The following is a 112,314-nucleotide window of genomic DNA, read 5'->3' as shown; positions in this document are numbered from 1 at the left end:
GCGTCGAGCGGGTGGCCAAGCGTTTCGCCTGAGCCTCGACGTCGAGCAGCACACCGGCCCGGATCCCGTCAGGGGGATCCGGGCCGGTGTGCGTTCCGAGCGAAAAAACTCGCCACCTCGACCCAACCGAACGGCCCACCAGGCCAACGCCGAAGCCCGAACGCTGACCGGAACCGGCCATGGCGGGTGCCGGTCAGCGCAACCGATGGACCGTGGCTGAAGGCAACTGTCAGGCTCGCTGACGGTGGCCCCGCGCCCGTCGGGCCCCGGTGAGGAGCCCAGGATGCGGTGGTCACGACGCGCGACCAGCATGTTCAGTTCGGTGATCGTCGGCACGCTGGCGTTCGCCGTACCGGTGCAGGCGCAGGCAGGGCCACCGGCCACCGGTGGCGCCGGGGCCCCTCCCCCCTCACCCGGCGCCACCGGTCTCGCGACGCCCGGCGCCTCGACGTACCGGATCACGCTCGTCACCGGTGACGTCGCCGAGCTGACCGTCGCCGCCGACGGCAGCCGCACCGGCCGGCTGGTGAACGGCGCGAACTACTACTTCGGCGACTTCGACGGCGAGCTCACCGTCGTCCCCGCGGCGGCGTACCCGCTGTTCACCGCGGGCGCGGTCGACCGGCGGCTGTTCAACCTGAGCCTGCTCGCCGCGCAGGGTTACGACGACACCAGTACGGCGAAACTGCCGGTGCTGCTCAGCGGCGCCAGCGCCCCGGCCGCCCCCGAGGGCAGCACGCAGCGCAGGACGCTGGCGAGCGTCGGCGCCACCGCGGTGTCGGTCGACAAGTCGCAGGCCAAGGAGTTCTGGCAGGGCGTCGCCGGCCCCCGGACCCTCAGCAGCGGCGTCACCAAGCTCTGGCTCGACGGCCGCACGCACGCGACGCTCGACCGCTCCACGCAGCAGATCGGCGCCCCGGCCGCCTGGCGTTCGTCGTACGACGGACGCGGGGTGAAGGTCGCGGTGCTAGACACCGGGTACGACGCGGGGCACCCCGACCTGAAGAAGAAGGTCGTCGCCGAGGCCAGCTTCGTCCCGGACCAGGGTGTCCAGGACGGTCACGGGCACGGCACGCACGTCGCGTCGACCGTCGCCGGGCTCGGTACGGCGTCCGGCGGCAAGCGCAAGGGGGTCGCGCCGGGCGCGGAGCTGCTGGTCGGCAAGGTGCTCGACAACAGCGGCGGCGGGCTCGACTCCGAGGCGATCGCCGGGATGGAGTGGGCCGTCCAGCAGGGCGCGAAGGTGGTCAGCATGAGCCTCGGCGGGCTGCCGTCGGACGGGACCGACCCGATGAGCGCGGCGGTCGACCGGCTGTCGAAGTCCAGTGGCGCGCTCTTCGTCGTTGCCGCGGGCAACACGGGCACCGAGGAGTCGGTCGGTACGCCGGGAGCCGCGGAGACAGCGCTGACCGTCGGGGCGGTGGACCGCGACGACAAGCTCGCGGCCTTCTCCAGCCGCGGGCCGCGGCTGGGCGACGGCGCGCTGAAGCCCGAGGTGACCGCGCCGGGCGTCGAGATCGTGGCCGCGCGCGCGGCCGGAACCGAGCAGGGGCACATCGTCGACGAGCACTACACGGCGATGAGCGGTACGTCGATGGCGACGCCGCACGTCGCGGGCGCGGCGGCGATTCTCGCGCAGCGGCACCCGGAGTGGACCGGGCAGCAGCTGAAGGCAGCGCTCACGACGACAGCTGTTCCGGGCAAGGGCGTGGCGACGGCGGCGCAGGGGATGGGCCGGATCGACATCCCGCGGGCGCTGGACCCGAAGGTGCTGGCCGACCAGGCGAACGTGTTCTTCGGGGATGTTTCCTGGACCGGTGAGGCGCCGAAACCGGTGGAGCGAAAAGTTGCCTACAGCAACCACTCGAAGCGCGCGGTGACGCTGGAGCTGGCCGCGGAGGCGAAGTCGCCGGCGGGAGTGCGGGCGGCGCTGACGGTGAGTCCGAGCAGGTTGGTCGTCCCGGCGGGTGGCTCGGCGTCGGCGACGCTCCGGTTGGATCTGGCGAGGACCGGGCCGGCGAAGTACGCCGGAGAGCTGGTCGCGCGCGAGACCGGCGGAGCCCACGGCGGCGGTACGTCGTACCGGACCGGCCTCGGCTTCGCCGCCGGTGGACGGCTGCACCAGGTGACCGCCAAGGGGATCGGCCGCGACGGCAAGCCCGCGCGGCCGACCACCGTCGCCAACAGCGGCGTGCAGCTGTGGAACCTCGACACCGGTGACGTCAACGGCATCATCTTCGACGAGAACGGGCAGCGCACGCTGGGCGTACCGACCGGGCGGTACGCCGTGATGGTCTACGTGATGGGGGTCGACCAGGCCGACTGGGTCAACAGCGTCACGCTGCTCGGCCAGCCCGAGGTCAGGATCGACGGCGACCGGACGCTCGTCTTCGACGCGCGCAAGGCGCACCCGGTAACGGTGAAGACGCCGCAGCGCGCCGAGCTGGAGAGTCTCGGGATCGCCTGGCACCGCAAGGCCGGGGACCGCGAGGCGGTGTCCGGGTTCGGCTACGACCGCGAGGTCAGCGGCAACGTGTACGTCGGCGACTTCGGCAAGGTCCGCGACGGCTCGGCCCGCGTGGTGCAGCGCTGGGACCTGGCGCAGCCGATGCTGACCGCCGACGTGCTCGGCGCCGGCGGCTTCCGCCTGCCGACGCCGCGCAGCGGCTCCGACATCTCGCCGTACGTCGGAACGGAGACGCTCGCGGTCGTCGACGCCGGTGACGGCAAGCCGGAAGAGCTCGCCGGCGTCCGCGGCAAGATCGCGCTGATTCGCTGGGTGGACTACAGCCAAACCTTCCAGCAGGTCGAGGCGGCGAAGGCGGCCGGCGCGAAGGCGGTCTTCATGTACAACGAGCAGCCCGGGTTCTGGAGCGACAGCGCGTGGGTCGGCCTGCCGTTCTACCTGCTCCGGCAGCCGGAGGGCGCGCGCCTGCTGCAGCTCCTGAAGCAGCGTCCGGTGCAGCTGAAGCTGACCGGGCTCAGCGACAGCACGTACCGGTACGACCTCGCGGTCGGCCCGCAGCAGGTGAAGGCGCCGCTGACCTACGACTTCGCGAAGCTGCGACCCGCCGTGGTGACGACGCACTTCGCCCGCAACGACGCCAACACCCTGCACATGGACCAGCGCTCGGCGCGCCTGCCCGGTGTCAGTGCGGGACTCGGTTCGACCCGGCTGGTCGACGGACCGGTGACCAGGACCGACTACCTCGGGTCCGACCAGCCGGGCACGATCTGGGACGAGCAGACCCGCGCGGGCTTCGAGAACCTGTCCGGGATCGAGTACGGGCTCGGGCGCAGCTACCGGCCGGGCGAGCGGGTCAGCCGCGAGGTGTGGGCGCCGATCACGCGGCCGGCGATCCCGGACGCGAGCGGCAGCGAGGCCGACGGCCTGCCGGTGGCGCGGTTCGCGAACGCGCTGCGGATCGCGATCCCGCAGCACGTGAACGGCGACCGGACCATCTACGGCTGGAGTGACACCCGCGGCGACGAGACGCTGATCAAGCTGACCAGCGGCGGGAAGGAGCTGGGTCGCAAGGACTGGTCGGTGGCGCAGTTCGCCGTACCGGCGAAGAGTGCGTGGTACGAGCTGAGTCTCGACGTACGCCGCGCGCCCAACACCTGGGCGACCACGTCGACGGCGACCCAGACCGAGTGGCGTTTCCGCTCGGGCCAGGTCAAAACGCGCGAGGTGCTGCCGCTGGTCCAGATCGACTACAAGCTGACCGGCCGCAGGCTGGAACTGAAGGCCGGCTACCAGCCAGGTGCCCGTGGCGTCGGCTTCTTCCGTACGACGGCCGAGGTCAGCCTCGACGGGACGAAGTGGACGCCGCTCCCGCTGTGGTTCGGCGCGACCACCGTGCCGCCCGGCCCGGCCGCGAAGCTCCGCGTCACCTCGACCGACCTGCTCGGCAACCGGATCACCCAGACCATCGAGAAGCCGTGGGTGAAGTAAGCGCTTGACCAGGAAAAGGGCGACGCCACGAAGCTGGGGGGAGGTGCTCCGTGGCGTCGCCGGGGGCGCGCCAAGGGAGGGGTGGGGCGGCGCGCCGTCTAGGGGGTGGTCAGCTGCCGAGCAACCCTCCGCCGAGGACGCCCAGCAGGCCGAGCAGGGACAGCAGGTTGCGGATCACCTGGTCGACCGCGGCGGTGCCACCGGTCTGGAAGGCGGTCACGCACTTCTGCAGCTGAGCCTGCGTCGGGTTCTTGATGGTGACCTTGGCCATCTCGCTCTGGCAGTACTGCGCGGCCTTGGTCAGCTCGGTCAGGGTGCTGCCGACGGTCCCGACGACCACACCGGCCGCGGTCTGCAGCGTGGCGACGCCGCTCGGCGTGCTCGGCGGTGGGGTGCCGGGCTTGCTGGGGGTGGTCGGCTTGTCCGGCGTCGGCTTCGTCGTACCGGGCTTGCCCGGGGTGGGCTTGCCGGTCGGCTTCTGGGTCGGCCTGGTGGTCGGCTTGGTCTGGCCGCCGTCACCGGGCAGCGTCGGCTTCGACCCCGGCTTGGCCGGCGGGTAGACCGGCAGGTCGATCGCCTTCGGCAGGTTCTCGTCGGCCGGGGCGTCGATGGTGTCGTCGTCGTTGCGGCCGTCGGCGCGCAGCACGCCCTGGTCGCCGTCCTCGGTGCCGTTGCCGACCACGATCCAGCTGCCACCGGCGTACGCCTTGGCGATGCTGACCACGAGGTCGACGTACGCCTGGGAGTGGTTGTAGCGCAGGACCGCGGCGTTCAGGTCACCGGCGCGGGTCAGGTCGACACCGCCGGAGCACAGGTAGACCGCGGTCGACATCGCCGCGTCGTCGATGTCCTGCGGGTTCTTCACGCCGTCGCCGTCACCGTCGACACCCATCGCCTGCCAGGTCGCCGGGATGAACTGCATCGGCCCGACCGCGCGGTCGAAGGCGCCGTCGCCGTCCAGGCGGCCGGCGTCGGAGTCGCTGATCCGGGCCGTGTTCACGCCGTCGAGCCGGGGGCCGTAGATCCCCGGCGTGGCGACCCCGCTGGTGGTCAGCGCGTTCCCGCCGAAGCGGCCGTGGTTCGACTCGACGCGACCGATCGCCGCGACCAGCGTCCACGGCAGGTGACACGTCGGGTCGGCCTGCGCGAGCACCTGCTGGGCCCGCGAGTACGCCTTCAGCGCGGCCGTCGGGATCCCGTTCCGGGACAGCCCGGAGACCACCTGGGTCGGTTCCTCGGTCTTGTCCACGCCGTTGCCGACCGAGCCGGGCACCGGCACGTTCGCCGGGTCGCTGATCGGCTGCTTCGGTACGACGACCGGGACGTTCGGGCCGAGGCCCTGGTCCAGCGCGGCGGTCGCGACCGCCGGGTCGTCGGTCGCACTGACGGTGAACGCGCTCGCGAACAGCGCCAGCGGAACCAGCGGCGCCACCTGACGCCACCCGCCCGCAGTGGCGCGGCGCTTGCCCTTCGCCATCGATGATCCCCTCCGTGACTCATCGACCTGCCCAGCCCCACGCTGCGGACACGTCTCTTCGTCGGCCCCGTTACCGCGTTCACCTGGTCTAACGCCTGTCCCGTGCGTGGGTTACGAAGCGGGCGCGGACTGTGCACAAGCGGTCACCGGGTACCCATACTCACCCGTAACAACGCTCAGCGGAACCCCCCACGCCCTGCCCGCCCACTCGGCGCGCCGGTCGGTCGGGGAGAATGGCCGCCGTGTCAGACCACACCGCTCGCTCCGCCGCTCTGTTCGACCGCGCCTCGACCGTCACCCCGGGCGGGGTGAACTCGCCCGTCCGGGCCTTCCGCGCTGTCGGGGGCGTTCCGCGCTTCATGGCTTCCGGTGACGGATGTCACATCACCGACGTCGACGGCAACCGGTACGTCGACCTGGTGTGTTCCTGGGGCCCGATGCTGCTGGGCCACGCCCACCCTGAGGTGACGGCGGCGGTCCAGGCGGCGGTCAGCCGCGGGACGTCGTACGGGACGCCGACCCAGGCCGAGGTCGAGCTGGGTGAGGAGATCGTCTCCCGGACGCCGGTGGAGAAGGTGCGCCTGGTTTCCTCGGGCACCGAGGCGACGATGTCGGCCCTGCGGCTGGCCCGGGGCTTCACCGGCCGCGACAAGATCGTCAAGTTCGCCGGCTGCTACCACGGGCACGTCGACGCGCTGCTGGCCCAGGCCGGCTCCGGTGTCATCACCCTCGGCATCCCCGGTACGCCGGGTGTCACCGAGGCGACCACCGCCGACACGATCGTGCTGCCGTACAACGACCAGGAAGCGGTCACCGCCGCGTTCGCGCAGTACGGCGACCAGATCGCGGCCGTGATCACCGAGGCCGCCCCGGGCAACATGGGCGTCGTACCGCCGTGGCGGGGCTTCAACGACTTCCTGGCGAGGACCTGCAAGGCCAACGGGGCACTGTTCATCTCCGACGAGGTGATGACCGGCTTCCGGATCACCAGGTCCGGTTTCCACGGTCTCGGCGTCGACACGATCGCGCCCGACCTGATGACCTTCGGCAAGGTGATGGGCGGCGGCTTTCCGGCCGCGGCGTTCGGCGGCCGCGCGGACGTCATGAGCCACCTGGCCCCCGAAGGATCGGTCTACCAGGCCGGAACCCTGTCCGGGAACCCGATTGCCACCACGGCCGGGCTGACCACTCTCCGGCTGGCGACCGACGACGTCTACGCGAAGCTCGACCAGACCGCGGAGACGATCCGGATCATCGTCGGCACGGCGCTGAATCGTCAGGGTGTGCCGCACCGCACACAGGGCGCCGGGAACCTCTTCAGCTATTTCTTCGTGGACTCTGCGGACGGTGTGACGCGGCACATCACCGATTTCGCCGGGGCCAGTGCCCAGGTACTACCCCGGTTCGCCGCGTTCTTCCATGCCATGCTGGACAACGGCGTCTACCTGCCGCCGAGCGCCTTCGAGGCCTGGTTCGTGAGCGCGGCCATCGACGACGACGCTCTGGCGACCATCGAGAAGGCAGCGTCGGTCGCCGCGCGGGCCGCCGCCGCCGTAGAGAACTGAAGGGACCGGCAGTGACCGAGACAACGGTCGTGCACCTGATGCGGCACGGCGAGGTGCACAACCCGACCGGCGTGCTCTACGGCCGGATCCCCGACTACCACCTGTCCGAGCTCGGCCGGAAGATGGCCGAGCGGGTCGCCGAGCACGTGGCCGGCCGGGACATCGTGCACCTGGTCAGCTCGCCGCTGGAGCGGGCCCAGGAGACGATGGAGCCGATCGCCGCCACCTTCGGGCTGACGCCGGACATCGACGAGCGGGTGATCGAGGCCGCGAACCAGTTCGAGGGCAAGAAGTTCGGTGTCGGCGACGGCGCGCTGCGCCAGCCGAGCGCCTGGTGGCTGCTGCGGAACCCGTGGAAGCCGTCCTGGGGTGAGCCGTACAGCCAGCTGGTCCGCCGGATGCGCGACGCCATCGAGACCGCCCGGCAGAAGGCGGCCGGGCACGAGGCGCTGATCGTGTCCCACCAGCTGCCGATCTGGATCGTCCGGTCCGCGATCGAGGGCCGCCGGATGTTGCACGACCCGCGCAAGCGGCAGTGTAGCCTGGCCAGCCTGACCAGCTTCACCTTCCACGGCGACCAGATCGTCTCGGTCGGGTACGCCGAGCCGGCCAAGGACCTGCTGCCGGTGAAGTCGCCGAAGAAGTTCGTGGGCGGTGCCTGATGCGGCGTACGGCGGTGCTGGCGGCGGGAGTGCTGCTGCTCACGGCAGCCTGCAGCTCCGGGCAGGAGACCAGCGAGAACCGCAGCGGCCAGTCCGGCTTCGTCAGCGGTAACGGCCGGGTCTCCAGCTTCGCCGCCGCCGACCGCAAGCCGGCGCCGGACTTCGGCGGCGACACCCTGGACGACAAGTCCTGGAAGCTGGCCGACCACAAGGGCAAGGTCGTCGTCCTGAACGTGTGGGGCTCGTGGTGCCCGCCCTGCCGGGCCGAGGCGCCGGACCTGGTGGCCGCGCACAAGCAGCTCGGCGCGGACGTCGAGTTCATCGGCCTGAACACCCGGGACCTGGACAAGGCCCCGGCGCGCAAGTTCGTCCAGGAGTTCGGTGTCGGCTTCCCGAGCCTGTACGACCCGAGCGGCAAGCAGCTGCTCGGCTTCCGCGGGCAGATCTCGCCGAGCTCGATCCCGAGCACGCTGGTGATCGACAAGAACGGCAAGGTCGCGGCGCGGGTGATCGGCTCGGTCACCACCCAGACCCTGCTCGGCATGGTGAAGGACGCCGGCTGACGATGGGCGAGTGGTTCGCGCAGTCGATGACGGGCTCGATGCTGGTGGCGCTGCCGATCGCGGTGCTGGCCGGGGCGATCTCGTTCTTCTCGCCGTGCGTCGTGCCGCTGCTGCCGGGCTACCTCTCGTACGTGACCGGCCTGTCGGCGGCCGAGCTGGGTTCCAAGCAGCGCGGCCGGATGCTGGCCGGGACGAGCTTGTTCGTGGCCGGGTTCTCGTCGGTGTTCATCCTGACCGGTGTGCTGTTCGGTGCCATCGGCAACGCGTTGCTCGACCACCAGACGCTGATCACCCGCATCCTCGGCGGCGCGACCGTCGTGCTCGGGCTGATCTTCCTGGGTGGGTTCGGGTTCCTGCAGCGCGACGTCCGGGTGCACCGGGTGCCGGCCGTCGGGATCGCGGCTGCGCCGCTGCTCGGCGTCCTGTTCGGCTTCGGCTGGACGCCCTGCATCGGGCCGACCCTCGGCACCGTGATGAACCTGGCCGCCACCGAGGGCAGCACCGGCCGCGGCGCGACGCTCGCGCTGGTCTTCAGCCTCGGCCTCGGGATCCCGTTCATCGTCGCGGCCCTGGCCTTCCGCCGGATGCTCGGCGCGGTCGCCTGGGTCCGCAAGCACCAGCTGCTGGTGATCCGGATCGGCGGCGTACTGATGATCGCGGTGGGTCTGCTGCTGCTGACAGGAGTGTGGGACACGATGACCGCCGATCTTCGCCAGTGGGTCGCCAGCTTCGGATCGGCGGTCTGACGTGAGCGACGTCAAGGAACAGGTCGAGCCCGAGGCCACCATGTCCGGCGGCAAGCCGCCGGAGCGCCAGGACCCGCCGGCGATGGGCTTGGTCGGCTGGCTGCGCTGGGCGTGGCGGCAGCTCACCTCGATGAAGACGGCGCTGATCCTGCTCTTCCTGCTCGCGCTCGGCGCGGTCCCGGGGTCGCTGATCCCGCAGATCCCGGTCGACCCGATCAAGGTGTCGGACTTCTACGAGGCCAACCCGGGGCTCGCGGACTGGTACGACAAGTTCGGCCTGTTCGACGTCTACAAGTCGGTCTGGTTCTCGGCGATCTACCTGCTGCTGTTCATCTCGCTGATCGGCTGCGTGGTCCCGCGCCTGCAGGTCTACCTGAAGGCGCTGCGGTCGCGCCCGCCGAAGCCCCCGCGGAACCTGAACCGGCTGCCCGGGTACCAGCGGTTCGAGACCGACGCTCCCGAGGCCGAGGTGCTGGCCGCCGCGACCAAGGAGCTGCGCAAGCGCCGGTTCCGGATCGAGTCGTACGACGGCGCGGTCGGCGCCGAGCGCGGCTACCTGCGCGAGGCCGGCAACCTGCTGTTCCACTTCTCGCTGATCCTGGCCCTGGTCGGGATCGCCTGGGGCTCGCTGTTCGGCTACCGCGGCACCGTACTGGTTGTCGTGGGCAACGGCTTCTCGAACGCGGTCGCCCAGTACGACGACTTCACGCCGGGCCGGGCGTTCACGCCGGACGACCTGCCGCCGTTCACGCTGACCGTGAACAGCTTCAAGGCGACCTTCGAGACCGAGGGCCCGCAGCGCGGTGCGGCCCGGTCGTTCAACTCCAACATCACCTACCAGGTGACGCCGGAGTCGCCCGAGCAGACCTACGACCTGCAGGTGAACCACCCGCTGTCGGTCGACGGCACGAAGGTGCACCTGCTCGGCCACGGTTACGCGCCGAAGGTGACGGTCCGCGACGGCAAGGGCGACATCGCCTTCTCCGGCCCGGCGCCGTTCCTGCCGCAGGACGCGAACTTCTCGTCGTTCGGCGTGGTCAAGGCCCCGGACGCCCGGCCCGAGCAGCTCGGCTTCGAGGGCTTCTTCCTGCCGACCGCGGTGATCGACCAGCGCGGCCCGGTCTCGGTCTTCCCCGACGCGGTGAACCCGGCGCTGGTGCTCACGGCGTACTACGGACGCCCGGCCGACGAGACCGGCAAACCGCAGTCGGTGTACCAGCTGGACAAGTCCAAGCTGACCCAGTTCGACGACGGCAAGGGCGACAAGCTGCGGTTCCAGCTCGCGCCCGGGCAGAGCATCGACCTGCCGGACAACCGTGGCTCGCTGTCGTTCGACTCCTACGACCAGTGGGTGAAGCTGCAGATCAGCCACACCCCCGGGCTGAACCTGGCGCTGGCCGGGATCCTGCTCGCGATCCTCGGGCTGATGGCCTCGCTGTTCGTGCACCCACGGCGTACCTGGGTGCGGGTCCGCAGCGAGGACGGGCGTACCGTTGTCGAGGTCGCCGGTCTGGACCGGGGGCCGGAGCGTGGTCTCGGCGACGAGATCGACGCGATCTCCACCATTCTGAACAAGAAGCGGGAGCAGGTATGAACTCCTCGACCCTCGCCTCGGTGTCGAACCTGTTGGTCCCGACCGCGACGGTGATCTACACGCTGGCCCTGCTGGCGCACACCGTGGAGTGGTCGAGCGGCCTGCGCGTTCGCAAGCCGGCCGAGCAGAAGGTGCTGGTCGGCGCCGACGGCGCCGAGGTTCCCTCCGACGCCTCCCCGGTGGACGAGCACCGGTCGGAGCGCTGGGAACAGGCCAGCCGGATCGGCGTACTGCTGACGGTGCTGGCGTTCGTCATGCACTTCGGTGGGGTGCTGACCCGCGGCCTGGCCGTCTCGCGGGTGCCGTGGGGCAACATGTACGAGTTCGCGATCACGGCGTCGCTCGCCGTCGCCGCGGTCTACCTGTTCATGCTCACCCGGCAGCGGCTGCAGTGGCTGGGGCTGCTGGTCACCTTCGTGATCGCGGCCACGCTGGGCATCGCCGTACTGGCGCTGTACGTGCCGGCCGCGGACCTGCTGCCGGCGCTGCACTCGTACTGGCTGGTTATCCACGTGTCGGCCGCGGCGATCGCGGGTGGTGGATTCACCGTCGGTGCGATGGCGTCGATCCTCTACCTGGTCAAGAACCGCGCCGAGACCCGCGAGACCGACGGCAAGCCGATGTCGGCCGCGCTGCGCCGGATCCCGACGTCGGCCAAGATGGACGCCGTCGCCTACAAGGTGCACGCCTTCGCCTTCCCGCTGTGGACCTTCGGCGTCCTGGTCGCCGGCCCGATCTGGGCGTACTACGCCTGGGGCCGCGCCTGGGGCTGGGACCCCAAGGAGGTCTGGTCGCTGGTCACCTGGGTCGTGTACGCCGCGTACCTGCACGCCCGCGCCACCGCCGGCTGGCGGGGCCGCCGCGCCGCCTGGGTCGCGATCGCCGGCTGGGTGGTCTTCCTGTTCAACTTCATCGGCGTCAACCTGCTCCTCTCGGGCTTCCACGCCTACTCGGGTCTGTAGGAGAGTGCGGTCATGAAGGAGTTCCTGATCTACACCGGGCTGCGGCTGGCGCTGTTCGCCGCCTCGTTCGCGGTGCTGTGGTTCGCGCTGAGCAGCTGGCTGTCGATCTTTCCGCTGCTGCTGATCGCGCTGATCGTGTCGTCGATCCTGTCGATCTTCGTGCTGCGGGCCTGGCGGGACCGGCTGGCGGCGCGGATCGACACCCGCGCGACGCTGATGACGGAGCGGCTCGAGGCCGCCCGGAAGGCCGAGGACGAGGACTGAGTCCCGCGCCCTCGCCGTGCTTCGAGGCCCCGCCGACCTGATGGTCGGCGGGGCCTTCTGTTCGTCGTACCAGCTGGACGGGTGGTACGCAGAGTGACCCAGGCCACTCGGTGAACTCTCGGAAAATCGCTTGTGCATTCCTTCACATGAGTCGTAACGTGGTGGATGAAACGAAACCGTTTCGTTCTATCTGTTGCTTTCCGATCACACAGGGTGAAGATGACCGACGTAGCCGAAGCCGGACCCCGCCAGCGTCCGCGGGTCGAGGGTGGGCGTGAGGACGAGATCCTCGACGCCACCGTCGAGCTGGTCGCGGAGCTCGGGTACGACCGGCTGACGATGGACGCGGTGGCCACCGCGGCCAAGGCCAGCAAGGCGACCCTGTACCGGCGCTGGACGAGCAAGGCCGAGCTGGTCGTCGACGCGATCAGCCGGGCCAAGGGCTGCCCGATCCCCGAAGAGGTCGACACCGGCAGCCTGCGCGGCGACCTGATCGCGCTGTCCTGCAACGAGGGCGGTTTCACCGACGAGATGCCGATGTCGGTGATGGCCGGTCTGCTGACCGCGCTGCACCGCGACGACGACCTGCAGCTCGCCTTCAAGGAACGCTTCCTGAAGCCACGGCTCGGCCTCACCGGCCGGATCTACGAGCGGGCCGTCGCCCGGGGGGAGATCGCCGCCGACGTCGATGTCGAGCTGCTCTCCCAGACCCTGCCGGCGCTCGTCATCCACCATGCCTTCGTCCTCGGCGTCGAGCCGACCGAGGACCTGATCCTGCGCGTGATCGACCACGTGATCCTGCCTGCGGCGCGGGGGTCGCAGGCGAGCTGACCGGTGTGGGGCCGGTCGGCGACCCAGAAGCCAGTACCACCAAGAGGGGATCTACCACTTATGTCCGAAGACGTCGTCAAGGCCGATCCGCCCGAAGGGCGACCGGTCGACACGGTGACCGAGCCCGCGGCCCACGGTCACCGCAACCTCGGGATCGCGCTCGCGCTGATCAGCATGGCGCAGCTGATGGTGGTGCTCGACGGCACCATCGTCAACATCGCGCTCCCGCACATCCAGACCGACCTCGGCTTCACCAACGCGTCCCTGCCCTGGGTGGTCAACGCGTACGCGCTGGCCTTCGGCGGGCTGCTGCTGCTCGGTGGCCGGATCGGTGACATCCTCGGGCGCCGCAAGGTGTTCATGTTCGGCGTGGTGCTGTTCGGCGTCGCCTCGTTCATCGGGGGCATCGCGCAGAACGAGACGATCCTGCTGGCCAGCCGGATCCTGCAGGGCGTCGCGGCCGCGGCCGCCTCGCCGAACGCGCTGGCGCTGATCACCACCACCTTCCCGGCCGGCAAGGAGCGCAACCGCGCGATGGCCGTGTACGCCGCGATGTCGGGTGCCGGTGCCGCCGTCGGGCTGATCCTCGGTGGCGCGCTGACCGAGGCGTCCTGGCGCTGGACCTTCTTCATCAACACCCCGATCGGCCTGATCGTCGCCGTCCTCGCGATCCGCTACCTCGGGGAGTCGGCCCGCCAGCACGGCAAGTTCGACATCCCGGGCGCCGTCACCGGAACGCTCGGTCTGACCTCGCTGGTCTACGGCCTGACCCACGCCGGCTCGGCCGGCTGGAGCGACAGCGCGACGCTGCTGTACATCATCGGCGGCCTGGTGCTGCTGGCCGTCTTCCTGGTCATCGAGGCGCGCTCCAAGCACGCCCTGATGCCGTTCCGGATCCTGGCCGACCGGACCCGCGGGGTCAGCTTCTTCGTGATGCTGATCGTCGGCGCGGCGATGTTCTCGATGTTCTACTTCCTCGGGATCTACATCCAGAACATCCTCGGCTACAGCGCGCTGAAGACCGGTTTCGCGTTCCTGCCGTTCAGCCTCGGCATCGTGGTCGCGGCGCAGGTCGCCTCCACGCTGATCGCCCGGATCGACCCCCGGTGGATCGCCGGTGCAGGCGCGGCTCTCGCGGGCCTCGGCATGTGGGGCTTCTCCCGGCTCGAGGTCGACTCGACGTACCTGACCCACGTGCTGCCGTTCATCCTGCTGCTGTCGTTCGGGATGGGCCTGATCTTCGTGCCGCTCACCCTGACCGCCGTGTCGGGCGTGGCCAACGAGGACTCCGGTGTCGGCTCCGCGGTGCTGAACACGGTCCAGCAGATCGGTGGCGCGGTCGGCCTGGCGCTGCTCGGTACGGTCTCGGCGAACGCGATCAAGGACAAGTTCGCCGAGCTCGCTCCGGGGCTGCAGAAGGCCGCCGAGTCCGGGCAGTCCCCGGCGCAGCTGAAGCAGCTCGAGGGCCAGTTCACCGCGGTCGCCACGACGCACGGCTTCACCCAGGCGTTCACGGTCTCGGCGTTCATCATCCTGGGCGCGGCCCTGGTCACGCTGCTGGGTCTGTCCGTCAAGGCCAAGGACCTGGCGAACGACGGCCAGCCCGTGCACATGGGCTGAGTCGCCACCTGACAGAAGGGCTGCATCCCGGGGGCGGGATGCAGCCCTTCGTCGTTCCCGGACGCCGGTCAGCTCTCGTCGTCGGCGAGCGCGCGGAGTCCTTCGGTCCAGCGGCGCTCGCGTTCTGCTGCCGTCTGCTCCCACCAGGGCGTACCGCGTTCGCCCAGCGCGACCTTCGCGGTCTGGACCCGGGAGCGGGCTCGCCGCTCGGCCTCGGGGTCGTCGTCGCGGTGGGCCTGCGCGATCGCTCGGCGGGCGGCCATCAGGGCGTGCTGAAGCCGGTCGCGGACGTCATCCGGGATCTCGGGGTCGGTGGCTCGCCACTTGCGGCCGTTGATCACGACGTGGTGGCCGTCGGGGGTGGTGGTCGGAGCCGGCATGGTGGGCCGGTGCCCACCTGTTCGGCTCCGTACGCCGTGAATCAGGCGAACGGACCCTTGGTGAAGGCCTGCTGGACGAAGTTCTCGGCGATCAGCCGGTGGGTTTCGGCGTCCGGGTGCAGACGGTCCGGCAGCGGGTGCTTGGCCTCGTCGGCTTCGCCGTACAGGGTGAGGCCGTTGAGGTAGTGGAGGTTGGAGTCCTCGGTGGCGCGGGCGGTGACGATGCGGTCGAGCTCGGCGCGGACGACGGTGAGGGTGAGTTTGCCGGCGGCGACCTCCTCGGGGTCGCCGGTGGCCTTGAAGGCGACCTTGCCGTCGGCGAAGTCCGGTGCCAGCGGGCCGGGGGTGTTCTCGTGGATCGCGCAGTGCAGGGCCGAGATCACCAGCAGCGGGGTCGCCGGGTGGCCCTCGCGGACGATGTCGAGGAAGTTGTGGACCGCCGGGCCGAGCGCGCGCAGGCGGAGCAGGTCGGCGTTCACCAGGTTGATGCCGAGCTTGATGCTGATCAGGTCGGCGGGGGTGTCGCGCAGCGTGCGGGCGGTGAACGGGTCGAGCAGTGCGCCGCCGCCGTAGCCGAGGTTGATCAGCTCGGCGTCGGCGAGGCGTGCGGCGACCGCGGGCCAGGTGCGGGTCGGGCTGTCGGCGTTCGAGCCGTGGCTGATCGAGCTGCCGTGGTGCAGCCAGACCCGGCGGCCGCGGTCCGTCGCCGGTTCGATCGGCGCGTTGGTGCGGAGGGCAACTAGTTGGGTGCTTTCGGTGTGGGGGAGCCAGAGCTCGACGTTCTTGTTGTTCACTTCGAGCTCTGAGAACTTCACCGAGCCGACGGGTCCGGGGGTGACCTCCGAGGTGCCGGTGCCCAGGTCGATCGTCAGGACGTTGCCGCCGTCGGCCGTGCCCTGCGCGGCCAGCTCGCCGTCGACGATCAGGTCGTACACGCCGTCCGGCCGCGGCGGCGCGCCGACGTACGCGACCTTCGTCGGCAGTACGTCGAGCTCGATCGCCGTGGCCGTGGTCCGGAACGTCAGCCGGACGCCGGACGGCTGCGCCTCCGCCATTGCGAGCTGGCCGTCGACGTTCTGCTTGCGGCCGAGCGCGCTGAGCCGGTGCGGGAGGGCGCCGTACGGCGTGGTCTCCAGCTCGACGGCGCCGCGCACCAGGTCGCTGGTGATGGGAGTGCTGATCCAGTCGGACATACCTGCAGCTTGCCCCCGTCCGTTGCCTCGGGCAAGTCAGTTACAGCTGCTTACGGAGCACCAGCTCGCGGGGCACGCCGTCGGGCCTCAGTTCGCCTGCCTTGTCCGTGAGCGCGTACCCGTTCCGCAGGTACAGCGCGTGGGCGTTCTCGTTGCCCTGGACAACCGACAGCTCGACGGCACCGGCCCCGCCGGAGCGGGCCCAGTCCTCGATCGCGGTCATCAGCGCGTCACCGAGCCCCCGGCCGCGCGCGACCGGGGCGATCCACATGGAGATCAGCTCGCGGACGTCGGGCTCGTCCTCGACCGGCACCCCGCTCGCCATCCCCGCGGGAGCACCGGCGAGCGTGGCGACCAGGTTGTACGAGCCCGGGATCGAGAGCCGGGCCCGCCAGCGCTCCTCCTCGGCGTCCACCCAGTCGGCGTACCGGGAACCGAACGCGGCCGGCGCCTCCGCAAGAGCCGCCAGCCGCAGTTCGCGCCAGGTCTTCCAGTCGTCCGGTGTCAGGACGTGCAGATCGATCACCGGTCAAGCATGGCCTACGGCGCCGTCAGCGCGGAGGGAATTTCGAGCTGACCCAGTCGCGGACGCCGCCGAGGCCGTCGCCGAGGTCGCGGAGGAACTTGGCCAGCGGGTCCTGGGAGCGGGCGAAGGCGTCGGAGTACGACTTGGCCGCGTTCTTGGCCTCCTGGCTCATCGAGGCGTCGCCGTCGTCCTGGCGCTTGGGGTAGTCGCCGGAGACGATCGTGGTGTACTCGCCCTCGTCGACCCAGCGGCGCAGCTCGTGCGCGCGGATGACGGCCAGCGGGTGCGTCTGCGCCTCGAGCAGCAGCAGCTTCAGGACCGAGTCGCGCAGGTCGCCGGAGCTCTCGTACTCGGTGCCCTGGGCGAGGAACGCGGTGGTGTCGAGCTGGTCGAGCTGACCACCGGAGGCGAGCTTCATCTGGACCCGCAGCGCGACCGCGGGGTCCTGGACGGCGAGCAGACCGGCCCGGTCGCCGGACAGCTCGGCCTTGCGGGACCACTCGTGCAGGGCGGCGATGATGGCCCGGATCCCGAGCGCGCCGATCGGCATCCAGTTGATCGCGCCGGTCAGCCGCATCAGCCAGAGCAGCAACGACTGGTAGAGCGCGTGCCCGCTCTGCGCGTGGCCGAGCTCGTGGCCGAGGATGAACCGCAGCTCCTCCTCGTCCAGGCCCTGGACCAGCGCGCTGTTCACGACGATGAACGGCCGGTCCATGCCGATCGTGACGGCGTTCCAGATCGGGCTGTTGGTGACGAACAGCTCGGGCAGCTGCCGGACGTCGAGCGTCGCGCCGGCCTCGGTGTAGAGCCGGTGCACGGCCGGGAACTGGCGCTCGTCGACCTTGATCGCCGAGCCGAGGAACTGCAGCCGGAAGGCCCGCTCGTTGATCAGCCCGGACATCTTCCGGAGTACGAAGTCGAAGCCCTTGAGCTGCCGCAGCGCGACCAGCGCGCCCCGGTCGGCCGGGTGCTCCCAGGCCCGCGAGCTGATGTCGGTGAGCGTCACCCGCTGCCGGGTCGGCCGTTCGTCGTTCGTCATCGTTCCCCCACGGGTCGGCGTACGTCCCCCCAAAGTAGCCGCCCGGAGGGTCCGGACCGAAGCAGCCAGGCGGCCACCAGGGCCGGGAGCCAGCCGAAAGGCACCGACCACCAGCCGAGTTGCAGGTTGTGGCAACCGATCATGGTCGCCCAGCTGAGCGCCGTACCCCACAGCCAGTACCAGAGGCCGTTGCCGACACCGCTGCGCCCGGCGGCTCGGGCCCTGCCCGCTCCTACAGCAGCCAGTACGGCGCTGGCGGGCAGCGCCGCGGCAACGGCCAACGCGCCCAGCACGAGCAGCAGCACGGCCTGCTCGACCGGCGACAGGTGCAACTCGAAACCCAGGGGGATCATGCGTCTCAGCCTGCCCGCCGCCGGAGGTGGTTGCAGAGAGTAGGAATACTCAACTCGCCGCGAGTAGCCCTAGCCTGTGGCTCATGAGCGACGTGTTGGCGTGCAGGGAAGTGGACCGGCGGGACGACAAGCAGCGGGCGTGGGTGTCCGAGGCGGTCAGGGTGGTCGACGCGGACGCCAACCGGAGTGCGGACACGCACCTGCACGTGTTCCCGATGCCGGCGATGAGCGGGGTCGACCTGTACCTGAAGGACGAGTCGGTGCACCCGACCGGCTCGCTGAAGCACCGGCTGGCGCGGTCGCTGTTCCTCTACGCGCTCTGCAACGGCTGGATCCAGGAGGGGACGACCGTCATCGAGGCGTCCAGCGGGTCGACCGCGGTCAGCGAGGCGTACTTCGCGCGGCTGCTCGGGCTGCCGTTCGTCGCGGTGATGCCGGCCTCGACCAGCCGGGAGAAGATCCAGCTGATCGAGTTCTACGGCGGGCGCTGCCACTTCGTCGAGCGGTCCGGGCAGATCTACGGCGAGGCCAAGCGGCTGGCCGAGGAGACCGGCGGGCACTACATGGACCAGTTCACCTACGCCGAGCGCGCGACCGACTGGCGTGGCAACAACAACATCGCCGAGTCGATCTTCGGGCAGCTCGCGCTCGAGCAGCACCCGGTGCCGACCTGGGTCGTCGTGGGTGCCGGTACGGGCGGTACGTCGGCGACGATCGGGCGGTACGTGCGCTACCAGCGGCACGCGACGTCGGTCGCGGTGGTCGACCCGGAGGGGTCGGCGTTCTTCCCGGGCTTCGAGGCCGCGGACAGCGACTTCGCGACCGGCCGGCCGTCGCGGATCGAGGGGATCGGGCGGCCGCGGGTCGAGCCGTCGTTCGTGCCCGGGGTGGTGGACCGGATGATCGCGGTCCCGGACGCGGCGTCGATCGCGGCGATGCGGTTCTGCTCGCGGGTCACCGGGCGGCTGGTCGGCGGGTCGACCGGCACGAACCTGTGGGGCTCGCTGCGGCTGGCCGCGGAGATGCGGCGGATGGGTCAGCGCGGGAGCATCGTCACGCTGCTGTGCGACGGTGGTGAGCGGTACACGAACACGTACTACGACGACGACTGGCTGCGGTCGAACAGCATCGACATCAGTCCGTACGAGCAGACGCTGCGGGGGTTCGCCGAGACGGGACTGTGGAGGGAGTAGGGAGGCCGAGCGCCCCGAGCGCCAGGCCGCTTCGCGGCCGGCGGCGCGGGGTGGGCTAGCTGCCCAGGGCGAGACCGACGGCGAGGCCCACGGCGTACACCAGCTCTGTCATCCCGGTGCCCTTCAGCACTGGGATCAGGGCTGGGCCGACGGCGTCGCTGACCACTACCCGGATGGACTTGATGGCCAGCGGCAGGGCGATCAGGGCCAGCAGCGTCCACGGGGTGGCCAGCGCGGACAGCGCGGCGAGGATGAAGGCCAGGGCGATCAGTGCGGCGTACAGCTGCCGGGAGCGGGCCGCGCCGATGACCACGGCGAGCGTGCGCTTGCCGGTGACCGAGTCGGTGGGGATGTCGCGCAGGTTGTTGGCGACCAGCAGCGCGCAGGCGATCGCTCCGATGGCCACCGCACCGGCGACGGCCGTCCAGTGCAGCGTCTCGGCCTGCACGTACGTCGTACCGAGCACTGCGACCAGCCCGAAGAAGAGGAACACGCTGACCTCTCCCAGCGCGCGGTACCCGTACGGCGACTTGCCGCCGGTGTAGAACCACGCCCCGACCAGCGAAGCCGCTCCTGCGACCAGCAACCACCAGCTGGAGGTAGCGCAGAGCACGATTCCCAGCACGGCGCCCACACCGAAGCAGGTGAACGCGGCGGTCTTCACCGCGCGCGGAGTGGCCACCTTGGAGCCGACCAGCCGCAGCGGGCCGACCCGGTTCTCGTCGGTGCCGCGGATGCCGTCGCTGTAGTCGTTGGCGTAGTTCACGCCGATCTGCAGCGCGAGGGCGACGCCGAGGGCCAGCAGGGCCTTCCACCAGACGAAGCCGTCCAGGTACGCGGCGGCGCCGGTGCCGACGAGCACGGGAGCGACGGCGGCAGGCAGCGTCCTGGGCCGGGCGCCCTCGATCCACTGAGAAAGGTTGGCCATGGCCCGGATTCTGTCAGCCGTCGGGTCGGCGATCGCGCGTCGGGGCTACGCTCAGCGGAGTATGTCTAGTCTGCGTCTGGTGCCCGGCACGCCTGAGGCCGTCCTTGCCGCGCTGTCCGAGGTGCTGGACGGTACCGGCCGGCCGTTCGCCCCGGTGCCCCCGGACCCGGCGGCTGCCGAGCGCGTACGCCGGGCCGCCGCGCCGGACGAACCGCTGGAGGACGGCTGCGCCGTCGTACTGACCACGTCGGGGTCGTCGGGTGAGCCGAAGGGGGTCCTGCTGTCGCGGGACGCTCTGGTCGCCTCCGCCACGGCCACGCACGACCGGCTCGGCGGACCGGGCCAGTGGCTGCTCCCGATGAAGCCGTACTTCGTCGGCGGGCTGCAGATCCTCACTCGGTCGCTGCTGGCCGGTACGACGCCGGTCGTGGCCGACGACCTGGCGGCGGTTGCGGAGATGACCGGGGCGCGGCGGTACACGGCGATGGTGCCGACGCAGTTGAGCCGGTACCTGGACTCGGCGCCGGACGCGCTGCGGAGCTTCGACGCGATCGTGATCGGCGGGGCGTCGATGGGGGCTGAGCTGAAGGCGCGGGCGGCGGCCGCGGGGGTGACGGCGATCCCCGCGTACGGGATGACCGAGACGGGGAGCGGGTGCGTGTACGCGGGCCGCGCGCTGGAGGGGACCGAGATTGCGCTGGACGACGGAGGCGAGGGCACGCCGGCGGCCGGGCGGATCCTGATCAAGGGCCCGACGCTGTTCTCCGGCTACCGGCTGCAGCCCGCGCTGACCGCGGAGGTGCTGCGCGACGGCTGGTTCCGGACGCAGGACCGCGGCCGGTTCGTCGACGGACACCTGGAGGTCGTCGGCCGCGTGGACGACGTGGTGATCTCCGGTGGGGTCAACGTGACACTGCCCGCCGTACAGGCTCGGCTGCTGGAGCACCCGGACGTTGCTGACGTGGCGGTGCTCGGTGTGGCTGACCAGGAGTGGGGGAGTCGGGTAGTGGCGTTCGTCGTCGGTACTGCCTCGTTGGACGCGTTGAGAGACCACGTGGCCGAGACCCTCCCGCGCACCTGGGCTCCGCGCGAGCTGGTGCGGCTGGAGGCGTTGCCGATGCTCGGGTCGGGCAAGGTCGACCGGCAGCGGTTGCTGGCGGGTGTGCGGTGATCACCTACTCGCTGGGGCTCAAGAACAAGTTCCGGGGCATCACCGTTCGCGAGGGGATGCTCTTCGAGGGCCCGGCCGGCTGGGCCGAGTGGAGTCCGTTCCTGGACTACGACGACGCCACCTGCGTTTCCTGGCTGCGGGCCGCGCAGGAGGCTGCTATCGATGGCTGGCCGTCGCCGCTGCGGCAGCAGATCCCGGTGAACTGCACTGTGCCCGCGCTGCGACCGGAGCGAGCTGCTGAGATCGTGCGGGCGTCCGGCTGCGCTACCGCAAAGGTGAAGGTCGCTGAGCCGGGTCAGACGCTTGCTGACGACCTGGCTCGAGTCGAAGCTGTCCGGGACGCGCTGGGGAGTGCTGGGCGGGTCCGGATCGACGCCAACGGCGGCTGGTCGGTCGACGAGGCTCTCGCGGCGCTGAAGGAGTTGTCGCGGTTCGACCTCGAGTACGTCGAGCAGCCGTGCTGGACCGTCGAGGACCTGGCGCTGGTGCGGCGGCGTACCGACGTACTGGTTGCTGCTGACGAGTCGATCCGGCGGGCCGAGGATCCGCTGCGGGTCCGGGAGTTGGAGGCCGCCGACATCGCTGTGCTGAAGGTGCAGCCGATCGGTGGCGTGCGGGCCTGTCTGGAGATCGCTGAGCAGATCGGGCTGCCGGTAGTGGTGTCGTCGGCGCTGGAGACGTCGGTGGGGATTGCTGCGGGAGTAGCACTCGCTGCTGCGTTGCCGGAGCTGCCGTACGCGTGCGGGCTGGCGACTGTCGCGATGTTCACCGGAGAGGTCGTCGCTGAGCCGCTGCTGCCGGTCGACGGGTTCTTGCCGGTCAAGCGGCTCACGCCCGATCCGGCGTTGCTGGCCGAAGCTGCTGCGTCACCAGAGACTGCGGCCGTGTGGGAAGCACGGCTGGCCAGAGTCGAAGCCTTGAAGAGGAGTGCTGGATGAACCCGTCCACTGCGTTCGCGACGGTCGTCGTCGACGAGCTGATCAGGTGCGGCGTCCGGGAGGTCGTGCTCGCGCCCGGCTCGCGCAGCGCTCCGCTGGCGATGGCGCTGGCCGCTGCTGACCGCGAGGGCCGGCTGCGGCTGCACGTGCGGGTCGACGAGCGTACGGCGGGATTCCTGGCGATCGGGCTGATCCGCGGGACCGGTCTGCCGGTGCCGGTGGTCACCACGTCCGGTACGGCGGTGGTCAACCTGCACCCCGCCGTACTGGAGGCGTCGCACAGCGGGCTGCCGCTGCTCGTGCTGAGCGCGGACCGGCCGCCGGAGCTGCGGGGGAGCGGCGCGAACCAGACGACCGACCAGCTGAAGGTGTTCGGCGGTGCGGTGCGGATGTTCCACGAGATGGGCGTGCCGCGGCGCGAGACCGGCCAGGTCGCGTACTGGCGGTCGCAGATCGCGCGGGCGGTTGCTGCTGCTGTCGGAGTGCGCAGCAACGACCCGGGGCCGGTGCAGCTCAACTGCTCGTTCACCGAGCCGCTGGTGCCGACCGACGGGCCGGAGTGGCCGGAGCCGCTGGACGGGCGCAGCAGCGGCCCATGGACGAGTGTGCGAGCCGCTGGTGGTCAGCCGTCCTCGCTGTCGGCCGGGCCGAAGACCGTCGTCGTCGCAGGTGACGGCGCTTCGCAGGCCGCGCGGCTGGCCGCGGAGGCTGGCAACTGGCCGCTGTTCGCGGAGCCGTCGAGCCGGGCCCGGATCGGGCCGTCGGTGATCCCGGCGTACCGGTTGTTGCTGGGGGCAACGAAGCTCGCGGACGAGATCGAGCGGGTGGTGGTGTTCGGGCACCCGACGCTGTCCCGGCCGATCACCGGGCTGCTGGGCCGGCCCGACGTCGAGGTGGTCGTGGTCGCGCCGACCGGTTCCTGGCCGGACGCCGTACGCCGGGCAGCGACCGTGCTGACCGGTGTGGAGGTCATCGACGCCGACAGCACCGACTGGCTGGCCCGCTGGCAGCAGGCCGACCAGCTGGCGCGTCCGGCGATCGACAAGCTGCTGGCCGGCTCGCTGACCGGCCCTGGCGTCGCAGCGATCGTCGGCGAGGCCGTCGGCGCAGACGGGATGCTCGTGGTTGCCTCGTCGAACCCGGTGCGCGACCTGGACCTGGCGCCCGTCGTACCGATCCGCACGGTGGCGAACCGTGGGCTGGCTGGGATCGACGGGACGGTCTCGACTGCTGTCGGAGCCGCACTGGCCAACGCCGGGGCGACGTACGCGCTGATCGGGGACCTGGCGTTCCTGCACGACTTCAGCGGGCTGGTGATCGGCCCCGCCGAGGCCCGGCCCGACCTGCGGATCGTGGTGGTCAACGACAACGGCGGCGGCATCTTCTCGACGCTGGAGCAGGCCGGGTCGACCGACTTCGAGCGGGTCTTCGGTACGCCGCACGGGACGGACTTCGGCGCGCTGGCCGCAGCCACCGGTACGCCGTACACGCTGGTGACGACAGCCGACGAGCTGCGCGCCGCGCTGGTCAGGACTGTTGCGGGCGTGGACCTGGTGGAGGTGCGGCTGCCACGGCCGTCAACGCTGCACCTGGAGCTGCAGGCCGCGGTGAACGAGGCAGTCGGGGCGCAGTAGCGGGCTGCAGCGTGCGGAGCCGGCCGAGCAGCGTGCCGACGACCACGAGCACCAGCGACGTCGTGACCAGGATGGGGATGACCGCACCGCGCAGCGACGAGTTGAGCGGTGCGGCGACGGTCAGGATCATGCTGACGCCGACCAGTGCGGTCATCAGGCGTCTGCCGGGCCTGGCAACGGCCAGGAACGGCAGGCACCAGAGGAAATACCAGTCGTGTGCCGTCGGCCCGAGCAGTACGACGGCGAGCATGGCCACGCCGACAGCGCGGGCCGCTTGGTGGATGTGCGACCGCAGCCCGAGTACGGCGATCAGCCCGAGCGCCGCGAGGATGCCGAGCAACCGGATGATCTGCAGCGCTTGCTGAGCCGCGTCCTCGGCTCCTAGCCAGTCCAGTACGCCGGAGGTGCCCAGCCCGACCAGGTTGGCGATGGACAGCGGCGACATCACCAGCCCGGGTACGTCGAGTGCGCCCATCCAGCCTGAGCCGACGCCGGTGAGCTCGCCGACTGTGACCAGGGTGAGCACCGACACCACACCGGCGATCGCCAAGCTGGCCAGGCGTTTGAGAGCTCTACCGGCGAGCGGACTCATCACTGCGGCGATGGCGATGACCACTAGCCCGCCTGGCGCTTTGACTGCGGCAGCCGTGCCGGCGATGACTGCTGCTGTGCCCCAGCGACCAGTGAGGGCCACGGCGAAGGCGGAGCAGGCCAGACCGAGCATGAGCACGTCGTTGTGTGCAGCGCCGAGGCCGTGGGTGATGAGGATCGGGTTGGCGACCACCAGCCAGGTGGCGACCGCCGGGTCGACCCGGCAGGCCACGGCGATCTTCGGGACGGCCCAGGCGATCAGGACGATGCCGAGGAGCGCCAGGCCGCGGTGGGCGAGCATCAGCAGGTACGGGTTGTCGGTGAGGTGCGCCATCAGTCCGCCGTACGCGAGTGGCACTGGGCCGTACGGCGCCGGGGTGTTCATCCACATCGGGTCGACGGCCTCGACCACGCGGCCGGAGAGGGCGGCCGGGCCGACGGTGTACGGGTCGAAGCCGTTGGCGACCAGTGCGCCCTGTGCTGCGTAGCTCCAGGCGTCCCGGCTGAACAGCGGGGGCGCCAGGAGGAGTGGGAGGCTCCAGAGCACGGTCATCCGGAGCAGCCGGTGCTTCAGCCCGGCCAGAACGTCCCGGCCGACCTCCAGCCAGGCCCAGACCATCAGACCCAGCCCGAACACCATGAACGTCAGTCCGGTCATCCGCCCGGCCAGCGAGTCCCGCAGCGGCATCGAGGCCACCCAGGACGACTGCGGCACCACCGACGTCACCAGCGCCGAGGCGGCTACGACCCAGCTCCCCACCACACCACGAACCAAGGGCGAAGGAACCCGCATGGCCGGACCGTAACCGCCGCAGAAGAAGCCCCGATGAACGCTAGGCGGATTCCTTCCTGAAGGTGCGCGCTCCAACTGCCAATCCAACAACGGTCAGCAGCACCACCCAGAACAACCCCCACAGCGACGCACTGCTCGCGACATCACCGCGGAACAGCGCCCGCACCCCCGTCACCACATGCTTCAGCGGACTGATGTCCGACAACCGCTGCAACCAGGTCGGACCGATCTGCATCGGCAGCAGGATGCCCGACAGCAGCAGCAACGGCATCGCGATCCCGTTCAGCAGCGGCGCGAGCGCGTCCTCGCTCTTGGTGATCAGCGCGACGGAGTACGACAACGACGCGAAGGTCGCACCGAGCAGCGCGACGATGACCAGCGACAGCAGCACCCCACCCCACGGCGCCCGCAGACCCATCGGGATCGACACCACCAGCAGCAGCACCGACTGGACGACCAGTACGACGACATCCCGCAGTACCCGCCCGGCCATCAGCGCCATCCGCGACGCCGGCGTCACCCGGTCGGCCTCGATCACCCCGGCCCGGTACTCCGCGATCAGCCCGAACCCGACGAACATCGCCCCGAACATCCCCAGCTGCACGATCAGCCCCGGGATGAACACCTGGTAGGCGTTCGTCGTCGCCCCCTGGCTGATCTGCGCGGTGATCGGCTTCAGCAGCGGCCCGAACAGGAACAGGTACAGCAACGGCTGGCTGAGCATCAGGATCGACCACATCGGGTTCCGCAGCGACAGCCGCATCTGCCGGTGGAAGACGATCCAGGTCTCGGTGAGCACGGTCATGCCACGGCCTCCTTCGGCAGCTCCGGCTCCGCCGGTACTCCGTCGCGCAGGGATCTCCCGGTCATCGTCAGGAACACGTCGTCGAGCGTCGGCCGGTGCACCTCGACCCCGTCGAGCTCGATGCCCTGGGCATCGATCTGCCGCAGCAGCGAGGGCAGGATCGCGCCACCGCGCGGGATCCGGAAGTTCACCCCGTCGGTGTCGGTCTCGATCGCCACCGCACCGTCCAGCTCCTGCACGATCTTCGCCACCACCGGCCCCTGGGCCGGGTCGTGGAGACTCAGTCGCACACCGTCCCCCGACACCTGCTGCTTCAGCGCCTCCGGCGTACCGGCGCCGACGATCCGCCCGTGGTCGATCACCAGAATCCGGTCGCACAACGCATCGGCTTCGTCCAGGTAGTGCGTCGTCAGAAAGATCGTCGCCCCCCGCTCCCTGAGCCCACGGATGTGCTCCCAAAGATTCGCCCGAGCCTGCGGATCAAGCCCCGTCGTCGGCTCGTCCAAGAAGATCAACTTCGGCTCGTGGATCAGCCCCATCACGATGTCCAGCCGCCGCCGCTGCCCACCCGACAACGTCTTGCACTGCCGCCGCCACAACCCGTCGAGATCCAGCTCGTCGAACAACCGCTGCCCGTCCGCGATCGCCCTGGCCTTCCGTACGCCGTACAGCCGCGCATGATCCACGACCTCGTCCCCCGCCACCGCCTCCGGCAACGTCGACCCACTCTGCGCCACGTACCCGATCCGCCGCCGTACCCCGACCGGATCCTTCGCCAGATCACACCCCGCCACCGTCGCCGACCCACTCGTCGGCGCGATCAACGTCGCCAGCATCCGCATCGTCGTCGTCTTCCCGGCCCCGTTCGGCCCGAGAAACCCGACGATCTCCCCCTCACCCACCTCCAGATCCACCCCTTGCACCGCCTGCACCACCCCACCCTTCGTCTTGAACGTCCGCACCAGACCCCGAGCCTCGATCATCATGCGCACCAGGATGATTGATCAATCTTGAATAGTCAATGTTGAACACCTGATCGCACCTCAGCCGCAGGGGAGGTTGAAGGGTGGGCATGAGCGTTACAGATCTCCGAAAAGATTGCAGGTTGATGCAATTTTCTACCGTCAGAGCATCTGCGCTTGGTAAGTTACGCGCGCCACTGGAGGGGTCGGGGGACCCCAGCGCCTGTTCTAGGTCGTCCACGCCCCTGGGGGTTGCATCGTCATGCCCAAATACCTGTCGCGCGTTCGGAGAACCCGCACTATCGCTGCCCTGGCGGCAGTTGCCGTCGTGGCAGCCGTCGGCGGAGTGCACGCCGGGCCTGTTGATGCGGTAGCCGCGCCACCGGTCAGTGCCGCCAAGCAACCCGAGAAATCGGCAGTTCTACGTGCAGCGGAGTCCGGACAGCGGGTAGAGGTCGAGGAAGAGCGCACCGAGACTGCCAAGACGTACGCCAATCCCGACGGCACGATGACTCTCGAGCAGGCGGCATCCCCGGTTCGCAAGCGGCGAGACGGCGGCTGGGTCGACCTCGACCCGACCTTGTCGAAGACCGGAGACAGGATCCGCCCGGCCGCGACGGCGATCGACATGGAGTTCTCCGCCGGAGGCGATGCCAACTTGGTCTCGTTCACCGACAAAGGCCAGCGGCTCAGCTTGTCGTGGCCTGAGGCGCTACCGGCACCAGTCATCGACGGCGCGAAGCTCACCTATCCGTCCGTCTACCCGGACGTCGATCTCCAGATCAACGTCACCAAGGAGACGTTCGCGCAGGTACTGGTGGTCCGTACGCCGGCCGCAGCCGAGTCGCCACAACTCCAGCAGATCGAGATGGGCCTCGAGGCTCCAGGGATGACAGTGCGCCGTACCCCAATCGGTGGCGTCGAAGCTGTCGGCGCATCTGGTGAGGTGGTCTTCAGCGCACCTCGGCCGACGATGTGGGATTCCTCCGGTGCTCGGTTGGCGCAGCCCAGGACGGCGGACCGCACGGCTGAACCGCTCGAAGGCGACACCGTGGCGCCGATGGCGGTCGAGGTGAGTCCGGACAGCCTCGAGATCCGGCCCGACCAGGCGCTTGTCAGTGATCCGAAGACGAAGTACCCGCTGCACATCGATCCTCCCTTCAGCGGGCCCCGGATCGCACGCGCGATGATCAACGAGCACTACCCGACGACCCCGACCTGGAACTGGGGCGGTGACGAGGGGGTCGGTTATCAGGCGTTCGAGCCGTGGAGCCGCAAACGCTTGTTCTTCGGGTTCAGTACGGCGAAAATCGCTCTGTCGCAGATCGTGTCGGCGAACTTCATCGCCTTCGAGACTTGGACGGCCAGCTGTACTCCGAAGGTTGTCGAGGTCTGGAAGACGGCGCGACCGACTGAGAACACGACCTGGAACTCGGGCTCCGGAGCCATGGTATGGCAGCAGAAGCTCGCACAGGCCACGGTGGCCTACGGTCGCGACGGGTGTGAGCCCGGTGGTTATCCCGTCCCCTTCAACGTCAAGACGGCAGTCGCCCAGGCAGCGGCGGAGAACTCCGCATCGTTCTATCTGGGCATGCGAGTCGCTGACGAATCGGACCAGAACGCCTGGAAGCGGTTCCGGTACGACGTCGTCCTGACCGTCAACTACAACTTCGCGCCGGTTCTGCACAACAGGCACATCGCAGACCCCGAAGCTCCGTGCGCGACGAGCACGACCGGCCAGCCTTACATCGGCAGTGTCCGGCCCAAGCTGACTGTTGCGGTCACCGATACCGACAGCAACTCTGTCCAAGCGCAGTTCGAGATCCGGCGAGCGGTCGATGCCGGCCCGTCCTTCACCGGGAGCACTGCCTTCAAGGCGGGCGGAGTGTCGTCGGAGTTCGACTTCACACCGACCACAGACCTGTGGAACAAGACCACGTACGTCTGGCGTGTACGCGCCACCGACGGTAGTGCCTACACGCCGTGGAGCAACGACTGCTACTTCTTTCTCGACACGACCAGGCCTCCGTCGCCCACAATCACGGCTGTTACTCCTGGGCCCTACACCGTCGGAAGCCCCATCACGATCAGGTTCGGCACCGATACGAGCGACGTGGTGGCCTTCAAGTACACCGTCAATGTCGACGCGGTCCCGTCGAATTCGATTCCGCGGACTCCGGGTACGGCGACGTTCACCTCGACCCATTTCGGTCCTCAGGTGGTGCGAGCGTGGGCTGTCGATCAAGCAGGGAACACATCGTTCGCACCGACCTCACTGAAACTGATCGCGGCCGATCGCCCGGCAACAGGTCACTGGCGAATGGACGAGGGTGCCGGTACCAGTACCGCGGACAATTCGGCGAACGGTCGCACGATGTATCTCGGACCGACCGTCACCTGGGGTGTCGGTGACCAAGGCGAATGGGCGCTGCCGGTCCCGGACAAGGCCTTGTTCATTCCGGGCTTGCAAACCGAGGGCGGTACGACGGCGACCACCGCGACCGATGTCGTCGAAACGACCGAGAACTTCTCGGTCGCAGTCCGGGTCAAACCGGACATCAAGAGCAACGAGCAAGTCGTCGTCAGCGAGGATCGCCCCGGGAACAGCGGCTTCACCCTCGGGTCCACCTCAATGACCTGGAAGGGCAAGAACACTCCGAACGACCCGACCGATGACGATGCGACCGATCGGAAGATCGTCTGGGCCTTCACCTTGGCGACCTCTGTGGGCGAATTCAGGCTGGAGACAATCCCGATCGCGTACGACGCGGCAGCCGTTGCCGAGACCGAGCAGTGGGTCGACCTCATCGCTACTTACAACAAGGGAACCAGGACGGCCACGCTCTACGTCAACGGCAACTGGCGGGCCGATCAAGTGTCCGGCACGGTCCTCGACGGCGCGGGCCCGTTGCGCACCGGCCTCGGTATCAAGGACGGGACTGTGACCAACTTCTACCGCGGCTACCTCGATGACTTGATGGTCTACGACGGGTCCGTCAGTGACGCCCTGATCCGCTCCTACACCGATGGAGACAGCTGATGGCCAAGATGACCTCACGCGGATCGCTCATGCGACGTGGAGCGGCTGCACTGACGTTTGCCCTGAGTGTCAGTCTGGTCGCCGGCGTGTTTGCCGGCGCCTCAGCAGCCGGGGCAACCCGCTCCGAGACACCTCACCTGCCAGAACTGGCGTTGCAGAAGGTCGCTTCAGTGCCCGGTTCCGATTTCACTGCGGGCGCACCGAAGCAAACTCAGCGGAAATCCACCGCAGCGCTAGCACAGCCGGCGTGGCCGAAGGCGATATCGGAGTCGGTCGACCTGAACGCGCCCACGCCACCGGCGATCGCAGGTTCCAAGGCCGCTTCCGTCCTTCGCCGAGTCGGCGATTCACCCGTGTCGGTTGCAGCTGCAGGCAAGCCTGGTACTACACCGGCGTCTATTCGAGTTGACCTGCTCGATCAGGCCGCGTCTCGTCAACTCGGGATCAACGGTGTTGCCGTCCAGGTTGCCCGCAACGATGGCCTCGGGTCAGTTGGCCGAGTCAAGCTGCAGATCGACTATTCCAGGTTCCGTTACGCCTACGGTGGTGACTGGGCCAGTCGCCTTCGTCTGGTGCAACTGACTTGCTCGGCATCCGCCCAGTGCACGACGACGCCGGTGGCCAACGGGGTCAACGAGAGCAAGGCAGGGCGCTACACCGCCGAGGTGCCTGCGGTGCAGGCAATGTCCACCTTTGCTCTGACCGCAGGCGCGTCAGGCGATAACGGCACGTACGCGGCCACCTCGTTGGCTGCGTCCTCTGCTTGGTCTGTCGGCGCTCAGACAGGTGAGTTCAACTGGAGTTACCCGATGCGGGTACCACCAGGAACCGTCGGACCGAAGCCCGATCTCACGATCAAGTACTCGTCCGGGTCGGTCGACGGGCAGGTTGCTTCTGCCAACAACCAGACCTCTTGGCTCGGTCAGGGGCAGGACCTTCAAGCAGGTTTCGTCGAGCGCAAGTACATCGCCTGCTCCGACGACATGGGTGGCAACGCCAACAACACCGTGAAGACCGGTGACCTGTGCTGGAAGTCCGACAACGCGACGCTGTCGCTGGATGGCCACTCGAGCGATTTGCTCTGGGATCCCGTGAAGAAGCAGTGGAAACTCGGCGATGACGACGGCTCGCGCATTCAGCGTGTCCTCGTGGACGAAGACATCAAGAACGGCGGGTACTGGCTGCTGACCACTACCGACGGGACGCGTTACTACTTCGGCCTGAACGCCTTGGCGGATGCCAGCGCCAGGACGAACTCCGTCTCGAAGGTCACGGTCTTCGGCAACAACACCGACGAACCGTGCAACGCATCGACGTTCGACACGTCGTCGTGTCAGTTGCCGTGGCGCTGGAGCCTCGACCGTGTGGTGGATACGTCGGGCAATCAGGTGACGTACCGCTACGCGCAGGAGACCAACAACTACGGGCGCAACAACAACGCGCACGTCTCGACGTACGACCGGGCGAGCTACCTGACGACGATCGAGTACGGCGAGCGCGAGGGTTCGGATCAGGGCACGCCACCCGCCCAAGTGACTTTCGCCGTCGCTGAGCGGTGTCTGCCGAGCGGCGCCATCACCTGTGACCCGAGCCAACTGACGTCAGCCAACGCGACCTCGTGGCCGGATGTTCCGTTCGACCAGATCTGTACCTCCGCCACGACCTGTCCGGACAAGGTCTCACCCAGCTTCTTCACCCGGAAGCGCCTGACTTCGATCACCACCCAGATCCGATCCGGTACAACTACGACTGCGGTGGACAACTGGTCCTTCGGGCAGAGCTACGAGGATCCGGGGGATGGATCCGGCAAGATTCTGTGGCTGAACTCCATCACCCACAAGGGCCTTGTCGGTGGCACGGTGACCGATCCGTCCACCACTTTCGACTATGTCTCGTTGCCCAACCGCGTGGACGGCGTCCTGGGTGGCGCGCTGGCCATGAACAAGCTTCGAATGCACATCATCAAGACCGACTCCGGCGCTCAGACAACTGTGAACTACCTGCCTTCCGAGTGCAGTGTCAACAGCAAGCCGACAGCGCCGGCGAGCAACGGCATGCGTTGCTTCCCGGTGTGGTTCACCCGGGACGGCGGCACTGCGCCGCAAATGAACTATTTCCAGAAGTACGTCGTCGCGAACGTGGTGGACGACGATCTCGTCACCGACGCTCCGGACCAGGTGACGAGCTACACCTACGGCGGCACCCCCGCCTGGCGCTACTACGACGACCCCTTTGCCAAGCCTGAGAACCGGACCTGGGGCGACTGGCGCGGCTACAACTACGTCACCGTTCTCAAGGGTTCGCCAGGCAATCAGACGGCGACCAGGTACCTGTTCTTCCGCGGGATGTACGGAGATCGAGACGGTAACGGCGGCACGAAGACCACCTCGATCCGCGACACCACCGGTGCCGACTACGACGACTTCGATCGTCTCAACGGCTACGTCCGTGAGCAGATCACCTACAACGGCAGCGGCGGCGCCGAGGTCTCCGGAACCATCAGCACTCCCTGGCTTCTGCAGACCGGATCCGGCGGAGGACATGCGGCGGTTCTCCTCGGAACCTCGTACACACGATCCCGAGTCCGGCTCTCCGACGGTGCGTATCGCACCGGCGGCGTCAACACGACGTACGACGACTACGGCATGCCGACCGAGGTGAGCGACCTCGGAGACGTCAGCCGTGGTGACGACGACCGCTGTACTCGCACGACCTACAACCGGAACTCGGCGGCCTGGATCATGGACACGGTCAGCCGCGAGGAGACGGTGTCGGTCAGCTGCGCCAGTACTCCGAACCGCCCGAGCCAGGTGGTCTCCGACAACCGCACCTACTACGACCAGAACACGTCGGTCACGGCGGCTCCGGCAGACGGCATCCCCTCCCGAACCGAGTCGATGAACGGCTGGAACGACGGCCCTGTCTACGAACAGGTCGAGCGGACGGTCCATGACACGTTGGGACGCGTCCTCGAGTCCTACGACGGTCTCGACAGACTGATCAGCAAGACCGCCTTCACGCCGGCGACCACGGGTCCGGTCACCGGTACGTCGGTGACTGACGCCGCGGGAAACGTCGTGACGACCACACTCCAGCCGGCCTGGGGCTTGCCCACGACCAAGATCGATGTCGGCAACAAACGGACCGACCTCACCTACGATCCAACCGGTCGTCTCACCGGTGTGTGGCTTCCTGATCGGTCCAAGGCCGGAGCACAGACTGCCTCGTCCACCTATGCCTACAAACTGTCGAACACCGCGGCGCAGCCGAATGCGATCACCACACAGGAGTTGACCCACACCGGGTCCTACCGGTCATCCACTGCGCTCTTCGACGGCTTCCTCCGCCAGCGGCAGACGCAGGCAGTCGCAGGCAACGGCGTCGGCCGCATGATTACCGAGACCCGCTACGACGAGCGTGGTGGAACAGCGAGCGCGACCGCGCCCTACTACAACGACGCGAGCGGCCCGTCGACCGCACTGTTCAAGGTGGTTCAAACCGAACTGCCCGCGCAGACCGTCTATGAGGTCGACGGTGCGAACCGGGTGACTGCCTCGATCTTCCGCAGCATGGCAGTGGAGAAATGGCGGACGACAACGACGTACGGAGGGAACTGGGTCTCGACAGACCCTCCGGCCGGCGACACGCCGACGACGAAGGTCGAAGACATCCGCGGGAACACCATCGAGCTGCGGCAGTATCTCGGCGCGTCGGCGACCGGGGCTTACGACAGCACGTTCTACACCTACACAGATGCTGATCAGCTCGCCAGCGTGAAGAACGCGGGCGGAAGCACCTGGAGCTACACCTATGACCAGCGCGGCCGGCAGATCGCGACGAACGATCCTGACAAGGGAGCCAGCTCGACGACGTACGACAAAGCTGGTCGGGTCGTTTCCGTCGTCGATGCACGCAATCAGTCGTTGTTCTTCGGCTACGACAACCTGGATCGAAAGACAGCTGTCCGTAGCGGCAGCGCGACCGGTCCGGTGCTGGCGTCCTGGGTGTACGACACCGTCGCCAAGGGCCTGCTGACGTCGTCGACACGCACCGTTGGTGCCAACAACTACAAGTCCGAGGTCACGAGTTACGACGCGTTGGGGCGCCCGACCGCGACCAAGACCACCATCCCAGCAGCGGAAGGGAAGCTGGCCGGTACTTACGTTTCGACGACCAGCTACCTGCCCAACGGCGCGATCGACAAAGTGGTGACTCCGACGGTGCCCGGTCTGCCGACCGAGGCGCTGCAGATGCACTACAGCTCCAATCCGCTCATCGATGCGCCTGTCGGGATGGGCGGCGGCTACGGGTCGTACCTGGCCGATGCCCAGTACTCGCCGTACGGTGAGCCGCTCATTTACACCATGGGCGACGTCGTGAACGCGAAGGCTGTCTCGCAGCTGTTCACGTACCAGCTCGGCACTCGAAGGCCCGAGACGATGCAGGTTCAGCGTCAGGGGCAGAGCGTGCCGGACGACACCTTCACCTACGGTTACGACAACGCGGGGAACGTCCTGTCGATCGGTCAGTCGTACAACCAAGGGACCGGCGGCGACCGCCAGTGCTTCTCGTACGACTACCTTCGCCGCCTCACTCAGGCACGGACGACATCCGGCGCGTCTTGCGCGACCCCGCCGTCAACGACCACTTTGGGTGGGACCTATCCGTACTGGCGAGAGTACGAGTACTGGAAGTCGGGTAACCGTTCCGAGGTCATCGATCACACGACTGCGGGCGATGTCACCCAGACCTACGCCTACCCCTCAGGCGCTTCACCTCGGCCGCACGCTGTCACGGGAGTGACGACCAGCGGGCCGTCAGGCACCTCGGCCAGCAACTACGGATATGACGCGGCGGGCAACATGTCGAGCCGGACCCGTGGCGGCGACACCGAAACGCTCACCTGGGATGTCGAGGGTGAACTGGCCAGCCTGAGCGGTGCCGGCGGTAGTGGCCCGACCTCGTTCATCTACGGTGCGGATGGCGACCGGCTGATCAAGCACGATCCGGACGGCGCCACGCTCTATCTTGGGCAGGACGAGGTCAGGTGGAACAAGGCCACCAACACCGTGACCTCGACGCGGTACTACCAGTTCAACGGCGCCACGGTCGCCGTACGCGACGGTGCGCAGGTCGAGCTGCTGCTCTCCGACAACCACGGGACGGCAACCGTCAGCATCAATCGGTTCTCGTTGGCGGTGGCACGACGTTGGCTCGATCCGTTCGGAGTACCGCGCGGGCAGTACACGGGCTGGCAGCCGACGATTCGCGGGTTTGTCGGCGGTCAGATCGACGCGTCGACGAACCTGACACACCTCGGAGCACGTGAGTACGACACCGGACTCGGACGGTTCATCTCGGTTGATCCGCTCGCAGATGTGACCAACCCGCAACAGCTCAACGCCTACGCGTACGCGAGCAGCAATCCGGTCACCGCTTCGGACCCGAGCGGCATGATGGAGATGCTCGAGCACTACTCCGGCGGAACGTTGCCGACCGGCGGCGGAAACCAGCCGCCGCCGGCCGCGGACCCGCCGGCGAAGACGAGTCCCCTCCACAAGATCGGAAGCTTCTTCAAGAAGGCGAACAAGGCACGCGGCGACGCCGAAAGGTGGCTCGGCCGCACTGCTGTGAACAAGACACGCGACTTCACTCTGTACGTGAACGAGCATGGCCGCGACTGGCTCGCGGACTACGCCGTCGACTACGGCAAAGACTTCGGTCACAGGTTCGCCGACAACTGCATGGGCCCACGGAGCCCAAGCGGCCAGGTCGCCTGCAACTTGACCGTCGTCGAGGGAGCGTCATGGTTCATCCCCGGCGCGGGACCGGAAGCTGGGCTCGCCCTGAAGCCCGTGCTGTCGGCGGCGGGGCGTGTGGCCGCGAAGAAAGCAGCGGAGGAGGCCGCCGAAGCCGCCCTCAAGAACCTGGCCGGCAAGGAGTTGGCCCAAGCAGCTGCGAAGAAATGCGTGACCGGCCACTCGTTCGTGCCAGGCACCTTGGTACTGATGGCCGACGGCACCAAGAAACCGATCGAGCAGCTCAAACTGGGCGACCGGGTCCTGGCCACCGATCCCGCAACTGGAAAGACGAGCAGCCAACCAGTTACAGCCACGATCATCGGCCAAGGCGACAAGTTCCTGATCAAGCTGTCGGTCAGAGGGGGTGGGGCAGCCGGTCAGACTGGAACGCTGACGGCGACGGACGGACACGAGTTCTTCCTGGAGGCCGGTCGCAGGTGGATCAAGGCGAAAGACCTGCAGGTCGACGACACGTTGCAAACCCCCCTTGCTCCTAGGGCCGCTACAGTGATTGACGCCGAGCGGTATGCAGCTCCGGGACGCGTGTACAACCTGACCGTAGCCAGCGTGCACACGTACTATGTGTTAGCAGGCAAGACTCCGGTCCTCGTTCACAACAGCAATTGCGGCATTTCGATGGACGAGGCTGTTGAGCGTGCTGTTGCACACGTTGGTGATGATGCGACGGTAGTGCGGTCCGGCAGTGGCGGAGTCCAGTTCATGAGCGTTACGACGGATGGGTCTGGAAATTTAGTGAGGAAGATAGCAAGGTTCGATGTGAACCCAAACAGTCCTCACGTTCAGAAATTGAGTCCGCACCTAAATCTTGAGACCCAGATCAATGGGAAGACAGTTAACAGTGGCCCATTCAAGGATCCGCACACGCCGATCGATCCATCCACGATTCGTCCAGGCGACTACTGGCCGTAACTCATTTGGAGGTTTGATGTTGAAGGTCTTGCGCGGTGATTCGACCGGAGAAATGGAGTTGTCGGGGGCTCGGTCTGATCTCGTGGCGTTGGCGCAGGATCTCAGGACTCGACAGGGGGAAGTCAGTCTGGAGTTCATCTCCGATCCATCTCCGTACAGTCGGTCCCTGTCGTGGATAAAGTTTCGGCAGACTAGCGGGAAGATCCTGATCTCGTCATCCGCCCACCTTGAAACTCTAGAAATTCAAGGTGGGCGAGAGTCAATTTCTCTCCTTGCCGAGAATATCGAAACCTTTGCTCTGGAGGCGGACGGGGGTGACCATCTTCATGTCGAGTACTTTCTAGAACATGACTATCTGGCAAGTGGATCAGAATCGTTGGTTGTCGCCATCGATATTGATGAACACCCGAGGTCATGAAGAATCTTGGCTGCGATTGATTCTGAAGTGAAGTCGTCTATTTCTCCGTGGGTTTGCCGAACTCTTCCATCGACAGTTCGGTGCTGGGGTCGCGTTGAGGTATTCGTGAGCGGTCGACGTCGGATATATAGATGGAGCGTGGTTGAGAGGCTTCTCGGAGGCACGTCGCAACGGGGCTGTTGAAGGTTTCTGGCAGCCCTATTGATTCTCCGCTTTGCAGGATGACAGGAGATTGACGCGACGTCGTTGGCGGTCTTGGCCCAGGCAATGGTCAATTACTTTGCCGGGATACGTTACTGCTTGAGCGGCGTGGCTCAGTCCGGCGACTCCGGCAGGTTGCGCCACTTCTCGGCGGCGTCGGGGCTCGGGAGCCAGTCGGGCTTCTCGCCGGCGAAGGCGTATTCGCCGGCCAGGACGCGGTCGCGGAAGGACTGGGTCCACTCGAGTTCGCCGCGGTCGCGGGCGGTGGCGATGCGGAACATCTCGACGACGTGGTTGGGGGTGCCGGGGTCCTGTTCGACCTGGCGTTCGTGGAAGGGGGCGGCCTTCTCGTGCTGTTCGAGCTGGACGATGCGGGACTCCAGGGCGGCGACGACCTCGTCGCGTTTCAGGGACCACAGGAAGCTGAGGGCGGCCTGCATCTGGCCGGGGTTGAAGCCGTCGACCGTCCACAGGGCCTGGCGGAGCAGCGCGAAGTACTCGGTCTCGCCGTCCTCGGTCAGCTGGTACGACGTACGGCCGGGTTTCGAGCCCTTGCCCTCGGCCAGTTCCTCCAGGAAGCCGTGCTTGGCGAGGGTGCGCAGGCCGGTGTAGATCGAGCCGGGGTTGATGTTCGCCCACTGCTGCACGTTCCAGGTGAGCAGCTCGCGGCGCAGCTGGTACCCGTAGGCCGGCTGGAAGATCCGGACGACGCCGAGCAGCAGCAACCGCGTGGTGGACATGGGACGCAGTGTAATTCGCGGGAACTTGTCGGTGGGCGAGGCTAGCTTTGGCGTCATGACCACGCGTGCGACCGACGACCCGGCCGAGTTCAGGGCCACGGTGTTTCCCTTCCTGGAAAGGGATCCCGTGCTGCACACGATCCTCCTGAGCAACGTCGAGCAGCGCGCCGAGGCCGGCGCGCAGCCGGGCGAGTCGGTGTTCGTGTCGGTGCACGACGAATCCGGCGAGGTGGTCGGCGCGGCGATGCGGACACCCGGGCGCGCGGTGCACGTCGGCGGGCTCGACGTCCGGTACGCCGCCGAGGTCGCGGCCGTGTACGCCGAGCAGGTGCCGGACGCGCCCGGCGTCGCCGGGAACCGCCCGGCCGCGGAGGCATTCGCGGGCCAGTGGCGCGAGCTGCGCGGCGAGAGCGCGACCGAGACGATGGGCTTCCGGCTGCACAAGCTCGACGAGCTGACCCGTCTGCAGGCCGACGGCGGACCGCGGCCGGCCACGGCGGACGAGGCGCAGCTCGCCGCCGAGTGGGTCGCGATCGACTTCGACGACGAGATCGAGGGCAGCAACCTGGCCTGGGCCGAGCAGCAGATCGCCGACGGCACGCTGTGGTTCTGGGAGGTCGACAGCACGCCGGTGAGCATGGTCGGGCACCACCTGCCGATCTTCGGGGTCTGCCGGGTCGGGCCGGTGTACACACCGGACGAGTTCCGCGGCAACGGGTACGCGGGCGCGCTGACGGCGTACGTGAGCGGGGAGATCGTGGCCTCGGGGAACCAGGCCTGCCTGTTCACCGACCTGGCGAACCCGACAGCGAACAAGATCTACCGGCTCGCGGGCTACCGGGCGATCGCCGACTTCGTGGATCTGAGGTTCGTGCGATGAGTACGCCGTCCGCGCGGGTGACGGGTGATCCGGCCGCGTTCGCGCCGGTCGCTTTCCCTTGGTTGCAACGGGATCCGGTGCTGAACTCGGTGCTGCTCAGCAACGTCCAGGGGCGGATCGACGGGTTGCTGTACGACCCGGCGCCGCCGGTGTTCGTGTCGGTGCACCGAGGGGACGCGGTGGTCGGGGTCGTTGCCTGTACGGCGTTGCGTGGGGTGATGCTCGGCGGGCTCGATGCCGAGCTGCTGCCGGTGGTGGTCGCGGCGATCGCCGAGTCGGGCGTCGCGGTGAAGTACGTCGAGGGGCCGGAGGAGGTGACGCGCGGGTTCATCGAGCTGTACGGCGGGACGTTCGTCGAGGACCGGTGGACGCGGTTGCACCGGCTGGTCGACTTCACGCCGCTGCAGGCCGAGGGGTTCGCGCGGCCGGCGATCGACGCGGATCTGACGGCCGCGGCCGAGATGATGGGCGGCTTCGGCGAGGCGATCGGCGGGCGGATCGGGGCCGAGGAGGAAGAGCGCTGGGCTCGCGACCGGATCCGGCTCGGGCGGCTGTGGGTGTGGGAGCGCGACGGTCGCGTGGTGAGCATGGCGAGCCACAACGGCGGGCTCTTCGGGGCGGCCCGGATCGGCGCGGTGTACACGCCGCCGGAGGAGCGGGGGAACGGGTACGCGGGCGCGGTGACGTCGCACGTGACACGGGAGATCCTGGCGGCAGGCGATCAGGCCTGCCTGTTCACGGACCTGGCGAACCCGACGTCCAACAAGATCTACGCGCGGATCGGCTACCGCACAGTGGTCGACTTCGTGAGGTACGAACTGACTTAGATCCAGCCGTGGGTGCGGGCGACCCGGACTGCTTCGTGGCGGTTCGTCGTGCCCAGTTTCGTGGCGGCCGCGGAGAGGTAGTTGCGGACCGTGCCGGGGGAGAGCGCCGCGCGGCGCGCGATCTCCTCGACCGGTGCGCCGTCGGCGGCCAGTTCCAGCACGTCGGCTTCGCGGGCGGTGAGCGGGCTGTCGCCGGCGCTGATCGCCTCGGCGGCCAGCTCGGGGTCGACGTACCGGCCGCCGGCGTGGACCGTGCGGATGACGTCGGCGAGGACCTGGGCGGAGACCGTCTTCGGGAGGAAGCCGCGGGTCCCGGCGGCGAGCGCCTGCTTGAGGTGTCCAGGGCGGCCGTGCCCGGTGACGATGAGCGTGGCGCAGCCGGGCAGGTGCTCACGGAGCTGCTCCACGACGCCGATCCCACCAGCGCCGGGCATCTGCAGGTCGAGCACGGCCACGTCAGGCTTGTGCAGCCGAGCCATCGCGACCGCCTCGTCGGTGGAGGCCGCTTGGGCGACCACCTCCAGGTCGTCCTCGAGCGAGAGCAGCGCGGCCAGCGCGGACCGGATCAGGTTCTCGTCGTCGGCCAGCAGCAGCCGAATCACACGACCACCGGCAGCCGAGCCAGTACGACGAACCACCCACCTGGTGTTTCCACAGTCAAGGTCCCCGCCACCTCCGCCAACCGTTCCCGCAACCCTGCGAGCCCGTTCCCACCAGCAGCTGACGACTGACTGACACCATCGTTCGACACCCGCAGGACGACCGCCTCCCGGTCGCTCTCGAGCTCTATCTTGCACGTTGTCGCCGTGCTGTGGCGGAGAACGTTGGTGGTGGCCTCCAGGACGACCCAGGCCAGCGCGGTCTGCGTGGCCGGCGGCAGCGTCGTGCCGTCGCCGATGACTCGGCAGGTGATGCCGGCCGAGCGCAGGACCGACTGGGCGCCGGACAGCTCCGTGGCGAGGTCCGTGGCGCGGTAGCCGCCCACTACTGCGCGCATCTCGCGGAGAGAGTCGTGGGCGATCCGGCGTACGTCGAGCATCTGGCCAGCCGCAGTGGAGTCGCCGCGCTCGGCCAGGCGCGCTGCCAGCTCGCTCTGGACTGCTACCAGCGACAGGTTGCGGCCGAGAGTGTCGTGGAGGTCGCGGGCGAACCGGAGGCGTTCCTGGGCGACAGCGAGCTGGGCGCTGACCTCCCGCGAGTGGTCGATCTCCCAGCCGAGCCGCAGCATCCACACCGAGATGCGGCAGGTGAAGACCATCAGCCCGGCGCCGTAGAAGTAGCTGAACTGCCCGCTGACCTCACCGCCGAGCAGGCCGACCAGCAGGGCGCCGACCACGACCAGTACGAGCAGCAGCGACTTCCACAGCACAGGGCTGAGCGCGAGCGTCAGGGCCCCGCCCATGACCACCACGCCGTACGCAGCATCCGGTGAGAGGGCTACGCCGACCACACCGAGCACGACGCCCACGGCAACCATCCGCAGGTCGAGCCGAGCACCACCCAGGTACGCAGCGATCCCGTCGCGCAGCAGTACGAACCCCACGGCAGCATGCGCGACCGACACCACCAGGAAGCCGATCAGCCGAGCCCCGATCGGCTCCGCCATCGACAGGAACAGCAGCAGCGCGAACAGCGGCTCCAGCAGGATCAGCCCGTACAGCGGCCAGCGCAGGCTGATGTCGAAGCGCTCGGCGCGGCTCCGCTCGTTCCACCACCCCAGCACCGACGTCATGGGCGCCAGCCTGTCATCGACGCGGCTCCCAGCGGAACCAGCGGCGCGTCGCCAGGGTCCCCACCACCACCCACCCCAGCAGCACGAGTACAGCCGGTACGGCGTACGCGAACGAGTCGGCGAGCCCTACTGTCGCGCCGTCGCGAGTAGTGCCCGAGAGGCCGAGCCGCAGCAGGTCCACGACCGGTGTGAGCGGCAGCAGCCGGCTGACGGTCTCCAGCGGACCGCTGAGCGGCAGGTAGAGCCCACTGAACATCAGCGCCACGAACATGACCGGCGCGGTGACCACCTGGGCGACGTCGACCGTCGGAGCGAACGCCGTACTGGCTGCTGCCAGCAGGACGAAGACGAGCGTGCCGAACAGGATGGCGACGAGCACCAGCAACAGGTTGACCGGAGCGTCGAGGGTGAACCAGACCGCGGAGACGACCGTGGCCAGCAGGATCTGCGTCCAGGCGATGACGACGGACGGCATCGCCGCCCCGGCGAGGATCTCCCAGTCCGCGAGTTCGCCGGTGCGCAGCCGTTTGAGGACGAGCTCCTCGCGGCGGGCGACCAGCGCCGTCGTGAGTTGGTAGTAGACGAAGAGGACGAGGGTCACCACGGTGACCGCGGTGATGACGGCGGCGCCGCTGCCGGCGCCGATCACGGCCTGCAGCTCGGGCGAGGACTGCAGACCGAAGATCGAGATGACCGGCAGCAGCAGCGCGGTCGCGACCATCAGCGCGTTGCGCAGCAGCAGGATGCCTTCGGCCCGACCGAGCGCACCGATCCGTACGACGGCGCTCATGCGGCCACGCTCCCGGCGATGGCGAGGAACGCTTCCTCGAGGGTGGCCGGGCGGGCGGTCAGGTCGTGCAGCTGGAGGTCGTGGTGGGTCGCCCAGGTGAGGACGGTGGTCAGGGTGCCTTGCAGGTCTTGGGTTTCCAGCGTCGTGACCGATCCGTTGCTCGTAGCAACTACTCGTGGGAGGTCGGGCAGCCGGACGGAGTCGGCGAGGCGGAAGGTGATCCGGGCGGGCCGCGACGCCGCGAGCTGGGACGGCGTACCGAGGCCGACGATGCGGCCTTCGCGCAGGATCGCCAGCCGGTCGGCGAGGGCGGCGGCTTCGACGAGCTGATGGCTGGTCAGCAGGACCGTCGTACCGGATTCGAGGAGGTCGGAGATCAGCGACCACGTCTGTTGGCGAGCGGCAGGATCGAGGCCGGCGGTCGGCTCGTCGAGGAACAGGACCTCGGGGCGGCCGAGGATCGCCAGCGCCAGGCCGAGGCGTTGCTGCTCGCCGCCGGAGAGCTGGCGGACGCGGACGGTACGGCGCGCGTCGAGACCCACCAGTTCGAGCGCCTCACCGATCGGGCGGGGAGACGTCAGGCTGCCGGCCCACGTGCTGATGGTCTCCGCGACGGTGAGGTCGAGCGCGAAACCGCGCGACTGCAGCATGATCCCGATCCGCGACCGGACCAGCCGGCGGCCGCGGAACGGGTCCTGGCCGAGTACGCGGACCGTGCCGGAGGTCGGGGCGGCGAGCCCCGCGAGGACCTCCATCGCGGAGGTCTTGCCGGCGCCGTTCGTGCCGAGCAGCGCGAACAGTTCACCCCGGCGTACGGCGAGATCGATGCCGCGCACGGCCTCGTGCCCCGGCCTGCCGCCGAAGCGGCGGGTGAGCCGCTCGGCGCTGATGACAGCTGACTGATCCATACCGATCAGCCTGAGGCGTCGAGCGGCCCTCCGGGCGTGCAGGCGTCACCAGGACTGGTGACAGATGTCAGTTGATCTCGATCGACTCGCCGGGCTGGACGAGCCGGTACGGGCGGTCGGCCTGACCGTCCAGGAACCGCTGCATCATCCCTTGCCCGATCGGGCTGAGCAGCGCGTCGTGGATGCCGAGCGTCTGCTGCGCGTTCACGGCGCGGGCGTACTCGACCGCGGGCGGCAGCGCGAACCACGGCCCGGAGACCGGGACGAGGTTGGTGTGCACCTGACGGTCGGGCTGCGTGAAGGAGTCGCCCGGGTGGTAGACCGCGTCGTCGACCAGGAACCCGATGTTCTGGCACGGGACACCGAGCTCGGGCAGGATCACCGCGTGGTCCTTGCCGTAGGCCCGGACCGCGAAGCCCGCCGCGTCGAACGCCTGACCGCCCTCGACAACCTGCACCCGGTCACCCAGCTCGGTGAGCTGCGAGGCGACACCGGCGTTGGTGTAGACCGGCGCGTCCAGGTTCTTGATCCGCTCCACGTCGAGATGATCCGGGTGCTCGTGCGTGACCAAGATCGCGTCCGCGGCCTCGAACGCCGCGTCCTCGCTGAACGTCCCCGGATCGATCAGCAGGACTTTCCCGTCCTTGTCGATCCGGACACAGGCATGGGTGAACTTGGTCAGCCGCACAGTCGGTCTCCCCAACGAAGAAGGTCGATTTTCCCCGGGCGCCCGCGTTCCCGGCGGCCCGAGGCCGAGCCTACGCCGGGGTGCCACGACGAGTTCCACCCGAACGACGGACGGAACTCGTCGTGCGCGGCAACCTACGCGGTGGCGGCGGCCTCCGACAGCTGCTCCGACGTGGGGCGCAGCTGCGGGGACGCGAGCGTCAGCAGCACGTTGACGAGGGCGAACGCGGCCGCGGCCAGCAGACCCCGCTCGTACCCCGACTGCAGCGCCTGGACCTGCGACGCGCCGTGGGTCAGTTCGTGAGTCGTGTGCGAGTTGGCGATGGTGGTCACGATGGCCAGACCGATCGCGCCACCCACCTGGAACATCGCGTTCACGACACCCGAAGCGCCGCCGGCCTCGTGGGACTGGACCTCCGAGTTGGCGCTGATCTGGCCGGGGACCGAGAGTCCGACGATGCCGAAGCCGTAGATGATCAGACCGGGCAGCAGCTGCGTCGCGTAGCCACCGGTCGCGTCGGCCTGGGAGAGCAGGAGCAGGGCGACCAGGCTCAGGATCGCACCGGCCACCTGGACCGTTCGGGTCCCGAGGCGGTGCACCAGCTGCGACGCGAGCACCGCGCCGATGATCGACGCCACGCCCATCGGCAGGAAGTGCAGACCGGCCTCGAGCGCGTCGTCACCACGAACCTGCTGCAGGTAGATGGCGATCAGGAAGAACATCGAGAGGAAGGCGGCACCGTTCAGGGCCAGCGAGGAACCGGACACGCTCAGCGCCCGGGAGCGGAACAGGTGCAGCGGGACCAGCGGAGCGGCCGAGCGACGCTCGACGAGGACGAAGGCGATCAGCAGCACCACCCCGGCGACCAGGGCGCCGACCACCTCGGGCGCCCCCCACCCCAGCGGCTCCGACCGCACCACGCCGAACACCACCGCGAGCAGACCGGCCGTCCCCAGGATCGCGCCGAGCGTGTCGAAGGTACGCCGGCCCGCCGCGTGCCGCAGGTCGGGAACGAAGACCGGGATCAGGACCATCAGCGCGACCACGACCGGTACGTTCACGAAGAACACCCAGCGCCAGCTGAGCGAGTCGACCAGGATGCCGCCGGCGACCACGCCGAGCGTGCCGCCGAGACCGGCGAGACCGCCCCAGACGCCCATCGCGATGTTCCGCTCCCGGCCGTGCGCGAAGGTCATCGTCAGGATCGCCAGCGCCGCCGGTGACAGCAGCGCGCCACCGAGACCCTGCACCGCGCGGGCGGCGATCAGGAACTCCGGCGAGTTCGACAGGCCCGCGAGCAGCGACGTGACCCCGAACAGGATCATCCCCACGGTGAACACCCGGCGCGGGCCGAGCAGGTCGGCCATCCGGCCGCCGAGAAGGATGAACCCGCCGAAGATCAGCGTGTAGGCGTTGATCACCCACTGCAGGGAGTCGGTGGAGAAGTCGAGATCGGCCTGGATGTGCGGCATCGCGACGTTCACGATCGTCACGTCGAGCACCACGATGAACTGCGCTAGGGCCAGCACCACCAGGGTGGCCCAGGGACTGCGTCGCATTGCATTTCCTCACTCACGAAGAGGGTGTACGCATGATATGTACGCCGTAAGCTTACGGAGGTAGTGTACAGCGTAAGCTTACGCCGTAGACACAATAGGTGTACTGTGTAGACTTGTCAACGTGATCACCAAGGAGACCCCCCGCCGCCTCAACCCGGACAAGGTCGTGGACTGCGCGCTCACGATCGCCGACGAGGAAGGTCCGGCCGCGGTCTCGTTCCGCAAACTGGCCGGGCTGCACAGCGTCACCCCGATGGCCCTGTACCGGCACTTCAAGGACAAGGAAGACCTGCTCGCCGCGGTCGGTGACCGACTGCTGTCGAATGTCGTCCTGCCCGAGCGGACCGACGCGCCCTGGGACGAGCAGCTGAGCGCGCTGTTCACCGCGTTCGTCGAGGCGCTCCGCGCGCACCCTCGGGTCGCCGACCTGACCCTGGCCAGGATCCTGGTCGCCGACGCCGGTCTCGAGATCGCCGAGCGTGCGCTGGAGCTCCTGGTCGAGGCCGGCTTCTCCGTCGACGACGCCGCCGAGATCGGCCGGCAGTCGTTCTGCGCGCTGATCGCGCTGGTCAGCACCGACCCGATGACCCGCGAGGCGACCGACCCGGAGGAACGCGAGACCTCACTGCGCCACAAGCGCGCGTCGCTGGTCTCGTTGCCGCCGAAGAAGTACCCGCTGATCTCGGCCGCGGCCGACACACTCGTGTGCCCCACCTCGCCGGAGAACTTCGGGCTCGGCGTCGAGCTCGTCGTCGCGGGCATCCGCGGCGTCCGCGGCCGGGTCGGCTAAAAGCGGCCGCTCCGCGGGGATCGGTCGGCTAGATGCCCAGCGCGTCCCGCATGGGCACCAGCTTGGCGTTGGTTTCGGCCAGCTCGGCGTCTGGATCAGAGCCGGCGACGATGCCGGCGCCGGCGAACAGGCGCATCCGGGTGGGGTCGTCGGGGTCGGCCTGGCCGCAGCGCAGGGCGATGCACCACTCGCCGTCGCCGGCGGCGTCCATCCAGCCGACGGGGCCGCTGAAGCGGCCGCGGGACATGCCTTCGACTTCGGCGATCAGGTCGCGGGCGACGTCGGTCGGCGTACCGCAGACGGCGGCGGAGGGGTGGAGGGCGGCGGCCAGCCCGAGGGCGGAGGCGCCGTTGGCGGCGACGCCGGCGACGTCGGAGGCGAGATGCATCACGTTCGGGAGGTGCAGGACGAACGGGGTCTCCGGCACGTTCATCGACTTGCAGTGCGGTTCGAGGGCCTCGGCGACGGAGCGGACGGCGAACTCGTGCTCCTCGAGGTCCTTGCTCGACCGCGCCAGCGACGCCGCGAGCGCGAGGTCGTGAGCATCGTCACCCGTACGCCGGATCGTCCCGGCCAGCACCCGCGACGTGATCAGGCCCTTCTCCCGCCGGACGAGCAGCTCGGGAGTCGCGCCGATCAGTCCGTCGACGGAGAACGTCCAGCAGTTCGGGTACGCCGACGCGAGCCGCTGCAGCGGCCAGCGCAGGTCGATCGGCTGGTCGGACTGGGCGATCAGGTCGCGGGCCAGCACCACCTTGTCGACCTCGCCGGCGGTGATCCGCTGCACGGCGTCGGCGACGATCGCGGACCACTCGGTGCCGGAGCGGGCGCCGTCGGCGAAGGCGATCTCGCCGACCGGGGCGGGCTCGTTCACGGTCAGCTCGGGCGGCGCGGCAAGTGAGGAGGCGGGGGAGATCGTGGTCACCCAGGTGGTCCGGCCGCGGCGCCCGACGATCACCTCGGGGACGACCAGTCCGGCCGGGTCGGCGTCGGTGAAACCGAACGACCCGAAGCAGACCAGTCCGGACCCTGGTACGCCGACGTCGTCGCGTACGACGGCCGCCGCGGTCAGCGCCTTCCACCACTCCTGCGCCGTCCGGAACCGGTTGCTCCCGGCAACGTCGAGCCGGGCGGCGACGCCCCAGCCGACCTGGCCGTCGCCGCGGCGGACCCAGGCGAGCGCGCCGTCGGCGGGGAGGTGGTCCAGGAGGTGCTTCGAGACGCCCTCGACCGGGTGGCTGCGCACCACCAGGTGCGGGACCGCCTCGGCACCGGGGTGGACCGGGTCAGGCAAGCTCACGACAACGCTCCTCGCTGCTCGGCTCGGTCCCGGGTCACGGTGGCCGATCTGGCTGGACGCTCCCTCACGGCATGCAAGCGTATGCCTGCCGGATGTCCAGCGAATTTCGGTGCCTGCACGAGCCGTGATCAACCAGACAGGTGGGCGGTGCTCCACGGGCACCCCGGCCGCCCGGTGCCGCGCGTTTTGCGCAACACTGAACCGGTGACCCGCGCAGACCTCAGCAAACAGCCCCACGACGTGGCCGCGATGTTCGACAACGTGGCCGAGGGCTACGACCGGACCAACGCGGTGGCGACGATGGGCCTGGAGAAGCTGGTCTGGCGGCCGGCGACGCTGGCCGAGATCGCGCCGCGGAAGGGGATGAAGATCCTCGACCTGGCCGCCGGGACCGGCGCCTCCAGCATCAAGCTGCGCGAGGCGGGCGCCGAGGTCGTCTCCTGCGACTTCTCCGAAGGGATGCTCCGGGTCGGCAAGCGCCGGTACCCCGAGCTCGACCTGATCGCGGGTGACGCGCTGCACCTGCCGTTCGCGGACGAGACGTTCGACGTGACCACGATCTCGTGGGCGCTCCGGAACGTGAACGACGTCACGCTGGCGCTGCAGGAGATGCTCCGGGTCACGAAGCCCGGCGGACGGCTGGTGATCCTCGAGCAGTCGCACCCGACCTGGAAACCGTTCCGGGTGGCCTACCTGGAGTACATGATGCGGGCGGTGCCGGTGGTCGGCCGGCTGGTCTCCAGCAACCCGGAGGCGTACGAGTACCTGGCGGAGTCGACCCGGGCCTGGCTGCCGCAGGAGCCGCTGGCGCGGGCGATCGAGGCGTCCGGCTGGAGTCACGTGCAGTGGGCCAATCTGACCGGTGGTCTGGTCGCCGTCCACCGGGGTGTCAAGCCGACTTAATTACGCAAGGAAATCAGGACCTAAATCGCTTGCGGGCAAGGGAGTCCGGGCCGGTTTCGCGTCCTCGTCAGGCAGTCCTAGACTGTCGGGTGACCAGACCTCGTGAAGCGATTCACGATCGTCCGGAGACCAACTGCCCCAACTTCAGGCCGGGATGAGATGAGCCAGAGCGTGCCGCACACGCAGCAGGCCGAGACCGCGGATGTCATCGTCGTCGGCGCCGGGCCCGCGGGCTCGACGGCGGCGTACCACCTGGCGAACGCCGGCCTCGACGTGCTGCTGCTGGAGAAGACCGCGTTCCCGCGCGAGAAGGTGTGCGGCGACGGCCTCACCCCGCGGGGGACCAAGCAGCTGATCAACATGGGGATCGACATCTCCGAGGAAGCCGGCTGGATCAAGAACTACGGCCTGCGGATCCAGGGCGCCGGGCACCAGCTGCAGCTGGACTGGCCCGACCTGGCCAGCCACCCGAACTACGGGCTGACCCGCAACCGGATGGACTTCGACGACATGCTGGCCCGCCAGGCCGTCAAGGCCGGCGCCCAGTTGCGCGAGCGGACCAACGTCACCGCGCCGATCCTGGACGACAAGGGGTTCATCGTCGGCGTCACCGCGAAGCCGGTCGACGACAACGGCCGCCGGGCCGGCGAGGACGTCGAGTTCCGGGCGCCGCTGGTGATGGCCGCCGACGGCAACTCCTCGCGGCTCAGCGTCTCGATGGGTCTGCACAAGCGCGACGACCGCCCGATGGGCGTGGCCGTGCGCACCTACTTCACCAGCCCGCGCCACGACGACGACTACCTCGAGTCGTGGCTGGAGCTGTGGGCCGACGACCCGAACAACCCCGGCCAGCGCAACCTGCTGCCGGGCTACGGGTGGATCTTCGGGATGGGCGACGGCACCGTCAACGTCGGGCTCGGCATCCTGAACACCTCCGACGCGTTCGGCAAGGTCGACTACGCCGACCTGCTCAAGCAGTGGCTCAAGCACACGCCGGAGGAATGGCAGTTCCGCGACGAGTTCCAGACCATCCCGATCCGGGGCGCGGCGCTGCCGATGGGGTTCAACCGGCAGCCGCACTACACCCGCGGCCTGATGCTGCTCGGTGACGCCGGCGGCATGGTGAACCCGTTCAACGGCGAGGGCATCCCGTACGCGATGGAGTCCGGGTCGTTCGCCGCGGAGGTGGCCGCGCAGGCGCTGCGCCGGCAGCCGAGCCAGCGCGAGCGCGCGCTGTCGGCGTACCCGAAGGCGCTGAAGCAGGAGTACGGCGGCTACTACACGCTCGGCCGGGTCTTCGTGAAGCTGATCGGGAACCCGGAGGTGATGCGGCTGTGCACGAAGTACGGTCTGCCGCGCACCACGCTGATGAAGTTCACGCTCAAGTTGCTGGCCAACCTCACCGACCCGCGCGACGGCGACGTGATGGACAAGATCATCAACGGGCTCACGAAGGTTGCCCCGTCCGCGTAAAAGCGGTGGGGCGAGTGACGTGAGCCACAGCGGTACTGATAACACAGTGCTGACTCGCAACAGGTAAATCAGGCGGCAGGACGACGCAAGAAGGAGGGAGCACCGACCGATGCACCCTTACGTACCGATCCTCGTGCTCGGCGTACTGGCGGCGATCTTCGTGGCGGGCACCTTGGTGACCAGCGCGGTGGTCGGCCCGAAGCGCTACAACCGGGCCAAGCTCGACAGCTACGAGTGCGGGATCGAGCCGACCCCGCAGCCTGTCGGCGGTGGCCGCTTCCCGGTGAAGTACTACATCACCGCGATGCTGTTCATCGTGTTCGACATCGAGATCATCTTCCTCTACCCGTGGGCCGTCGCCTTCGACCAGATGGCGCTGTTCGGGTTGATCGAGATGGTCATCTTCATCGCAACCGTCTTCGTCGCCTACGCCTACGTGTGGCGCCGCGGCGGACTGGAGTGGGACTGACCTATGGGTGTTGAGGAACAGCTTCCGGCCGGCGTGCTGCTGACCACGATCGAGGGCCTGTCCGGCTACATGCGGAAGGCGTCGTTGTGGCCGGCAACCTTCGGCCTGGCCTGCTGCGCGATCGAGATGATGACGACGGGTGCGCCGCGCTACGACGCCGCCCGGTTCGGCATGGAGGTCTTCCGGGCCTCGCCGCGTCAGGCCGACCTGATGATCGTGGCCGGCCGGGTGAGCCAGAAGATGGCCCCGGTGCTGCGCCAGATCTACGACCAGATGCCGAACCCGAAGTGGGTGCTGGCGATGGGCGTGTGCGCCTCGTCCGGCGGCATGTTCAACAACTACGCGATCGTCCAGGGCGTCGACCACGTGGTCCCGGTCGACATGTACCTGCCCGGCTGCCCGCCGCGGCCGGAGATGCTGCTGGACGCCTTCCTCAAGCTGCACGAGGACATCCAGAACGGCAAGCTCGGCGCGAACAAGAAGGCGCTGCAGGCGGAGCAGGAAGCCGCCGCGCTGACCGCGTCCCCGACCCTGGAACTGAAGGGCCTGCTCCGATGAGCGACCACCAGCCGGAGAACCTTCCGGCGACCACGTCTGCCGGTGACGCGCAGACCCCGGCGGCCGAGGTCGTCGACCAGCGCGAGGGCATGTTCGGTGTCCGTGGCACCGGCGACACCTCCGGCTTCGGTGGCCTGCGCCGCCAGGTCGCGCTGCCCGGTGGCAGCGCGAAGCCGTACGGCTCCTGGTTCGACGGCGCCACCGAGCGCCTCGAGGGCCTGGTCGGCGACCAGGCACTGGAGAAGGTCGTCGTCGACCGCGGCGAGCTGACCCTGCACGTCCGCCGGGAGCGCCTGGTCGAGGTCGCGCAGCACCTGCGCGACGACGAGGCGCTGCGCTTCGAGTTCTGCTCGGGCGTCAGCGGCGTGCACTACCCGAACGAGACCGGGCGCGAGCTGCACGCGGTCTACCACCTGCTCTCGATCACCCACAACCGGCGGATCCGGCTGGAGGTGTCCTGCCCGGACACCGACCCGCACATCCCGTCGATCGTGAGTGTCTACCCGGCCAACGACTGGCACGAGCGCGAGACCTGGGACTTCTTCGGCATCGTCTTCGACGGACACCCGGCGCTGACCCGGATCCAGATGCCCGACGACTGGCCGGGCCACCCGCAGCGCAAGGACTACCCGCTCGGCGGCATCGACGTCGAGTACAAGGGCGCGGTCATCCCGCCGCCCGACACGCGGAGGTCGTACAACTGATGACCACTACTGACCCCTACGCCGACGCTCGCGACACCACCGAGGGCAAGGTCTTCACCGTCACCGGTCAGGACTGGGACTCCGTGGTGGCCGGGCTGGCCGACGAGCCCGAAGAGCGGATCGTCGTCAACATGGGCCCGCAGCACCCGTCGACGCACGGCGTGCTCCGGCTGATCCTCGAGATCGAGGGTGAGACGGTCACCGAGGCCCGCTGCGGCATCGGCTACCTGCACACCGGTATCGAGAAGAACATGGAGTTCCGCTCCTGGACGCAGGGCGTCACGTTCTGCACCCGGATGGACTACCTGTCCCCGTTCTACAACGAGGCGGCGTACTGCCTGGCCGTCGAGCGGCTGCTCGGCATCGAGGACCAGATCCCCGAGAAGGCCAACGTGATGCGGGTGCTCCTGATGGAGCTCAACCGGATCAGCAGCCACCTGGTCTGCATCGCCACCGGTGGGATGGAGATCGGCGCGCTGACCGTGATGACGATCGGGTTCCGCGAGCGCGAGATGACGCTGGACCTGTTCGAGCTGATCACCGGCCTGCGGATGAACCACGCGTTCATCCGCCCGGGCGGTGTCGCCCAGGACCTGCCGCCGGGTGCGCTGGACAAGATCCGGGACTACATCACCTGGATGAACAAGCACCTCCCGGAGTACGCCGAGCTCTGCAACGCCAACCCGATCTTCAAGGCGCGGCTGCAGGACGTCGGTTACCTGGACCTCGCGGGCTGCATGGCGCTGGGCATCTCCGGCCCGCCGCTGCGCGCCGCGAACTACGGCCTGGACCTGCGCAAGACCCAGCCGTACTGCGGCTACGAGACCTACGACTTCGACGTACCGGTCTGGGACACCGCCGACTCCTACGGCCGGTTCCGGGTCCGGCTGCAGGAGATGTGGGAGTCGCTGAAGATCGTCGAGCAGTGTGCCGAGCGGCTGGCCAAGATGGAGGGTGAGCCGGTGATGGTGGCCGACAAGAAGATCGGCTGGCCGAGCCAGCTGGCCGTCGGCAACGACGGGATGGGCAACTCCCTCGACCACATCAAGCACATCATGGGCGAGTCGATGGAAGCGCTGATCCATCACTTCAAGCTGGTCACCGAGGGCTTCCGGGTACCGGCCGGCCAGGCCTACGTGGCGATCGAGTCGCCGCGCGGCGAGCTGGGCTGCCACCTGGTCTCCGACGGCGGCACTAAGCCGTACCGGGCGCACTTCCGTGACCCGTCCTTCGCAAACCTGCAGGCGATGCCGATCCTGTGCGAGGGCGCACAGGTCGCCGACGTGATCGTGGCCGTCGCCAGCCTTGACCCGGTGATGGGTGGAGTGGACCGCTAAATGGCCGAGAACCACGCTACGGCGACCGACAAGCAGGTGCCCTACAGCACCGGCGACTCGAAGATCACTGAGACCACGATCGCGGAGATGCGCGAACTGGCCGCCCGGTACCCGGTCGGCCGGTCCGCGCTGCTGCCGATGCTGCACCTGGTGCAGTCGGTCGAGGGCCGGGTCACCCCCGAAGGCATCGAGGCCTGCGCCGACGTGCTCGGGCTGACCGGGGCCGAGGTCTCCGCGGTCGCCACCTTCTACACCATGTACAAGCGCCGTCCGGTCGGCGACTACCACGTCGGCGTCTGCACGAACACGCTGTGCGCGGTGATGGGCGGCGACCTGATCTTCGAGCGGCTCAAGTCGCACCTGGACGTCGGCAACGACGAGACCACCGAGGACGGCAAGATCACCCTCGAGCACCTCGAGTGCAACGCCGCCTGCGACTACGCGCCGGTGATGATGGTGAACTGGGAGTTCTTCGACGACATGACGCCGGAGTCGGCGACCCAGCTGGTCGACGACCTGCGCGAGGGCACCGAGGTGAAGTCGCCGCGCGGCGCCACCATCTGCACCTGGAAGGAAGCCGAGCGGGTGCTGGCCGGCTTCCCCGACGGCCGGGCCGACGAGGGCCCGACCGGTGGCAAGGCGACGCTGGCCGGTCTCCGGCTGGCCCGCGAGCGCAACTGGACCGCCCCGAACGGCAGCCACGGTGCCGGCGGCGGTGCGGCGGCCGAGCAGACCGTCACGCCCGAGGCGGCGTCCGGCCCGCGGCCGGAGGACCAGCCCGGCAAGGAGTCCGGCACGGGCTCCCCGGCGACTCCCGACTCCCGGAAGGAGGACTGACCATGCTGACCCCGGTACTGTCCGACAACTGGGACCAGATCCGCTCCTGGCAGCTGGCGTCGTACCAGCGCTCCGGCGGGTACGACGCGCTGCGGACCGCGCTGCGGATGCAGCCGGCCGACGTGGTCACCGCCGTCAAGGACTCCGGTCTGCGCGGCCGTGGCGGCGCGGGCTTCCCGACCGGGATGAAGTGGTCGTTCATCCCGCAGGACAACCCGAAGCCGAAGTACCTCGTCGTCAACGCCGACGAGTCCGAGCCGGGCACCTGCAAGGACATCCCGCTGATGATGGCCTCGCCGCACACGCTGGTCGAGGGCGTCATCATCGCGTCCTACGCGATCCGCGCGTCGACGGCGTTCATCTACGTCCGCGGTGAGGTGCTGCACGTCGTACGGCGGTTGCAGCAGGCCGTGCAGGAGGCGAAGGACGCCGGCCTGATCGGCGCGAACATCCTCGGCAGCGGCTACGACCTCGACGTCATCGTGCACGCCGGCGCCGGTGCCTACATCTGCGGCGAGGAGACGGCACTGCTCGACTCGCTGGAAGGTCGTCGCGGTCAACCCCGGCTGCGTCCCCCCTTCCCGGCCGTGGCCGGTCTGTACGGCTGTCCCACTGTCATCAACAACGTCGAGTCGATCGCGTCTGTTCCCGCCATCATCAAGAACGGCGTGGACTGGTTCGGCTCGATGGGCACCGAGAAGTCCAAGGGCATGACGCTGTACTCGCTGTCCGGGCACGTCACCCGGCCCGGCCAGTACGAGGCGCCGATGGGCATCACGCTGCGCCAGCTGCTCGACCTGGCCGGCGGGGTCCGCGAGGGCCACACGCTGAAGTTCTGGACGCCGGGTGGTTCGTCGACGCCGCTGCTGACCGACGCGCACCTCGACGTACCGCTGGACTACGAGGGCGTCGGCGCGGCCGGCTCCCTGCTCGGCACCAAGGCGCTGCAGATCTTCGACGACACCGTCTGCGTGGTCCGCTCGGTGCTGCGCTGGACCGAGTTCTACAAGCACGAGTCCTGCGGCAAGTGCACGCCGTGCCGCGAAGGCACCTGGTGGCTGGTCCAGATCCTGGAGCGGCTGGAGAAGGGCCAGGGCAGCGAGGCCGACCTGGAGACGCTGCTCGACCTGAGCGAGAACATCACCGGCCGCTCGTTCTGCGCGCTGGCCGACGGTGCGACCGCGCCGATCACCAGCTCGATCCAGCACTTCAAGGACGAGTACCTCGCGCACTTCACCCACGGCGGCTGCCCGTTCGACCCGATGGCGTCCGCCGTCTTCGCGACCGCTGGAGCAACCGCATGACCATCCAAGCCAACCCCCCGTCGGGCGCCGAGGTCGAGAAGGTCGACCTGGTCACCGTGACCATCGACGACATCGAGGTCAAGGTCCCGAAGAACACCCTGCTGATCCGGGCGGCGGAGCAGGCCGGGATCCAGATCCCGCGGTTCTGCGACCACCCGCTGCTCGACCCGGTCGGCGCCTGCCGCCAGTGCCTGGTCGAGATCCCGGACGCCGGCAACGGCCGCGGGATGCCGAAGCCGCAGGCCTCCTGCACGATCACCGTCGCCGACAACATGGTGGTCCGGACCCAGGTGACGTCGCCGGTCGCGGACAAGGCGCAGCACGGGATCATGGAGTTCCTGCTGATCAACCACCCGCTGGACTGCCCGGTCTGCGACAAGGGTGGCGAGTGCCCGCTGCAGAACCAGGCGATGACCAACGGCAACGGCGAGAGCCGGTTCGACGCGGTCAAGCGGACCTTCCCGAAGCCGATCAACATCTCCGCCGAGGTGCTGCTGGACCGCGAGCGCTGCGTGCTCTGCGCCCGCTGCACCCGGTTCTCCGAGCAGATCGCCGGTGACCCGTTCATCGCGCTGGTCGAGCGCGGTGCGCTGCAGCAGGTCGGGATCTACGAGAAGGAGCCCTTCGAGAGCTACTTCTCCGGCAACACGATCCAGATCTGCCCGGTCGGCGCGCTCACCAGCGCGGCGTACCGGTTCCGCTCGCGGCCGTTCGACCTGGTGTCGGTTCCGTCGGTGGCCGAGCACGACGCCTCCGGTGCGGCGATCCGGGTCGACTACCGGCGCGGCAAGGTGATGCGGCGGCTGTCCGGCGACGACCCGGCGGTCAACGAGGAGTGGATCTCCGACCGGGACCGGTTCGCGTTCAACTACGCGACCACCGGCGACCGGCTGACCCACCCGCAGATCCGCGAGAACGGCGAGCTGCGGCCGGCTTCCTGGCCGGAGGCGCTGAACTTCGCCGCCCAGAAGCTCACCGCGGCGCGCGGCAACGCCGCCGTCCTGACCGGTGGCCGGCTGACCCTCGAGGACGCCTACGCGTACTCGAAGTTCGCCCGGGTCGCCCTGGGCAGCAACGACATCGACTTCCGGGCCCGCCCGCACTCGCCGGAGGAGGCCGACTTCCTGGCCGCCGCGGTGGCCGGGACCGGACTCGGTACGACGTTCGCCGACCTGGAGCGGGCCGGTACGGTCCTGCTCGCCGGGTTCGAGCCGGAGGAGGAGGCACCGACGGTGTTCCTCCGCCTCCGCAAGGGTGTGCGGAACCGGGGGACCAAGGTCTTCACGATCGCGGCGCTGGCGTCGCGTGGTGTCGAGAAGCTGAACGGTGTCGTCGTCTCGACCACGCCGGGCACCGAGGCCGCGGTGCTGAGCGACCTGGGCGACCAGGGCGACACCGGTGCTGCCGCCAAGGCGGCGCTCGGGCCGGACGCGGTGATCATCGTCGGTGAGCGGCTCGCGACGGTGCCGGGTGCACTGTCCGCGGCGCTGCGGCTGGCGCTCGACACCGGTGCTCAGCTCGCGTGGATCCCGCGTCGTGCGGGTGACCGCGGCGCGCTCGAGGCCGGTTGCCTCCCGGGTCTGCTGCCCGGTGGCCGCCTGGTCTCCGACGTACAGGCTCGGGTCGACCTGCAAGCCGCGTGGGGTGTCGACAGCCTCCCCGCCACCGCGGGCCGGGACACCGGCGAGATCCTGGCCTCGGCCGGGTCGCTGCAGGCCCTGGTCGTCGCCGGTGTCGAGATCGACGACCTGCCGGACCCGGCGGCCGCGCTGGCCGCGCTCGAGGCGGCGCCGTTCGTGGTCAGCTTCGAGGTCCGCAGCTCGCAGGTCACCGAGCACGCCGACGTGATCTTCCCCGTCGTACCGCCGGCCGAGAAGGACGGCACCTTCGTGAACTGGGAGGGCCGCGAGCGGCCGTTCCCGGTCGTGCTCAAGGTGCCGGCCGCGATGCCCGACGTGCGGGCGCTGGCCGCGCTGGCCCAGGAGATGGACCTGTCGCTCGGGTTCAGCACCCCGGCCGGCGCCAAGCGCGAGTACGACGAGCTCGGCCGCTGGGACGGCGACCGCGCGCAGGAGCCGACGTACCAGGCCGGTCCGTCGCTCGGTGCGTTCGACTCGACCCGCCTGGCCACCTGGCGGATGCTGATCGACGCCAGCCGCGGCAACGACGGTGAGCCGCACCTGGTCGCGACCGCGCGCAAGCCGGTCGCCCGGCTGTCGCTGACGACCGCGCACCGGGTCGGGGTCGCCGACGGCGACGAGCTGGTGGTCAGCACCGACGCCGGCTCGATCCGGCTGCCGGTCGTGATCACCCCGATGACCGACAACGTGGTCTGGCTGCCGACGAACTCGGCCGACTCGCACGTCCGCCGTGCGCTGCACGCCGACCACGGCTCGATCGTGACCATCGCCGGAGGGAACGCATGAACCTGATTCCGCTGAGCGCGACGGCCGACGTGCCGGACGCGGGCTTCGGCAACGACCCCTGGTGGGTCGTCGGCATCAAGGTGCTGCTGGTCTTCGTCTTCCTGGTCGTGCTGACCCTGTTCAACATCTGGTGGGAACGCCGGGTGGTGGCGCGGATGCAGCACCGGGTCGGCCCGAACGTGCACGGCCCGTTCGGTCTGCTCCAGTCGCTGGCCGACGGTATGAAGCTGATGTTCAAGGAAGACCTGATGCCGAAGGGCGTGGACAAGTTCGTCTACGTCGCGGCCCCGGTGATCGTCTCGATCCCGGCCTTCCTGACCTTCGCGGTGATCCCGTTCGGCCCGACGGTGAAGATCCCGTTCACCGACACCTACACCCGGCTGCAGATCACCGACCTGCCGGTCTCGGTGCTGTACGTGATGGCGATCGCCTCGATCGGCATCTACGGCATCGTGCTCGGCGGCTGGTCGTCGAACTCGACGTACTCGCTGCTCGGTGGTCTGCGCTCCAGCGCCCAGATGATCTCGTACGAGGTCGCGATGGGTCTGGCGCTGGTCACGGTGTTCCTGTTCGCCGGCTCGATGTCCACCTCGGAGATCGTCGCCGCCCAGGGCTCGCACCAGTCGGTCAGCCTGTTCGGCGCCGACATCCCGATCCCGGGCTGGTACGCGTTCCTGCTCTTCCCGTCGTTCGTGATCTACGTGATCTCGATGGTCGGCGAGACGAACCGGGCGCCGTTCGACCTCCCGGAGGCCGAGGGCGAGCTGGTCGCGGGCTTCCTGACCGAGTACTCCTCGATGAAGTACGCGATGTTCTTCCTCGCCGAGTACATCAACATGGCGACCGTGTCGGCGCTGGCCACCACGCTGTTCCTGGGTGGTTACCGGGCCCCGTGGCCGATCTCGATCTGGGACGGCGCGAACTCCGGCTACTGGCCGGTGCTCTGGTTCGTCGGCAAGATGATGTGCTTCATCTTCTTCTACATCTGGCTGCGCGGAACGCTGCCGCGACTGCGCTACGACCAGTTCATGAAGCTGGGCTGGAAGATCCTGATCCCGGTCTCGCTGGGCTGGATCGTGCTGGTCGCCACCGTCCGCGCGGTCGGCCGTGAGGTCGAGTTCCAGCGCAACTGGCTGCTGCTGGCCGCCGGGATCGTCGCGCTGATCGCGGTGATCACGATGTTCCTGCCGCAGAAGAAGACCGACCCCGAACCCGAACCGGACGGCGCCGACTTCGACGCCTTCGCCGGCGGGTTCCCCGTGCCCCCACCGCTCGTCAACACTCCGAGCGCAAGCGAAGCGGACAGTCGTAGCAAGGAAGGCAGCCGTGGCTAGCGTCAAAGAATCCCTCTGGGACCCGGTAGCGGGTTTCGGTGTCACCTTCCGGACGATGTTCCGCAAGGTGTTCACCGAGGAGTACCCGTTCGAGAAGAAGCCGACCGCCCCGCGCTTCCACGGCCGGCACCAGCTGAACCGCTGGCCGGACGGCCTGGAGAAGTGCATCGGCTGTGAGCTGTGCGCGTGGGCCTGCCCCGCGGACGCCATCTACGTCGAGGGTGCGGACAACGAAGAGGGCGGCCGGATGTCGCCCGGTGAGCGGTACGGCCGGGTGTACCAGATCAACTACCTGCGCTGCATCCTCTGCGGACTCTGCATCGAGGCGTGCCCGACCCGGGCGCTCACGATGACCAACGAGTACGAGCTGGCCGACCGCAGCCGCGAGTCCCTCATCTACGAGAAGAAGGACCTGCTGGCGCCGCTCCTGCCGGGGATGGAGGAGCCGCCGCACGCGATGCAGCTCGGCACCACCGACAAGGACTACTACCGCGGCCTGACCGGCGCGGCGGTACCCGCCGAGGGTGGTGCGGAGAAGTGACCTCCCTCGTCACCGGCGGCCAGGTCGCGTTCTGGATGCTGGCCCCGGTCATGGTGCTGGCCGCGATCGCGATGATCCTGGTCCGCAAGGCGGTGCACTCGGCGCTGCTGCTGGCCACGGTGATGGTCTGCCTGGCCGTCCAGTACGCCGCGCAGGACGCGCCGTTCCTGTTCGCCGTCCAGATCATCGTCTACACCGGCGCCATCCTGATGCTGTTCCTGTTCGTGCTGATGCTGGTCGGCGTCGACGCGTCGGACTCCCTGGTGGAGACCATCCGCGGTCAGCGCCTGCTGGCCGGGCTGGCGTTCCTGGGGATCGCGGTGCTGCTGATCTTCGCGGTCGGCAACGCCGTGTACGGCGACCCGGTCGGCCTGGCCCAGGCCCAGCCGGACGGCAACCCGCACGGGATCGCCCAGCTGCTGTTCGGCAAGTACGTGTTCGCCTTCGAGGTGACCTCGGCGCTGCTGATCACCGCGGCGATGGGCGCCATGATGCTGGCCCACCGTGAGCGGCTGACCAAGAAGAAGACCCAGCGCGACCTGGCCGAGGAGCGGATCCGCAAGTACGCCGACCACGGCGTGCACCCCGGCCCGCTGCCGACGCCCGGCGTCCTGGCCCGGCACAACGCCGTCGACACGCCGGCGCTGCTGCCGGACGGGTCGATCGCGCCGACCTCGGTTTCGCGGGTGCTGCAGGCCCGTGGCACCGTGTTCCCCGAGAACGAGGAGCGCGACGAGATCGACACGGTCCGCCGGATCAGCGAGGGCGACCCCGGTGACCAGGTCCCGTCCGAGCCGGAGAGCACCGACCTGAGCGGCTACGGCGAAGGAGACAAGCTGTGAGCACCGAGCCGTACATCATTTTGGCGGCGATTCTCTTCAGCATCGGCGCTCTCGGTGTTCTCGTACGCCGCAACGCCATCGTCGTGTTCATGTGCGTGGAACTGATGCTGAACGCCTGCAACCTGGCGTTCGTCAGCTTCGCCCGCCAGCACGGCAATCTCGACGGCCAGATCGCCGCCTTCTTCGTGATGGTGGTGGCCGCGGCCGAGGTCGTGATCGGCCTGGCGATCATCATGGCCATCTTCCGCACCCGTCGTTCGGCCTCGGTCGACGACGCCAACCTGCTCAAGTACTGAGGTAATCACCGATGAGTCATGAGCTCGCGTGGCTGCTGGTCGCGATCCCAGCGGTGTCGGCGGCGATCCTCCTGCTCGGTGGCAAGGCCACCAACGCCTGGGGACACCTGCTCGGCACCGCGGCGTCGCTGGCCTCCTTCGTCTGCGGCGTCCTGCTGTTCGTCCAGATGCAGGGGCACGGCGCCGAGGAGCGGTCCGAGACGGTCAAGCTGTTCGAGTGGTTCTCGGTCGGCAGCATTCACGTGGACGTGACGCTGCTGGTCGACCAGCTGTCGATCCTGTTCGTGCTGCTGATCACGGGTGTCGGGTCGCTGATCCACATCTACTCGATCGGCTACATGTCGCACGACCCGCGCCGGCGCCGCTTCTTCGCCTACCTGAACCTGTTCATCGCGGCGATGCTGCTGCTGGTGCTGGCCGCCGACTACCTGCTGGTCTTCGTCGGCTGGGAAGGCGTCGGTCTGGCGTCGTACCTGCTGATCGGCTTCTGGCAGGACCGGCACTCGGCCGCCACCGCCGCCAAGAAGGCCTTCGTGGTGAACCGCGTCGGTGACATCGGCCTCTCGCTCGCGGTGATGAGCATGTGGGCGCTGTTCGGCAGCTCGGCCTTCGCCTCGGTGAACGCCGGGGCCGAGGGGATGTCGTCGACCTGGGCCACGCTGGTCGGCCTGATGCTGCTGCTGGCGGCCTGCGGCAAGTCGGCCCAGGTGCCGCTGCAGTCCTGGCTGCTGGACGCGATGGAGGGCCCGACCCCGGTCTCGGCCCTGATCCACGCGGCGACCATGGTCACCGCCGGCGTCTACCTGGTGACCCGCTCGCACGCGATCTACGAGCAGACCGAGGCGGCCTCCACCGCGGTCGTGATCGTCGGCACCGTGACGGTGCTGGCCGGTGCGATCATCGGGTGCGCCAAGGACGACATCAAGAAGGCGCTGGCCGGTTCGACGATGAGCCAGATCGGCTACATGATGCTCGCCGCCGGTCTCGGCCCGGCGGGCTACGTGTTCGCGATCTTCCACCTGATCACGCACGGCTTCTTCAAGGCCAACATGTTCCTCGGCGCCGGCTCGGTGATGCACGGCATGAACGACGACGTGAACATGCGCCACTACGGCGCCCTGCGGACGTCGATGAAGATCACCTTCGGCACCTTCCTGATGGGCTACCTGGCGATCATCGGGTTCCCGGGCTTCGCCGGCTTCTGGAGCAAGGACAAGATCATCGAGGCCGCCTTCGCGGACAACTTCGTGATCGGTCTGTGCGCCCTGCTGGCGGCCGGGGTCACCGCGTTCTACATGACGCGGCTGATGATGATGACCTTCTTCGGCAAGAAGCGCTGGGCCGAGGACGTGCACCCGCACGAGTCGCCCAAGTCGATGACGGTGCCGCTGATCGTGCTGGCCTTCCTGTCGGTCTTCGGTGGCGCGCTGTTCTTCCTCGGCGAGTGGATCGTGCACTGGCTGGAGCCGGTGGTCGGGCACGAGGAGCACCACCCGCCGGTCAGCGCGCTGGTGATGACGCTGATCACGGTCGCCGTGGTCGTCGTCGGTGCCGCGATCGGGTACCTGCGCTACCGCCAGGACATCCCGCGCGAGGCGCCGGTCAAGGTCTCGCCGGTGACCACGTTCGCCCGCCGTGACCTGTACGGCGACGCGCTCAACGAGGCGGTCCTGATGCGTCCGGGCCAGTACCTCACCCGGACGCTGGTCTGGCTGGACAACCGGGGCGTGGACGGCTCGGTGAACGGCCTGGCCGCACTCTTCGGCGGTCTGTCCGGCCGGCTCCGCCGGTTCCAGACGGGCTTCGTCCGTTCGTACGCACTCAGCATGGTCTTCGGCGCCGCTCTCGTGGTCGTCGCCCTCCTCGCGGTGAGGTTGTCGTGAACATCGGTTGGCTGACGTATCTGTTGCTCCTGCCCCTGGTGGGAGCCCTGGTCACCTTGGCGGTGCCCAAGGCCAAGGCCCTGCTGGCCAAGCAGGTCTCGGTGGCCTTCTCCCTGCTGACGCTCGTGCTGACCCTGGTGATCGCCGTTGGCTACCACCAGAACGGTGCGGCGGACTACGAGGAGACGCACACCTGGATCGGGGCCTTCGGGGCGCACTTCGCGCTCGGCCTGGACGGTGTCGGGATCGTGCTGGTGGTGCTCACCGCGCTGCTCACCCCGATCGTCCAGGTGGCGTCGTGGAACGACGCCAAGTCCGGGCGCTGGAGCGAGAAGTCGTTCTTCGTCTGGCTGCTGGTGCTGGAGGCGCTGTCGCTGGGGGTCTTCGCCGCCACCGACGTGTTCCTCTTCTACGTGCTGTTCGAGGCCACGCTGATCCCGATGTACTTCCTGATCGGTGGCTTCGGCGGCGCGCAGCGCTCGTACGCCGCGGTGAAGTTCCTGCTCTACTCGCTGCTCGGCGGGCTGCTGATGCTGGCCTCGGTGATCGGCCTGTACGTCGTCTCGGCCAAGGCCGGCGACCCGTCGTACCTGCTCACCGACATGATCAAGCTGGACATGTCGCAGAACACCGAGCGCTGGCTGTTCCTCGGCTTCTTCTTCGCCTTCGCGGTGAAGGCGCCGATGGTGCCGTTCCACACCTGGCTGCCGGACGCCGCCGCCGAGGCGACGCCGGGCACCTCGGTGCTGCTGGTCGGCATCCTGGACAAGATCGGCACCTTCGGGATGATCCGGTTCTGCCTGGGCCTGTTCCCGGAGGCCTCCAAGTGGGCCACCCCGGTGGTCCTGGTGCTGGCCCTGATCAGCGTCCTGTACGGCGCGCTGGTGGCGATCGGCCAGACCGACATCAAGCGCCTGATCGCCTACACCTCGATCTCGCACTTCGGCTTCATCGTGATGGGCATCTTCGCGCTCACCTCGCAGGGGCTGACCGGGTCGACGCTCTACATGTTCAACCACGGCCTGTCGACGGCGGCGCTGTTCCTGGTCGCCGGCTACCTGATCTCGCGCCGCGGCTCGGCGCGGATCGCCGACTACGGCGGTGTCGAGAAGGTCGCGCCGGTGCTGGCCGGGACGTTCCTGTTCGCCGGTCTGTCCAGCCTGGCGCTGCCCGGCCTGTCGCCGTTCATCAGTGAGTTCATGGTGCTGGCCGGCACCTTCAGCAAGCACAAGGTGATCGCCGTGATCGCGGTGGTCGGTATCGTGCTGGCGGCGCTCTACATCCTGATCATGTACCAACGCCTGATGACCGGGCCGGTCCGCGACGGGATCGAGAAGCTGAAGGACCTGAACTTCCGCGAGGTGTTCGCGATCGCACCGCTGGTGCTGCTGATCGTCGGCTTCGGGATCTACCCCAAGCCGGTGGTCGACATCATCAAGCCGGCGGTGGAGTCGACGATGCAGATCGTCGGCGTCACCGACAAGGCCCCTGAGATCCCCGTGACGGAGGGACAGAAGTGAGTGCAGTGCTGACGGCGCAGGTTCTGCCGCTGGCGGACTTCGTCGCGCCCAAGATCGAGTACAACGAGCTGATGCCGTTGTTCGTGGTCTTCGGCGCGGCCTGCCTCGGCGTACTGGCCGAGGCGTTCCTCCCGCGGACCTGGCGGCACCTGGTCCAGGTCGCGATCGCGATCGTCGGTGTGGTGGTGGCCGGTGTGCTCACCGTGCTGCTGATGGCCGACGAGAAGAAGCTGGTGGCGGCCCAGGGCGCGATCTCGGTGGACGGCCCGGCGCTGTACACCTGGGTGATCCTGCTCGCGCTGACGCTGATCAGCCTGCTGCTGTTCGCCGAGCGCTCGGTCGACGGGGGCCTGTCGGCGTTCGCCGGCCAGGCGGCCGCCGTACCGGGCAGTGAGGCCGAGCGCGAGGGCACCGCGGCCAAGGTCGAGCACAGCGAGATCTTCCCGCTGACCATGTTCGCGATCGGCGGCATGATGCTGTTCGCGTCGGCCAACGACCTGCTGGTGCTGTTCGTGGCGCTCGAGGTCTTCTCGCTGCCGCTGTACCTGCTCTGCGGTCTGGCCCGGCGCCGCCGGCTCATCTCGCAGGAAGCGGCGATGAAGTACTTCCTGCTCGGCGCGTTCGCCTCGGCGTTCCTGCTGTTCGGCATCGCCCTGCTCTACGGGTACGCCGGCACCATGTCGCTCGGCGGCATCGCCGACGCGCTGGCCACCCAGACCGGTGGCGACGCGATCCTGCTGGCCGGAACCGGTCTGCTCGGGGTCGGCCTGCTGTTCAAGGTCGGCGCCGTGCCGTTCCACTCCTGGACGCCGGACGTCTACCAGGGCGCCCCGACGCCGGTCACCGGTTTCATGGCGGCCTGCACCAAGATCGCCGCGTTCATCGGGCTGATGCGGGTCTTCTACGTCGCGCTCGGCGGAACGCGCTGGGACTGGGCGCCGATGATGTGGATCGTCGCGATCCTCACCATGGTGGTCGGCTCGATCGTCGCGATCACCCAGACCGACGTGAAGCGGATGCTGGCCTACTCCTCGATCGCGCACGCGGGCTTCCTGCTGACCGCGTTCATCGGGCTGGCCCAGGCCGGCAGCGGCGTGCTGAACGGGATCACCTCGACCCAGGCAGTGCTGTTCTACCTGGTCACCTACGGCTTCCCGACGATCGGTGCCTTCGCCGTCGTCACGCTGGTCCGCGACGCGGGCGGCGAGGCGACGCACCTGTCGCGGTGGGCCGGGCTGGGCAAGAAGTCCCCGCTGCTCGGTGGCATCTTCGCCTTCTTCCTGCTGTCCTTCGCCGGCATCCCGCTGACCGCGGGCTTCACCGGCAAGTGGGCCGTGTTCACCGCGGCCTGGACCGGTGGCGCGTGGCCGCTGGTCGTGATCGCGGTGCTCTGCAGCCTGGTCGCCGCGTTCTTCTACGTCCGCGTGATCGTGCTGATGTTCTTCTCCGACCTGCCGGACGACGCTCCGGACGTGGTGCTGCCCGGGTGGCAGACCACGGCCGCCGTCGCCCTGGGTCTCGCCGCCACGGTGGTGCTCGGTCTGGTTCCCGGACCGATGCTCGACCTGGCGGCCCGTGCGGGTGAGTTCATCCGTTGAGTCCGACCCCGCTGCCGGCCGAGAGCCTGGGATTCGCGTTCGCCGACGAGGCGCTCGAGTCCAGGGTTCGTGCCGGGCTGGAACGGGTCGAGCAGGCGCTGCGTGACTCCACCCAGTCCGAGGCGCCGTTCGTCACCCAGGCCGCCCAGCACGTCATGGTTGCCGGAGGCAAGCGCTTCCGGCCGCTGCTGGTGCTGCTGGCGGCGGAGTTCGGGCCCCGGCCCGACGCCGCCGAGGTGGTCGACTCGGCCGTCGTGGTCGAGCTGACCCACGTCGCGACGCTGCACCACGACGACGTGATGGACGAGGCGGCGCTGCGGCGCGGCGCGTCCACCGCGAACGCGGCCTGGGACAACTCGGTCGCGATCCTGGCCGGGGACTGGCTGTTCGCCCGGGCCTCGGACCTGGTCGCCTCGCTCGGGCCGGAAGCGGTCCGGATCCAGGCGCGCACCTTCGGCCGGCTGGTCGAGGGGCAGATCCGGGAGACGCTCGGGGTCGGCGAGGGCCAGGACCCGCTGGCGCACTACCTGTCGGTGGTCGCCGACAAGACCGGTTCGCTGATCGCCACCTCGGCGCTGTTCGGGGCCCGGTTCGCCGGTGCGTCGGAGGAGATCCAGGAGACGCTGCGGGCCTTCGGCGAGGAGATCGGCGCGGCCTTCCAGCTCGCCGACGACATCCTCGACATCACCTCGGAGTCGATGCAGTCCGGCAAGACCCCGGGCACCGATCTGCGCGAGGGTGTTCCGACGCTCCCGGTGCTGATCTTCCGGGCCCAGGCCGACCCGGCGGACCCCGAGGACGCCAAGCTGCTCGAGCTGCTCGACGCGGACCTCACCGACGACGCCCGGCTGACCGAGGCGCTCACCGCGCTGCGGTCGCACCGCGCGCTGCACCAGGCCGAGGACGACGTACGCCGTCGTGCGGACGAGGCCCGCAAGCTCCTCGCCGGTCTCCCCGAGGGCATCGCCCGCGAGGCCCTCGAGTCCCTCTGCGACCTGGTCGTCACCCGCTCGGTCTGAGCCGAGCGGGTGGTCAGGCCGCCGCGGCCACGGCCTGGTGGAAGACGATCTCCCGCACCTGGTCGGCCTGCGCCCTGCTCAGTACGACGGCCGACACCGCCCCCGGCACGACCAGCGCCGGGTCCTCGCCGGCAAGCCTGACCAGCTCCGGCCAGCGCCTGCTGTGCCCGGCCATGCTGGTCTCGCGCACCACGCGCTGGCGCTCCGCCTGGCCTTGCCGGGCGAGCTCCTCCGGGACGTCGAGCATGATCAGGTGCACCGGCAGGTTCGCCGTACGGGCTGCCCAGCCGATCAGCCAGCGCGCCGACGGCCTGGTCGCGCAGTCGTGGATCACCAGCGGACCGCCGCGCCGGATCGCGAGCACCACGCGTACGTAGTACGTCAGGTGAACCAGCGGCCGCCACACCCAGTACGGGATGCTCCCCAGCATCGGCCGCCACCCGTCCCGCGTCGTCGCCGAGTCCAGCACCTCGACACCGCTCCGCCCGGCGAACACCCGCCGCAGCAACGTGCTCTTGCCCGCCCCCGGAATCCCCGCCAGCACCACCACGCACTCCACCGGGTACCGCAGCACCCCAGCTGCCAGCGCCGCACCCACCATCGCGTCTCCCATCGCCGCTTTCCCCGATGGTGACGCACAGCACTGAGAACTTCCTTGGAATCAACTGAGAGTGCGGACTCAGGAGGTCTGGGCGACGAACCAGTCCCGGGTCGAGGTGGCCGTCTCGGGGAAGTTCTGCTCGACGTCGGCGACGATGTCGGCGACCGTTCGGGCGGCCAGTTCGCGGCGGTAGACCAGCTCGGCGCGGCGCATCGAGCTGCCGACCAGGCACGTCCTGCGGTAGTCGACGGCCGGGTCGCCGTTGGGGGCGTCCTTGGCGATCTCGGTGCAGCGGAACGCCTCGTCGGGGCCGTCGATGGCGACCACGACGTCGAGCAGGGTGATCTCCTCGGGCCGCCGGGCGAGCTGGAAGCCGCCCTTCGGGCCGGAGGTCGAGGACATGATGCCGGCCCGGGTGAGCGCCTGCAGCTGCTTGTTCAGGTACGCCGTGGGCAGCTCGTAGAACGCGGCGAGCTTCTTGGCCGTGACCGGCCGGCCGGGGATCCAGCACAGGTTCACGCAGCTGTGCAGGGCCCACTCGACGCCCTCGTTCATCTTCATTACCTAGAGCCTAAATATCCAGAATAGGCGTGTCAAGATCGGCTCATGGGCTCCGACGTCGCAGACATGAACGCACAGACGAGATATCCGCGGGTGGTCGACCGGGCCACCTTCCAGGCGCAGGTCGACGAGCTGCGGGTGCGGGAGAAGGCGCACGCGCGGGAGGGTGACGCGATCGCCGCGGCCAGGCGGCGGCTGCCGATGGTCGAGGTCGACGCAGGGCTGGAGCTGACCGGCCCCGGCGGGCCGACGACGCTGCTCGACGCGTTCGAGGGCCGCAGTCAGCTGATCGCGTACTACTTCATGTGGCACCCCGGCCACCCCGCGGCCGAGCAGTGCGAGGGCTGCACGTGGTGCACGAGCAACGTCGCCGAGCTGTCCTACCTGCACTCGCGCGACATCACCTTCGCGGTCTTCGCTCAGGGCCCGTACGCCGAGAGCCGCCGCTACCGCGACTTCATGGGCTGGACGATGCCCTGGTACTCCGCCGACCCGTCGAAGGCCGAGCTGCTCGTCGGCCGGACCGTCGGGATGATGCACCTGGTCTGCTACGTCCGCGACGGCGACCGCGTCTTCGAGACCTGGTGGACCACCAACCGTGGGATCGAGGTGATGGACAACAGCTACTCGCTGATGGACCTCACCGTGTACGGGCGCCAGGAGCAGCAGGAGGACTCGCCCGACGGCTGGCCGCAGCCGTGGGGGACCGACGAGCACCCGGACTACCACCAGGTCGACGGGCGCCCGGCTGCGCAGTGGTCACGGCTCCAGGCCGGCCGGTCCGACCAGCTCTAGGCTGCCGCGGCGGCGACGTCCGGTACGACGGTCCGCCGGCGTCGCCGTACGAGGCCGTCCCAGGTGAAGATCACCAGCGCGATCCAGACCAGCCCGAAACCGGCCCAGCGCATCGACGACATGTGCTCGTGGAACAGCGTCACCCCGACCACGAACTGCATGATCGGCGCGATGTAGTTGAGCAGCCCGAGCGTCGTCATCGACACCCGCGTCGCCGCCGAGCCGAACAGCAGCAGCGGTACGGCGGTGATCGGGCCGCTCAGCAGCACCAGGACGAGGTATCCGGCGCCGTGGTCGGTGACCGTCGACTGCCCGTGCAGCGCCATCACCACGATCGCGACCACCGCCACCGGCGCCATCGTCGCGGACTCGACCGCCATCCCCTCCAGCGCGCCCGCGCCGGCCTTCTTCTTGGCCAGCCCGTAGAACCCGAACGAGAAGGTCAGCGCGATCGCGATCCACGGCGGCCGCCCGGCCTCGATGGTCAGCCCGACGACGGCGACGAACGCGATCGCCAAGGCGGTCCACTGCAGCGCGCGCAGCCGTTCGCCGAGCACGAAGACGCCGAGCAGGACGGTGAACAGCGGCGTGATGAAGTACCCGAGCGAGGTCTCGACCACGCGGTTCTGCTCGACGCCCCAGATGTAGACGCCCCAGTTCACCGAGATCAGCATCGCGCCCGCGATCAGCGGCCAGCGCCGGCGCGGTTCGGCGAACAGCGCGCGGACCCGCCCGAAGTGCCGCAGTACGACGACCAGCAGGGCGATCGAGATCAGCGACCAGACGATCCGGTGGGCCAGCAGCTCGATCGCGCCGGAGTGCTCGAGCAGCCGCCAGTAGAGCGGGAAGAGCCCCCACAGCACGTAGGCGGCGAAGCCCTGGAGGAACCCTCTGCGTTGCTCTGACACGTCAGGAGCCTAAGCCCTGAGTCAGGATCGTACAAAAGCTTTGCTCATGACGTGAGATCGCCGCCGGTCGGGTACTGGTGCGATGCGGTTGGATGGAGGCGAGCACAGGAGGCGGATGTGGGCGTGAGGACCGGACTGGTCTCGGTGACGTTTCGGAAGCTGGGCGTCGAGGAGGTCGTGGACGTCGCCGCGGAGGCGGGGCTGGCGGCGATCGAGTGGGGTGGCGACGTGCACGTCCCGCTCGGCGATCTCGGCGCGGCGCGGAAGGCGCGGGAGCTCTGCGCGGAGCGCGGACTGGCGGTCGCGGCGTACGGGTCGTACCTGCGGGCCGGGAGCGTCGACCGCGAGGAGATCCGGATGGCGGTGACGACCGCGGCCGAGCTCGGCGCGCCCCGGATCCGGGTCTGGGCCGGCACCGTCGGTACGGCGGACGCCGGGGTCGGCGACCGGATGGCCGTCACCCGCGGCCTGGCCGAGCTGGCCGACGTCGCGGCCGGCGCCGGGATCGAGATCGCGATGGAGTTCCACCGCGGCACGCTCACCGACGAGGTCGACTCCACGATCACCCTGCTGCTGGACGTCGACGCACCCAACCTCACGACGTACTGGCAGCCCCCGGTCGACCTGGACGACGCCACCTGCCTGGACCAGCTGGAAGCGCTGATGCCGTGGCTCAGCACCGTCCACGTCTTCTCCTGGTGGCCCTCCAACAACCGCCTCCCGCTCGCCGCCCGCGAGTCACTGTGGCGCCCGGTCCTGAAGCGGCTGGCCGCCGAGGAGCGCGAGATCAACGCCCTCCTCGAGTTCGTCGCCGACGACTCGGTCACCCAGCTCGCGGCCGACGCGAAGAGCCTGCACAGCTGGGTCTGACTACTCCGGCAGGTAGCGCGCGAGGATCAGGTCACCGGTCGCCGGAGCCGTGCCGAGCTGCCGCAGCAGGATCTGCCCGGCCGCCTGCGCCGGGACCGCGTCGAAGAAGATCGACGCCGCCGGCCCGTCGGCCGGGTCCACGCTGACCCGCTGCCCGCCGGGCGTCCCGGCCAGCTCGAACGTGTGCTTGGTCGGGACACCGACGGTGCCGAACGCCAGCAGGTACGGCGTGAAGCCCGGCGAGTCCTGCTGACCGTCCTGCGGTCCGTAGTCGGTGCGGACCGGCGTGGTCGTCGTTCCCACGTCCAGCGAGTAGAGGTACCCGTGGTGCTGGACGCGCTCGGGAAACCAGTACCCCGGACTGAGCTCCCGGCCGGGACCGCGGGTGTAGACACCGACGCCGGTGACGGCACCGGCCACCGCACGGTTGTTGCCGTCAACAACCGTCGCGGTGACCTGGACCGGCTTCGCGATCCGGATCCCGAGCCCCGGGACACCGATGCTCGCCTGCTCACCGGCCTCCGGCTCGGCGACGCTCGTACAGCGCCGCGACGTCACGGCCCGGCTGCCGACCCGGACGACGACCTTGGCCCGCTCAGCGGCGACCGGCTGGCCGGGCAGCACGCAGAAAGCGCGGAAGTCGACCAGGTCCTGCGCAGGCTCCCACTGGAACGAGACCGGCCCGGTGCGAATCTGCGCGTCCAGCAGATCGGAGTCGGCGACCTTCGCCCGGTACCGAATGCCGTCCCGCACGTAGTCACCCGGCGCGTCCTCGATCGCCCGCTCCGGCAACCCGTCCGGGGGAGTGGCCGGAGTCGCGAGGGCGGGGCTCGGACTGTTCGCCGGCTCGGCCCGGTTCAGCACCATGCCGTTGTTCAGGGCCACCAGTACGACGAGCGCACCGCACACCGCGGTCACCCCGGCACCGACCGCCCGGCGCCGCCGCAGCTGCTTGGTCCGCCGGCGCAGCACGGAGATCGGCGCAGGCTCGGCGAGATCGATCTCACCGGCCTGGTCGTGCAGCCGATCGCGGAGTTCGTCGAGGTTCATGACTGCTCCAGGGCGTGGTCGAGGACAGCAGGATCGATACGGAGCTTCGCGAGCGCCCGACTGGTCTGGCTCTTCACGGTGCCGACGCTGCACCCGAGGATCCGGGCCGTTTCGGCCTCGGACAGATCCTCGTAGAACCGCAGCACGACCACCGCCCGCATCCGCCGGGGCAGCCGACGGAGTGCGCTCGACAGATCGGCGCTGATCTCCACACCGCCCTGCCCACCGTCCGCGCCGTGCTGAGGGAGCTCCTCGGTCGGGTACTCACCGTTCCAGCGCCGACGCCACCAGGCGGTGTAGGTGTTCACCATCGTCCGGTGCACATACCCCGACGGATCGTCGATCCGCTGCCAGATCAGCCAGCACCTCGCCAGCGTGGTCTGCACGAGGTCCTCGGCCAGCGCCCGGTCCTGCGTCAACAGATAGGCGGTCCGCAACAGCCCGCCGTACCGGGCGGAGACGAAGTCCTCGAACTCCACCCGGTCTGGTTTGGTCATCCGCACACTGTCACGAGTGGCTGGGGGTCGCGGGAGGTTGCATCACTTGGCGGGGGTGTAAAGGGCGAGGATCAACTTGCCCTTGGTGACCTTGCCGTCGGTGATCTTCAGGACGGCGGTGCGGCTCGGGCCGGCCCAGTTGCCGTCGGTGCCGATTCCCCAGCTGGTGATCTCGCTGGTTCCGTCGTCCGTGCTCAGCATCGATTGGCCGGAGAGTCCGTCGAGGGTGCCGTTCACGACGCCCTTGGCGCCGAGGTCGGAGCTGCCGTAGGAGACCAGGAACGGGACACCTTCCGGCGTCTTCAGCTCGACCTTGCGGGTGGTGGTGGCGTCGACGGTCTTCAGCTCGGTGAGCTGGTACTTCGCGCCGGCGAACTCGCGCTGCTCGTCGAGGCTGATGCCATCGACCGTCCGCTGCGGGCCCTTCTCGTAGACCGCGAACCCGATCCTGGCGCCCGGGACGGTGACCTCGCGGCCGTACTTGTCGACCAGCGTGGCGGTCACACTCATCCGCTCGCCGGGCTTGCCGACGCCGGCCAGGCCGCCGCCGCCCGTGCTGCCGACGTCAGTGGACAGGGCGACGCACCCGGACATGTGCTCGACGCCGCTGACCGACACCTTGAGCGAGTACGGGAAGCCGGACCTGGTGTCGTTGGCCGTGCAGAACGAACTGATCTGGATCGGGCGCCCGGTGGAGACGTAGCTGCCGGTGAGCTTGCTGACGCCGGGCTTGCCGCCGGCGCCGGAGACGAGCCGGTCGCCGCCGACCTGAGCGCGGAAGAGCAGACCGTTCTCCTCACGGTCACCCGGGCCGGCCGCCGGAGGCGTCTCGGCGCCGCCGGGCACCGCCGTGCGAGGACCGGCCCGGTAGATGCCGATCCCGAGCTGGGCATCCTCGTCCTCGATCACCCGGTTGTCGTTGTCGACGAGCCGGACGTTGATCGTGGTGGCCTGGTCCAGCGGGACGTCGAGCCAGACCGCCGCGTCCGGCCGGATCAGCCCCGAGTCCTCCGGCGCGATTCGGTCGACGCTGCAGATCCCGGACGCGGCGTCGTGGCCGCCGAACTGGACGACGTACCGGGTCTCGCCGGTGCGCGCGACGCACTGGGCGTGGATCACGACGTCCTTCGTCGTCGGGGTCCAGCTGAAGCTGCCGCGGGTCTCGCCGGGGTTGCCGATCCAGGCCTGGTCCAACTTGTCCGGGCCGACCGTGCCCTTGATCGTGATCGCGTTCTTGACCAGGTCGGGCGGGTTGTCCGCCGGGTCCGGGGCGGTGTTCGTCAGCGTCGGGGTCACCGCGATGCCCAGGGCAACGATCGCTGCCACCGCGGTCAGCGAGCCGGCGACCCGGCGGCGCTTCGTCGTACGGATGCGGCGGTGGACGCCCGCCAGCAGATCAGGGGTGTCGACGGTCTCGGCGCGGTGGGAGAGTTCTTCGCGGAGGTCGGTGAGGTTCATCGCGAGGTCTCCTTGTCGGCGAGTTCGGCGGTCGGGGTGGGGACTTGGTCGACGAGGTTCGGGTCGAGGCGGAGTTTGGCGAAGGCCTTGCTGGTCTGGCTCTTCACGGTGCCGGTGGAGCAGCCGAGGATGCGGGCGGTCTCGGCTTCGCTCAGGTCCTCGTAGTACCGCAGTACGACGACCGCGCGCTGGCGGCGCGGCAGCTGCTGCAGCGCGCGCCAGAGGTCGGTCCGCTCGACGCTGCCGGCGGAAGGTGCGGCCGACTCGGGCAGTTCCTCGGTGGGGTGCTCGCCGTTCCAGCGGCGGCGCCACCAGGTGGAGTAGGTGTTGACCAGGATCTTGCGCACGTACGGCTCGGGATCGCCGCCGTCGATCCGCGACCAGGCGAACCACGCCTTGGCCAGTGCGGTCTGCAGCAGGTCCTCGGCCAGTGCGTGGTCCTGGGTCAGCAGGTACGCGGTCCGCAGCAGCCTGCCGGACCGTGCCTGCACGAACGCGTCGAAGCTGTCCGCAGCAGTCACCGATCGCCCCGTTCCTTCGGCACGCAGCGTGAGCGTGCTGTCCTCGATGGTCACATCATGGCTGACCAGCCGGTGCGGGGATTTGGTTGCCCGTTCGTCAAAAAGTTTCCGTCGAGCTCTGGCCAAGCGGCAGATGGTGCCGCAAAACTGGCTCAGGACAGCGCGTTTTCGCCCCGATCGCGTCCCCGGAGGTTCTCCGATGTCCGTTCGTACCTTCTTCAGCAAACCCCTGCCGAGGATCCTCGCGATCCTGGCCCTGTTCGCCGCCGTCGCCGGTACGGCGGTGACCACGCAGGTCGTCACCGCCACCAAGGCGCACGCCGACGGCTGCTACACCTGGAACCGCACCCTCGCCCAGGGCGCCAGCGGTGAGGACGTCCGTCAGTTGCAGATCCGCGTCGCCGGCTACCCCGGGTACGGCGCGCACCTCGCGATCGACGGCGCCTTCGGTCCCGGTACCAAGGCCGCGGTGACCCGCTTCCAGCAGGCGTACGGCCTGGCCGCCGACGGCATCGCCGGCCCGGGCACGTTCAGCAAGCTCTACGCGCTCCAGGACGACGACTGCACCCCGATCCACTTCACGTACGCCGAGCTGGACGACGGCTGCGGCGGCTCCGGCTGGGACGGCGGCCCGCTGTCGGCGGCCGCGACCAAGGCGAACGCACTGCAGACGATGTGGCAGCTGGAGGCGATGCGGCACGCGCTCGGCGACCAGCCGCTGAACATCACCAGCGGCTTCCGCAGCATCCCCTGCAACAACTCGGTCGGCGGCGCGAGCAACAGCCAGCACCTGTACGGCCGCTCGGCCGACCTGGTCGGCGTCCACTCGTTCTGCAAGCTCGCCCAGCAGGCCCGCAACCACGGCTTCGGCGGGATCTTCGGCCCCGGCTACCCGGGCCACAACGACCACACCCACGTCGACATCCGGACCAGCAACTCCTGGTCGGCGCCGAGCTGCGGGATCTAACGCAGCGGCTTGACCAGCTGATCCAGCGTCATCCCGGCCGGGCGATCCAGGTGCTCGGCGTTCAGCCCCGCGGCTCGAGCGCCGAGCACGTCCAGCTCGTAGTTGTCGCCGATCATCAACGTGTCGGCGGGGTCGACGTCCAGCAGGTGACACGTCGTCAGGTACGCCTCGGGGACCGGCTTGCCGAAGCCCAGCGACTCGGTCGTCGCGACCACGTCCAGGTACGGCGCGAGCCCGATGGTGGCGAGCTTGGCGTTCTGCTGGACGGTGCTGCCGTTGGTGAGCACCCCGATCCGCCAACCGTTGCCCCGAGCAACTTCCAGCGCGAGCTGGGCGTCCGGGAAGGCCGCCCAGCTCGCCCGGTAGTGCTTCAGATAGCCCTCGTAGAACGCGTCGAGCGTGGCGTCGTCGCCGGGCACCGGCCGCCCGAGCGCCGGGAGGAACGAGTGCAGCCGGACCCGCCGGTGCTCCTGATGGCTCAGCACGCCGGTGACGAACTGGTCGTGGCTGACCTGTTCGATCGCGAACCACCGGGTCAGCAGCTCGTCGGACCAGTCGTGGCCGAGCTCGTCGACCCACCGGCGGACCGCCGTACTGGCGGAGGTGGTGTGGTCGAACAGCGTGTCGTCGAGGTCGAAGATGACCGCCTTCACGCCGGGGTCACCGAGTCGCGGTTCAGCTCGCGGTGGTTCGCGTACCCGGACAGCGCCAGCGTCAGGTCCAGCTCGGCGAGGAAGCAGCGCAGTACATGCTCGATCCCCGCCTGACCCGCCATCGCCAGCCCGTACAAGAGCGGGCGCCCGAGCAGCACGGCCTTCGCGCCGAGCGCGAGCGCCTTGGCCGCGTCCGCACCGGTCCGTACGCCGGAGTCGAACAGCACCGTGAGCTGCTCGCCGACCGCGTCGGCGATCGCCGGCAGCGCATCCAGCGAGGCGACCGCGCCGTCGACCTGACGACCGCCGTGGTTCGAGACGACGATCCCGTCGACACCGTGCTCGGCGGCGAGCTTCGCGTCGTCGACCGCCGTGATGCCCTTCAGCACGATCGGGCCGTCCCAGTTGTCGCGCAGGAACGACAACTCGTCCCAGCCCAGGCCGACGTTCGGGAACATCTGCGCCCAGTGCATCACCGCGGCGCCCGGGTCCTCGCTGATCGTCTTCGGCAGCTTGGCCAGGAACGCCGGGTCGGTGAAGTAGTTGGCCAGGCCCTCGCCCTTGAGGAACGGCAGGAAGCCGCGGTCGAGGTCCGCCGGGCGCCAGCCGATCGTGCCGGTGTCCAGCGTCACCACCAGTACGCCGTACCCGCCGTCCTTCGCGCGCTGCAGGAAGCTGAGGCAGACGTCGCGGTCGGTCGGCCAGTACAGCTGGTACCACTTGCTGCCGGCCTGGATCTGCTCGAACGAGTGGCTGGCCTGGGTCGAGTGTGTGTAGGTCAGGCCGAGCGCGTCGGCGGCCCGCGCGGTCGCCAGCTCACCCTCGGGGTGCGCGAGCGTCTGGACACCGATCGGTGCGACCAGCACCGGCGCCGGCATCTTCGTCCCGAGGATCGTGCAGGACAGGTCGCGCTCGGTCGAACCGCGCAGCATCCGCGGCACCAGCCGCCACTTCTCGAACGCCGCCAGGTTCGCCCGCGCCGTCGACCCGCTGCCCGCGCTCGGGACGATGTAGCCCATCGCCTCCGCGGACAGGTTCGCCGCCGCCTGCGCCTCCAGCCGGGACAGATCGGTGGTGATCTCCGGCCGGGTGTCCTGGAGCATGCCCTGCAGGTAGATCGCCAGCTGATGATCACCGAAGTTGGCCATGCCGGATGTTTTCACGAATGCATGACATCCGTCAGCGCCTGATCCGGCCGTCCGGCACCTCTGCGGCGGCTCGGCGCGCGTGATGCTGGCTGGGTGACCAAGCGAATCCTGCCGGCCCTCGGGCTGTTCTTCCTGTCTCCGCTGGTGGCCGAGTTCCTGCTGGGGAACCTGCCGGTCTCCCAGCTCTTCGCGCTGTTCGCGCTCGCACCCCTGTACGGCGCGGGCGCGGTGCTGATCCGCGAGCTGGTCCGGCACCGGGGCTGGGGGTACCCGAGCGTGCTGCTGCTCGCGCTCGCGTACGGCGTACTGGAGGAAGGGGTGACGACGCAGTCGCTGTTCAACCCGAACTACGCCGACCTCCGGCTGCTCGATCCCGGGCACATCTCGTGGCTGGGGATGGGGGCGCCGTGGACGCTGTTCGTGCTGGCGCTGCACACGGTCTGGAGCATCACGGTGCCGATCGTGCTGGTCGAGTCGCTCTCGTCGAAGCGGCCGTGGTTCGGGCGGAAGGGGATCGTGGTGTTCTGCGTCGTCTTCGGCTTCGGGGTGCTGGCGACGACGGCGTTCCAGCTGCAGAGCGACTCGTTCGTGGCCTCGCCGGGGCAGTTCGCGGGAGTGCTCGTGGTGATCGCTGCGTTGGTTGCGGCGGCCGTGCGGGTGGGGCGGCGGCCGGTGGTCCGCGAGGCCGGAGGGGTGCCCGCGGAGTGGGTCGTCGGGGTGTTCGGGCTGGTGGTGTCGTCGGCGTTCATGGTGGTGGACGACGTCGACCTCGGGGCGTGGGTGCAGGTGGCGGCGATGCTCGTGCTCTTCGTCGTCGCGCTGTCCGTCGTCCGGGCCTGGTCGCGGCGGGACGGGTGGACCGGCCGGCACGCGGTGGCGCTGGCCGGTGGGACGTTGCTCACGTACGCGTGGCACTCGTTCCCGGAGCACCCGGTGTCCGCGGCGTCGCGGTCGGTTGACCTGGCCGGGAACGTGGTCTTCAGCGCCCTCGCGGTCGCGTTGCTGGTGGTCTGCTGGATTCGGTCGGGCCGGGCGGTCGATGCGACAATTCAGGTGTGACAACTTCGGTGACTCCTGACACGCGCTACCGGCACGTCGGGCTGGCGTTGTTCGCGCTGGCCACCGGCGGGTTCGCGATCGGGACCACCGAGTTCGTCACGATGGGACTGCTGCCGCAGATCGCCGACGGGGTCGGCATCTCGATCCCGACCGCCGGGCACGTCATCTCGGCGTACGCCGTGGGCGTCGTCGTCGGTGCGCCCGTGATCGCCGCGCTGGGCGCCCGGACCGGGCGGAAGCGGCTGCTGCTCGGGCTGATGGGTGTGTTCGTCCTGGGCAACGTGCTCTCGGCCGTTGCCAACAGCTACGAAATGCTGATGGCGGCGCGGTTCCTGTCCGGGCTGCCGCACGGCGCGTTCTTCGGGATCGGCGCGGTGGTCAGCGCCTCGCTGGTGCCGGTCAACCGGCGGGCCTGGGCGGTCTCGATGATCATGGTCGGGCTGCCGATCGCCAACATCGTCGGCGTACCGGCCTCGACGCTGCTCGGGCAGCAGTTCGGATGGCAGCTGCCGTTCGTGCTGGTCGCGGTCCTGGGGTTGCTGACGCTCGGCGCGGTCTGGTTCTGGGTCGGTCCGCAGCCGGTCGGCAGCGAGGTCAACGTGCGCAGCGAGCTGAGCGCGCTGGCCCGGCCGCAGGTGTGGATGGCGCTGCTGGTCGGGATGGTCGGCTTCGGCGGCATGTTCGCGACGTACACGTTCATCACGCCGACGATGACCGAGCTGGCCGGCTTCAGCGAGGGCGCGGTGACGATCGTGCTCGCGGTGTTCGGTCTCGGGATGACCGGCGGCACGCTGGTCGGCGGCCGGCTCGCCGACCGCGCACTGATGCCCAGCCTGTACGGCGGCCTGGTGGCGATCACGATCATGCTGACCACCTTCGGCTGGCTCGCGCACACGCGCCCGACGGCGCTGCTCGCGGTGTTCCTGCTCGGCTTCTCGTCGAGCCTGCTGATCCCGGCGCTCCAGACCCGGCTGATGGATGTCGCGCACGAGGGGCAGTCGCTGGCCGCGTCGCTCAACCACTCGACGCTGAACATCGCCAACGCGCTGGGCGCGTGGCTGGGCTCGCTGGTGCTGGCCGCGGGGTACGGCTACGAGTGGCCGAGCCGACTGGGCGCCGGCCTGGCGATCCTGGGGCTGCTGCTGGCGCTGGCCTCGGGCCTGATGGACCGCCGCACAAGTCGCACCACAGCGCCTGCCGCTCAGTAAGCGGCGCCACAGCGCCAGCCGCTCAGTAAGCGGCACCTGCGTCGGCGCCTGCCGCCCTGTAGGCAGCGCCCACCGTGCAGAAGCGCCCCTCCGTACGCACTTCCGGCCGCCGCGGCCTCAGCCACCGCCAACTGGGTCCGGCCGCAGTGCCGCCGCCTCAGCCACCGGCAGTCGGCGTACCGGGGGCCTCAGGGAAAAACCCGGTGGTTTCCTGACCGGATGCTCACCACCGACTTGGTTGGATGGGGGCATGGCGACGATGACCCTGAGCGGCCCCGACCTGGTCCGGCGGCGCGGGCTGCGGCAGATGCGGCTGGTCGCACTGTCTCTGCTGGTGCTCGCCGCGATCATCTACATCGTCACGCTGCACCGCGACGGCGCCTGGGGGTACGTGAACGCGGCCTCCGAGGCGGCGATGGTCGGCGCGTTGGCCGACTGGTTCGCGGTCACCGCGCTGTTCCGGCACCCGCTCGGGCTGCCGATCCCGCACACCGCGATCGTGCCGACCCGCAAGGACAGCCTGGCCGAGAGCCTGGAGCAGTTCGTCACCGAGAACTTCCTGTCCGAGGACGTGGTGGCCGGCAAGATGGCGTCGGCCGAGGTGAGCCGCCGGGCCGGCGAGTGGCTGGCCGGCGCGAACCACGCCGAGCGGATCGTCGCCGAGGGCGCGCGGACGGTCGGCGCGGTGCTGCCGAAGCTCGGCGACTCCGACGTCACGGCGTTCGTCCGCGGCTCGTTGCTGCCGCGGTTCGCGGAGGAGCCGCTGAGCCCGATCGCCGGGCACTTCCTCGAGTCGGTCGTCCAGGACGGCGCGCACCACGCGCTGCTCGACCTGGTCTTCGACGAGGCGTACGACTGGCTGCGCGACAACCGCGACGTGCTCGCCGAGGTCGTCGGCCCGCGCGCGCCGCGCTGGTCGCCGCGGTGGGTCGACTCGCTGGTCGTCGACCGCATCCACCGGGAGGCGCTGACCTGGCTGGCCGGCGTACGGGATGATCAGCAGCACCCGGCGCGGCAGGCCGTCGACCGCCTGCTCGGCAAGTTCGCCGCGGACCTGCAGCGCGACCCCGAGATGATGGAACGCTTCGAGGCGTTCAAGCGCCGGATGCTCGACCACCCCGATCTCGCCCCCAGCCTGACCGCCGTCTGGGACGCCGTCCGCACCGCCCTGATCGACGCCATCACCGACCCCGCCAGCCCGCTGCAGACCCGCGCAGTCCAGGCCGTCAAGGACTTCGGCACCCGCCTCCAGACCGACGACCCGCTCCGCGCGAAGGTCGACGCCCGCGCCACCGAAGCCGTCTCGTACGTCGTCCGCACCTACGGCAACGAGATCGTCTCGGTCATCTCCGACACCATCGAACGCTGGGACGGCCGCGAAGCCTCGGCCCGCATCGAGCTCCACGTCGGCCGCGACCTCCAGTTCATCCGCATCAACGGCACGGTGGTCGGCGCGCTGGTCGGCTTGATCATCCACACCGTCAGCCAGTGGCTCTGAAGTAGCACATGTGCTACCTTCGAACCATGGATGCCCTGGGACTGCGCGAGCTGCGCCAGAACGCGAGTGACCTGGTGCGCCGGGCCGAAGCCGGCGAGCACCTGGTGATCACCGTGTCCGGCCGCCCCGCGGCGGTGCTCGGCCCGGCCGAGCGCGACCACTGGCGCCGGTACGACGAGGTCGCGGACGTCCTGCGGGCCCGGCCCGACGACGACTGGGCGACCGATCGGGATCTGGTCGACCACGAGCTGCACGACCCGTGGGCCGCGGAGGAGCGGTGAGAGCGGTCCTCGACACCAGCGTGCTGATCGGCGGTCTGGACGAGCTGGTCGACGCCGAGTTGGCGATCAGCACGATCAGCCTGGCGGAGTTGCACTTCGGTGTGCTGGTCGCCAAGAGCCCGCAGGTGCGCGCCGAGCGGCTGCGGCGGGTCGCGGCGATCGAGCGGGCCTTCGAGCCGCTGCCGGTCACCGACGCCATCGCTCGCACGTACGGCGCCTTCGCCGCGGCGGTTGTCGCCGCCGGTCGTCAGCCCCGGAGCCGGTCTTCTGACCTGGTGATCGCTGCCACCGCGGCCACGCACGACGCCGTGCTGTACACCCGCAACCCGAAGGACTTCGTCGGTCTCGACGAGCACCTTCAGGTCATCGCCGTCTGACCGGCCGATCGAGGAGACCGAGTTGACCGACGAGATTCCCGCCACCGAGTTCACCCGGCGGATCGGCAAGGTGGCCAACCGGGAGCTCGGCCTCAACGGCTACACGACGTACGAGCAGCTCACCTCGGTGACGCCGCAGGAGCTGCTGGCGATTCATGGGGTCGGGCCCAAGGCGATCAGGATCCTCGCGGAGGAGCTGGCTGCTCGGGGGCTGCGCTTCGGGGAGTAGGTCGGCGTGGTTTCGCCATCGGCGGGTGTCCGGGGCGTGGTCTTCCTAGCATGGGCGGCAGTCGACAAGAGGGGCTGTTCCATGTCAGAAACATCGGTTGCCGCGCAGAACGTGGAGCCGCCGCAGGACCTGTCCACGGTCGTCGGGCACCGGTTCATCTACACCTACGCCAACGGCTGGAAGTACGAGCTGTACGTCAAGAACGACCACACCATCGACTACCGGATCCACGTCGGTCCGGTCGGTGGCCGCTGGGTCAAGGGGCAGCCGGTTCAGCTGGTGACCTTGAGCAAGGGCGTGTTCAAGCTGTCGTGGACCGAGCCGACCGGAACGTCCGTCGTGGTCACCATCATTCCGGCCGAGCGGACGGTGCACGGGACCATCTTCTTCCCGGCCTGGGTCGCGAACAACGGCAGCCTGACGGTGGGGTTCCAGAACGAGCAGCTCGACAAGATGCACGCCTACCGCGACGCGGGCCCGACGTACCCGATCAGCGTCGTGGCCAACTTCGCGCGGATCACCTTCGCCGAAGAGGTCGGGGCCGATGACGAGACGGTCATCGCGGTGGCGCCGGGTGAGCTCCCGGACGGCTGGGTGGACCGCACGAACTGAAGCGGCGACGGTGAGTCCGGCCGGACTCCGGGGTGCGGCCGGACTCGCCGGGCGGCTAGTCGACGGTCCAGGTGTCGGAGCCGGTGATCAGGGACTGCAGGTCGCCGGTACCGCTGGTTTCCTGGGCGGTGCTGACCTGCTGGCGGACCAGGTCGTCGTACGCCGGGCGGTTGACCTGGCGGAAGACACCGATCGGTGCCTGGTGCAGGACGCCGGCGTCGGTGAGCCGGGACAGCGCGAACGCGTACGCCGGGTCGTCGGTGTGCGCGTCGTGCACGACCAGGTCGGCCTCGCCGCCGGGCAGCTCGGCGACCTCGCGGACCGCGAGCGACGCGAAGCCGTCGCGGACCACGCCGAGGTGGCCGTCGACGCCGAAACGGATCGGTTCCCCGTGCTTGAGCGGGATGATCGCGTCGTCGCGGGTCTCGGGGTTCTTGAACGCGTCGAAGGCGTTGTCGTTGAAGATCGGGCAGTTCTGGTAGATCTCCACGAACGCCGTCCCGCGGTGCTCCGCGGCCGCCTTCAGCACCGAGGTCAGGTGCTTGCGGTCGGAGTCGACGGTCCGGGCCACGAACGTCGCCTCCGCGCCGAGCGCCAGCGAGACCGGGTTGAACGGGTTGTCCACCGAGCCCATCGGCGTCGACTTGGTCACCTTGCCGGGCTCCGACGTCGGTGAGTACTGGCCCTTGGTCAGCCCGTAGATCCGGTTGTTGAACAGCAGGATCTTCAGGTTCACGTTCCGCCGCAGGGTGTGGATCAGGTGGTTGCCGCCGATCGACAGCGCGTCGCCGTCACCGGTCACCACCCAGACGCTCAGGTCCGGCCGGGCCACCGCGAGCCCGGTCGCGATCGCCGGCGCCCGCCCGTGGATCGAGTGCATCCCGTACGTCGACAGGTAGTACGGGAACCGCGACGAGCAGCCGATCCCGGAGACCATCGCGACGTTCTCGCGCTTGATCCCGAGCTCGGGCAGGAACCCCTGGAACGCGGCCAGGACGGCGTAGTCCCCGCAGCCCGGGCACCAGCGCACCTCCTGGTCCGACACGTACTCCTTGCGGTTCTGCGGCTCGGTCGCCACCGGTACGCCGTGCAGACCGCCCGGCAGCCCCAGGTCGACGGTGCTCATCGTGCTCCCTCCGACTGTTCCAGTTGCTCGCCGTGCTTCAGGTTCGCCGCGTCGACCCCGAGGTGCCGCGCGTCGTCGTCGATGCCCTCGGTCTCTTCGACCAGGTTCCCGATGACCTCGGCCAGCTCGGCAGCGCCCAGCGGCATGCCCCGGACCTGTGCGTACGAGACGACGTCGACCAGGTACTTGGCGCGCAGCAGCATCGCCAGCTGACCGAGGTTCATCTCCGGGACCAGCACCTTGTCGTACGACTTCAGCACGTCGCCGAGGTTGTCCGGGAACGGGTTCAGGTGCCGCAGGTGCGCCTGGGCGACCTTGCCGCCGACCTTGCGCACCCGCCGGACGCCGGCCCCGATCGGCCCGTACGTCGAACCCCAGCCGAGCACCAGCACCTTCGCGTCGCCGTCCGGGTCGTCGACCACGAGCGGGTCGATGGACCGGGCGATCCCGTCGATCTTGGCCTGCCGGGTCCGGATCATCAGGTCGTGGTTGGCCGGGTCGTAGGAGATGTTGCCGGTCTTGTCCTCCTTCTCCAGGCCACCGATCCGGTGGTCCAGTCCCGCTGTACCGGGAATCGCCCAGGCGCGGGCCAGGGTCTCCGGGTCGCGCAGGTAGGGGAGGTACTTCGGCGTCCCGTCGTCGGCGGTCGCGTTCGGCTCGGTGGTGAAGTTCGGGTCGATGGTGACCAGGTCCTCGACCACCGGGATCTGCCACGGCTCGGAGCCGTTGGCCAGGTACCCGTCCGAGAGCACGATCACCGGCGTCCGGTAGGTGACCGCGATCCGGGTCGCCTCGACGGCGATCGCGAAACAGTCAGCGGGGGACTGGGCCGCGAGCACCGGCAGCGGCGCCTCGCCGTTGCGGCCGAACATCACCTGCAGCAGGTCGGCCTGCTCGGTCTTGGTCGGCATCCCGGTCGACGGCCCGGCGCGCTGGATGTCGCAGACCACCAGCGGCAGCTCGAGCATCACGCCGAGGCCGATCGTCTCCGACTTCAGGCTGATCCCCGGACCGGACGACGTGGTCACGCCGAGCGCGCCGGCGAACGACGCACCGAGCGCCGCACCGACACCCGCGATCTCGTCCTCGGCCTGGATCGTGGTCACGTCGAACCGCTTCAGCTTCGACAGCTCGTGCAGTACGTCGGACGCCGGGGTGATCGGGTACGCGCCGAGCACCAGCGGCAGCCCCGCCCGCTGCGCGCCCGCCACCAGGCCGTACGCCAGCGCGAGGTTGCCGGAGATGTTGCGGTAGGTACCGGTGGCCATCTTGGCCGGCTTCACCTCGTACCGGACCGAGAACTCCTCGGCGGTCTCACCGAAGTTGTAGCCCGCCCGGAAGGCCGCGATGTTGGCGTCGCGGATGTCCGGCTTGCCGGCGAACTTGGACTGCAGGAACTCGATCGTCGACTCGACCGGGCGCTGGAACAGCCAGGAGACCAGGCCGAGCGCGTACATGTTCTTGGCCCGGGAGGCGTCCTTGCGGGACAGCCCGAACTCCTTGACCGACTCCACCGTCATGCCGGTCAGGTTCAGCGCGACCACGTGGTACGCCTCGAGCTCGCCGGTCTCCAGCGGGTTCTCGTCGTACCCGATCCGCTTCAGGTTGCGGCCGGTGAAGTCGGCGGTGTCGATGATCAGCGTGGCGCCGCGCGGCACGTCGCGCAGGTTGGCCTTCAGCGCCGCCGGGTTCATCGCGATCAGCACGTCCGGCGCGTCACCCGGGGTGAGGATGTCGTGGTCGGCGAAGTGCAGCTGGAAGGAGGAGACTCCCGGCAGGGTTCCGGCAGGTGCCCGGATCTCGGCGGGGAAGTTGGGCAGCGTCGACAGGTCGTTGCCGAACGATGCCGTTTCCGCGGTGAACCGGTCCCCCGTGAGCTGCATCCCGTCACCGGAGTCACCGGCGAAGCGGATCACCACGCGGTCCAGCTGCTTGACCTCGATGGCCATCAGTCGTGTCATCTCCAAGTCGAGCTCGGGCCCGGCGTCGTCGGACGAACCGCCGATCCCCCCGGTCAGGGCGATATCCCAATGTTAGTTCGGCTTTTGCCCTGAACCAGTGGTCGGCCCCGCCGGTCCACAGCCTGGGACGGGTGGTAGCGGGGGCCGCGGGGTGACGTAGTGCAGTCGCTCGCTTGCCATCTGTTGCCGCAGCAGGCAATGTGTCTGTCGACTGTTGCGATCACCCGGGCGTCGCCCGGTCTCGAGGGAGCTTCACCATGGGCGTTCGTGCCTTTCTGTTCAGCGGTACGACGCCGTCGCGCCGCCGCCTCGCTTCCTCGGGTACGGCGCTGGCCGGCGCGCTCGTGCTCGCCGGGTGCTCGGGAGCGATCGCGCCGGCGCAGAGCGCGATGGTCGCCGAGGACACCGCGCGCGCCGTACAGACCGCTCAGGCCGCGCCGGTCCGTACGGTCAAGATCACCAGCGTGCGGACCTCGGACTACACCGCCGGCACGCTGACCGTCGCCGGGACACTGACGCCCGCGCCCGCCGCCGGCTCGCGGGTGGCGCTGCAGCGCTGGGACGCGGTGAAGGGCTGGCAGGAGATCGGCCACGCGACGCCGTCCGGCGCGAACGTGACGGTCTCGTCGAACCAGCCCGGCTCGATCCGCACCTACCGGCTCGCGATCGGCCCGCAGGCGCCGTACGCGGCGGCCGCCTCCGCGCCGTACGGGTACTCGCACTACAAGTGGCGCGGGATCTTCGCCAAGCCGCTGCTCGCTTCGGGCGGCAAGGGGCACCCGGCCTTCAACGTGGTCGCTCCCGCGGAGTCGCCGCGGCGCGCCGAAGCCGAACTGCTCGCCGACAAGGGCGGCGTGGTCTGGGGCGACGTGAACTCGGCCGGCTGCTCCTGGGTGAAGAACTGGCTCGGCAACATCACCGATGGGACGGTGCGCGTCTCGCTGCTGAACGGCGCGGCCCTGATCGGCTCGATCGACCAGACCCAGGAGACCGAGACCTGGTTCAACCGCCAGATCCCCGGCGTCAACCGGCTGCGCGTCCAGGTCACCGATCTGAAGTCCGGCTACGGTCCGCAGGTCGCGCTGGACTCCATGCTGCTCTGCACCAACTAGAGTTGGGCCCGTGTCGGAGGCCTACGGTGTAGTCGTCGCGATCGTCCTGCTGGGCCTCGGCGGCCTGGTCGGCGCCTTCGCCCTCAACCGCGCCCTGACCATCACGTACTCGACACCCGAGAAGCTCACGACGTACGAGTCCGGCGTCGACCCGGTCGGCGAGGGTTGGGCCCAGATCCACATCCGGTACTACCTGTTCGCCTACCTGTACGTGATCTTCGCCGTCGACGCGGTGTACCTGTTCCCGTGGGCGACGGTCTTCGCCACCGTCGGCGTCTCGTCCCTGATCGAGATGTTCGTCTTCCTGGCCTTCGTGACGATCGGCCTGCTGTACGCGTACCGCAAAAAGGTCCTCGCCTGGACCTAGGGTCGGGCAATGACCGATCCCGTCGCGACCTCGTGGGCGCGCATCGCAGGCTGGCTCGTCCCGGCGACGCGCCGCCTGATCAACCCACCGGCGACAGCCGTGGACCTCCGCTACCTGGAGGCGGCGATGAACCGACCGCTGCCTGCGGAGCTGGTGGAGTTTCTGCATTTGGCCAACGGGATGGAGCACCGAGCGGTGCGTGGGGCGGTGCTTCCTCCGCTCCACAACCTGATGCCGGTGATGGACATGCTGTCGTGTCGAAAGAGGTGGCAGAAGGTCTGGGCCGACCCGAGGTTCGCAGGTCTACCCGGGTGGCTCGACGTCTACCTGCCGATCGCCGAGGCCGCCGACGGTGGTGTGCTGTACGTCGATCTGGCCGACGGGCCGGCGTACGGGAGCGTCTGCGAGTGGTGGTCGGAGGAACCGGAGCCGGGGCGGCGGTGCTGGGGTGGGGTCGGGGAGATGCTGAACGATGTGGCGGCTGCCATGGTGGACCAGCGGCCGCTGACTCGGCCCTACGGCCGGCCGTTGCTGCCTGAATTGGACGTGGGGTATCTGCGCTGGTTCGACGTGTACGACTAGCTTTCGGAGAGCAGCTTGGCGATGGCCCAGTCCTGGGGGCCCAGGCCTACGGACTTGAAGACCGTGCGGCCTTCGGGGTTCGGGGGCTCGGTTATCGCGTCGGCCAGGTCGACGAGGGCTGTTTTCGGGAGGCCGGCTGCGACGGCGTCGATGATCTCGCCGGACTCCTCCAGGGCGGCTTCCTGCTGGTCGACGACGACCAGGGACGCGGTGGTGAGGAGGTCTCTCGGGAGTTCGCGCATGGTGGGGCGGAAGGCGCCGATGGCGTTGACGTGGACTCGGGCCGGGAGGGCGTCGGCGGTGAAGAGCGGCGTGCTGGAGGACGTCGCGCAGCAGACCACCTGGGCGTCGGCGAGGGACGCGTCGATGTCGGTGCCGGGGAGGAGCTTCACTGCGGGGAACTCGTCGGCCAGCTCGGCGGCGAGTGCTGCGGCGCGGTCCGGGTTGCGGCCGATCAGGCGGACCGTGGTGATCGGGCGGACCGCAAGAACCGCCCGGACCTGATCCGCCGACTGGGCGCCGGTGCCGATGACTGTCAGCCGAGTCGCGTCCGGTTCGGCGAGCAGATCCGTGGCGACGCCGACGACCGCGCCGGTGCGCAGGGTGGTGATCGAGGTGCCGTCGGCAACGAGCTGTTCGCCGCCGCCGGTCCAGATCAGCGTGGCGCGGATCGCCGGGACCTGGTCGAGGGCGATCCCGATCTTCTTCACCACCGCGGTCCCGCTCGGTGCGTGGTACGCCGACATCACCAGCACCGCGCCGTCGCCGAACACCTGCCGCGCGGGCAGCACGAAGTGCCCGGCCCGCAGCTCCCCGAACGCGTCCCGGACCGCGTCGACCGCGGCCGGCATCGGGACGGTCCGGCGTACGTCGTCAGCGCTGAAGATCTTCACCGCGTCACCCTAGTGCGGCCGACACCCACCACTGATCAACCCTCGTCAGCGGCCTTCCGACGGCCACCCCCACGCCTGCGGTTGCCGGTCGGCGCGAGGTTGGACAGTGGTGGGTGTCGCGACCTGGGTTGATCCGAGGCGCCCGCCGTGGTCGGCTGTCCCCGAACCCACCGCCGAGGAGTGCCGATGAACGACCTGCACCGGAGCGCGATCGTCGCCGACGCGCACAACGACCTGCTGATGCTGGTCGCGCGGCGGCCGAAGGCGGTGTGGGGGAGCTACTTCCGCGAGCACTGGATCCCGCAGTTGCGCGACGGCGGGATCGACGTGCAGGTGCTGCCGGTGTTCATCGACGACGAGTTCCGGCCCGAGGGTGCGTTGCGGGAGACGCTGCGGATGATCGAGGCCGCGCACCAGGTCGCCGACCAGAACGCCGACCAGGTCGCGCTCTGCCGGACCGGCGCCGAGATCGAGGCCGCGACGCAGAGCGGCCGGATCGCACTGGTGCTCGCGCTCGAGGGCTGCCCGCAGATCGACACCGACGTCGAGCTGTTCCACACGCTGCACCGGCTCGGCGTCCGGGTCGTCTCGTTCACGCACTTCGGCCGCAGCGCGCTCGCCGACGGCTCTGGTGAGGACGCGGCCGGGAGCCGGCTGACCAAGGCCGGCGTCGAGTCGGTCGCGCTGCTGGAGCAGCTCGGCGTACTGGTCGACATCTCGCACGTCGGCCGCGGCGGTGTCGAGCACATCCTCGAGCTGGCGACCGAGCCGGTGATCGCGACGCATTCCAGCGCGTACGCCGTCCGCGCGCATCATCGCAACCTCACCGACGAGCAGCTCCGCGGCGTCGCCGCGACCGGTGGCGTGGTCTGCGTGAACTTCTTCGCCGGGTTCCTGACCGAGGACGAGAAGCCGACGATCGGCCACCTGGTTGACCACATCGAGCATCTGCTCGCGGTCGCCGGCGAGGACCACGTCGGGCTGGGCAGCGACTTCGTCGCGGAGGTCTTCGACGAGAAGATCCCGGCCTGCGACCTCCCGCTGATCATCGAGGGCCTGGACGCAAACGTGTACGTCCCCGGTCTGGAGGGCCCGTACGGCATGCCGCTGGTCACCGCCGCGCTCCTCGACCGCGGCCTGCCCGAGGCAACTGTCCATAAGGTCCTCGGCGCGAACCTTGTGCGGGTCCTCAGCCGCTGAAATCACTCAGCGTCACGACCGGTCGCCGTCCGAGATCATTGCCCGGTCGCCCTAAAGTGCTTGCACCAGACAACTTTCGAAGGTTCCAAAGCGTCTGTTCGTAACGGATTGCGATGGACCTATCGCCATCCGGTCAATCCGGGTCTATGGTGATTACCAGGGGGAACGGGGCGATTGCAGGGTGGTGGGGTATGAGTTGGCAACTCTGGGTATTGGTTGCGGCGGCAGCGATCGCCGCCGCGTGGCTGGTCACCGCACGCTTCCGGAAGGCGCAGCAGGTCCTCGACGACCTGATCGACTCGGTCGAGCCACACCAGTCACAGCGCGCCACCACGACCCACAAGCCAGAGGTCGCCCCCACCCGGGTCGACGACCTGGCCCGCCAACGCAGCCGCCACCACTTGAGGACGACGTTCGTCCCTCGTACGGCGCACAGCCACCGCACGCGGCACTAGCGTCGGCCGTGCCGTTTCAAGTACTCGCCCACCATCTTTCAAGTACCGGCCCTCGATTGGTGGCCGGTACCTGAAAGACGCATCGCAGGCGACCTCAGCCGGGCACCTACTCCAACAGCCCGTCCCGCCGCGCGACCGCAGCCGCCTCCGTCCGCGAGCGGACGCCGAGCTTCGCCAGGATGTTGGAGACGTGGACGCTGACCGTCTTCTCGCTGATGTACAGCTCGCGGGCCAACTGACGGTTCGTCCGGCCCTCGGCCAGCAGCGCCAGCACCTCGGTCTCGCGAGCAGTCAACGCAGCTGAGCCGACCGGATCCGCCGCGCTGCCCAGCTCGTCGAGCAGCGGCTGCGCGCCCAACCGGCGGCCGACCTCCGCCGCGAGTTGCGCCTGCTCGTTGGCGTCGGCGACTCGACCGGCGGCTCGCAACGCCGCCGACAGCCGCAAACGCGACCACGCCTGCTCGATCACGAACCCGTACCCGAACGCATCAGCAGTCCGCTGCCAAGTCGCCACATGCTCCTCAGCCGTCGGCGGGTCGACGTCGGCCAGCCAGCGCAGCCGCTCCCACTCCGCCTCCAGCCGCGCCAGCCAAGCGATCCCCTCGACCCCGAGCACCCGCCCCGGCGGCAGACCCTTCTCCGCCGTCGCATGCCCCTCGGCCAGCAGCTCAGCGCCCCGGGCAACCAACTCCTGCGCCGCCGACGGCTCGCTCACCACGCGGTGGCACAGCAGCTGCATCCACAGCGCAGCGAACCGGATCTTCGCCATGTACCACTCGGTCTGGAACACGTACTCCAGCTGCGCCGACACCTCAGCGATCAGCTTCTCGCCCTCCGCGGCCTGGTCGAGCTGCCGGTACGCCTCGACCGCCGGCTGCAGCCCGATCAGCGGCAGCATCACGTCGAGCGACCACCACTTCCTCATCCCCTGCAGGTCCTCAGCGACCGACGTATCACCGCGCCCACCGCGCACCATCAGCCCGACGCTCCGCAGCCCGGCCGCCGCCGCGCTCGGCGTCATCGCGTCGGCCCGCGCGGTCTCCGCCGCCTCGTCCCACTCCCCGAGCGTGAACTGGGTCAGCGCCAGCATCCGCCGAGCATCGAACCCGTACGCCGCCCACTGCCGCCCCAGCTCCCCGGCCCGCTGCGCGGCGTACTCGAGCGCCGCCTTCGCAGCGGCCAGCTCACCCAGATCGAAGTGGTTCGACCCCAACAGATACCGGCTCCGCACCTCAGCCGCCGCGTCACCGGCCAGCTGCGCCCGTACGGCGGCCTCCTCCAGCTGCTTCGCCGCGGCCACCGGGTCCCCGGCGCGCTTCCGCAGCTGCGCCAGCGTGATCCCCGCGTCGCCGGCCGCCGACTCCTGCCCGACCTCGCGCGCGATGTGCAGCGCCTCGCGCGCCCACCGCTCGGCCTCCATCGGCCGGCCGAGCGCGTCGGAGACCCGCGCGTACAGCGCGATCACCTTCGCCTTGAACGCGCTGGCGGGCTCGTCCGCGACCAGCCGGAACGCCTGCGACGCCGCCTCGTTCGCCTCCTGGTCGTGGTCGATCACCAGACAGATGTCGGACAGCGGCAGCAGCAGCTCGGCGCGCTGCTTGATCGGCGCGTCGGCGGGCAGGTCGGCGAGCGCCTTGCGCAGCAGCTTGACCGCGCGCAGGTGCTGCGAGGACAGCGTGGCGGCCATCGCAGTGTCGACGATCAGCCAGGTCCGGTCGACCGTCGTGACGGCGGGGTCGGCCGGGAACAGCTCGAGCGCCATCTCGTAGTGCTTCAGCGCCTCCTGCGGCGCGGCCACCGACAGCGCCTCCTGCCCGGCCCGGACCCGCGCCTCGAACGCGGTGATCAGGTCGTGCGAGCGCGTCGCGTGCCCAGCGAGCTCGGCCGCCGTACCGGCGACGGTCTGGTCCTGCAGAGCCTTCGCGTACGCCGCGTGCTGGCGGACCCGCTCACCCGGCAGCAGGTCGTCGTACACGGCCTCAGCGAGCAGAGCATGGCGGAAGTAGTAGCTGGCGTTGCCGGGATGCTCGATGATGTGCGCGTCGATCAGCTCGCGCAGCGCGGTCTCCAGCTCCCGGTCGGGCAGCCCGGCGACGGCAGTCAGCAGCTGGTGCGAGACGCGGCGGCCGGCGACAGCGATCACCCGGGCGACCTGGCGGGCGTCGTCGGACAGCGGGTCGAGCCGGACCAGCAGCAGGTCGGCCAGATCGGGCGGTACGGCGCTGCCGTCGCCCATCGAGGCCGCGGCGACCAGCTCCTCGGTGAAGAACGCGTTGCCGCCCGCGCGGTCGAGGATGCGCAGCTCCTCGTCCTCCGGGAGCCGGTCGGGGAGCAGCGCGTTCAGCAGCGTGCGCGACTCGGCGGCGTCGAGCGGGTTCAGGCTGACCCGGCGTACGCGGGGGTTGCGCGACCACTCGGCGATCGGGCGCCGCAGCGGGTGCCGGCGGTGCAGGTCGTCGCTGCGGTACGACACGATCAGCGCGAGCCGCTGCGAGGTCAGCCGGGTGAGCAGGAAACCGATCAGGTCCCGGGTGGAGTCGTCGGCCCAGTGGGTGTCCTCGACGATCACCAGCAGCGGTTCGCTGGTCGACAGCGCGGTCAGCGCACCCAGTACGGCGTCGAACAGCGCCGCCCGGTCGAGCGGACCGTCCTGCGGGACCGGCTGCGCGCCGATCAGCCGGTGCGTCGGCAGCAGCCGGCCGATCGCCGGGAAGTTGGTGAGCACACTCTCGACCAGGTCGGGGCGCTCGCCCGCGAGCCGGCCGAAGATCTCGCTGAACGGCAGGTACGGCAGCCCGGCGTCGCCGAAGTCGGTGCAGTGCCCGACCAGGACGCCGAAGCCGCGCTCGTGCGCGCCGGTCGCGACCTCGTCGAGCAGCCGGGTCTTGCCGACCCCGGCGTCACCGGACAGCAGAATGGCGCCGGCGCGACGCGTTTTGGCGTCGTCGACGGCGCTGAGCATGGCGGCCATCTCGGTCGAGCGGCCGACGAGAGGTGTCGAGGTCCAGGGCACGTCGTCCATCTTCGCCCCTGGAGCCGACACAAATCGACGGCAGCCCACCGGCGTCGCTTCTGTTGTGCGGAGAAACGGCCCGGAAATGGAAACGCCGTCCCTGACCTGTTGCGGGTCAGGGACGGCGTGCACGGCGGTCACGCGGCCGGGGTGGGTCGCAGGAAGCGGCGCGCGTTCCGCGAGGCCGGCTTCTGCTGCGCCGGCGCGGTGCGCTGCTTGCGGCTGGTCGCCCGGAAGTCGCGGGCGATCCGCTCACGGCGGTACGCCGTCTCGGCCTGCAGGGTCTGTTCGGTCGTGAACATCATGGTCTCTCCTCCTCTCAGGCGTTCCGGGTGAACAGGTGAAAAAGGTGCCGGCGGGAGCCGGAGCTCCGGTTCGCCCGGCGGAAGTCGCGGGTGAGGCGCTCGCTGCGGTAGCTGACCTCTGCCTTGACCGACTCGGTGGTGAACATCAGGTGCCTCCTGGGCGGTTGCTGTCTCGACTCGTTGTCGATGGCCCTAATCTGCGCGTCTGAGGAGGGGCGGCACATCGGGCTTCCTCCCTATCCGTGCGGAGGGGGTGCCTTAGTACGGCGTACGCGGGACTCAGGGGCCCCGGAAACGCAGCAGCGCGACCGGGTTCCGGGGAACCTCGGTCGCGCTGGGGTCGAACTGGTCAGGGGGTGATCGGGCCCTCACACCGCGTGCCGCGCCCGCACCAGGTGCGGCCGGTGCACCGGCCTCACCGCCGTACGACGCAAGCGGCGGAACAGGCTCGGCCGCTGGTACTCGCGCCGCAGCAGCTCCTGCTTGTAGGAGATCTCGGCCCGGGCAAAGTCGGGGCTGTAGGACAACATGCTGGCCTCCGGGGTTCGTCGATACCCCGACACTCCGCCGCTGAGGAGCGACCGCACATCGGCACTACTCCCTAGGCGCCGCCTCAGAGACCCTTAGACGGCGCTCAGGTGCCTTAGTCGGGCCCGCTCGCCAGGTAGGCGTCCAGCTCGCCGCGGGTGGGTCCGGTCGCGGGGCCGCGGCGCGTCACCGCGAGTGCGGCGGCTGCGTTCGCGCGGCGAGCAGCTTCGGGCGGCGTCAACCCGTCGGCCAGCCCCGCGAGGAACGCCCCGGAGTGCGCGTCCCCGGCGCCGTTCAGATCCACGGCGTCGACCGGGAAGCCGGCAACTGGTTGCCCGTTCACCAAACACCCGTCAGCGCCCAGCCGCACGATCAGGTTCCGCGCGTGGTGCTCCCGCAGGACCTCAGCCTCCCGGGCGTTGCAGCTCACCCACTCTGCGCGGTCGAGTGCGACCTCCAGCGCGTACGCCGGGATCTGCCCGACCAGCGGCCCCGGATCGAAGAAGACCGTCCCGACCACATGGGGAAGACACTCGACAAGAGTCGCCCGATTGGCGGCGTGCAGCAGGCTGTAGCCCGAGACGTACACCAGATCGTCGGAGGTCGTCTCCGGCACCGCACCCAACGTCGCCTCGGCCCCCGGGCTCGTCACGAACGTCCGCTCGCCCTCCCCGTCGACGAGCGCCACCGCGAACCCCGTGTCCACCGCCGGATGCTGCGGCTGCGGAAACGCGATCCCCTCCCGCCGCAGATCCTCCCGCGCCTGGTCCGCGAACGGCCCGGTCCCCAGCACCCCGCCGTACACGGTCTCCAGCCCGAGCCGCCCGGCCGCCGCCATCACGTTGAACCCACCACCGGTCGCCCGCTGCGTCGACCCCGCCAGCACGTCCCCACCGCGCTCGGGCAGGCGATCGACCGTCAGCACGAGATCGATCACCACGTTCCCGAGATGCACTAGCCTCATCGGAGCTCCAGCAGTTCGCCCGCCAACGCCTCCAGCTCCAGGCGATTGACGGAGGCGACCGTACGCCGTACGTCGGCAGGGAACGCCTCGACGCCGTGACAGGACCCCACTACAGCCCCGGCGATCGCGGCGATCGTGTCTGTGTCGCCACCGAGCGATGCGGCGACCCGGACGACCTGCCACGGATCCGCGCACCCGTTGGCCACGGCGAACGCAGCAGGCACGGACTCCTGAGCGAGCAGGCTCGTCCCCACCAATTTATACAAGTTTTGGGTGGTCGGCTCCAAGGAAACTGCCCAGGTGATGCGCGTCGACACATCTGCCCCCGCGACCCAGTAGCCGCGGGTGGCGGCCTCGCGTGCCGCGGCGACAGCTGCTGTGGTCGCCTCCGCGACCGTCGCGCCCTCCACTCCCGCGCTCACCGCGGCAGCCACCGCGGCGGCGGCTGACAGCGCCAGCCCGGTGTTGTGCGTCGGCGCGCTCGCCGCAACCACCCGGTCGATCAGCGCCGGCCCTCGCGCAGCGATCCCCACCGGGGTGATCCGCATGGCGGCGCCGTTCGTCGTACCGAACCGACCGGTTTCGGTGATGTCCCCACCCGCGAGCAGCGCGTCGAGCGCCCGCTTGGTCGACGGGCCGAGCAGATCCAGCGACCCCCGCGCGCGCATCTCGTCCTCCCAGGCGAGCAGCCGCCGCGCAAGCTCGTGCCCGTCCACCGAACCCTTCCCCTCGACCACCAACCGCCCGAGCAGCAACGCCTGCTCGGTGTCGTCGGTGATCGCCCCAACCGGCATCCCCGCCGCCAGCGGCTGGTCCTCAGGCGCAGGACGAAACCCGTCGATCACCTCGCCGTACAGCTCGACAATGCGTGCCCGAGGCAACGACTGGGTAGGCATCCCGAGCGCGTCCCCGATCGCCAGCCCGTACAGCGCCCCGATCGCCCGATCCAGCGCCGAGGTCATCGCGGCGTCTCGCCGTACGTCAAGCTCAGCTCGAAGTGCCGCGGATCCAGCAGGCTGTCGACCTGCTCAGCGAACTGGTTGTCCGCCGTCCAGCTCGTCCGCCGGCTGTGTAGAAACCAGGTGTCCTCAGCCCGCCCGAGCAGCTCCGCCTCCTCGGGAGTCAACGGCCGTGCCCGCAACCTCTGCTCACCTTGCGCCAGATGCACTCCAGCGTTCGTCAACGTCGAGATGATCGACCCGTCGTCCAGCCCCCGCTCCGGCAGATCCCGCAGCGCCTCGATCGCCGGCAATGTACTCCGCTCCAGCGAGATCGCCTCACCGTCGACCAGCGACCGGATCCGCTCGACCACGATCACCTCGGCGGAATCCAGCTCCAGCTGCTCAGCGAGCTCCGGATCCTCGTCCAGCTCCAACCGCAAGACCCGAACCGACGTCTCCACCCCATGCTCGGCCAGCGCATGCGTCCACCCGAGCGGATCGTCCAACGGCCGCCCGTCGAACAGCACGAACGATCCCTTCCCCGTCCGCGTCGCGATCAGCCCGTCCGCGGTCAGTACGGCGAGCGCCGATCGCACCGTGTTGCGACTCACCCCGAACCGCCGCGCCAGCTCCACCTCACCCGGCAGCCGGTTGCCGTGCCCGAGGCGCCCCGAGCGGATCTCCCGGGCCAGGATCGCGGCGATCCGCTCGTGCTTGAGGGTGACGCCGGACGTCACTGGCCGAGACCGCCCGCGGTGCGCAGCTGGTCGACGGTGACGATCTCCAGCATCGGCGCGTAAAGCCGCATGATGTCGATCGCCTTCCGGTGGCTGTCCTCGTCCACCCCGGCGCACGCGTCCTCGACGACCTGCACGCGCGCCCCGCCGTCGACCGCCGCGAGCGCCGTCGTCAGCACGCAGCAGTCTGTGGTCACGCCCGCGAGCACCAGCCGCCCGTCCGGCGCGACGGCGTCGGCGAGCTCGCGGCCCCACTTGCTGAACGTCGGCTTGTCGAGTGTCGGCGCTCCGTGGAACTCGTCGACGAGCTGGTAGGCGTAGGAGTCCGGCGGCTGCAGCGCGAACGGCCACTGCTCGTAGTACGGGATCCAGGAACCGGTCGGTTCCCCGGTGGGCGCGACGAACCGGGTGAAGATCACCTGCGGCGCGAACAGCTCGACCAGCTCCTGGGTCGGCTTGATCACCCGCTGGAAGTCCGGGGTCGCCCAGCCGCTCTCGGGTTCGGCGAAGATCTTCTGCAGGTCGATGAGCGCGAGCACCACGTCAGTTCCCCCGTACGGCGGTCCGCCGCTGCCCGGCGTACCAGCCGATCAGGGCGACCAGGAACGACCCGGCCAGCGCGAGCAGGACGCCGAGGTTGGCGAACGCCCAGGCGCCCTGCTTGCCGCCCAGACCGAACGGTTCGAGCAGGTAGCCCTGCCAAGTCAACCAGCTCGCGTTGCCGTTCGTGACCAGGCCCCAGCCGATGCCGGTGGCAACGATCATGGTGGCGATCGGCAACCATCGGACGTCGCCGTAGCGGCCGCGGCGGTCGAACAGGTCGGCCTCGGCGTAGTCGCCGCGCCGGGTCGCGACGTCGGCCAGCATGATCCCGCACCAGGCCGCGACCGGGACGCCGAGCGTGATCAGGAAGCCCTGGAACTCGAGCAGGAACTGGTCGCCGAAGAAGACCACGTAGATGGTGCCGGCGATCATCACCAGGCCGTCGATGAAGGCGGCGACGTACCGCGGGACCGGTACGCCGAGCGACAGCAGCGCCAGACCGGACGAGTAGATGTCGAGCACGGCGCCGCCGACCAGGCCGAGCACGGCGACGATCACGAACGGCACCAGGAACCAGGTCGGCAGCGCCTGCGCGAGCGCGCCGATCGGGTCGCCGGCGATCGCCGTACTGAGGTCGGCCGACGAGCCGGCCAGCAGCAGGCCGAAGATCAGCAGCACGATTGGCGCGAGGGCTGCACCGAAGGTGGTCCAGCCGACGACACCGCGGCTGGACGCCGTCCGGGGGAGGTAGCGGGAGTAGTCGGCGGCGGCGTTGACCCAGCCGAGGCCGAAGCCGGTCATCAGGAAGACCAGGGCACCGATCAGTTCCTGGCTGGACCCGCCGGGCAGGGCCGACACGGTGCTCCAGCTGACCTGGTCGGCGACGAGTGCGATGTAAACGATGGTGAGGACGCCGGTGACCACGGTGATGACGGTCTGCATCCGCATGATCAGGTCGAACCCGAGCACGCCGCAGGCAACGATCAAGGTGCCGACGACAACGAGCGCGACGACCTTGGTGACCGCGCCGCCGCCCCAGCCGAGTCGCTCGAACACGGTCGCGGTGGCGAGCGTGGCGAGGATCGTCAGGACGGTCTCCCAGCCGACGGTCAGCAGCCACGAGACCAGCGACGGCAGCTTGTTGCCGCGGACCCCGAACGCGGCGCGACTCAGCACCAGCGTCGGCGCCGATCCGCGCTTCCCGGCCAGTGCGATCAGGCCGCAGAGCAGGAACGAGAACACGATCCCGACCACACCGGCCACCACGGCCTGCCAGAACGAGATCCCGAACCCGAGCGCGAACGCGCCGTAGCTCAGACCCAGCACCGAGACGTTCGCGCCGAACCACGGCCAGAACAGATCGCGGGGCCGGCCCTTCCGCTCGGCGTCGTCGATCACGTTCAGCCCGTTGCTCTCCACCGCGAGCGCCCGGACCTCCACCCCACTGTCCACCTGCTCGGCCACGGCCGTCTCCCATGAGAGTGAACCTGTTCAGTCCTGTCCATTCAGGCTAGGTCGGGGCATGAGGAGGGTCAAGGAGATTGCGCCGGGTTGACCTAGAGCGCGGTCTAACTCGTAGCGTCGGGAGCTCGCCGGCGGAGAGGGAGTTGTGGTGGTGGAGCGGTTCGCGGGGAAGGTCGCGGTGGTGACCGGAGGTGCGCACGGGATCGGGCGGGCCACGGCGTTGCGGTTGGGGGCCGAGGGGGCGGCGGTCGTGGTGGCGGATGTCGACCGGCCGGCTGCTGAGGAGGTTGCGCGCGAGCTGGGTGCCCGCGAGCCGGGTGCGAGAGCGGTGGGGCCGACGGCGATGGCGATCGCGTGTGATGTGACCAGCCGGGAGTCGGTGGAGGCGGCGATCGCCGCTGCCGTCGAGCGGTTCGGGCGGCTCGACGTACTGGCGCACGTGGCCGGGCACAACCTCGCGAACCGGGAGGCGGTCGAGGCGGGCGACGGGCAGTGGGCGAGACAGTACGACTTCACGTTTCTCGGGGCGGTCCGTTGTATCGAGGCGGCGCTGCCGCATCTCGTCGACTCGGGGGCTGGTGCGGTCGTGCTGGTCGGCTCGATCAGCGGAGTCGTCGCGCTCGGCACCAACCCGTACGCCGCCGCGAAGGCAGGATTGATGAGCCTCGTCAGCAATCTCGCCGCTGAGCACGGGCCGACCGGCGTCCGCTTCAACGTGGTGGCGCCGGCGACGATCGCCACTCGCGCGTTCGACAACCGGCCGGAGGCGCTGGAGGAGCTGAAGGCGATCTACCCGCTCCGCAGGGTCGGCCAGCCCGAAGACGTAGCCGCTGCGGTCGCGTTCCTGGCGTCGGAGGACGCGGGCTGGATCACCGGCATCACCCTTCCGGTGGAAGGCGGCCTGACCACCGGGCCGGGGCATCTGATCGGGTGAGCCTCGGCGGGGAACCCGGCGGGAGGTGCTCGCCGGGGTGGTTCGGAGACTAGGCTGACGCCATGGCTGATCACGCGGTGCACCTGCCGATGCCTTCGGTGCGGCCGGCTGTGGGGGCGCTGGCCAAGCTGGCGCCCGAGCCGGTGCGCTACCTGCTGAACTGGGGGCGCAAGTACTCGCTCTGGGTGTTCAACTTCGGGCTCGCCTGCTGCGCGATCGAGTTCATCGCGGCGTCGATGGGCCGGCACGACTTCATCCGGCTCGGCGTGATCCCGTTCGCGCCGGGGCCTCGGCAGGCTGACCTGATGGTCGTCTCGGGCACCGTCACCGACAAGATGGCGCCGGCGATCAAGCGCCTGTACGACCAGATGCCGGAGCCGAAGTACGTGATCTCGTTCGGCTCCTGCTCGAACTCCGGCGGCCCGTACTGGGACTCGTACTGCGTGACCAAGGGCGTCGACCAGATCATCCCCGTCGACGTGTACGTGCCCGGCTGCCCGCCGCGGCCGGAGGCGCTGCTGCAGGGAATCCTGAAGCTGCAGGAGAAGATCGCCGGCGAGAACGTGACGGGCCGGTACGAGCCGTCCGCGCAGGCGCTGACCCGCGGCTTGGTGAAGCCCGAGTGAGCGACGAGCAGAGCGAGCCGACAGCTGACGCAGCGCAGGCTGAGGTCGGTGGGCCGGGGCACATGGTGACTGCTCTGGTTGATGCGGGGATCGCCGCGACCGGGTCGGACAGCTTCGGGGTGCAGACCGTCGACGTACCGCTCGACGCCTGGGTGGCCGCGCACGAGATCCTGCGGGACGTCGTCGGGCTGACCTTCTTCGACTTCCTGACCGCGAGCGACGAGCTCACCGACGGGTTCCGGGTGGTGACGCACCTGGCCGACTTCTGGGGCGGGGCGCACGTCGACCACCTGCTCGTCCGCACGCTCGTCCCGCGCGACGGTGCCGCGCTGCCGACGCTGTCCGAGGTGTACGCCGGCGCGAACTGGCACGAGCGCGAGACGCACGAGATGTTCGGAATCGACTTCCCCGGGCACCCGAACCTCGTCCCGCTGCTGCTGCCCGACGAGTTCGAGGGGAACCCGCTGCGCAAGGAGTTCGTGCTCGCCTCCCGCGTCGCGAAGCCCTGGCCCGGCGCGAAGGAGCCCGGCGAGTCGGACCACGCGCCGAAGACCGGTGCGCCGTCGCGGCGCCGGACGCTGCCGCCGGGTGTCCCCGACCCGGAGACCTGGGGTCCGCGAGCGCCCGGTTCGCCCGATCCGGACCCGCTCGCGCCTGCCCAGGCGGCGTCCACGCCCGCGCGCCCGAGAAGAGCAGGAGCCGCAGGCGAGCGCCGTACCCGCAAGCAAGCGGCCCCGGAACCACCTACCGAAGGTTCATAAAGCTCTCGGAGTGGTCCTCCACCCACTGCTTGTAGGTGCGACCGGGGTTTCCTGTGAGGTCTGTGACCGTCGTGGTGACCGGCTCAGGATTGGTGACCAGCGACTGCCAGTACGCCACCGACGCCTCAGCCAAAGCCTCGTCGGCGCCCAGGTCGAGCATCGCCTGCCGGGCCTCGTCGAGCAGCGCCAGTACGGCGACGTCCGCGATGTCGCGCTCGTGGATCAGCGACCGACCAGCCTTCGGCGACGGGATGCGGACGACGTCCCCGCCGGCGATCTGCTCCGCCCACCCGAGCGTGTTGGCCGCGAATCCACCCGGCCGGAGGAAGGTCGAATCCGTGTCCGACTCCGTGAGGAGCCGCTCGACAGTCGCCCACACGCTCGCCGTATCGTCAGCAGCGCTGAGCGCCGACAGGTAGACGACGCGCCCGACCTGCTCGGTCAGCGCGGCGACGACCGGCTCGGCTCCCGTCGCGTCGAACGACGGCCACAGCAGGAACGCCGCATCGACGCCCGCTGCGGCCCGGCGTACGACGGCCGGGTCGTAGATGTCGCCCTCCACGACCTCGACCGCCGCCGGGAGCGACGGCGTACGGACGAGCGCGCGGACGTCGGCGCCGCTCGACAGCAGCCCGTCGACGACGTGCCGCCCGATCTTCCCGGTGGCCCCGGTGACCAGAATCATCTGCTGCTCCTTCGCTCGGTTGACCCCAGCCTTCGGCCTCAACAATGGTTGAGGTCAAGCCGGAGTCGGTAGGGTGCGCACATGCTCGAGTTCGTACTGCGGGTCGTCGGCGTGCTGGTCGCGTTCCTGGTCGCGCCGCTGGTGGTCGGTCAGGCCGAGCACAAGGTGATGGCGCACATGCAGTCGCGGCTCGGGCCGATGTACGCCGGTGGCTTCCACGGCTGGGCGCAGCTGGTCGCGGACGGGGTGAAGTTCGTCCAGAAGGAGAGCGTCACACCGGCCGCCGCGGACAAGCGGGTGTTCGAGTGGGCGCCGGTCGTCGCGATCCTGCCGTACATGGCGGCGCTGGCCGCGATCCCGATCGCGCCCGGCATCGTCGGCGCGGATCTCGACTCCGGGCTGTTCTTCGTGCTCGCGGTGATGAGCATCGGGGTGCTCGGCTCGCTGATGGCCGGCTGGGCCAGCGGCAACAAGTACAGCCTGCTCGGCGGGCTCCGGGTCGCCGCGCAGCTGATGAGCTACGAGCTGCCGTTCGTGCTGTCGGCAGCGAGCGTCGCGGTCGCGGCGGGCACGCTGAGCTTCACCGGGATCGTGCACGAGTGGAGCCCGTGGTGGTTGCTCTGGCAGCTGCCTGGTCTCGTCGTCTTCTTCATCGCCGGCCTCGCCGAGTTGCAGCGGCCGCCGTTCGACATGCCGGTGGCCGACTCCGAGGTGATCTTCGGGCCGTACACGGAGTACACCGGCCTCCGGTTCGCGCTGTTCCTGCTCGCCGAGTACGCCGGGATCGTGGTGCTCGCGGCGCTGACCACCGTGCTGTTCCTTGGTGGGTGGAGCGGCCCGGGGCCGGACTCGATCGGGTGGATCTGGTCGCTGCTGAAGGTCGCGATCGTCTCGCTGGTGGTGATCTGGGTGCGAGTCGCGTTCCCGCGGCTGCGCGCGGACCAGCTGCAGAAGCTCGCGTGGCAGGGCCTGGTGCCGGTGGCGCTGCTCCAGCTCGCGCTCACCGGCATCGGCGTGGTCGTCTTCTTCTGAGCCGGACGTGCACCACCCACCAACCTCGGCGTCGCGGCTTCGCCCACGCCTGAGAAGGGTCGGAAAGCGAGCTCTGTGAGGGGTTGGTGAGTGGTGGGCGTCCGGGCTCACGGCGTGGCGAGCGCCTCGGTCGGGGAGAGCCGCGACGCGCGGATCGCCGGGTACAGCCCCGCGACGCCGCCGATCAGCAGCGTCGCCGCGACGCCGCCGGTGACGGCCCAGAGCGGGATCACCGTCAGCCAGCCCTGGTACGCCGCGTAGACGGCGGTGACGCCGCTGCCGAGCGCGGCGCCGCCGAGGCCGCCGAGGGCGGACAGCAGCAGCGACTCGGTGAGGAACTGGGTCCGCACCTGCCCGCGGGTCGCGCCGAGCGAGCGCCGCAGGCCGATCTCCGCCCGGCGTTCGAGGACGGAGATCACCATGATGTTCGCGACGCCGACCCCGCCGACCAGCAGCGCGACCGCGCCGAGCCCGAGCAGCAGGCCGGTGAACGCCTCGCCCGCGGCCTGGCGGGCGGCGAGCGCGTCGGAGGGACGCGAGACCTGGACCTCGTTCGGCGCCTCCGGGTTGGCGGTGGCGCCGAGGACCTCGCGGACCGCCTCGACCTGGCGTTCGGCCGAGCGGGTGTAGATCTTCGTCGGGTGCCCGTCGAAGCCGAGCGTCGTACCGGCCGCGGGCCAGCCGATCAGCGCGGCGGAGTCGAGCTCGGGGGCGAGCGCGGCCGGGGCCAGTACGCCGAGGACGGTGAACCACTCGTCGCCGATCAGGATCTGGGTGTCCGGGCCGGCGCGGGTGATCCCGAGCCGCTCGGCCGCGGCGGCGCCGAGCACGGTGGCGGGGAAGGAACCGGTCGCGGCGTCGAGCCACTTGCCGCTGCGGATCGTGCCGCCGATGGTGGCGAGGAGATCGGTGCGGGCGGCGTACGGGACGATGCCGTTGGTCTCGACGACGGGGATCCTGTTCGTGCGGTAGACGTTCGCGTCGTCGACGCGGCCGATCGCGGAGTGGGCCTGGACGGGGGCGATCCGGCCGACCATGCTCTCCGCGGCCATCGGGAGCTCGGCCTGCTCGCCGGTGAGGCGGGTGCCGGGTTCGACGGTCAGGAGATTGGTGCCCAGGGCATCCAACGTGGAGTCGAGCTCGGCGCGCGAGGAGGACGAGATCCCGACCACGGAGACCATCGCGGCGATCCCGATGGCGATGCCGAGCGCGGAGAGGAAGGCGCGGAGGGGACGGGTCTTCAGGCCGACCGCTCCCACTTTCAGTACGTCGCCCGGCCACAGGCGCGCTGGCTGCAGCATCACCGCACCTCCTTCGTGATCAGGCCGTCGCGCATGTGGATCTGGCGCGGGAGAGAGGCGGCGATGTCCTGGTCGTGGGTGATGATGACGACGGTCGTGCCGGTGCTGTTGAGGGTGTGGAAGAGGTGCATGACACCGGCGCCGGAGTGGGAGTCGAGGGCGCCGGTGGGTTCGTCGGCGAGGAGGATGGCGGGGTCGCCGGCGACGGCTCGGGCGATGGCCACGCGTTGGCGTTCACCGCCGGAGAGCTCGTGGGGTTCGTGGTCGAGGCGGTGGGTCAGGCCTACGCGGTCGAGGGCCGCACGGGCGCGGCGGCGGCGTTCGCGGGGGCGGAGGCCGGAGTAGAGGAGGCCGTCGGCGACGTTGTCGACGGCTCGTACGCCGGACGCCAGGTGGAACTGCTGGAAGACGAAACCGATCCGGGTCGCGCGGAGCGCGGAGAGCCCGGCGTCGGAGAGCCCGGCGACGTCGTACGAGTCGATCCGGACGGAGCCGGAGGTCGGGCGGTCCAGGGTGCCGAGGACGTTGAGCATGGTTGATTTACCGGAACCCGAAGGGCCGACGATCGCGAGCAGTTCGCCGGCCTCGATCTGCAGGGAGACGCCGCCGAGCGCCGTGACTCCGCCGGGGTAGACCTTCGTGACCGCGTCGAGGGTGATCACGAAGGCACCCCCACGAGGTCGCCGGTCTTCAGGCCGGGGCCGGTGATCTCGACGCGGCCGCCGGCGAACAAGCCGGTCTTCACCGGCACGTAGCGCGAGCCGTCCGCGTCGCTGACCTCCACCCCGAAGCCGCCCTCGGTCAGCGCCAACAGCGCCGCGACCGGCACCGTGAGCACGTTCTTCCGCTCAGCGCTCACGAATGTGACGTCGACGGCCGCCGTCGGGTACGCAGCCAGCGCCTTCTGGTTGCTGATGGCAACGATCACCTCGAGCTCGGTGGTCGGCTCCTGGTCCTGGCCGGTGGCCGGCACGATCACCGTCGACACCTTCTCGACCTGGCCCGGCACCGTGCTGTCGTCCGGCAACCCCACCGTCACCGCAGCGCCCACCTTAGCCAGCCGTAGGTCAGCCGCCTCCAGCCGCACGGTCACAGCCTTCCGCGTCCCGCTGTAGGTGAGCACTGTCTGCCCCGGCCCGACCGGAGCACCGACACGAGCCTGCACGCTGTCCACCCGCACCGGCCCAGCAGCAAAGATCACCTGTCCCAGCTCCACAGCACCGGTCTCCGGCAACCCCCTGTCCTCCTGCCACTCCTCCACCGCCGCAGCAGTGTTCGCCGTGTACTCGTCGTCCACCGTGAACCCGTCGTACCCGAGCGCCTGCAGGTTCTGCTCGAGCTGCAGCACGTCCTGCCCTTCGCTGTCGACGTCCAGCCGCCTGTACGCCGGCAGTGCGCCGTACAGGAGAGTCGTCGGTGCGTTGTCGACCGAGTAGAGCGTCTGGCCGCGGTGGAGCTGCTGTCCGCTCTCCGGTAACGCGGTCGCTGTCCCAGCACGTCGCCCGGCCACAGTGCTGGTCGTGCCGTACCCCAGCTCGCCATCGGCTGACTCGGTGTCCTTCAGCGTCTGCTGCGTGATCTTGGTCGTGCTCAGCGGTGCCGCCTGGTCCACGGCCTGGCTGCTGTCGGTCCTGGTCAGCAGGACGGCGCTCAGCACCCCACCAGCCGCCAGTACGGCGGCCGCCGTCCAGGTCGTCCGTGTCCTCACTGGCCCGCCAGCACGCTCTGGCAGGCGGCCTGCGCCTTCTCCAGGTCCGGGTCGGAGCCGGCCTCGCGGTCGATCATGATGCCGCGCTGACCCGGCTTCGGGTCCGGGAACTTCTCGACGCCGTTCTCGCGCATGCAGGCGGCGAACTTGCGTCCGCGCTCCTCCTGCTCCGGGTTCGGCCCGGCGTCGCCCTGCGGGCTGTACTTGCGGCAGTCCTCCATCGCCTGGTCGACCTGCTCGCGGCTGAGCCCGGACTCGGGCCCGACCTTGAGCTGGATGCCCTTGCCCGGTTCGGGATCGGCGATGTCGAGCCCGTGCTCGCGCAGGCACTGGGCGAACTTCACGCCCTTCTCGTCCTGGCTCAGGTTCTCCGGAGCCGGCTCCGAGGAGGAACCGCTGCTCGGGGTGGTGCCGCCGGAGGCGACCTGGCTGGTCTCCGGCTCCGAGCTGCAGCCGGTCAGGGCGAGGCCTGCCGCCAGGACGATCGCGGCCAGGAGGACGGACTGTCGTTTCATGAGTGCTCCTCAGCTGGTGGTTCAGTGCGCACCAGCCAAGCCAGCAGGCCGTTTCGCGGCCGTTTCCAGCTCCGCAAACACGGAGGAAACACCGCCGTCGGGGATGATGGCGAGGTGCGGGTACTCGTGGTGGAGGACGAACCGTTGCTGGCGGCAGCCATCGCGGAGTGGCTGCGCGGCGAGTCGCACGCGGTCGACGTCGCCGGCGACGGAGGGGCCGCGCTGGAGCGCCTGAGCATCAACGAGTACGACGTACTGGTGCTGGACCGCGACCTCCCGGTGGTGCACGGCGACGACGTCTGCCGTCAGCTGGTCGAGTCCGGCTCGCCGACGCGGGTGCTGATGCTCACCGCGGCCGCTGCTGTCCCGGACCGGGTGGAGGGGCTCGGCCTCGGCGCCGACGACTACCTGACCAAGCCGTTCGCGTTCACCGAGCTGGCGGCCCGCGTGCTGGCGCTGGGCCGTCGCAGCAGGCCCGCTGACCCGCCTGTACTGCGCAGAGCGGGCCTGGCGCTCGACCCAGCGCGGCACGAGGTGTTCCGCGACGGCCGCTACGTGCCGCTGTCGAAGAAGGAGTTCGCCGTACTGGCGGAGCTGCTCAGGGCGGACGGTGCGACGGTGTCGGCCGAGCAGTTGCTGGAGAAGGCCTGGGACGAGCACGTCGACCCGTTCACCGGCGCGGTGCGTCTGACCATCCTCAAGCTACGACGGAAGCTGGGTGAGCCTGGAGTGGTGGAGACAGTGACCGGCGTCGGGTACCGGATCCCATGAGTCTGCGGACGCGGCTGACGCTCATCTACGGCGGGCTGTTCATGGTCGCGGGGGTGCTGCTGCTCGGTGTCACGTACCTGCTGTTCAGCCAGCAGCTCGGCAAGGACCAGCGGGTGCTGATCCGCGGCACGGTCCAGAACGGCGCCGGCCAGAACGGCGCGGCTCCTGGTCCGAGCACCTCGGAGATCGAGCGGATCATGCAGGACCAGAGCCGCGAGGTGAAGGCCGCCGCCACGCAATCCCTGCTGGTGCAGGGCGGCATCTCCCTGTTGCTGGTCGGTGGGTTCGCCGCCGGTTGCGGCTGGATCGTGGCCGGCCGGGTGCTCGCCCCGCTGCACCGGGTCACCGACACCGCCCGCCGCATCGCCGCAGCACCCGCCGCTGGTCGCGGCCTGCACGAGCGGATCGCGCTCGACGGCCCGGACGACGACGTGAAGAACCTCGCCGACGCCTTCGACACCATGGTCGAGCGGCTCGACCAGTCCTTCGACGGCCAGCGCCGGTTCGTCGCCAACGCCTCCCACGAGCTCCGTACGCCGTTGACGCTCGGCCGCGCGCTGGTCGAGATCGCGATGCACCGCAAGAACGCGTCACCCGATGTGCGGCAGCTCGGCGAGACGCTGCTGGAGATCAACACCCGGCACGAGCAGCTGATCAGCGGCCTGCTGGTGCTGGCCGACTCGGAGAAGGAGCTGACCGCGGTCTACCCGGTCAACCTGGCCGACGTCGTCACGCACGTGGTCGCGCAGCTGACCGGCGAGGCGACAGCGGCCGGCGTACGGGTGACTGCTGAGGCGGGGGACGCTCCGACGCTCGGGGACGCACTGCTGCTCGAGCGGCTGGTGCACAACCTGGTGGAGAACGCGGTGCGGCACAACGTGGACGACGGGTGGGTGCGGGTGACCAGCCGCGTGGTGCCGGGGGAGCGGGTCGAGGTGGAGGTGAGCAACACCGGGCCCGACGTACCGCCGTACGAGGTGGAGGGGTTGTTCAAGCCGTTCCGGCGGCTGGGTGCGGACCGGCTGGTGGGGGCGCGCGGAGCTGGGCTGGGGCTGTCGATCGTGCGGTCGGTGGCTGAGGCGCACAGCGGGACAGTGCGGGCGTCGCCGCGCGGCGGAGGCGGGCTGGAGATTGTGGTGTCGCTGCCTGTCGATCCGGGCTGATGCTGTTCGTGTAGTGGGTACAACACTCACCAGGAGGTCGCGATGACGCAGTACCTGCTCAGCATCTACCAGCCGGACGGCGTGGTGCCGGACGACGAGTTCCTGGCGCCTGTCATGGAGCAGCTGTCGGTCTGGAACGACGACCTGCGTGAGGCCGGCGCCTGGGTGTTCAGTGCTGGGCTGCACCCGCCGGAGGCCGCCACTGTGGTGCAGCAGCAGAGCGACGAGGTGCTGGTGACCGACGGGCCGTTCACCGAGGGCAAGGAGCATGTCGGCGGGTTCACGATCATCGACGTGGAGGACTTGGACGCGGCGCTGGTCTGGGCACGGCGGCTGGCGAAGATCCTGGTCGCGCTGGCGGTGGAGGTCCGTCCTGTTGCCGGTTGACGTCGCTGCGGTCTTCAGAGCCGAGCACGGGCGGGCGGTTGCCGTACTCGCGCGGTCGTTCGATCTCAACGTGGCCGAGGACGCGGTCCAAGAAGCATTCACCAAAGCGGTCGAGCGCTGGCCGGAGCAGGGTCTGCCGCCCAGCCCGGCCGGCTGGATCATCACCACCGCCCGCAACCGCGCGATCGACCGCCTCCGCCGTGAGGCCGCTCGCGAGGACAAGCAAGCCCAGGCGGCGCTGCTGCACGCCCAGCGCGAACCAGTGGAGGAGGGCCCGGTGCACGACGACCGACTGCGGCTCATCTTCACCTGCTGCCACCCAGCGCTGGCCCTGAACGTCCGGGTCGCTTTGACGCTCCGCCTGCTCGGCGGACTCAGTACGGCGGAGATCGCGCGCGCCTTCCTCGTCCCCGAGCCGACGATGGCGCAGCGGCTCGTCCGGGCCAAGGCGAAGATCCGCACCGCGGGCATCCCGTACCGGGTCCCGTACGACGCCGACCTGCCGGAGCGGGTGCGCGGCGTACTGGCTGTCGTCTACCTGGTCTTCAACGAGGGGTACGCCGCGTCCTCCGGCGACGACCTGGTCCGCACCGACCTGTGCGAGGAGGCGATCCGGCTCGGCCGCCTACTGGTCGAGCTGATGCCCGACGAGCCGGAGGCGGTCGGCCTGCTGGCCCTGATGCTCCTCCAGCACTCCCGCACCCCAGCGCGCACGTCAGCCGGCCGCCTGGTTCCACTACCCGAGCAGGACCGCCAGCTCTGGGACCAGCAGCTCATGGCCGAAGGCCAGGACCTGGTACGCCGCTGCCTGCGCCGCGACCAACCAGGTCCGTACCAGCTCCAGGCGGCGATCAACGCCGTCCACAGCGACCCACCGACGGACTGGTCCCAGATCGTCCAGCTCTACGACCACCTGCTCGCCCTGACCCCCACACCGGTGGTGGCGCTCAACAGGGCGGTCGCTGTCGCCGAGCTGCGCGGCCCAGCCGAGGCGCTCGCTCTGGTCGAGGCGCTGGACCTCGGAAGCTTCTACCTGTTCCACGCCATCCGGGCCGACCTGCTGCGGCGGCTGGAGCGCCTTGAAGAAGCGAAAGCAGCTTGGCAGGCCGCGCTCGAACTGACCGAGAACGCCGCCGAGCAGGAGTTCATCAGAAGCCGCCTGACCTGAGCTGTTCCTTTTCTGAACCGCGTGAAGTATTTATGTCCGCATGATCAGAGCCGCTCGCCGCATCCTTGCGACGCTCGTCGTCGCCGCCCTCGTCCCGGTCGGCCTGCCGGCGACCTCGTCCGCCGCTCCCACGGCCGATCCGCCGCTCACCGGGCCTGCCGGCGAGGCCGCGCGGACGCCGTACATGGGCTGGAGCAGTTACAGCATGCAGGTGTACGAGCCGACCGCCGGTGGCTGGATCACCGCGGCGCAGATCAAGGCGCAATCGGACGCGATGCACACCAAGCTGCAGCCGTTCGGCTACAAGTACATCAACATCGACGCGGGCTGGAACGGTGGTGTCGACGGCTACGGGCGGCCGGTGCCGAGTTCGACGCTGTTCCCGAACGGGTTCCAGGACGTGATCGACCACATCCACGGCAACGGGCAGAAGGTCGGGATCTACAGCATCCCGGGCATCTCGCCGGCGGTGCGGCAGGCCAACCTGCCGGTGTTCGGGCATCCTGAGTGCCGCACCGGCGACCTGGCGGTGATGCCGCTGCAGCAGGCCGACTACTGGGGCTTCGGGCACCGGATCGACATGACCAAGCCCTGTTCGCAGTACTTCCTCGACTCGATCGCCGACCTGTACGCGTCGTGGGGGATCGACTTCCTCAAGTTCGACAGCGTCACGCCGGGGTCGGGACACAACGACCTGTCGATGGACGCGCGTGACGAGGTCAAGGGCTGGTCGCAGGCGCTGGCGCGGCACGGGATCTGGTTCGAGCTGTCGTGGGCGCTCGACATCAACTACGCCGAATACTGGAAGCAGTGGGCGAACGGCTGGCGGATCGACTGGGACGTCGAGTGCTACTGCCCCGGGCAGGCGCTGACGGCGTGGCCGAACATCTCCCGGCTGTTCCCGAAGCTGGCTGACTGGTGGCGGCACGGTGGTCCGGGTGGCTGGAACGACCTCGACTCGCTCAACGTCGGCAACGGCGCGATGGACGGCCTGACCCAGGACGAACGCCGTACGGCGGCCACGCTGTGGGCCGTGTCCGCGGCGCCGTTCTACATCGGCAACGACATGACCAAGCTCGACCAGTTCGGCATCGACCTGCTCACCAACACCGAGGTGATCGCGGTCAACCAGGCCGGGCGCCCGGCGCGACCGGTGTCGACGGCGACCGACCAGCAGGTCTGGTACTCGCTGAACGCCGACAACAGCTACACCGTCGCCCTGTTCAACCTCGGCGGCTCGGCGTCGAACGTGACCGCGAACTGGGCGGATCTCGGGTTGAGCGGGTCGTCGCAGGTGCGGGACCTGTGGGCGAAGCAGAACCTCGGCGCGTTCGGGACCGGCTTCACCGCGAACGTCCCGGCGCACGGCGTCCGGCTGTTGAAGGTGACGCCGGGTGCGGGCGCCACGATCAGCGTGAACGACGACGACCAGCGCGTCGCGTACGACGGCGCCTGGCAGCGCAACGGTGGGCGCGAGGTCGCCGCGGCCGCCGACCCGCTGACCGTCGCGGTCGTCGACAGCGGCACGCTGCCGCCGACCGGCGTACGGACGACCGAGGTGAACAACGACGACCCGGCGATCAACTACACCGGCACGTGGAACCGCAGCTGGAGCCGCGGCCTCGGGGACTACCAGGACGACGTCCAGTACGCCGAAGCCGCTGGCGACGCCTTCTCGTACACGTTCGCCGGGACCGGGATCGACTACGTCACCGAGAAGCACGCGTCGCAAGGGGATGTGGACATCTACGTCGACGGGGTGTTCAAGCAGACCGTCAGCACGTTCCAGGCGACCGGGCGGAGCGCGCAGCAGGTCGTCTACAGCATCTCCGGGCTGACCAACGGGATCCACACGATCCGCGGGGTGAAGAAGACCGGGCAGTTCCTGCTGCTCGACAAGTTCAACGTCCGCGCGCCGGCCGGCGTACGGACGGTGGCGCTGAACAACGACGACGCGCGGATCACCTACACGGGCTCGTGGGGCCGCAGTACCGGGCGCGGGATGGGCGACTACCAGGATGACGTGCAGTACACCGAAGCCAATGGTGACGCGTTCTCGTCGACGTTCGTCGGGACCGGCGTCGACTACCTCACCGAGAAGCACGCCTCGCAGGGTGATGTGGACATCTACATCGACGGTGCCTTCAAGCAGACCGTCAGCACGTCCCAGGCCACCGGCCGCGGCGCGCAGCAACTCGTCTACAGCATCTCCGGCCTCGCCAACGGCACCCACACGATCCGCGGCGTGAAGAAGACCGGTCAGTTCATGCTCGTCGACAAGCTGAACATCCGGCAGCCGAGCCTGGTCACCCCTGACACCGCGTCGTTCAGCAAGGCCGCTCAGGCCGACGTCAGCGGCCAGGTCGGCGGTGAGCTCGTCTCGATCACCAAGTCCGGTACGCCGCTGGTCAGCGGCACCGACTACACCGTCGCGGGCCAGACCGTGACCATCAAGAAGCAGTACCTCGCCGCACAGCCCGCCGGCAGCGCCGTACTGACCTTCAACATCCGCGGCGACTACCGCGACGACATCCACTCGACGACCGCCAATGGCGCCTCGCTCGAGTTCGACTTCCACGGCACCTCGGTCACCTGGCTCACCGCGAAAGCCCCCGACCAGGGCGAGGCCGACATCTACGTCGACGGCACCCTCATCACCCGCGTCAACCTGAACGCGGCGACCCGCTCGACCCAGCAACAGCTCTTCACCCGCACCGGCCTGACCAACGCCGACCACACCCTGAAGATCGTGAAGGTCTCAGGCTCCGTACTACGGAACGACATGATCAGGTACACCACGTAGACCCGACCGAGAGAGGCAGGCGGTGGCCCTCCCGTGGCATCGCCTGCCTCAACTCCCGGGACCGGAACCTGCTCGGCTTTCGTCGTGATCTGCTGACGGCCGCGGCGTACGGCGTGGAGCAGTTCCTGTTCGTGCACGGGGACGAGCCGAGCGAGGGTGGGCGGACCAGTCAGCTCACCGTGCGGACGATGATCGAGGAGGCCCGCGCGACCAGCTTTCCGGGGCTCGGGCCGTTTCAGGTCGGGGCGACCGCGCGGCTCGGGAAGGTGCCGGGGTGGAAGAAGGAGGCGGACTTCCTCTACCTCCAGGTCAGCTTCGACGTCGACGCGCTGCTGCGCTGGCGCGAGAGTGTCGACCTGACCATCCCCGTGTACGCCGGGGTGATGGTGCTCGCCAGCGCCAAGATGGCCCAGAATCTCGCCGGGCTGCCGCAGCTGGCGATCCCGGACGCGCTGATCGAGGCGGTCGACCAGGACCGCGACGCCGGGGTCGCCGCCGCCTGCGAGCAGGTGCTGAAGATCCGGGACAGCGGCGCCTTCGAAGGGGTCCACCTGGTGCCGGTGAGCCGGTACCGGGAGGTAGC

107 protein-coding genes (2 of these 107 cut by a window edge) are annotated in these 112,314 nt (G+C 69.4%); 63 read left to right on the top strand and 44 right to left on the bottom strand.

Features of this window, described 5'->3' with window-relative positions:
* Together ACZ6Z4_RS17460 and ACZ6Z4_RS17455 are read left to right on the top strand one after the other, a co-directional pair.
* A protein-coding gene (locus tag ACZ6Z4_RS17460; RefSeq protein ID WP_465564601.1) for a TIGR03560 family F420-dependent LLM class oxidoreductase crosses the window boundary here: on the top strand, positions 1-32 show its 3' end. It extends 931 nt beyond the left edge of the window; the window shows 32 of its 963 coding nt (coding positions 932-963); the start codon falls outside the window, past its left edge; the stop codon is at positions 30-32.
* A 251-nt stretch (positions 33-283) separates the two neighbouring features.
* Positions 284-3,955 (top strand): S8 family serine peptidase, encoded by a 3,672-nt coding sequence (locus ACZ6Z4_RS17455; protein ID WP_465564598.1) that lies wholly within the window; start codon positions 284-286, stop codon positions 3,953-3,955.
* 109 nt (positions 3,956-4,064) lie between these two features.
* Here the strand turns inward: ACZ6Z4_RS17455 and ACZ6Z4_RS17450 are convergent, their stop codons facing one another.
* A complete protein-coding gene (locus tag ACZ6Z4_RS17450) occupies positions 4,065-5,432 on the bottom strand; it encodes a lytic transglycosylase domain-containing protein (protein WP_465564594.1) in 1,368 nt (455 codons plus the stop codon).
* A gap of 233 nt (positions 5,433-5,665) precedes the next feature.
* Between ACZ6Z4_RS17450 and hemL the strand changes: the two genes are divergently transcribed.
* From hemL to ACZ6Z4_RS17405, 9 genes are all read left to right on the top strand, one after another.
* Complete coding sequence (gene hemL / locus ACZ6Z4_RS17445) at positions 5,666-6,997, top strand: glutamate-1-semialdehyde 2,1-aminomutase (protein ID WP_465564590.1); 1,332 nt, start codon at positions 5,666-5,668, stop codon at positions 6,995-6,997.
* An 11-nt stretch (positions 6,998-7,008) separates the two neighbouring features.
* Positions 7,009-7,659 (top strand): histidine phosphatase family protein, encoded by a 651-nt coding sequence (locus tag ACZ6Z4_RS17440; protein ID WP_465564587.1) that lies wholly within the window; start codon positions 7,009-7,011, stop codon positions 7,657-7,659.
* Positions 7,659-8,222 carry a TlpA family protein disulfide reductase gene (locus ACZ6Z4_RS17435; RefSeq protein WP_465564583.1) on the top strand — a complete coding sequence of 188 codons (564 nt, stop codon included), beginning with the start codon at positions 7,659-7,661 and terminating at the stop codon, positions 8,220-8,222. The genes ACZ6Z4_RS17440 and ACZ6Z4_RS17435 overlap by 1 nt, the downstream gene beginning before the upstream one ends.
* A 2-nt stretch (positions 8,223-8,224) precedes the next feature.
* The gene (locus ACZ6Z4_RS17430; RefSeq protein WP_465564580.1) at positions 8,225-8,968 is read left to right on the top strand and encodes a cytochrome c biogenesis CcdA family protein; all 744 of its coding nucleotides are present in this window, start codon (positions 8,225-8,227) and stop codon (positions 8,966-8,968) included.
* Position 8,969: 1 nt separating this feature from the next.
* Positions 8,970-10,562 (top strand): cytochrome c biogenesis protein ResB, encoded by a 1,593-nt coding sequence (gene resB / locus ACZ6Z4_RS17425; RefSeq protein ID WP_465564577.1) that lies wholly within the window; start codon positions 8,970-8,972, stop codon positions 10,560-10,562.
* A complete protein-coding gene (gene ccsB / locus ACZ6Z4_RS17420; protein WP_465564574.1) occupies positions 10,559-11,524 on the top strand; it encodes a c-type cytochrome biogenesis protein CcsB in 966 nt (321 codons plus the stop codon). The genes resB and ccsB overlap by 4 nt, the downstream gene beginning before the upstream one ends.
* Before the next feature lie 12 nt (positions 11,525-11,536).
* Positions 11,537-11,788: a DUF4229 domain-containing protein gene (locus ACZ6Z4_RS17415; protein ID WP_465564569.1), complete on the top strand. Its 252-nt coding sequence runs from the start codon at positions 11,537-11,539 to the stop codon at positions 11,786-11,788.
* A 219-nt stretch (positions 11,789-12,007) separates the two neighbouring features.
* The gene (locus ACZ6Z4_RS17410) at positions 12,008-12,619 is read left to right on the top strand and encodes a TetR/AcrR family transcriptional regulator (protein ID WP_465564566.1); all 612 of its coding nucleotides are present in this window, start codon (positions 12,008-12,010) and stop codon (positions 12,617-12,619) included.
* Between the two features lie 60 nt (positions 12,620-12,679).
* On the top strand, positions 12,680-14,239 hold the full coding sequence (locus ACZ6Z4_RS17405) for an MFS transporter (RefSeq protein ID WP_465564561.1): 1,560 nt from the start codon (positions 12,680-12,682) through the stop codon (positions 14,237-14,239).
* A 68-nt stretch (positions 14,240-14,307) separates the two neighbouring features.
* Here ACZ6Z4_RS17405 and ACZ6Z4_RS17400 read toward each other — a convergent pair whose 3' ends face one another.
* From ACZ6Z4_RS17400 to ACZ6Z4_RS17380, 5 genes are read right to left on the bottom strand one after another with little or no spacing between them, the layout of a single operon-like run.
* On the bottom strand, positions 14,308-14,619 hold the full coding sequence (locus ACZ6Z4_RS17400; protein ID WP_465564556.1) for a hypothetical protein: 312 nt from the start codon (positions 14,617-14,619) through the stop codon (positions 14,308-14,310).
* A gap of 41 nt (positions 14,620-14,660) precedes the next feature.
* Positions 14,661-15,812 carry an SGNH/GDSL hydrolase family protein gene (locus ACZ6Z4_RS17395; protein ID WP_465564550.1) on the bottom strand — a complete coding sequence of 384 codons (1,152 nt, stop codon included), beginning with the start codon at positions 15,810-15,812 and terminating at the stop codon, positions 14,661-14,663.
* 40 nt (positions 15,813-15,852) lie between these two features.
* Positions 15,853-16,338 carry a GNAT family N-acetyltransferase gene (locus ACZ6Z4_RS17390; protein ID WP_465564547.1) on the bottom strand — a complete coding sequence of 162 codons (486 nt, stop codon included), beginning with the start codon at positions 16,336-16,338 and terminating at the stop codon, positions 15,853-15,855.
* Between the two features lie 25 nt (positions 16,339-16,363).
* The gene (locus ACZ6Z4_RS17385) at positions 16,364-17,377 is read right to left on the bottom strand and encodes a M48 family metallopeptidase (RefSeq protein WP_465564544.1); all 1,014 of its coding nucleotides are present in this window, start codon (positions 17,375-17,377) and stop codon (positions 16,364-16,366) included.
* Positions 17,374-17,730: a hypothetical protein gene (locus ACZ6Z4_RS17380; protein WP_465564541.1), complete on the bottom strand. Its 357-nt coding sequence runs from the start codon at positions 17,728-17,730 to the stop codon at positions 17,374-17,376. The genes ACZ6Z4_RS17385 and ACZ6Z4_RS17380 overlap by 4 nt, the downstream gene beginning before the upstream one ends.
* A gap of 83 nt (positions 17,731-17,813) precedes the next feature.
* Between ACZ6Z4_RS17380 and cds1 the strand changes: the two genes are divergently transcribed.
* The gene (gene cds1, locus ACZ6Z4_RS17375) at positions 17,814-18,923 is read left to right on the top strand and encodes an L-cysteine desulfhydrase Cds1 (protein ID WP_363672205.1); all 1,110 of its coding nucleotides are present in this window, start codon (positions 17,814-17,816) and stop codon (positions 18,921-18,923) included.
* Between the two features lie 55 nt (positions 18,924-18,978).
* Here the strand turns inward: cds1 and ACZ6Z4_RS17370 are convergent, their stop codons facing one another.
* Entirely contained in the window at positions 18,979-19,851 is an 873-nt protein-coding gene (locus ACZ6Z4_RS17370; RefSeq protein WP_465564537.1) for a 1,4-dihydroxy-2-naphthoate polyprenyltransferase, read from the bottom strand.
* A gap of 61 nt (positions 19,852-19,912) precedes the next feature.
* On the opposite strand from ACZ6Z4_RS17370, the gene ACZ6Z4_RS17365 reads away from it, so the two are divergent.
* Genes ACZ6Z4_RS17365 through menD form a run of 3 tightly spaced genes read left to right on the top strand, consistent with a single transcriptional unit; the run spans position 19,913 to position 23,594 of the window.
* A complete protein-coding gene (locus ACZ6Z4_RS17365; protein ID WP_465564534.1) occupies positions 19,913-21,022 on the top strand; it encodes an AMP-binding protein in 1,110 nt (369 codons plus the stop codon).
* Complete coding sequence (locus tag ACZ6Z4_RS17360; RefSeq protein ID WP_465564530.1) at positions 21,019-21,960, top strand: o-succinylbenzoate synthase; 942 nt, start codon at positions 21,019-21,021, stop codon at positions 21,958-21,960. Before ACZ6Z4_RS17365 ends, ACZ6Z4_RS17360 begins: the two co-directional genes overlap by 4 nt.
* Entirely contained in the window at positions 21,957-23,594 is a 1,638-nt protein-coding gene (menD, locus tag ACZ6Z4_RS17355; protein ID WP_465564526.1) for a 2-succinyl-5-enolpyruvyl-6-hydroxy-3-cyclohexene-1-carboxylic-acid synthase, read from the top strand. Before ACZ6Z4_RS17360 ends, menD begins: the two co-directional genes overlap by 4 nt.
* On the opposite strand, the gene mptB is transcribed toward menD, so the two are convergent.
* From mptB to ACZ6Z4_RS17340, 3 genes are read right to left on the bottom strand one after another with little or no spacing between them, the layout of a single operon-like run.
* On the bottom strand, positions 23,488-24,978 hold the full coding sequence (mptB, locus tag ACZ6Z4_RS17350; RefSeq protein WP_465564523.1) for a polyprenol phosphomannose-dependent alpha 1,6 mannosyltransferase MptB: 1,491 nt from the start codon (positions 24,976-24,978) through the stop codon (positions 23,488-23,490). The genes menD and mptB overlap by 107 nt on opposite strands.
* 40 nt (positions 24,979-25,018) lie before the next feature.
* Positions 25,019-25,783, bottom strand: coding sequence for an ABC transporter permease (locus tag ACZ6Z4_RS17345; protein WP_465564520.1), 765 nt, complete (start codon positions 25,781-25,783; stop codon positions 25,019-25,021).
* Positions 25,780-26,769 carry an ATP-binding cassette domain-containing protein gene (locus ACZ6Z4_RS17340; protein WP_465564517.1) on the bottom strand — a complete coding sequence of 330 codons (990 nt, stop codon included), beginning with the start codon at positions 26,767-26,769 and terminating at the stop codon, positions 25,780-25,782. Before ACZ6Z4_RS17340 ends, ACZ6Z4_RS17345 begins: the two co-directional genes overlap by 4 nt.
* 238 nt (positions 26,770-27,007) lie before the next feature.
* Here ACZ6Z4_RS17340 and ACZ6Z4_RS17335 point away from each other — a divergent pair, with 238 nt between their 5' ends.
* From ACZ6Z4_RS17335 to ACZ6Z4_RS17325, 3 genes are read left to right on the top strand one after another with little or no spacing between them, the layout of a single operon-like run.
* A complete protein-coding gene (locus ACZ6Z4_RS17335) occupies positions 27,008-29,785 on the top strand; it encodes a LamG-like jellyroll fold domain-containing protein (protein WP_465564514.1) in 2,778 nt (925 codons plus the stop codon).
* On the top strand, positions 29,785-36,516 hold the full coding sequence (locus ACZ6Z4_RS17330) for a polymorphic toxin-type HINT domain-containing protein (RefSeq protein WP_465564511.1): 6,732 nt from the start codon (positions 29,785-29,787) through the stop codon (positions 36,514-36,516). Before ACZ6Z4_RS17335 ends, ACZ6Z4_RS17330 begins: the two co-directional genes overlap by 1 nt.
* A gap of 16 nt (positions 36,517-36,532) precedes the next feature.
* On the top strand, positions 36,533-36,934 hold the full coding sequence (locus ACZ6Z4_RS17325; RefSeq protein ID WP_465564509.1) for an Imm32 family immunity protein: 402 nt from the start codon (positions 36,533-36,535) through the stop codon (positions 36,932-36,934).
* A gap of 314 nt (positions 36,935-37,248) precedes the next feature.
* Here the strand turns inward: ACZ6Z4_RS17325 and ACZ6Z4_RS17320 are convergent, their stop codons facing one another.
* Positions 37,249-37,875, bottom strand: a complete 627-nt coding sequence (locus ACZ6Z4_RS17320; protein ID WP_465564506.1) for a PadR family transcriptional regulator — start codon at positions 37,873-37,875, stop codon at positions 37,249-37,251.
* A gap of 55 nt (positions 37,876-37,930) precedes the next feature.
* On the opposite strand from ACZ6Z4_RS17320, the gene ACZ6Z4_RS17315 reads away from it, so the two are divergent.
* Both ACZ6Z4_RS17315 and ACZ6Z4_RS17310 read left to right on the top strand, forming a co-directional pair.
* On the top strand, positions 37,931-38,755 hold the full coding sequence (locus ACZ6Z4_RS17315) for a GNAT family N-acetyltransferase (RefSeq protein ID WP_465564503.1): 825 nt from the start codon (positions 37,931-37,933) through the stop codon (positions 38,753-38,755).
* A complete protein-coding gene (locus ACZ6Z4_RS17310; RefSeq protein WP_465564498.1) occupies positions 38,752-39,582 on the top strand; it encodes a GNAT family N-acetyltransferase in 831 nt (276 codons plus the stop codon). Before ACZ6Z4_RS17315 ends, ACZ6Z4_RS17310 begins: the two co-directional genes overlap by 4 nt.
* Here ACZ6Z4_RS17310 and ACZ6Z4_RS17305 read toward each other — a convergent pair.
* From ACZ6Z4_RS17305 to ACZ6Z4_RS17280, 6 genes are all read right to left on the bottom strand, one after another.
* Entirely contained in the window at positions 39,579-40,184 is a 606-nt protein-coding gene (locus tag ACZ6Z4_RS17305; protein ID WP_465564495.1) for a response regulator transcription factor, read from the bottom strand. The two genes, ACZ6Z4_RS17310 and ACZ6Z4_RS17305, sit on opposite strands and share 4 nt — an antisense overlap.
* Positions 40,181-41,314: a sensor histidine kinase gene (locus ACZ6Z4_RS17300; RefSeq protein ID WP_465564492.1), complete on the bottom strand. Its 1,134-nt coding sequence runs from the start codon at positions 41,312-41,314 to the stop codon at positions 40,181-40,183. Before ACZ6Z4_RS17300 ends, ACZ6Z4_RS17305 begins: the two co-directional genes overlap by 4 nt.
* A 13-nt stretch (positions 41,315-41,327) precedes the next feature.
* A complete protein-coding gene (locus ACZ6Z4_RS17295; protein WP_465564488.1) occupies positions 41,328-42,104 on the bottom strand; it encodes an ABC transporter permease in 777 nt (258 codons plus the stop codon).
* Positions 42,101-43,012 (bottom strand): ABC transporter ATP-binding protein, encoded by a 912-nt coding sequence (locus ACZ6Z4_RS17290; protein WP_465564485.1) that lies wholly within the window; start codon positions 43,010-43,012, stop codon positions 42,101-42,103. The genes ACZ6Z4_RS17295 and ACZ6Z4_RS17290 overlap by 4 nt, the downstream gene beginning before the upstream one ends.
* A 67-nt stretch (positions 43,013-43,079) precedes the next feature.
* Positions 43,080-43,700 carry an MBL fold metallo-hydrolase gene (locus ACZ6Z4_RS17285; RefSeq protein ID WP_465564482.1) on the bottom strand — a complete coding sequence of 207 codons (621 nt, stop codon included), beginning with the start codon at positions 43,698-43,700 and terminating at the stop codon, positions 43,080-43,082.
* 134 nt (positions 43,701-43,834) lie between these two features.
* The gene (locus tag ACZ6Z4_RS17280; protein WP_465564479.1) at positions 43,835-45,259 is read right to left on the bottom strand and encodes an MFS transporter; all 1,425 of its coding nucleotides are present in this window, start codon (positions 45,257-45,259) and stop codon (positions 43,835-43,837) included.
* 121 nt (positions 45,260-45,380) lie between these two features.
* Here ACZ6Z4_RS17280 and ACZ6Z4_RS17275 point away from each other — a divergent pair, with 121 nt between their 5' ends.
* A complete protein-coding gene (locus tag ACZ6Z4_RS17275) occupies positions 45,381-46,049 on the top strand; it encodes a TetR/AcrR family transcriptional regulator (protein ID WP_465564476.1) in 669 nt (222 codons plus the stop codon).
* Between the two features lie 28 nt (positions 46,050-46,077).
* Here the strand turns inward: ACZ6Z4_RS17275 and ACZ6Z4_RS17270 are convergent, their stop codons facing one another.
* A complete protein-coding gene (locus ACZ6Z4_RS17270; RefSeq protein ID WP_465564473.1) occupies positions 46,078-47,349 on the bottom strand; it encodes an isochorismate synthase in 1,272 nt (423 codons plus the stop codon).
* A 204-nt stretch (positions 47,350-47,553) separates the two neighbouring features.
* Between ACZ6Z4_RS17270 and ACZ6Z4_RS17265 the strand changes: the two genes are divergently transcribed.
* From ACZ6Z4_RS17265 to ACZ6Z4_RS17185, 17 genes are all read left to right on the top strand, one after another.
* Entirely contained in the window at positions 47,554-48,252 is a 699-nt protein-coding gene (locus tag ACZ6Z4_RS17265; RefSeq protein ID WP_465564470.1) for a demethylmenaquinone methyltransferase, read from the top strand.
* A 159-nt stretch (positions 48,253-48,411) separates the two neighbouring features.
* On the top strand, positions 48,412-49,725 hold the full coding sequence (locus tag ACZ6Z4_RS17260) for a geranylgeranyl reductase family protein (RefSeq protein WP_465564467.1): 1,314 nt from the start codon (positions 48,412-48,414) through the stop codon (positions 49,723-49,725).
* A gap of 109 nt (positions 49,726-49,834) precedes the next feature.
* Positions 49,835-50,194 carry an NADH-quinone oxidoreductase subunit A gene (locus ACZ6Z4_RS17255; protein WP_184799103.1) on the top strand — a complete coding sequence of 120 codons (360 nt, stop codon included), beginning with the start codon at positions 49,835-49,837 and terminating at the stop codon, positions 50,192-50,194.
* Between the two features lie 3 nt (positions 50,195-50,197).
* Positions 50,198-50,752 (top strand): NuoB/complex I 20 kDa subunit family protein, encoded by a 555-nt coding sequence (locus tag ACZ6Z4_RS17250; protein WP_465564462.1) that lies wholly within the window; start codon positions 50,198-50,200, stop codon positions 50,750-50,752.
* Positions 50,749-51,456, top strand: a complete 708-nt coding sequence (locus ACZ6Z4_RS17245) for an NADH-quinone oxidoreductase subunit C (protein ID WP_344181921.1) — start codon at positions 50,749-50,751, stop codon at positions 51,454-51,456. The genes ACZ6Z4_RS17250 and ACZ6Z4_RS17245 overlap by 4 nt, the downstream gene beginning before the upstream one ends.
* A complete protein-coding gene (locus ACZ6Z4_RS17240) occupies positions 51,456-52,793 on the top strand; it encodes an NADH-quinone oxidoreductase subunit D (RefSeq protein ID WP_465564458.1) in 1,338 nt (445 codons plus the stop codon). The genes ACZ6Z4_RS17245 and ACZ6Z4_RS17240 overlap by 1 nt, the downstream gene beginning before the upstream one ends.
* A complete protein-coding gene (gene nuoE / locus ACZ6Z4_RS17235; protein WP_465564455.1) occupies positions 52,794-53,630 on the top strand; it encodes an NADH-quinone oxidoreductase subunit NuoE in 837 nt (278 codons plus the stop codon).
* Positions 53,631-53,632: 2 nt separating this feature from the next.
* Entirely contained in the window at positions 53,633-54,934 is a 1,302-nt protein-coding gene (gene nuoF / locus ACZ6Z4_RS17230; protein ID WP_465564453.1) for an NADH-quinone oxidoreductase subunit NuoF, read from the top strand.
* Positions 54,931-57,360 carry an NADH-quinone oxidoreductase subunit G gene (locus ACZ6Z4_RS17225; RefSeq protein ID WP_465564449.1) on the top strand — a complete coding sequence of 810 codons (2,430 nt, stop codon included), beginning with the start codon at positions 54,931-54,933 and terminating at the stop codon, positions 57,358-57,360. Before nuoF ends, ACZ6Z4_RS17225 begins: the two co-directional genes overlap by 4 nt.
* A 2-nt stretch (positions 57,361-57,362) precedes the next feature.
* Positions 57,363-58,694 (top strand): NADH-quinone oxidoreductase subunit NuoH, encoded by a 1,332-nt coding sequence (gene nuoH, locus ACZ6Z4_RS17220; protein ID WP_465566762.1) that lies wholly within the window; start codon positions 57,363-57,365, stop codon positions 58,692-58,694.
* Positions 58,687-59,235, top strand: coding sequence for an NADH-quinone oxidoreductase subunit NuoI (gene nuoI / locus ACZ6Z4_RS17215; protein WP_363672258.1), 549 nt, complete (start codon positions 58,687-58,689; stop codon positions 59,233-59,235). The genes nuoH and nuoI overlap by 8 nt, the downstream gene beginning before the upstream one ends.
* Positions 59,236-59,270: 35 nt before the next feature.
* The gene (locus ACZ6Z4_RS17210) at positions 59,271-60,077 is read left to right on the top strand and encodes an NADH-quinone oxidoreductase subunit J (RefSeq protein ID WP_465566759.1); all 807 of its coding nucleotides are present in this window, start codon (positions 59,271-59,273) and stop codon (positions 60,075-60,077) included.
* Positions 60,074-60,373 carry an NADH-quinone oxidoreductase subunit NuoK gene (gene nuoK, locus ACZ6Z4_RS17205; protein WP_077019076.1) on the top strand — a complete coding sequence of 100 codons (300 nt, stop codon included), beginning with the start codon at positions 60,074-60,076 and terminating at the stop codon, positions 60,371-60,373. The genes ACZ6Z4_RS17210 and nuoK overlap by 4 nt, the downstream gene beginning before the upstream one ends.
* 11 nt (positions 60,374-60,384) lie before the next feature.
* Positions 60,385-62,256: an NADH-quinone oxidoreductase subunit L gene (nuoL, locus tag ACZ6Z4_RS17200; protein WP_363672260.1), complete on the top strand. Its 1,872-nt coding sequence runs from the start codon at positions 60,385-60,387 to the stop codon at positions 62,254-62,256.
* Complete coding sequence (locus ACZ6Z4_RS17195; RefSeq protein ID WP_465564443.1) at positions 62,253-63,776, top strand: NADH-quinone oxidoreductase subunit M; 1,524 nt, start codon at positions 62,253-62,255, stop codon at positions 63,774-63,776. Before nuoL ends, ACZ6Z4_RS17195 begins: the two co-directional genes overlap by 4 nt.
* Complete coding sequence (gene nuoN / locus ACZ6Z4_RS17190; protein ID WP_363672264.1) at positions 63,773-65,374, top strand: NADH-quinone oxidoreductase subunit NuoN; 1,602 nt, start codon at positions 63,773-63,775, stop codon at positions 65,372-65,374. Before ACZ6Z4_RS17195 ends, nuoN begins: the two co-directional genes overlap by 4 nt.
* 26 nt (positions 65,375-65,400) lie before the next feature.
* A complete protein-coding gene (locus ACZ6Z4_RS17185) occupies positions 65,401-66,393 on the top strand; it encodes a polyprenyl synthetase family protein (RefSeq protein WP_465566756.1) in 993 nt (330 codons plus the stop codon).
* Positions 66,394-66,406: 13 nt separating this feature from the next.
* Here the strand turns inward: ACZ6Z4_RS17185 and ACZ6Z4_RS17180 are convergent, their stop codons facing one another.
* Both ACZ6Z4_RS17180 and ACZ6Z4_RS17175 read right to left on the bottom strand, forming a co-directional pair.
* Positions 66,407-67,006 (bottom strand): AAA family ATPase, encoded by a 600-nt coding sequence (locus tag ACZ6Z4_RS17180; RefSeq protein ID WP_465564439.1) that lies wholly within the window; start codon positions 67,004-67,006, stop codon positions 66,407-66,409.
* 66 nt (positions 67,007-67,072) lie between these two features.
* The gene (locus ACZ6Z4_RS17175) at positions 67,073-67,555 is read right to left on the bottom strand and encodes an RrF2 family transcriptional regulator (RefSeq protein ID WP_465564436.1); all 483 of its coding nucleotides are present in this window, start codon (positions 67,553-67,555) and stop codon (positions 67,073-67,075) included.
* A 45-nt stretch (positions 67,556-67,600) separates the two neighbouring features.
* Between ACZ6Z4_RS17175 and ACZ6Z4_RS17170 the strand changes: the two genes are divergently transcribed.
* The gene (locus tag ACZ6Z4_RS17170; protein WP_465564431.1) at positions 67,601-68,350 is read left to right on the top strand and encodes a DUF899 family protein; all 750 of its coding nucleotides are present in this window, start codon (positions 67,601-67,603) and stop codon (positions 68,348-68,350) included.
* Here ACZ6Z4_RS17170 and rarD read toward each other — a convergent pair.
* Entirely contained in the window at positions 68,347-69,258 is a 912-nt protein-coding gene (gene rarD, locus ACZ6Z4_RS17165; RefSeq protein ID WP_465564427.1) for an EamA family transporter RarD, read from the bottom strand. The two genes, ACZ6Z4_RS17170 and rarD, sit on opposite strands and share 4 nt — an antisense overlap.
* Before the next feature lie 123 nt (positions 69,259-69,381).
* Between rarD and ACZ6Z4_RS17160 the strand changes: the two genes are divergently transcribed.
* Positions 69,382-70,128: a sugar phosphate isomerase/epimerase family protein gene (locus ACZ6Z4_RS17160; protein ID WP_465564423.1), complete on the top strand. Its 747-nt coding sequence runs from the start codon at positions 69,382-69,384 to the stop codon at positions 70,126-70,128.
* Here the strand turns inward: ACZ6Z4_RS17160 and ACZ6Z4_RS17155 are convergent, their stop codons facing one another.
* Genes ACZ6Z4_RS17155 through ACZ6Z4_RS17140 form a run of 4 tightly spaced genes read right to left on the bottom strand, consistent with a single transcriptional unit; the run spans position 70,129 to position 73,654 of the window.
* Positions 70,129-71,178 (bottom strand): hypothetical protein, encoded by a 1,050-nt coding sequence (locus ACZ6Z4_RS17155; RefSeq protein ID WP_465564419.1) that lies wholly within the window; start codon positions 71,176-71,178, stop codon positions 70,129-70,131.
* On the bottom strand, positions 71,175-71,675 hold the full coding sequence (locus tag ACZ6Z4_RS17150) for a SigE family RNA polymerase sigma factor (RefSeq protein WP_465564416.1): 501 nt from the start codon (positions 71,673-71,675) through the stop codon (positions 71,175-71,177). The genes ACZ6Z4_RS17155 and ACZ6Z4_RS17150 overlap by 4 nt, the downstream gene beginning before the upstream one ends.
* A 42-nt stretch (positions 71,676-71,717) precedes the next feature.
* Positions 71,718-73,133 (bottom strand): hypothetical protein, encoded by a 1,416-nt coding sequence (locus ACZ6Z4_RS17145; protein ID WP_465564414.1) that lies wholly within the window; start codon positions 73,131-73,133, stop codon positions 71,718-71,720.
* Positions 73,130-73,654 (bottom strand): SigE family RNA polymerase sigma factor, encoded by a 525-nt coding sequence (locus ACZ6Z4_RS17140; RefSeq protein WP_465564411.1) that lies wholly within the window; start codon positions 73,652-73,654, stop codon positions 73,130-73,132. Before ACZ6Z4_RS17140 ends, ACZ6Z4_RS17145 begins: the two co-directional genes overlap by 4 nt.
* A 199-nt stretch (positions 73,655-73,853) precedes the next feature.
* Between ACZ6Z4_RS17140 and ACZ6Z4_RS17135 the strand changes: the two genes are divergently transcribed.
* Complete coding sequence (locus ACZ6Z4_RS17135) at positions 73,854-74,621, top strand: D-Ala-D-Ala carboxypeptidase family metallohydrolase (protein WP_465564406.1); 768 nt, start codon at positions 73,854-73,856, stop codon at positions 74,619-74,621.
* Here the strand turns inward: ACZ6Z4_RS17135 and ACZ6Z4_RS17130 are convergent.
* The gene (locus tag ACZ6Z4_RS17130) at positions 74,618-75,274 is read right to left on the bottom strand and encodes an HAD family hydrolase (RefSeq protein ID WP_465564403.1); all 657 of its coding nucleotides are present in this window, start codon (positions 75,272-75,274) and stop codon (positions 74,618-74,620) included. The genes ACZ6Z4_RS17135 and ACZ6Z4_RS17130 overlap by 4 nt on opposite strands.
* Positions 75,271-76,437 carry an alpha-hydroxy-acid oxidizing protein gene (locus ACZ6Z4_RS17125; RefSeq protein WP_465564400.1) on the bottom strand — a complete coding sequence of 389 codons (1,167 nt, stop codon included), beginning with the start codon at positions 76,435-76,437 and terminating at the stop codon, positions 75,271-75,273. Before ACZ6Z4_RS17125 ends, ACZ6Z4_RS17130 begins: the two co-directional genes overlap by 4 nt.
* Before the next feature lie 78 nt (positions 76,438-76,515).
* On the opposite strand from ACZ6Z4_RS17125, the gene ACZ6Z4_RS17120 reads away from it, so the two are divergent.
* The 7 genes from ACZ6Z4_RS17120 (at position 76,516) to ACZ6Z4_RS17090 (ending at position 81,686) form a co-directional block, all read left to right on the top strand.
* Positions 76,516-77,481 carry a hypothetical protein gene (locus ACZ6Z4_RS17120; protein ID WP_465564397.1) on the top strand — a complete coding sequence of 322 codons (966 nt, stop codon included), beginning with the start codon at positions 76,516-76,518 and terminating at the stop codon, positions 77,479-77,481.
* A complete protein-coding gene (locus ACZ6Z4_RS17115) occupies positions 77,478-78,689 on the top strand; it encodes an MFS transporter (protein WP_465564394.1) in 1,212 nt (403 codons plus the stop codon). The genes ACZ6Z4_RS17120 and ACZ6Z4_RS17115 overlap by 4 nt, the downstream gene beginning before the upstream one ends.
* A 250-nt stretch (positions 78,690-78,939) precedes the next feature.
* Positions 78,940-80,187 (top strand): DUF445 domain-containing protein, encoded by a 1,248-nt coding sequence (locus ACZ6Z4_RS17110; RefSeq protein WP_465564391.1) that lies wholly within the window; start codon positions 78,940-78,942, stop codon positions 80,185-80,187.
* A 26-nt stretch (positions 80,188-80,213) separates the two neighbouring features.
* Positions 80,214-80,468, top strand: coding sequence for a type II toxin-antitoxin system Phd/YefM family antitoxin (locus tag ACZ6Z4_RS17105; RefSeq protein WP_465564387.1), 255 nt, complete (start codon positions 80,214-80,216; stop codon positions 80,466-80,468).
* Positions 80,465-80,845, top strand: a complete 381-nt coding sequence (locus ACZ6Z4_RS17100) for a PIN domain-containing protein (RefSeq protein WP_465564384.1) — start codon at positions 80,465-80,467, stop codon at positions 80,843-80,845. The genes ACZ6Z4_RS17105 and ACZ6Z4_RS17100 overlap by 4 nt, the downstream gene beginning before the upstream one ends.
* A gap of 22 nt (positions 80,846-80,867) precedes the next feature.
* Positions 80,868-81,074, top strand: coding sequence for a helix-hairpin-helix domain-containing protein (locus ACZ6Z4_RS17095; protein WP_465564381.1), 207 nt, complete (start codon positions 80,868-80,870; stop codon positions 81,072-81,074).
* An 81-nt stretch (positions 81,075-81,155) separates the two neighbouring features.
* Positions 81,156-81,686 (top strand): phenolic acid decarboxylase, encoded by a 531-nt coding sequence (locus tag ACZ6Z4_RS17090; RefSeq protein ID WP_465564376.1) that lies wholly within the window; start codon positions 81,156-81,158, stop codon positions 81,684-81,686.
* A 55-nt stretch (positions 81,687-81,741) separates the two neighbouring features.
* Here ACZ6Z4_RS17090 and ACZ6Z4_RS17085 read toward each other — a convergent pair whose 3' ends face one another.
* Positions 81,742-82,812: a 2-oxoacid:ferredoxin oxidoreductase subunit beta gene (locus ACZ6Z4_RS17085; RefSeq protein ID WP_465564372.1), complete on the bottom strand. Its 1,071-nt coding sequence runs from the start codon at positions 82,810-82,812 to the stop codon at positions 81,742-81,744.
* The gene (locus ACZ6Z4_RS17080; RefSeq protein ID WP_363672548.1) at positions 82,809-84,761 is read right to left on the bottom strand and encodes a 2-oxoacid:acceptor oxidoreductase subunit alpha; all 1,953 of its coding nucleotides are present in this window, start codon (positions 84,759-84,761) and stop codon (positions 82,809-82,811) included. Before ACZ6Z4_RS17080 ends, ACZ6Z4_RS17085 begins: the two co-directional genes overlap by 4 nt.
* 269 nt (positions 84,762-85,030) lie before the next feature.
* On the opposite strand from ACZ6Z4_RS17080, the gene ACZ6Z4_RS17075 reads away from it, so the two are divergent.
* The 3 genes from ACZ6Z4_RS17075 to ACZ6Z4_RS17065 are packed head-to-tail and all read left to right on the top strand — an operon-like array spanning position 85,031 to position 86,834.
* Positions 85,031-85,885, top strand: a complete 855-nt coding sequence (locus tag ACZ6Z4_RS17075; RefSeq protein ID WP_465564367.1) for a hypothetical protein — start codon at positions 85,031-85,033, stop codon at positions 85,883-85,885.
* A 10-nt stretch (positions 85,886-85,895) separates the two neighbouring features.
* Positions 85,896-86,252: an NADH-quinone oxidoreductase subunit A gene (locus ACZ6Z4_RS17070; RefSeq protein WP_465564362.1), complete on the top strand. Its 357-nt coding sequence runs from the start codon at positions 85,896-85,898 to the stop codon at positions 86,250-86,252.
* Between the two features lie 9 nt (positions 86,253-86,261).
* Complete coding sequence (locus ACZ6Z4_RS17065) at positions 86,262-86,834, top strand: SMI1/KNR4 family protein (protein ID WP_465564359.1); 573 nt, start codon at positions 86,262-86,264, stop codon at positions 86,832-86,834.
* On the opposite strand, the gene ACZ6Z4_RS17060 is transcribed toward ACZ6Z4_RS17065, so the two are convergent.
* The gene (locus ACZ6Z4_RS17060; RefSeq protein ID WP_465564356.1) at positions 86,831-87,727 is read right to left on the bottom strand and encodes an ornithine cyclodeaminase family protein; all 897 of its coding nucleotides are present in this window, start codon (positions 87,725-87,727) and stop codon (positions 86,831-86,833) included. The two genes, ACZ6Z4_RS17065 and ACZ6Z4_RS17060, sit on opposite strands and share 4 nt — an antisense overlap.
* A 186-nt stretch (positions 87,728-87,913) precedes the next feature.
* Between ACZ6Z4_RS17060 and ACZ6Z4_RS17055 the strand changes: the two genes are divergently transcribed.
* Entirely contained in the window at positions 87,914-88,927 is a 1,014-nt protein-coding gene (locus ACZ6Z4_RS17055) for a dipeptidase (protein ID WP_465564353.1), read from the top strand.
* A 191-nt stretch (positions 88,928-89,118) separates the two neighbouring features.
* Positions 89,119-89,382, top strand: coding sequence for a hypothetical protein (locus ACZ6Z4_RS17050; RefSeq protein WP_465564347.1), 264 nt, complete (start codon positions 89,119-89,121; stop codon positions 89,380-89,382).
* A 106-nt stretch (positions 89,383-89,488) separates the two neighbouring features.
* Here ACZ6Z4_RS17050 and ACZ6Z4_RS17045 read toward each other — a convergent pair whose 3' ends face one another.
* From ACZ6Z4_RS17045 to ACZ6Z4_RS17005, 9 genes are all read right to left on the bottom strand, one after another.
* Positions 89,489-92,404 (bottom strand): helix-turn-helix transcriptional regulator, encoded by a 2,916-nt coding sequence (locus tag ACZ6Z4_RS17045; protein ID WP_465564345.1) that lies wholly within the window; start codon positions 92,402-92,404, stop codon positions 89,489-89,491.
* A 128-nt stretch (positions 92,405-92,532) separates the two neighbouring features.
* Positions 92,533-92,700, bottom strand: a complete 168-nt coding sequence (locus tag ACZ6Z4_RS17040; protein ID WP_363672319.1) for a hypothetical protein — start codon at positions 92,698-92,700, stop codon at positions 92,533-92,535.
* 14 nt (positions 92,701-92,714) lie between these two features.
* On the bottom strand, positions 92,715-92,846 hold the full coding sequence (locus ACZ6Z4_RS17035; RefSeq protein ID WP_363672321.1) for a hypothetical protein: 132 nt from the start codon (positions 92,844-92,846) through the stop codon (positions 92,715-92,717).
* 222 nt (positions 92,847-93,068) lie between these two features.
* Positions 93,069-93,230, bottom strand: coding sequence for a hypothetical protein (locus ACZ6Z4_RS17030; protein WP_465564340.1), 162 nt, complete (start codon positions 93,228-93,230; stop codon positions 93,069-93,071).
* 113 nt (positions 93,231-93,343) lie between these two features.
* Positions 93,344-94,192: a PfkB family carbohydrate kinase gene (locus ACZ6Z4_RS17025; RefSeq protein WP_465564335.1), complete on the bottom strand. Its 849-nt coding sequence runs from the start codon at positions 94,190-94,192 to the stop codon at positions 93,344-93,346.
* The gene (locus tag ACZ6Z4_RS17020) at positions 94,189-95,154 is read right to left on the bottom strand and encodes an ADP-ribosylglycohydrolase family protein (RefSeq protein ID WP_465564332.1); all 966 of its coding nucleotides are present in this window, start codon (positions 95,152-95,154) and stop codon (positions 94,189-94,191) included. The genes ACZ6Z4_RS17025 and ACZ6Z4_RS17020 overlap by 4 nt, the downstream gene beginning before the upstream one ends.
* The gene (locus tag ACZ6Z4_RS17015; protein WP_465564327.1) at positions 95,151-95,870 is read right to left on the bottom strand and encodes a GntR family transcriptional regulator; all 720 of its coding nucleotides are present in this window, start codon (positions 95,868-95,870) and stop codon (positions 95,151-95,153) included. The genes ACZ6Z4_RS17020 and ACZ6Z4_RS17015 overlap by 4 nt, the downstream gene beginning before the upstream one ends.
* Positions 95,867-96,412 carry a cysteine hydrolase family protein gene (locus ACZ6Z4_RS17010; protein ID WP_465564324.1) on the bottom strand — a complete coding sequence of 182 codons (546 nt, stop codon included), beginning with the start codon at positions 96,410-96,412 and terminating at the stop codon, positions 95,867-95,869. The genes ACZ6Z4_RS17015 and ACZ6Z4_RS17010 overlap by 4 nt, the downstream gene beginning before the upstream one ends.
* Position 96,413: 1 nt before the next feature.
* The gene (locus ACZ6Z4_RS17005; protein WP_465564322.1) at positions 96,414-97,877 is read right to left on the bottom strand and encodes a purine-cytosine permease family protein; all 1,464 of its coding nucleotides are present in this window, start codon (positions 97,875-97,877) and stop codon (positions 96,414-96,416) included.
* Positions 97,878-98,028: 151 nt separating this feature from the next.
* On the opposite strand from ACZ6Z4_RS17005, the gene ACZ6Z4_RS17000 reads away from it, so the two are divergent.
* The 3 genes from ACZ6Z4_RS17000 to ACZ6Z4_RS16990 all read left to right on the top strand — a co-directional run bounded on the left by ACZ6Z4_RS17000 (position 98,029) and on the right by ACZ6Z4_RS16990 (position 100,198).
* A complete protein-coding gene (locus tag ACZ6Z4_RS17000; protein WP_465564319.1) occupies positions 98,029-98,811 on the top strand; it encodes an SDR family NAD(P)-dependent oxidoreductase in 783 nt (260 codons plus the stop codon).
* Positions 98,812-98,873: 62 nt separating this feature from the next.
* A complete protein-coding gene (locus ACZ6Z4_RS16995; RefSeq protein ID WP_465564311.1) occupies positions 98,874-99,437 on the top strand; it encodes an NADH-quinone oxidoreductase subunit B in 564 nt (187 codons plus the stop codon).
* Positions 99,434-100,198, top strand: coding sequence for an NADH-quinone oxidoreductase subunit C (locus ACZ6Z4_RS16990; protein ID WP_465564299.1), 765 nt, complete (start codon positions 99,434-99,436; stop codon positions 100,196-100,198). The genes ACZ6Z4_RS16995 and ACZ6Z4_RS16990 overlap by 4 nt, the downstream gene beginning before the upstream one ends.
* On the opposite strand, the gene ACZ6Z4_RS16985 is transcribed toward ACZ6Z4_RS16990, so the two are convergent.
* A complete protein-coding gene (locus tag ACZ6Z4_RS16985) occupies positions 100,182-100,883 on the bottom strand; it encodes an SDR family oxidoreductase (protein WP_465564296.1) in 702 nt (233 codons plus the stop codon). The genes ACZ6Z4_RS16990 and ACZ6Z4_RS16985 overlap by 17 nt on opposite strands.
* An 81-nt stretch (positions 100,884-100,964) precedes the next feature.
* Here ACZ6Z4_RS16985 and ACZ6Z4_RS16980 point away from each other — a divergent pair, with 81 nt between their 5' ends.
* Positions 100,965-101,915, top strand: coding sequence for a complex I subunit 1/NuoH family protein (locus ACZ6Z4_RS16980; RefSeq protein WP_465564293.1), 951 nt, complete (start codon positions 100,965-100,967; stop codon positions 101,913-101,915).
* 107 nt (positions 101,916-102,022) lie between these two features.
* Here ACZ6Z4_RS16980 and ACZ6Z4_RS16975 read toward each other — a convergent pair whose 3' ends face one another.
* Genes ACZ6Z4_RS16975 through ACZ6Z4_RS16960 form a run of 4 tightly spaced genes read right to left on the bottom strand, consistent with a single transcriptional unit; the run spans position 102,023 to position 105,439 of the window.
* Positions 102,023-103,216 carry an ABC transporter permease gene (locus ACZ6Z4_RS16975; protein ID WP_465564290.1) on the bottom strand — a complete coding sequence of 398 codons (1,194 nt, stop codon included), beginning with the start codon at positions 103,214-103,216 and terminating at the stop codon, positions 102,023-102,025.
* Positions 103,216-103,878, bottom strand: coding sequence for an ABC transporter ATP-binding protein (locus ACZ6Z4_RS16970; protein WP_465564287.1), 663 nt, complete (start codon positions 103,876-103,878; stop codon positions 103,216-103,218). Before ACZ6Z4_RS16970 ends, ACZ6Z4_RS16975 begins: the two co-directional genes overlap by 1 nt.
* Positions 103,875-104,924, bottom strand: coding sequence for an efflux RND transporter periplasmic adaptor subunit (locus tag ACZ6Z4_RS16965; RefSeq protein ID WP_465564283.1), 1,050 nt, complete (start codon positions 104,922-104,924; stop codon positions 103,875-103,877). The genes ACZ6Z4_RS16970 and ACZ6Z4_RS16965 overlap by 4 nt, the downstream gene beginning before the upstream one ends.
* Positions 104,921-105,439 carry a hypothetical protein gene (locus ACZ6Z4_RS16960; protein WP_465564280.1) on the bottom strand — a complete coding sequence of 173 codons (519 nt, stop codon included), beginning with the start codon at positions 105,437-105,439 and terminating at the stop codon, positions 104,921-104,923. Before ACZ6Z4_RS16960 ends, ACZ6Z4_RS16965 begins: the two co-directional genes overlap by 4 nt.
* A 114-nt stretch (positions 105,440-105,553) precedes the next feature.
* Here ACZ6Z4_RS16960 and ACZ6Z4_RS16955 point away from each other — a divergent pair, with 114 nt between their 5' ends.
* The 6 genes from ACZ6Z4_RS16955 to ACZ6Z4_RS16930 all read left to right on the top strand — a co-directional run.
* Positions 105,554-106,210, top strand: coding sequence for a response regulator transcription factor (locus ACZ6Z4_RS16955; RefSeq protein WP_465564277.1), 657 nt, complete (start codon positions 105,554-105,556; stop codon positions 106,208-106,210).
* On the top strand, positions 106,207-107,373 hold the full coding sequence (locus ACZ6Z4_RS16950) for a sensor histidine kinase (protein ID WP_465564274.1): 1,167 nt from the start codon (positions 106,207-106,209) through the stop codon (positions 107,371-107,373). Before ACZ6Z4_RS16955 ends, ACZ6Z4_RS16950 begins: the two co-directional genes overlap by 4 nt.
* Before the next feature lie 42 nt (positions 107,374-107,415).
* Positions 107,416-107,760: a YciI family protein gene (locus tag ACZ6Z4_RS16945; protein ID WP_465564272.1), complete on the top strand. Its 345-nt coding sequence runs from the start codon at positions 107,416-107,418 to the stop codon at positions 107,758-107,760.
* Positions 107,747-108,928, top strand: coding sequence for an RNA polymerase sigma factor (locus ACZ6Z4_RS16940; RefSeq protein WP_465566752.1), 1,182 nt, complete (start codon positions 107,747-107,749; stop codon positions 108,926-108,928). The genes ACZ6Z4_RS16945 and ACZ6Z4_RS16940 overlap by 14 nt, the downstream gene beginning before the upstream one ends.
* Before the next feature lie 40 nt (positions 108,929-108,968).
* On the top strand, positions 108,969-111,731 hold the full coding sequence (locus ACZ6Z4_RS16935; protein ID WP_465564269.1) for a X2-like carbohydrate binding domain-containing protein: 2,763 nt from the start codon (positions 108,969-108,971) through the stop codon (positions 111,729-111,731).
* A gap of 113 nt (positions 111,732-111,844) precedes the next feature.
* Positions 111,845-112,314, top strand: the 5' portion of a protein-coding gene (locus ACZ6Z4_RS16930; RefSeq protein ID WP_465564265.1) for a methylenetetrahydrofolate reductase. 25 nt of this gene lie beyond the right edge of the window; the window shows 470 of its 495 coding nt (coding positions 1-470); the start codon lies at positions 111,845-111,847; its stop codon lies off the right edge, out of view.

Source organism: Kribbella sp. NPDC104740 (assembly GCF_055583505.1).
Note: the sequence above shows the minus strand (reverse complement) of the source record. Positions and strands in the feature narration are given on the sequence as shown.

Coding starts and splice junctions, on each gene's coding strand:
- ACZ6Z4_RS17455 (WP_465564598.1), top strand. CDS start 284: ATGCGGTGGTCACGACGCGCGACCAGCATGTTCAGTTCGGTGATCGTC.
- ACZ6Z4_RS17450 (WP_465564594.1), bottom strand. CDS start 5,432: ATGGCGAAGGGCAAGCGCCGCGCCACTGCGGGCGGGTGGCGTCAGGTG.
- hemL (WP_465564590.1), top strand. CDS start 5,666: ATGGCCGCCGTGTCAGACCACACCGCTCGCTCCGCCGCTCTGTTCGAC.
- ACZ6Z4_RS17435 (WP_465564583.1), top strand. CDS start 7,659: ATGCGGCGTACGGCGGTGCTGGCGGCGGGAGTGCTGCTGCTCACGGCA.
- ACZ6Z4_RS17430 (WP_465564580.1), top strand. CDS start 8,225: ATGGGCGAGTGGTTCGCGCAGTCGATGACGGGCTCGATGCTGGTGGCG.
- ccsB (WP_465564574.1), top strand. CDS start 10,559: ATGAACTCCTCGACCCTCGCCTCGGTGTCGAACCTGTTGGTCCCGACC.
- ACZ6Z4_RS17415 (WP_465564569.1), top strand. CDS start 11,537: ATGAAGGAGTTCCTGATCTACACCGGGCTGCGGCTGGCGCTGTTCGCC.
- ACZ6Z4_RS17410 (WP_465564566.1), top strand. CDS start 12,008: ATGACCGACGTAGCCGAAGCCGGACCCCGCCAGCGTCCGCGGGTCGAG.
- ACZ6Z4_RS17405 (WP_465564561.1), top strand. CDS start 12,680: ATGTCCGAAGACGTCGTCAAGGCCGATCCGCCCGAAGGGCGACCGGTC.
- ACZ6Z4_RS17400 (WP_465564556.1), bottom strand. CDS start 14,619: ATGCCGGCTCCGACCACCACCCCCGACGGCCACCACGTCGTGATCAAC.
- ACZ6Z4_RS17395 (WP_465564550.1), bottom strand. CDS start 15,812: ATGTCCGACTGGATCAGCACTCCCATCACCAGCGACCTGGTGCGCGGC.
- ACZ6Z4_RS17385 (WP_465564544.1), bottom strand. CDS start 17,377: ATGACGAACGACGAACGGCCGACCCGGCAGCGGGTGACGCTCACCGAC.
- ACZ6Z4_RS17380 (WP_465564541.1), bottom strand. CDS start 17,730: ATGATCCCCCTGGGTTTCGAGTTGCACCTGTCGCCGGTCGAGCAGGCC.
- cds1 (WP_363672205.1), top strand. CDS start 17,814: ATGAGCGACGTGTTGGCGTGCAGGGAAGTGGACCGGCGGGACGACAAG.
- ACZ6Z4_RS17370 (WP_465564537.1), bottom strand. CDS start 19,851: ATGGCCAACCTTTCTCAGTGGATCGAGGGCGCCCGGCCCAGGACGCTG.
- ACZ6Z4_RS17365 (WP_465564534.1), top strand. CDS start 19,913: ATGTCTAGTCTGCGTCTGGTGCCCGGCACGCCTGAGGCCGTCCTTGCC.
- menD (WP_465564526.1), top strand. CDS start 21,957: ATGAACCCGTCCACTGCGTTCGCGACGGTCGTCGTCGACGAGCTGATC.
- mptB (WP_465564523.1), bottom strand. CDS start 24,978: ATGCGGGTTCCTTCGCCCTTGGTTCGTGGTGTGGTGGGGAGCTGGGTC.
- ACZ6Z4_RS17345 (WP_465564520.1), bottom strand. CDS start 25,783: ATGACCGTGCTCACCGAGACCTGGATCGTCTTCCACCGGCAGATGCGG.
- ACZ6Z4_RS17340 (WP_465564517.1), bottom strand. CDS start 26,769: ATGATGATCGAGGCTCGGGGTCTGGTGCGGACGTTCAAGACGAAGGGT.
- ACZ6Z4_RS17335 (WP_465564514.1), top strand. CDS start 27,008: ATGCCCAAATACCTGTCGCGCGTTCGGAGAACCCGCACTATCGCTGCC.
- ACZ6Z4_RS17330 (WP_465564511.1), top strand. CDS start 29,785: ATGGCCAAGATGACCTCACGCGGATCGCTCATGCGACGTGGAGCGGCT.
- ACZ6Z4_RS17325 (WP_465564509.1), top strand. CDS start 36,533: ATGTTGAAGGTCTTGCGCGGTGATTCGACCGGAGAAATGGAGTTGTCG.
- ACZ6Z4_RS17320 (WP_465564506.1), bottom strand. CDS start 37,875: ATGTCCACCACGCGGTTGCTGCTGCTCGGCGTCGTCCGGATCTTCCAG.
- ACZ6Z4_RS17315 (WP_465564503.1), top strand. CDS start 37,931: ATGACCACGCGTGCGACCGACGACCCGGCCGAGTTCAGGGCCACGGTG.
- ACZ6Z4_RS17310 (WP_465564498.1), top strand. CDS start 38,752: ATGAGTACGCCGTCCGCGCGGGTGACGGGTGATCCGGCCGCGTTCGCG.
- ACZ6Z4_RS17300 (WP_465564492.1), bottom strand. CDS start 41,314: ATGACGTCGGTGCTGGGGTGGTGGAACGAGCGGAGCCGCGCCGAGCGC.
- ACZ6Z4_RS17295 (WP_465564488.1), bottom strand. CDS start 42,104: ATGAGCGCCGTCGTACGGATCGGTGCGCTCGGTCGGGCCGAAGGCATC.
- ACZ6Z4_RS17290 (WP_465564485.1), bottom strand. CDS start 43,012: ATGGATCAGTCAGCTGTCATCAGCGCCGAGCGGCTCACCCGCCGCTTC.
- ACZ6Z4_RS17280 (WP_465564479.1), bottom strand. CDS start 45,259: ATGCGACGCAGTCCCTGGGCCACCCTGGTGGTGCTGGCCCTAGCGCAG.
- ACZ6Z4_RS17260 (WP_465564467.1), top strand. CDS start 48,412: ATGAGCCAGAGCGTGCCGCACACGCAGCAGGCCGAGACCGCGGATGTC.
- ACZ6Z4_RS17255 (WP_184799103.1), top strand. CDS start 49,835: ATGCACCCTTACGTACCGATCCTCGTGCTCGGCGTACTGGCGGCGATC.
- ACZ6Z4_RS17250 (WP_465564462.1), top strand. CDS start 50,198: ATGGGTGTTGAGGAACAGCTTCCGGCCGGCGTGCTGCTGACCACGATC.
- ACZ6Z4_RS17245 (WP_344181921.1), top strand. CDS start 50,749: ATGAGCGACCACCAGCCGGAGAACCTTCCGGCGACCACGTCTGCCGGT.
- ACZ6Z4_RS17240 (WP_465564458.1), top strand. CDS start 51,456: ATGACCACTACTGACCCCTACGCCGACGCTCGCGACACCACCGAGGGC.
- nuoE (WP_465564455.1), top strand. CDS start 52,794: ATGGCCGAGAACCACGCTACGGCGACCGACAAGCAGGTGCCCTACAGC.
- nuoF (WP_465564453.1), top strand. CDS start 53,633: ATGCTGACCCCGGTACTGTCCGACAACTGGGACCAGATCCGCTCCTGG.
- ACZ6Z4_RS17225 (WP_465564449.1), top strand. CDS start 54,931: ATGACCATCCAAGCCAACCCCCCGTCGGGCGCCGAGGTCGAGAAGGTC.
- ACZ6Z4_RS17210 (WP_465566759.1), top strand. CDS start 59,271: ATGCTGGCCCCGGTCATGGTGCTGGCCGCGATCGCGATGATCCTGGTC.
- nuoL (WP_363672260.1), top strand. CDS start 60,385: ATGAGTCATGAGCTCGCGTGGCTGCTGGTCGCGATCCCAGCGGTGTCG.
- ACZ6Z4_RS17180 (WP_465564439.1), bottom strand. CDS start 67,006: ATGGGAGACGCGATGGTGGGTGCGGCGCTGGCAGCTGGGGTGCTGCGG.
- ACZ6Z4_RS17175 (WP_465564436.1), bottom strand. CDS start 67,555: ATGAAGATGAACGAGGGCGTCGAGTGGGCCCTGCACAGCTGCGTGAAC.
- ACZ6Z4_RS17170 (WP_465564431.1), top strand. CDS start 67,601: ATGGGCTCCGACGTCGCAGACATGAACGCACAGACGAGATATCCGCGG.
- ACZ6Z4_RS17155 (WP_465564419.1), bottom strand. CDS start 71,178: ATGAACCTCGACGAACTCCGCGATCGGCTGCACGACCAGGCCGGTGAG.
- ACZ6Z4_RS17150 (WP_465564416.1), bottom strand. CDS start 71,675: ATGACCAAACCAGACCGGGTGGAGTTCGAGGACTTCGTCTCCGCCCGG.
- ACZ6Z4_RS17145 (WP_465564414.1), bottom strand. CDS start 73,133: ATGAACCTCACCGACCTCCGCGAAGAACTCTCCCACCGCGCCGAGACC.
- ACZ6Z4_RS17135 (WP_465564406.1), top strand. CDS start 73,854: ATGTCCGTTCGTACCTTCTTCAGCAAACCCCTGCCGAGGATCCTCGCG.
- ACZ6Z4_RS17110 (WP_465564391.1), top strand. CDS start 78,940: ATGGCGACGATGACCCTGAGCGGCCCCGACCTGGTCCGGCGGCGCGGG.
- ACZ6Z4_RS17105 (WP_465564387.1), top strand. CDS start 80,214: ATGGATGCCCTGGGACTGCGCGAGCTGCGCCAGAACGCGAGTGACCTG.
- ACZ6Z4_RS17090 (WP_465564376.1), top strand. CDS start 81,156: ATGTCAGAAACATCGGTTGCCGCGCAGAACGTGGAGCCGCCGCAGGAC.
- ACZ6Z4_RS17085 (WP_465564372.1), bottom strand. CDS start 82,812: ATGAGCACCGTCGACCTGGGGCTGCCGGGCGGTCTGCACGGCGTACCG.
- ACZ6Z4_RS17080 (WP_363672548.1), bottom strand. CDS start 84,761: ATGGCCATCGAGGTCAAGCAGCTGGACCGCGTGGTGATCCGCTTCGCC.
- ACZ6Z4_RS17075 (WP_465564367.1), top strand. CDS start 85,031: ATGGGCGTTCGTGCCTTTCTGTTCAGCGGTACGACGCCGTCGCGCCGC.
- ACZ6Z4_RS17065 (WP_465564359.1), top strand. CDS start 86,262: ATGACCGATCCCGTCGCGACCTCGTGGGCGCGCATCGCAGGCTGGCTC.
- ACZ6Z4_RS17055 (WP_465564353.1), top strand. CDS start 87,914: ATGAACGACCTGCACCGGAGCGCGATCGTCGCCGACGCGCACAACGAC.
- ACZ6Z4_RS17050 (WP_465564347.1), top strand. CDS start 89,119: ATGAGTTGGCAACTCTGGGTATTGGTTGCGGCGGCAGCGATCGCCGCC.
- ACZ6Z4_RS17045 (WP_465564345.1), bottom strand. CDS start 92,404: ATGGACGACGTGCCCTGGACCTCGACACCTCTCGTCGGCCGCTCGACC.
- ACZ6Z4_RS17040 (WP_363672319.1), bottom strand. CDS start 92,700: ATGATGTTCACGACCGAACAGACCCTGCAGGCCGAGACGGCGTACCGC.
- ACZ6Z4_RS17035 (WP_363672321.1), bottom strand. CDS start 92,846: ATGTTCACCACCGAGTCGGTCAAGGCAGAGGTCAGCTACCGCAGCGAG.
- ACZ6Z4_RS17030 (WP_465564340.1), bottom strand. CDS start 93,230: ATGTTGTCCTACAGCCCCGACTTTGCCCGGGCCGAGATCTCCTACAAG.
- ACZ6Z4_RS17025 (WP_465564335.1), bottom strand. CDS start 94,192: ATGAGGCTAGTGCATCTCGGGAACGTGGTGATCGATCTCGTGCTGACG.
- ACZ6Z4_RS17020 (WP_465564332.1), bottom strand. CDS start 95,154: ATGACCTCGGCGCTGGATCGGGCGATCGGGGCGCTGTACGGGCTGGCG.
- ACZ6Z4_RS16995 (WP_465564311.1), top strand. CDS start 98,874: ATGGCTGATCACGCGGTGCACCTGCCGATGCCTTCGGTGCGGCCGGCT.
- ACZ6Z4_RS16985 (WP_465564296.1), bottom strand. CDS start 100,883: ATGATTCTGGTCACCGGGGCCACCGGGAAGATCGGGCGGCACGTCGTC.
- ACZ6Z4_RS16980 (WP_465564293.1), top strand. CDS start 100,965: ATGCTCGAGTTCGTACTGCGGGTCGTCGGCGTGCTGGTCGCGTTCCTG.
- ACZ6Z4_RS16975 (WP_465564290.1), bottom strand. CDS start 103,216: ATGCTGCAGCCAGCGCGCCTGTGGCCGGGCGACGTACTGAAAGTGGGA.
- ACZ6Z4_RS16960 (WP_465564280.1), bottom strand. CDS start 105,439: ATGAAACGACAGTCCGTCCTCCTGGCCGCGATCGTCCTGGCGGCAGGC.
- ACZ6Z4_RS16950 (WP_465564274.1), top strand. CDS start 106,207: ATGAGTCTGCGGACGCGGCTGACGCTCATCTACGGCGGGCTGTTCATG.
- ACZ6Z4_RS16945 (WP_465564272.1), top strand. CDS start 107,416: ATGACGCAGTACCTGCTCAGCATCTACCAGCCGGACGGCGTGGTGCCG.
- ACZ6Z4_RS16935 (WP_465564269.1), top strand. CDS start 108,969: ATGATCAGAGCCGCTCGCCGCATCCTTGCGACGCTCGTCGTCGCCGCC.